Source organism: Acidobacteriota bacterium (assembly GCA_028874215.1).
Lineage (GTDB): Bacteria > Acidobacteriota > UBA6911 > RPQK01 > JAJDTT01 > JAJDTT01.
In genome coordinates this window covers 1-115,343 of record JAPPLF010000028.1, presented here as the reverse complement: position 1 = coordinate 115,343, position 115,343 = coordinate 1, and the positions used below count along the sequence as shown (strand labels likewise).

Annotated in this window: 94 protein-coding genes, 1 tRNA gene and 1 riboswitch (1 of these 96 running past the window's edge); of the genes, 34 read left to right on the top strand and 61 right to left on the bottom strand. The window is 63.5% G+C overall.

Features of this window, described 5'->3' with window-relative positions; all coding sequences use genetic code 11:
* Positions 1-774, bottom strand: the 5' portion of a protein-coding gene (locus tag OXT71_05935) for an ATP-binding cassette domain-containing protein (protein MDE2925922.1). It extends 222 nt beyond the left edge of the window; the window shows 774 of its 996 coding nt (coding positions 1-774); its start codon is at positions 772-774; its stop codon lies off the left edge, out of view.
* Positions 775-854: 80 nt separating this feature from the next.
* Positions 855-2,105, bottom strand: a complete 1,251-nt coding sequence (ispG, locus tag OXT71_05930) for a flavodoxin-dependent (E)-4-hydroxy-3-methylbut-2-enyl-diphosphate synthase (protein MDE2925921.1) — start codon at positions 2,103-2,105, stop codon at positions 855-857.
* 225 nt (positions 2,106-2,330) lie between these two features.
* Here ispG and OXT71_05925 point away from each other — a divergent pair, with 225 nt between their 5' ends.
* Both OXT71_05925 and OXT71_05920 read left to right on the top strand, forming a co-directional pair.
* Positions 2,331-3,677 (top strand): hypothetical protein, encoded by a 1,347-nt coding sequence (locus tag OXT71_05925; GenBank protein ID MDE2925920.1) that lies wholly within the window; start codon positions 2,331-2,333, stop codon positions 3,675-3,677.
* Positions 3,658-4,974 carry an NAD(P)-binding domain-containing protein gene (locus OXT71_05920; protein ID MDE2925919.1) on the top strand — a complete coding sequence of 439 codons (1,317 nt, stop codon included), beginning with the start codon at positions 3,658-3,660 and terminating at the stop codon, positions 4,972-4,974. The genes OXT71_05925 and OXT71_05920 overlap by 20 nt, the downstream gene beginning before the upstream one ends.
* Before the next feature lie 85 nt (positions 4,975-5,059).
* Here OXT71_05920 and OXT71_05915 read toward each other — a convergent pair whose 3' ends face one another.
* The 8 genes from OXT71_05915 to OXT71_05880 all read right to left on the bottom strand — a co-directional run bounded on the left by OXT71_05915 (position 5,060) and on the right by OXT71_05880 (position 11,145).
* A complete protein-coding gene (locus OXT71_05915; GenBank protein ID MDE2925918.1) occupies positions 5,060-5,620 on the bottom strand; it encodes a CoA pyrophosphatase in 561 nt (186 codons plus the stop codon).
* Between the two features lie 27 nt (positions 5,621-5,647).
* Entirely contained in the window at positions 5,648-6,088 is a 441-nt protein-coding gene (locus OXT71_05910; protein MDE2925917.1) for a CBS domain-containing protein, read from the bottom strand.
* 256 nt (positions 6,089-6,344) lie between these two features.
* Positions 6,345-6,433 (bottom strand) — tRNA-Leu (locus OXT71_05905).
* Between the two features lie 6 nt (positions 6,434-6,439).
* Positions 6,440-6,790, bottom strand: a complete 351-nt coding sequence (gene secG / locus OXT71_05900) for a preprotein translocase subunit SecG (protein MDE2925916.1) — start codon at positions 6,788-6,790, stop codon at positions 6,440-6,442.
* A 118-nt stretch (positions 6,791-6,908) separates the two neighbouring features.
* Positions 6,909-7,637: a triose-phosphate isomerase gene (gene tpiA / locus OXT71_05895; GenBank protein ID MDE2925915.1), complete on the bottom strand. Its 729-nt coding sequence runs from the start codon at positions 7,635-7,637 to the stop codon at positions 6,909-6,911.
* Between the two features lie 77 nt (positions 7,638-7,714).
* Positions 7,715-8,908: a phosphoglycerate kinase gene (locus OXT71_05890; protein MDE2925914.1), complete on the bottom strand. Its 1,194-nt coding sequence runs from the start codon at positions 8,906-8,908 to the stop codon at positions 7,715-7,717.
* A gap of 188 nt (positions 8,909-9,096) precedes the next feature.
* On the bottom strand, positions 9,097-10,095 hold the full coding sequence (gene gap, locus OXT71_05885) for a type I glyceraldehyde-3-phosphate dehydrogenase (GenBank protein ID MDE2925913.1): 999 nt from the start codon (positions 10,093-10,095) through the stop codon (positions 9,097-9,099).
* An 87-nt stretch (positions 10,096-10,182) separates the two neighbouring features.
* Positions 10,183-11,145 carry a lysophospholipid acyltransferase family protein gene (locus OXT71_05880; GenBank protein ID MDE2925912.1) on the bottom strand — a complete coding sequence of 321 codons (963 nt, stop codon included), beginning with the start codon at positions 11,143-11,145 and terminating at the stop codon, positions 10,183-10,185.
* Between the two features lie 205 nt (positions 11,146-11,350).
* Here OXT71_05880 and OXT71_05875 point away from each other — a divergent pair, with 205 nt between their 5' ends.
* Positions 11,351-15,667: a DEAD/DEAH box helicase gene (locus tag OXT71_05875; GenBank protein ID MDE2925911.1), complete on the top strand. Its 4,317-nt coding sequence runs from the start codon at positions 11,351-11,353 to the stop codon at positions 15,665-15,667.
* Here OXT71_05875 and OXT71_05870 read toward each other — a convergent pair.
* Positions 15,636-16,697, bottom strand: coding sequence for a mannose-1-phosphate guanylyltransferase (locus OXT71_05870; GenBank protein ID MDE2925910.1), 1,062 nt, complete (start codon positions 16,695-16,697; stop codon positions 15,636-15,638). The genes OXT71_05875 and OXT71_05870 overlap by 32 nt on opposite strands.
* Before the next feature lie 152 nt (positions 16,698-16,849).
* On the opposite strand from OXT71_05870, the gene OXT71_05865 reads away from it, so the two are divergent.
* On the top strand, positions 16,850-18,079 hold the full coding sequence (locus OXT71_05865) for an FAD-binding oxidoreductase (GenBank protein MDE2925909.1): 1,230 nt from the start codon (positions 16,850-16,852) through the stop codon (positions 18,077-18,079).
* A gap of 12 nt (positions 18,080-18,091) precedes the next feature.
* Here OXT71_05865 and OXT71_05860 read toward each other — a convergent pair whose 3' ends face one another.
* The 6 genes from OXT71_05860 to OXT71_05835 all read right to left on the bottom strand — a co-directional run bounded on the left by OXT71_05860 (position 18,092) and on the right by OXT71_05835 (position 25,917).
* Positions 18,092-19,348, bottom strand: coding sequence for a heterodisulfide reductase-related iron-sulfur binding cluster (locus tag OXT71_05860; protein MDE2925908.1), 1,257 nt, complete (start codon positions 19,346-19,348; stop codon positions 18,092-18,094).
* Entirely contained in the window at positions 19,333-19,896 is a 564-nt protein-coding gene (locus OXT71_05855; GenBank protein ID MDE2925907.1) for a TIGR00730 family Rossman fold protein, read from the bottom strand. Before OXT71_05855 ends, OXT71_05860 begins: the two co-directional genes overlap by 16 nt.
* Positions 19,893-21,068, bottom strand: a complete 1,176-nt coding sequence (gene hemW / locus OXT71_05850; GenBank protein ID MDE2925906.1) for a radical SAM family heme chaperone HemW — start codon at positions 21,066-21,068, stop codon at positions 19,893-19,895. The genes OXT71_05855 and hemW overlap by 4 nt, the downstream gene beginning before the upstream one ends.
* Positions 21,069-22,871 (bottom strand): translation elongation factor 4, encoded by a 1,803-nt coding sequence (gene lepA / locus OXT71_05845; GenBank protein ID MDE2925905.1) that lies wholly within the window; start codon positions 22,869-22,871, stop codon positions 21,069-21,071.
* Positions 22,872-23,140: 269 nt separating this feature from the next.
* Entirely contained in the window at positions 23,141-23,902 is a 762-nt protein-coding gene (locus tag OXT71_05840; protein ID MDE2925904.1) for an SDR family NAD(P)-dependent oxidoreductase, read from the bottom strand.
* 119 nt (positions 23,903-24,021) lie between these two features.
* A complete protein-coding gene (locus OXT71_05835; GenBank protein MDE2925903.1) occupies positions 24,022-25,917 on the bottom strand; it encodes an ankyrin repeat domain-containing protein in 1,896 nt (631 codons plus the stop codon).
* 262 nt (positions 25,918-26,179) lie between these two features.
* On the opposite strand from OXT71_05835, the gene OXT71_05830 reads away from it, so the two are divergent.
* The 4 genes from OXT71_05830 to OXT71_05815 all read left to right on the top strand — a co-directional run bounded on the left by OXT71_05830 (position 26,180) and on the right by OXT71_05815 (position 34,425).
* On the top strand, positions 26,180-28,849 hold the full coding sequence (locus OXT71_05830) for a PD-(D/E)XK nuclease family protein (protein ID MDE2925902.1): 2,670 nt from the start codon (positions 26,180-26,182) through the stop codon (positions 28,847-28,849).
* 51 nt (positions 28,850-28,900) lie between these two features.
* Entirely contained in the window at positions 28,901-32,374 is a 3,474-nt protein-coding gene (locus OXT71_05825; GenBank protein ID MDE2925901.1) for a UvrD-helicase domain-containing protein, read from the top strand.
* Between the two features lie 47 nt (positions 32,375-32,421).
* A complete protein-coding gene (locus OXT71_05820; GenBank protein ID MDE2925900.1) occupies positions 32,422-33,297 on the top strand; it encodes a DMT family transporter in 876 nt (291 codons plus the stop codon).
* A 66-nt stretch (positions 33,298-33,363) separates the two neighbouring features.
* Positions 33,364-34,425 (top strand): tartrate dehydrogenase, encoded by a 1,062-nt coding sequence (locus tag OXT71_05815; protein MDE2925899.1) that lies wholly within the window; start codon positions 33,364-33,366, stop codon positions 34,423-34,425.
* Position 34,426: 1 nt separating this feature from the next.
* On the opposite strand, the gene OXT71_05810 is transcribed toward OXT71_05815, so the two are convergent.
* The 5 genes from OXT71_05810 to OXT71_05790 form a co-directional block, all read right to left on the bottom strand.
* Positions 34,427-35,599 carry an aminotransferase class V-fold PLP-dependent enzyme gene (locus OXT71_05810; protein ID MDE2925898.1) on the bottom strand — a complete coding sequence of 391 codons (1,173 nt, stop codon included), beginning with the start codon at positions 35,597-35,599 and terminating at the stop codon, positions 34,427-34,429.
* Positions 35,596-36,741 (bottom strand): family 10 glycosylhydrolase, encoded by a 1,146-nt coding sequence (locus OXT71_05805; protein ID MDE2925897.1) that lies wholly within the window; start codon positions 36,739-36,741, stop codon positions 35,596-35,598. Before OXT71_05805 ends, OXT71_05810 begins: the two co-directional genes overlap by 4 nt.
* Before the next feature lie 220 nt (positions 36,742-36,961).
* On the bottom strand, positions 36,962-40,159 hold the full coding sequence (locus tag OXT71_05800) for an efflux RND transporter permease subunit (GenBank protein ID MDE2925896.1): 3,198 nt from the start codon (positions 40,157-40,159) through the stop codon (positions 36,962-36,964).
* Entirely contained in the window at positions 40,149-43,550 is a 3,402-nt protein-coding gene (locus OXT71_05795) for an efflux RND transporter permease subunit (GenBank protein MDE2925895.1), read from the bottom strand. Before OXT71_05795 ends, OXT71_05800 begins: the two co-directional genes overlap by 11 nt.
* Positions 43,551-43,560: 10 nt before the next feature.
* The gene (locus OXT71_05790; GenBank protein MDE2925894.1) at positions 43,561-44,775 is read right to left on the bottom strand and encodes an efflux RND transporter periplasmic adaptor subunit; all 1,215 of its coding nucleotides are present in this window, start codon (positions 44,773-44,775) and stop codon (positions 43,561-43,563) included.
* 149 nt (positions 44,776-44,924) lie between these two features.
* Here OXT71_05790 and OXT71_05785 point away from each other — a divergent pair, with 149 nt between their 5' ends.
* From OXT71_05785 to OXT71_05765, 5 genes are all read left to right on the top strand, one after another.
* A complete protein-coding gene (locus tag OXT71_05785; GenBank protein ID MDE2925893.1) occupies positions 44,925-46,565 on the top strand; it encodes a CehA/McbA family metallohydrolase in 1,641 nt (546 codons plus the stop codon).
* Positions 46,566-46,686: 121 nt separating this feature from the next.
* Entirely contained in the window at positions 46,687-47,436 is a 750-nt protein-coding gene (locus OXT71_05780; protein MDE2925892.1) for a TSUP family transporter, read from the top strand.
* Positions 47,437-47,485: 49 nt separating this feature from the next.
* The gene (locus OXT71_05775; GenBank protein ID MDE2925891.1) at positions 47,486-48,976 is read left to right on the top strand and encodes a M81 family metallopeptidase; all 1,491 of its coding nucleotides are present in this window, start codon (positions 47,486-47,488) and stop codon (positions 48,974-48,976) included.
* A 156-nt stretch (positions 48,977-49,132) separates the two neighbouring features.
* Positions 49,133-50,062, top strand: a complete 930-nt coding sequence (locus OXT71_05770; GenBank protein ID MDE2925890.1) for a dihydrodipicolinate synthase family protein — start codon at positions 49,133-49,135, stop codon at positions 50,060-50,062.
* Positions 50,063-50,102: 40 nt separating this feature from the next.
* A complete protein-coding gene (locus tag OXT71_05765; GenBank protein MDE2925889.1) occupies positions 50,103-50,999 on the top strand; it encodes a dihydrodipicolinate synthase family protein in 897 nt (298 codons plus the stop codon).
* Positions 51,000-51,047: 48 nt separating this feature from the next.
* Here OXT71_05765 and OXT71_05760 read toward each other — a convergent pair whose 3' ends face one another.
* The 3 genes from OXT71_05760 to OXT71_05750 all read right to left on the bottom strand — a co-directional run bounded on the left by OXT71_05760 (position 51,048) and on the right by OXT71_05750 (position 52,971).
* Entirely contained in the window at positions 51,048-51,809 is a 762-nt protein-coding gene (locus OXT71_05760; GenBank protein ID MDE2925888.1) for an aldolase/citrate lyase family protein, read from the bottom strand.
* 1 nt (position 51,810) lies between these two features.
* Positions 51,811-52,146 carry a cupin domain-containing protein gene (locus OXT71_05755; GenBank protein MDE2925887.1) on the bottom strand — a complete coding sequence of 112 codons (336 nt, stop codon included), beginning with the start codon at positions 52,144-52,146 and terminating at the stop codon, positions 51,811-51,813.
* 93 nt (positions 52,147-52,239) lie between these two features.
* Complete coding sequence (locus tag OXT71_05750) at positions 52,240-52,971, bottom strand: SDR family NAD(P)-dependent oxidoreductase (protein ID MDE2925886.1); 732 nt, start codon at positions 52,969-52,971, stop codon at positions 52,240-52,242.
* A 120-nt stretch (positions 52,972-53,091) separates the two neighbouring features.
* On the opposite strand from OXT71_05750, the gene OXT71_05745 reads away from it, so the two are divergent.
* Positions 53,092-54,642 carry a CehA/McbA family metallohydrolase gene (locus OXT71_05745; GenBank protein ID MDE2925885.1) on the top strand — a complete coding sequence of 517 codons (1,551 nt, stop codon included), beginning with the start codon at positions 53,092-53,094 and terminating at the stop codon, positions 54,640-54,642.
* A gap of 69 nt (positions 54,643-54,711) precedes the next feature.
* On the opposite strand, the gene OXT71_05740 is transcribed toward OXT71_05745, so the two are convergent.
* A complete protein-coding gene (locus OXT71_05740; GenBank protein MDE2925884.1) occupies positions 54,712-56,154 on the bottom strand; it encodes a tetratricopeptide repeat protein in 1,443 nt (480 codons plus the stop codon).
* A 279-nt stretch (positions 56,155-56,433) separates the two neighbouring features.
* A riboswitch (TPP riboswitch) is annotated at positions 56,434-56,539 on the top strand.
* Positions 56,540-56,591: 52 nt separating this feature from the next.
* Between OXT71_05740 and thiC the strand changes: the two genes are divergently transcribed.
* On the top strand, positions 56,592-58,475 hold the full coding sequence (gene thiC, locus OXT71_05735) for a phosphomethylpyrimidine synthase ThiC (GenBank protein ID MDE2925883.1): 1,884 nt from the start codon (positions 56,592-56,594) through the stop codon (positions 58,473-58,475).
* Positions 58,476-58,563: 88 nt separating this feature from the next.
* A complete protein-coding gene (locus OXT71_05730; GenBank protein MDE2925882.1) occupies positions 58,564-60,213 on the top strand; it encodes a M28 family peptidase in 1,650 nt (549 codons plus the stop codon).
* A 47-nt stretch (positions 60,214-60,260) separates the two neighbouring features.
* On the opposite strand, the gene tpx is transcribed toward OXT71_05730, so the two are convergent.
* Positions 60,261-60,776 carry a thiol peroxidase gene (gene tpx / locus OXT71_05725; protein ID MDE2925881.1) on the bottom strand — a complete coding sequence of 172 codons (516 nt, stop codon included), beginning with the start codon at positions 60,774-60,776 and terminating at the stop codon, positions 60,261-60,263.
* A 344-nt stretch (positions 60,777-61,120) separates the two neighbouring features.
* On the opposite strand from tpx, the gene OXT71_05720 reads away from it, so the two are divergent.
* Positions 61,121-61,459, top strand: a complete 339-nt coding sequence (locus tag OXT71_05720) for a hypothetical protein (protein ID MDE2925880.1) — start codon at positions 61,121-61,123, stop codon at positions 61,457-61,459.
* Positions 61,460-61,572: 113 nt separating this feature from the next.
* Positions 61,573-62,478 carry an ATP-binding cassette domain-containing protein gene (locus OXT71_05715; GenBank protein ID MDE2925879.1) on the top strand — a complete coding sequence of 302 codons (906 nt, stop codon included), beginning with the start codon at positions 61,573-61,575 and terminating at the stop codon, positions 62,476-62,478.
* Position 62,479: 1 nt separating this feature from the next.
* Here the strand turns inward: OXT71_05715 and hisF are convergent, their stop codons facing one another.
* From hisF to OXT71_05670, 9 genes are all read right to left on the bottom strand, one after another.
* Positions 62,480-63,256, bottom strand: a complete 777-nt coding sequence (hisF, locus tag OXT71_05710; GenBank protein ID MDE2925878.1) for an imidazole glycerol phosphate synthase subunit HisF — start codon at positions 63,254-63,256, stop codon at positions 62,480-62,482.
* Positions 63,246-63,965 carry a 1-(5-phosphoribosyl)-5-[(5-phosphoribosylamino)methylideneamino]imidazole-4-carboxamide isomerase gene (hisA, locus tag OXT71_05705; protein MDE2925877.1) on the bottom strand — a complete coding sequence of 240 codons (720 nt, stop codon included), beginning with the start codon at positions 63,963-63,965 and terminating at the stop codon, positions 63,246-63,248. Before hisA ends, hisF begins: the two co-directional genes overlap by 11 nt.
* Positions 63,956-64,579, bottom strand: coding sequence for an imidazole glycerol phosphate synthase subunit HisH (hisH, locus tag OXT71_05700; GenBank protein MDE2925876.1), 624 nt, complete (start codon positions 64,577-64,579; stop codon positions 63,956-63,958). The genes hisA and hisH overlap by 10 nt, the downstream gene beginning before the upstream one ends.
* Entirely contained in the window at positions 64,576-65,169 is a 594-nt protein-coding gene (gene hisB, locus OXT71_05695) for an imidazoleglycerol-phosphate dehydratase HisB (GenBank protein MDE2925875.1), read from the bottom strand. Before hisB ends, hisH begins: the two co-directional genes overlap by 4 nt.
* Positions 65,170-65,210: 41 nt before the next feature.
* Positions 65,211-66,254, bottom strand: a complete 1,044-nt coding sequence (gene hisC / locus OXT71_05690) for a histidinol-phosphate transaminase (GenBank protein MDE2925874.1) — start codon at positions 66,252-66,254, stop codon at positions 65,211-65,213.
* A 1-nt stretch (position 66,255) separates the two neighbouring features.
* Positions 66,256-67,569 carry a histidinol dehydrogenase gene (hisD, locus tag OXT71_05685; protein ID MDE2925873.1) on the bottom strand — a complete coding sequence of 438 codons (1,314 nt, stop codon included), beginning with the start codon at positions 67,567-67,569 and terminating at the stop codon, positions 66,256-66,258.
* Between the two features lie 138 nt (positions 67,570-67,707).
* On the bottom strand, positions 67,708-68,061 hold the full coding sequence (locus OXT71_05680) for a YerC/YecD family TrpR-related protein (protein MDE2925872.1): 354 nt from the start codon (positions 68,059-68,061) through the stop codon (positions 67,708-67,710).
* A gap of 295 nt (positions 68,062-68,356) precedes the next feature.
* Complete coding sequence (locus OXT71_05675) at positions 68,357-69,409, bottom strand: 2-oxoacid:ferredoxin oxidoreductase subunit beta (protein MDE2925871.1); 1,053 nt, start codon at positions 69,407-69,409, stop codon at positions 68,357-68,359.
* Between the two features lie 9 nt (positions 69,410-69,418).
* Positions 69,419-71,260, bottom strand: coding sequence for a 2-oxoacid:acceptor oxidoreductase subunit alpha (locus OXT71_05670; GenBank protein ID MDE2925870.1), 1,842 nt, complete (start codon positions 71,258-71,260; stop codon positions 69,419-69,421).
* Positions 71,261-71,381: 121 nt separating this feature from the next.
* On the opposite strand from OXT71_05670, the gene OXT71_05665 reads away from it, so the two are divergent.
* Positions 71,382-72,128, top strand: a complete 747-nt coding sequence (locus tag OXT71_05665; protein MDE2925869.1) for an RNA methyltransferase — start codon at positions 71,382-71,384, stop codon at positions 72,126-72,128.
* Here the strand turns inward: OXT71_05665 and OXT71_05660 are convergent.
* The 4 genes from OXT71_05660 to lepB form a co-directional block, all read right to left on the bottom strand.
* Positions 72,043-73,404 carry a radical SAM protein gene (locus tag OXT71_05660; GenBank protein MDE2925868.1) on the bottom strand — a complete coding sequence of 454 codons (1,362 nt, stop codon included), beginning with the start codon at positions 73,402-73,404 and terminating at the stop codon, positions 72,043-72,045. The two genes, OXT71_05665 and OXT71_05660, sit on opposite strands and share 86 nt — an antisense overlap.
* A gap of 117 nt (positions 73,405-73,521) precedes the next feature.
* Positions 73,522-76,779 (bottom strand): carbamoyl-phosphate synthase large subunit, encoded by a 3,258-nt coding sequence (gene carB / locus OXT71_05655; GenBank protein ID MDE2925867.1) that lies wholly within the window; start codon positions 76,777-76,779, stop codon positions 73,522-73,524.
* A gap of 33 nt (positions 76,780-76,812) precedes the next feature.
* Complete coding sequence (gene carA, locus OXT71_05650) at positions 76,813-77,901, bottom strand: glutamine-hydrolyzing carbamoyl-phosphate synthase small subunit (GenBank protein ID MDE2925866.1); 1,089 nt, start codon at positions 77,899-77,901, stop codon at positions 76,813-76,815.
* A gap of 54 nt (positions 77,902-77,955) precedes the next feature.
* Positions 77,956-78,552 (bottom strand): signal peptidase I, encoded by a 597-nt coding sequence (gene lepB, locus OXT71_05645; protein ID MDE2925865.1) that lies wholly within the window; start codon positions 78,550-78,552, stop codon positions 77,956-77,958.
* A 209-nt stretch (positions 78,553-78,761) separates the two neighbouring features.
* Here lepB and OXT71_05640 point away from each other — a divergent pair, with 209 nt between their 5' ends.
* On the top strand, positions 78,762-79,307 hold the full coding sequence (locus OXT71_05640) for an arginine decarboxylase, pyruvoyl-dependent (GenBank protein MDE2925864.1): 546 nt from the start codon (positions 78,762-78,764) through the stop codon (positions 79,305-79,307).
* A 67-nt stretch (positions 79,308-79,374) separates the two neighbouring features.
* On the opposite strand, the gene frr is transcribed toward OXT71_05640, so the two are convergent.
* The 6 genes from frr to rplM form a co-directional block, all read right to left on the bottom strand.
* On the bottom strand, positions 79,375-79,944 hold the full coding sequence (gene frr, locus OXT71_05635; GenBank protein ID MDE2925863.1) for a ribosome recycling factor: 570 nt from the start codon (positions 79,942-79,944) through the stop codon (positions 79,375-79,377).
* A 52-nt stretch (positions 79,945-79,996) separates the two neighbouring features.
* Complete coding sequence (gene pyrH / locus OXT71_05630) at positions 79,997-80,713, bottom strand: UMP kinase (protein MDE2925862.1); 717 nt, start codon at positions 80,711-80,713, stop codon at positions 79,997-79,999.
* A gap of 83 nt (positions 80,714-80,796) precedes the next feature.
* On the bottom strand, positions 80,797-81,396 hold the full coding sequence (tsf, locus tag OXT71_05625) for a translation elongation factor Ts (protein MDE2925861.1): 600 nt from the start codon (positions 81,394-81,396) through the stop codon (positions 80,797-80,799).
* A gap of 61 nt (positions 81,397-81,457) precedes the next feature.
* Positions 81,458-82,369, bottom strand: coding sequence for a 30S ribosomal protein S2 (gene rpsB, locus OXT71_05620; GenBank protein ID MDE2925860.1), 912 nt, complete (start codon positions 82,367-82,369; stop codon positions 81,458-81,460).
* Between the two features lie 14 nt (positions 82,370-82,383).
* Positions 82,384-82,776 carry a 30S ribosomal protein S9 gene (rpsI, locus tag OXT71_05615; GenBank protein MDE2925859.1) on the bottom strand — a complete coding sequence of 131 codons (393 nt, stop codon included), beginning with the start codon at positions 82,774-82,776 and terminating at the stop codon, positions 82,384-82,386.
* Between the two features lie 30 nt (positions 82,777-82,806).
* Entirely contained in the window at positions 82,807-83,247 is a 441-nt protein-coding gene (gene rplM, locus OXT71_05610) for a 50S ribosomal protein L13 (protein ID MDE2925858.1), read from the bottom strand.
* 130 nt (positions 83,248-83,377) lie between these two features.
* Between rplM and OXT71_05605 the strand changes: the two genes are divergently transcribed.
* The 10 genes from OXT71_05605 to OXT71_05560 all read left to right on the top strand — a co-directional run bounded on the left by OXT71_05605 (position 83,378) and on the right by OXT71_05560 (position 91,792).
* Positions 83,378-83,896 carry a PilN domain-containing protein gene (locus OXT71_05605; GenBank protein ID MDE2925857.1) on the top strand — a complete coding sequence of 173 codons (519 nt, stop codon included), beginning with the start codon at positions 83,378-83,380 and terminating at the stop codon, positions 83,894-83,896.
* A gap of 15 nt (positions 83,897-83,911) precedes the next feature.
* Positions 83,912-84,511 (top strand): type 4a pilus biogenesis protein PilO, encoded by a 600-nt coding sequence (gene pilO / locus OXT71_05600; protein MDE2925856.1) that lies wholly within the window; start codon positions 83,912-83,914, stop codon positions 84,509-84,511.
* A complete protein-coding gene (locus tag OXT71_05595; GenBank protein ID MDE2925855.1) occupies positions 84,508-84,900 on the top strand; it encodes a hypothetical protein in 393 nt (130 codons plus the stop codon). Before pilO ends, OXT71_05595 begins: the two co-directional genes overlap by 4 nt.
* 8 nt (positions 84,901-84,908) lie before the next feature.
* Positions 84,909-86,174: a hypothetical protein gene (locus OXT71_05590; GenBank protein ID MDE2925854.1), complete on the top strand. Its 1,266-nt coding sequence runs from the start codon at positions 84,909-84,911 to the stop codon at positions 86,172-86,174.
* 16 nt (positions 86,175-86,190) lie between these two features.
* Positions 86,191-87,261, top strand: coding sequence for an aminopeptidase P family protein (locus OXT71_05585; protein MDE2925853.1), 1,071 nt, complete (start codon positions 86,191-86,193; stop codon positions 87,259-87,261).
* A 158-nt stretch (positions 87,262-87,419) separates the two neighbouring features.
* Entirely contained in the window at positions 87,420-87,857 is a 438-nt protein-coding gene (gene accB, locus OXT71_05580; GenBank protein MDE2925852.1) for an acetyl-CoA carboxylase biotin carboxyl carrier protein, read from the top strand.
* A 1-nt stretch (position 87,858) separates the two neighbouring features.
* Positions 87,859-89,205 (top strand): acetyl-CoA carboxylase biotin carboxylase subunit, encoded by a 1,347-nt coding sequence (accC, locus tag OXT71_05575; GenBank protein ID MDE2925851.1) that lies wholly within the window; start codon positions 87,859-87,861, stop codon positions 89,203-89,205.
* On the top strand, positions 89,202-90,548 hold the full coding sequence (locus tag OXT71_05570) for a sodium-dependent transporter (GenBank protein MDE2925850.1): 1,347 nt from the start codon (positions 89,202-89,204) through the stop codon (positions 90,546-90,548). The genes accC and OXT71_05570 overlap by 4 nt, the downstream gene beginning before the upstream one ends.
* Before the next feature lie 6 nt (positions 90,549-90,554).
* On the top strand, positions 90,555-91,199 hold the full coding sequence (thiE, locus tag OXT71_05565) for a thiamine phosphate synthase (GenBank protein MDE2925849.1): 645 nt from the start codon (positions 90,555-90,557) through the stop codon (positions 91,197-91,199).
* A complete protein-coding gene (locus tag OXT71_05560; protein ID MDE2925848.1) occupies positions 91,196-91,792 on the top strand; it encodes a hypothetical protein in 597 nt (198 codons plus the stop codon). Before thiE ends, OXT71_05560 begins: the two co-directional genes overlap by 4 nt.
* 16 nt (positions 91,793-91,808) lie before the next feature.
* Here OXT71_05560 and ribD read toward each other — a convergent pair whose 3' ends face one another.
* From ribD to OXT71_05495, 13 genes are all read right to left on the bottom strand, one after another.
* A complete protein-coding gene (gene ribD / locus OXT71_05555) occupies positions 91,809-92,897 on the bottom strand; it encodes a bifunctional diaminohydroxyphosphoribosylaminopyrimidine deaminase/5-amino-6-(5-phosphoribosylamino)uracil reductase RibD (GenBank protein MDE2925847.1) in 1,089 nt (362 codons plus the stop codon).
* A 146-nt stretch (positions 92,898-93,043) separates the two neighbouring features.
* The gene (locus OXT71_05550) at positions 93,044-94,321 is read right to left on the bottom strand and encodes a hemolysin family protein (GenBank protein ID MDE2925846.1); all 1,278 of its coding nucleotides are present in this window, start codon (positions 94,319-94,321) and stop codon (positions 93,044-93,046) included.
* Entirely contained in the window at positions 94,318-94,731 is a 414-nt protein-coding gene (ybeY, locus tag OXT71_05545; protein ID MDE2925845.1) for an rRNA maturation RNase YbeY, read from the bottom strand. The genes OXT71_05550 and ybeY overlap by 4 nt, the downstream gene beginning before the upstream one ends.
* Positions 94,694-97,063, bottom strand: a complete 2,370-nt coding sequence (locus OXT71_05540; protein ID MDE2925844.1) for an HDIG domain-containing protein — start codon at positions 97,061-97,063, stop codon at positions 94,694-94,696. Before OXT71_05540 ends, ybeY begins: the two co-directional genes overlap by 38 nt.
* 75 nt (positions 97,064-97,138) lie before the next feature.
* Complete coding sequence (fabF, locus tag OXT71_05535; protein MDE2925843.1) at positions 97,139-98,380, bottom strand: beta-ketoacyl-ACP synthase II; 1,242 nt, start codon at positions 98,378-98,380, stop codon at positions 97,139-97,141.
* A gap of 49 nt (positions 98,381-98,429) precedes the next feature.
* Positions 98,430-98,666 carry an acyl carrier protein gene (gene acpP / locus OXT71_05530; protein ID MDE2925842.1) on the bottom strand — a complete coding sequence of 79 codons (237 nt, stop codon included), beginning with the start codon at positions 98,664-98,666 and terminating at the stop codon, positions 98,430-98,432.
* Between the two features lie 137 nt (positions 98,667-98,803).
* Positions 98,804-99,547, bottom strand: a complete 744-nt coding sequence (gene fabG, locus OXT71_05525; protein MDE2925841.1) for a 3-oxoacyl-[acyl-carrier-protein] reductase — start codon at positions 99,545-99,547, stop codon at positions 98,804-98,806.
* Positions 99,540-100,454 (bottom strand): ACP S-malonyltransferase, encoded by a 915-nt coding sequence (gene fabD, locus OXT71_05520; GenBank protein ID MDE2925840.1) that lies wholly within the window; start codon positions 100,452-100,454, stop codon positions 99,540-99,542. The genes fabG and fabD overlap by 8 nt, the downstream gene beginning before the upstream one ends.
* 47 nt (positions 100,455-100,501) lie before the next feature.
* Positions 100,502-100,687 (bottom strand): 50S ribosomal protein L32, encoded by a 186-nt coding sequence (gene rpmF, locus OXT71_05515; protein ID MDE2925839.1) that lies wholly within the window; start codon positions 100,685-100,687, stop codon positions 100,502-100,504.
* Between the two features lie 69 nt (positions 100,688-100,756).
* On the bottom strand, positions 100,757-101,293 hold the full coding sequence (locus tag OXT71_05510) for a DUF177 domain-containing protein (protein ID MDE2925838.1): 537 nt from the start codon (positions 101,291-101,293) through the stop codon (positions 100,757-100,759).
* Positions 101,294-101,420: 127 nt separating this feature from the next.
* On the bottom strand, positions 101,421-102,554 hold the full coding sequence (locus OXT71_05505; GenBank protein MDE2925837.1) for a deoxyguanosinetriphosphate triphosphohydrolase: 1,134 nt from the start codon (positions 102,552-102,554) through the stop codon (positions 101,421-101,423).
* A 228-nt stretch (positions 102,555-102,782) separates the two neighbouring features.
* A complete protein-coding gene (locus OXT71_05500) occupies positions 102,783-104,018 on the bottom strand; it encodes a dihydrolipoamide acetyltransferase family protein (GenBank protein ID MDE2925836.1) in 1,236 nt (411 codons plus the stop codon).
* A 58-nt stretch (positions 104,019-104,076) separates the two neighbouring features.
* The gene (locus OXT71_05495; GenBank protein ID MDE2925835.1) at positions 104,077-106,053 is read right to left on the bottom strand and encodes a dehydrogenase E1 component subunit alpha/beta; all 1,977 of its coding nucleotides are present in this window, start codon (positions 106,051-106,053) and stop codon (positions 104,077-104,079) included.
* 324 nt (positions 106,054-106,377) lie between these two features.
* Between OXT71_05495 and OXT71_05490 the strand changes: the two genes are divergently transcribed.
* The 3 genes from OXT71_05490 (at position 106,378) to OXT71_05480 (ending at position 111,524) form a co-directional block, all read left to right on the top strand.
* The gene (locus tag OXT71_05490; GenBank protein ID MDE2925834.1) at positions 106,378-108,471 is read left to right on the top strand and encodes a hydantoinase/oxoprolinase family protein; all 2,094 of its coding nucleotides are present in this window, start codon (positions 106,378-106,380) and stop codon (positions 108,469-108,471) included.
* Entirely contained in the window at positions 108,464-110,209 is a 1,746-nt protein-coding gene (locus OXT71_05485; GenBank protein ID MDE2925833.1) for a hydantoinase B/oxoprolinase family protein, read from the top strand. The genes OXT71_05490 and OXT71_05485 overlap by 8 nt, the downstream gene beginning before the upstream one ends.
* 169 nt (positions 110,210-110,378) lie before the next feature.
* Positions 110,379-111,524 carry a mandelate racemase/muconate lactonizing enzyme family protein gene (locus OXT71_05480; protein ID MDE2925832.1) on the top strand — a complete coding sequence of 382 codons (1,146 nt, stop codon included), beginning with the start codon at positions 110,379-110,381 and terminating at the stop codon, positions 111,522-111,524.
* A gap of 440 nt (positions 111,525-111,964) precedes the next feature.
* Here the strand turns inward: OXT71_05480 and OXT71_05475 are convergent, their stop codons facing one another.
* On the bottom strand, positions 111,965-112,870 hold the full coding sequence (locus OXT71_05475; protein MDE2925831.1) for a hypothetical protein: 906 nt from the start codon (positions 112,868-112,870) through the stop codon (positions 111,965-111,967).
* An 892-nt stretch (positions 112,871-113,762) separates the two neighbouring features.
* Between OXT71_05475 and OXT71_05470 the strand changes: the two genes are divergently transcribed.
* Entirely contained in the window at positions 113,763-114,500 is a 738-nt protein-coding gene (locus OXT71_05470; protein ID MDE2925830.1) for a hypothetical protein, read from the top strand.
* 120 nt (positions 114,501-114,620) lie between these two features.
* Here the strand turns inward: OXT71_05470 and OXT71_05465 are convergent, their stop codons facing one another.
* A complete protein-coding gene (locus OXT71_05465) occupies positions 114,621-115,169 on the bottom strand; it encodes a hypothetical protein (protein MDE2925829.1) in 549 nt (182 codons plus the stop codon).
* Positions 115,170-115,343 lie beyond the last annotated feature (174 nt).

The window sequence follows — 115,343 nt, the reverse complement described above, 5'->3', positions numbered from 1 at the left end:
CTGCGGTTCTTCGACCGCCACTCGCCGCACGTGGGGGAGGGCGTTCAGCAATTCCTCAACGCGGCCGGTGTCGCCGCCCACCGTCAGGTCGATCTGTTCCCCGCCCTGCACCTGGCTGGTCAGGTTCTGGGGAGAATCGACGGCCACGATGCGTCCGCGGCTGATGATGATGACCCGGTCGCAGGTCATGCTCACTTCGGGCAGGATGTGAGTGGAGAGGATGATGGTGTGCTCACCCCGGAGACTGCCGATGAGCTCCCGGAATTCGATGATCTGCCTGGGGTCCAGACCGATGGTCGGTTCGTCCAGAATCAGGACGTCCGGGTCGTGGATCAGGGCCTGGGCCAATCCGACCCGTTGCCGGAAACCCTTGGACAGGTGCTTGATCAAGCGTTCGCCCTGACCCGACAGTCCGCACCGGTCCTTGACGATCTCCATTCGGTCGCGCGTTTCCGAACTGGTCACTCCCTTGATGGTGGCCACGAATCGAAGGTAGCTGTCCACCGTCATTTCGGTGTACAGGGGTGGGCTCTCGGGCAGGTATCCCACACGGCTCTTGGCCTCCAACGGATGCTCGAAGACGTCGTACCCGGCCACCACGGCCCGTCCCTGCGTGGCGGGGAAGAAGCCGGCCAGGATCCTCATGGTGGTGGTCTTTCCGGCTCCGTTGGGGCCCAGAAACCCGAGGATCTCTCCCTGGTGAACCTGGAAGCTCACGTCTTCGATGGCCGCCAGCAGCCCGTATCGTTTGGTCAGATGTTCCACCTCGATCATCTGCGTCCAATCTCCTGGAAAATCTCTCTGGAAATGAAGAATATTCAGGAACCGCCGGTGGCGGCTCCCGGCTCGAGACGCTAGGTCGGACCCAGCCCGGCGCTCCTCGACACTTCTCGAGACTCGCCGTACCGGTCCGTCACATAATCTTCCAATATCCGAATGAACCGGTCGGAGATCCCATCTCCCCGCAGGGTCGTGAATTGCCGTCCGTCCACGTAGACGGGCGCCTTCGGCTCTTCGCCGCTCCCCGGAAGGGAAATGCCGATGTCCGCATGCTTGGACTCCCCGGGGCCGTTGACGATGCAACCCATGACCGCCACCTTGAGTTCCTCGACGCCCGGATAGAGTTTCTTCCAGTCCACCATCCTAAGACGAAGGTGCCGTTCGATTTGTTCCGCCAATTCCTGGAAGAAGCTGCTGGTCGTTCGCCCGCAACCGGGACAGGCGCTGACCTGGGGGCTGAAGCTGCGGAGGTTGAGGGATTGGAGAATCTGTTGGGCCACACGAACCTCTTCGGCTCTGCTGGCTCCGGGCAATGGGGTCAGACTCACCCGGATGGTCTCCCCGATTCCATCGTGCAACAGGACACCCAGAGCTGCCGAACTGGCCACGATCCCGCGACTTCCCATGCCCGCTTCAGTCAGCCCCAGATGCAGAGGATAGTCACCGGAGCGTCCCAGGACCCGGTAGATCCGAATCAGCTCGGGTGCCGAGGACACCTTGGCGCTCAGAATGATGCGGTTTTTGGGAAGGCCGTACTCCCGGGCCAGTTCCGCGGACTCAAGGGCACTGGCCACGATGGCCTCCTCGAGCACCTCGCCGGCGCCCCTGGGCGCGGCCCGGGCCGCGTTGACCTCCATCAGCCGCGACAGCAGGTCCTGGTCCAACGAGCCCCAGTTGACTCCGATGCGAACCGGCTTGTCATATTCCAGCGCCAACTGAATCAGCCGCCGGAAGTTCTGGTCGCGATAGCGGCCCTTTCCCACGTTGCCGGGATTGATCCGGAACTTGCTCAGGGAACGGGCGCAGTCGGGATGGCGGCTGAGAAGCAGGTGGCCGTTGTAGTGGAAGTCTCCCACGATGGGCGCATCGTTCCCCTCTCCTCTCAACCGGCGTACGATTTCGCCGACGGACCGGGCTGCTGCGTTGCTGTTGACCGTGATCCGGACAATCTCGGATCCGGCGCCGGCCAGTTCCCGGATTTGACGGACCGTGGCCCCCACGTCGGCGGTATCCGTATTGGTCATGGACTGGACCACGATGGGCGCATCGCCGCCGACGGCGACGTCCCCCACCATGACCTGAACCGTCTTTCTGACCCCGGACATGGGCGAAATTCTACCTTACGGTCCACTTTCGCAACAACCCGGAAGGCCCTCGGAAGCACCCGGCCGACGCCCTCCGGAGAGCCGGACAAGTTGTGATGGACGGTCCGATTTCGTATCATGAAACTGCCCGTTTCGAGGCGCGGATCCGGGCTTTGGTGCGGCCATGAAGGTGCCGGGAGCGAGTTTCCGACTCGTCCATTTTTCCCTCGAAGGAGTGATTCGACGATGACCGATATCATGGAACGCCTCCTGGAAGCGTCGAGCCCGAAGGAGTTTTCGGGCTGCATGAAGGAGGCTCAGACCCATTACCCGGCTCCCGCCGATTTCGTGGAAGCGGTGGCGGGCTACCTTCCCACCCGCTTGTATGAGAGCTACTACGGCGATTCGGTTCCCCGCGGCTTCTTCGGAATCATGGCGGCCACCGAGGCCCAGACCGTTCTGCCCGAGGAAACCGGGTGGCGCCCCTATGTTCAGCAGACCTGGAGCGCCGCGAGGGAGCGGAAGCGGACTCCATGGAACCTGGACAAGATCAGCGCCCAAAACCAGGAGAGCCTGCAAAAGCGCTGGCACCACTTCACCCAAGCCGCCGAGTCGGCCGACGTGCCCGCTTCGCTGGCATGGGCCAAGGGATTTCTGGCCAACCCCTCGGACCGGGACTATTTCCGGACCCAGGGACTGTCCTACGCCCTGGCCGATACGGCTCATGGAGGGTTCAAATTTCTCTACCTGCACCAGGCCTGGAAGCTGGCTCAATCGCTCCGGTGGAAGAACCTGGAAGCAATCCTCTTCCCTGCCCTTCATTTCCTGGTGGCCGGACCCCGTGAGAAACAGCTTTCGGCCCAGGTCCGGGAGTACTGGCAGGCCAATCCCCTGACTGCGGCCCTGAAGAACAACGGGACCGTTTCCGAGGAACTTCGCTCCCGTTTCGAACAGAGCTGCCTCTTCGGAGAATCGACCGGCGAGGCGCTCGACGCCGTGGCGCTTCTGAGTCGATCCGGCGCAGGTGTGGATGTCATCCGGGACCTGCTGCTGATGACCGCGGCTCAGGCCGTGGCCAACTCGCGGACCGGTCATTGGCCGGATCCGGCCCGCGCCTTGAACTTCGTATACCTGTTGCGAGACTGGTCCAATCTGGTGGAGCCCCACCGCCGGACCTTTGCCTTGTTGTTGGGAGCCGCCCTGATCCACCAGGCGTCGGCGAAGAGTTCCGAGGGCGGACAGAATCGCGATCTGGACCAGCTTCCCGGTCATCTCCTTCCCGAAGACGCTACCCAGGTCCTGCGCAGCGTGGTCAGCCATTCGGACCCGTACGCGTCCGCCACGGCGGCCCAGGTCATTCTGGACCGGAATTCCGGGAACGGCGCCGGCCTGGCGGCGACTCTGATGGACTTGGCGGTCAAGAACGACGGGCACGTCTGCGGCGGAGATGACATCCTTCTGGTCAAGGCGGCTTCAGATTGCTACCAGGCCTCTTCGGCGACGGACAAAAGCCGGTATCTGGTCGCCACGGCTTTCTTTTTGGGGCGGATTCCCAAGAGCTACGAGCTTTTCGGTGCCTACGGCTTCAAATAGACCCGCAGAGAACAGAGTTGAGGAGAGACGGTCGCCCACGACCAGCGATCTCGCCATCATCGGCGCCGGTCCCATCGGCTTGGAGGCGGCGAGCCGGGCAGTCCTGGCCGGTCTGAACGTCGTCGTCTTCGAGAAAGGGCAGGTGGGGCACCACCTCTCCCAATGGGGTCACGTCCGGCTGTTCAGTCCCTTCCGGATGAACCACTCGGATTGGGGCCTGGAGTTGATCAAGGCCGCCTTTCCGAAGCGTCCCCTGCCTCATCCCGACAGCTACCCGACCGGCTCGGAAATGGTCGAGACCTACCTCAAGCCGTTGTCCCGGATTCCTCAACTCTCGGGCCGCGTCCTGGAGGGGATCGTGGTCCGGTCGGTGGGCCGGCAGGGGCTGGGCAAGCACGACCTCCTGGGCAAGCCGGAGCGTTCGCATCACCCCTTCAGATTGCTGGTTGAACAAGCAGGACAGAGCTGGATCCACAGGTCCCGGTCCGTCGTCGACGCCTCCGGCGTCTATTCCCGTCCCCAATTCATGGGCAACGGCAACATCGCCGCACCCGGCGAGTCCGAGGCGCAACAGGCTGCACCCGAACATTTTCACCGGCACCTGGTGGACTTGAATGGAAACCGGCGTTCCATGTTCGCCGGGCGGCGGGTGCTTCTGGTGGGAGGCGGTTATTCGGCGGCGACGACCTTGGAAGCCCTCCGCGAGCTGACCGAGACGGCGCCCCGCACCCGCGTTTACTGGGTCAACTGCTCGGTCGACACCGTTCCTTACGAGCGTTACCCGGACGATCCCTTTCCCTACCGGGACCGGATCGCCGCCCTGGCCAATTCTCTGGCCCGACGCCCGCCCTCCTGGTTGTCGTACCTGGGAGGCTCCATGGTGGACGAGATCCTGTCCTGGTCCCCGCAGGGTCCCTTCCGGGTCGTGGTTGATGCAACTCGGAACGGAGGCCGCAGACGGCGGGAGATCGAGGTGGACGAGATCATCGCACACGTGGGATTCGAGCCGGACAACTCCATCTACCGGCAACTTCAAGTCCACGAGTGCTACGCCACCTCGGGGCCCATAAAACTTGCGGCCAGCCTCCTGGGAGGATCCGGCGATTGCGGCGATCAGGCCTCCCCCGATCTCGACCTCCTGAAGAATCCGGAGCCCGACTTCTTCATCGTGGGCAACAAGAGCTACGGGACGAATTCCACGTTTCTGATCCGGCAAGGCGTGGTTCAGGTGAGGTTGATCATCGACCACTTGGCGAACCGGCTCAAAGCCCGGCATCGCCCGGCGCCGGTTGCCTGACCGGTGCGCGTCTGGAATCGACCTTGGATTCCTGCGGCACCGTCCGCCTGGGAGACCGTCACGAGGGACACCACCAGGGTCGCTCCTACCAGTCTCCCATCGCATCCAGAAAATCCTTGATCATGCGGGCCGTCAGGCCCCAGACGGAATCGCCCTGGTAATCGTAGAAGTAGACGGGAAACGGACGGCCGCCGCGATGCCGCGTCTCCACCAAGGGACGGGTGTCGCGGAAAAATGCGTAGGGCACCTGAAGGACCCGATCCACTTCCGAGGGACTCGGAGTCAGGGAGAGCCCCGGTTTCAGATAGCCCACGTAACAGGCGACATGGATGTCGGTCACGGCGTGATAGTCGTGAAACCGGCCGAGGAGCTCCACGTACTCCGGCTCGATCCCCACCTCCTCGCCGGTCTCCCTCAGAGCCGTCTGCCAGAGGGAGCGATCACCGCACTCCTCCACACCTCCCGGAAAACAGATCTGCCCCTTGTGGGTCGCGACTTCCTGGGTCCGCTTGGTCAGAAGGAAACAGGGTTCGCCCCCGCGATCCAGAAGACCCATGAGGACGGCTGCCTGAGCTTTGGAGGCGACTGGATTCCGGTGCGGCGGAATCCGCAACAAACGCTGCCGGATCCGCTCCTTCCACGCCACTTCCAAGGGAACGACTCCTGGTCCGGGTCAATCGGCGGGCCCGCCGGAGATGTATTGCTCCAACTGCCTGATGGTGAACTCCTGCTCGGAGATGATGGACTTGACGACGTCGCCGATGGAGATCATCCCCACCAGTTCTCCCCCCTCCATCACCGGAAGATGCCGGATCCGCTTTTGGGTCATGAGCCCCATGCAATCCTCCATGCCCTGCTCGGGCCGGACATAGACCACCTTTCGGCTCATGATTTCCCGGACCCGCGTACTGTGGGAGGCCTTTCCCTTGAGGATCACCTTCCTGGCGTAGTCCCGCTCCGAGAAAATACCCACGAGACGCCCCGACTCCAGCACCAGAAGCGCTCCGATGTTCTTTTCGGCCATGAGCTTGAGAGCCTCCAGAACAGACGTGCCGGGGCTCACGGACCAGACGTCGTATCCCTTGGAGTGGAGCAATTGGCGGACCGTCTTCATGGTGCGGCGTCTTCCCGTGGTTCCACCGATCCCGACCCGGTCAACGATGCCGGACCCGGATTCAAGGGGCGAAGTACTGGTTGTCCCGTTCCCAGTCGAAATACCCGCCCAGCGCCGGGACAGGTGGCAAGAACCCAACCCGGCTACGAGAGAGTCGCCGGCAGGAGTCCAGGAGTCTGCGCTCTCGCAGGAGACTAGCTCCTGCCGCGCAGGCGTCCAGGGTCGGGGCTTTCCTTGAGAACGCTTTCAAGTAGCATGGTGCCGGAGGCGGGATTCGAACCCGCACACTCGTTTCGAGCGCCACCCCCTCAAGATGGTGTGTCTGCCAAGTTCCACCACTCCGGCACGAATCTATTGCTGGCCCTCCGGCGCGGCCTCGGCCGGTGGGGTTTCCGAAGGCGTTTGCGACTCGGGAACCGCGGATTCCGGAGTTGCTCCCGTTACGGGCACGTCCTCCATCACCGTTGACTCGGTCCCCTGGGTGAAGAGAATCGCCAATCCCAAAGAGGTCACCATGAAGATCACGGCACACAAAGTGGTCCCCTTGGTGAGAAGCGTCGCCGCCGACCGGGCGCCGAACGCCGTCTGGCTGGTGGTCCCGCCGAAGGCGGACGCCAAGTCTCCCGCCTTTCCCGACTGCAGGAGAACGACGAGAATCAAAACGATGCAGGCAAGCAGGTGAAGTATCGTCAAGAGGGTCATTTTGATCTATCGATGCCTCCACAGGCCGCCTCCGACGCCAAGCCGGGCGGCCAATTCCAAAATCCGCGAACTCCGGTCTTTTTCGGTCTCCGAAAAACGGGCCGTGGGCCCATTATACTCATTTGAACTCGACAATCCGTAAGAAAGACCCGGCGTCGAGACTGGCGCCGCCGACCAGAGCCCCGTCGATGTTCTCCCGGCTCATCAGCTCTCCTGCGTTGGCCGGTTTGACGCTTCCGCCGTAGAGGATCCTGGCCGCGGCCGCCATGTCCGCCGAACAGCGCCGGGCCAGCCATTCCCGGATCATGCCATGCACCTGGTCGGCGATGTCCGGAGTCGCCGTCATGCCGGTGCCGATGGCCCAGACCGGCTCGTAGGCCACCACCAAGCCGCCCAGACGCGAGGCCTCCACCCCGGCCAGCGCTCCCGAAAGCTGCGCCTGGATCACTTCTTCCGCCCGGCCGGACTCCCGTTGGGACAGAGACTCGCCGACACACAGAATCGGGATCAGAGGCGTGGAGAGAACGGCCCTGAGCTTGCGGGAGACGGTCTCCTCCGTTTCGGAGAAATACTGGCGCCTTTCCGAGTGTCCCAGCAGGACATACCTGCAACCGCAATCCAGGAGCATCCCGGCCGAAATCTCGCCGGTAAAGGCGCCTTCGTCCTCCCAATGGAGGTTCTGTCCCCCCACTTGGATTCCGGACCCGGAGAGGGCCTCATGGACGGCCGCCAACGCGGTGAAGGCCGGGCACACCAACACTTCGCGAGACTGCAGCGCAGGACCGCCGTCCAGGAGGGCCTTCAGCCGCGCGGCCGTCTCCCTGGCTTCGGAGACGGTTTTGAACATCTTCCAGTTTGCCGCAATGATGGGTTTTCTCTGATGACTCACCTTGATCCCTCCACTGAATGCAGGTTCCCAGGGGTTCAACCGCTGCCCGACAGGACCGCAACCCCAGGTAGGGTCTTTCCGGCCAGGTAGTCCAGGGACGCTCCCCCGCCGGTGGACACGTGATCGATGGCATCCCGGACTCCGGCCCGGACGACGGCGGCCGCCGAGTCGCCGCCGCCGACGACGGAAAAGGCCCGGGAAGCCCCCACCGACCGGGCCACCCCCAGCGTGCCGGCGGCGAACTCCTCCACTTCGAATACACCGAGCGGCCCGTTCCAGATGACGGTTTCCGCCTTTTCGATCTCCTGGTGGAAACGCCGCCGGGTTCCGGGTCCGATATCCAACCCCATCTTGTCAGGCGGGAGAGAGTCCACCGGGACCGTCCAGGTCTCCTCTCCAGCAGCGCACTTCCGGGCGACCACGACATCCTCGGGAAGCACCAGGCGAGTCCCGGACTTCTTGGCTTCCCGGAGCGCCTTCCGGGCCGTCTCCAGACAGGATTCCTCCACCAGCGACCGTCCCACGTCGACTCCGAGAGCCTTCAGGAAGGTAAAGGCCATGCCTCCTCCCATCAGGATCGTATCCGCCAAGGACAGGAAGTTTTCGATCACGCCGATCTTGCCCGACACCTTGGCGCCGCCCAGTATGGCCACCACCGGAGGGCGGGGGTCCGAGAGGACCCGGTCCAGGTGACGGAGCTCCTTTTCCATCAGGAGGCCAGCGGCTCCGCGTCCCAGGAAGGTGGGGACGCCCACGGTCGAGGCATGGGATCGATGTGCGGTCCCGAACGCGTCGTTGACGTACTCCTCCGCGGGAGCCGCCAGCCGGGCCGCGAAATCAGCGTCGTTCTCCACCTCCGCGGAATGGAATCTCAGGTTTTCCAGCAGCAGGATTTCCCCCGGTCCGAGGGAATTCACGGCCCGCCGGACCGGCGGGCCCAGGCAGTCCCCGACGAATCGAACCGGACTTCCCAACAGCGACGAGAGACTGCCGGAGACCGGTTCCAGAGACAGGGACGGGTCGCGCTTGCCCCCGGGCCGGCCCAGGTGGGACGCCAACACCACTCTCGCGCCCTTTTCGACGGCGACCCTGATGCTGGGAATCGAGGCCCGGACACGGGTGTCGTCGACGACCCGTCCTGCCTGGATCGGAACGTTGTAGTCGACTCGGAGGAAGAGCGTTCTTTCCGACAGTTCCAGATCTCGAATGGATTGCTTGCGTGGGTACACTTGAACTCACCTTGTGGGAGATTCCGGACCGAAGACGGGAAACGGCCGGTGGCATCATGTCCAACTGGCGCTTCTCCGGTCCCGCCACGGTGGATCGTTATTCTGGAGTTCGGCGGCTAGAAAGCCGCCGCTCCCGGCGGTAAGAAAACCGCCGCTCCCTGCGACTGGAAAGTCGCCGCTCCTCTCCGCTAGTTGCCGCCCACCAACTCGGTCAACTCCAGGACCCGGTTGGAGTAACCCCACTCGTTGTCGTACCAGGCCAGAACCTTGACCATGTTGTTGGAGAGCGTCTTGGTGAAGGGGCCGTCCACGACAGCCGAGGCGGGATTCCGGTTGAAGTCGGTGGAGACCAGCTCTTCTTCCGTGTACTCCAGGATCCCGTTCAGTTCTCCCTCGGCCGCGCTGCGGAGGGCGTCCTTCACCTCTTCCGCATCCACGTCGGTCTCCAGGGTTGCCGTGAGATCCACCAACGAGACGGTGTGTGTCGGAACCCGGATGGAGATGCCGTCCAGACGACCCTGCAACTCAGGCAACACCAAGGTCACCGCGCGCGCCGCACCGGTGGTGGTGGGAATCATGGACACGGCCGCGGCGCGGGCGCGCCTCAGATCGGAATGGGGCAGGTCCAGGATCTGCTGATCGTTGGTATAGCTGTGAATAGTCGTCATCAATCCCTTGGCCAGGCCGAACCGACGGTGGAGAACTTTGGCCACGGGAGCCAGGCAATTGGTGGTGCAACTGGCATTGGAGATGATGGAGTGATTTTCCGGGTCGTAGTCCTCCTCGTTGACCCCGAGACAGACGGTGACGTCGGGACCCTTGGCGGGCGCGCTGATGATCACCTTTCCCACCGAGCCGCCCAGATGCTTCGCGGCCAGCTCCCTCTTGGTGAAGAAACCGGTGGATTCGATGACCAGCTCGACTCCCTCATCGCTCCAAGGAATCCGGCCCGGGTCGCGCTGGGAGAAAATCCGGATGGGCCGGCCGCCCACGACCATGTTGTCTCCCTCCACTTCCACGCCTTGCTGCAAGCGGCCGTAAACCGAGTCGTAGCGCAACAGGTGCGCCAGCGTCCGCGGACTGGTGATGTCATTGATGGCCACGACCTCCACCGGCGTCTCCCGGTCCAGGGCCGCCCGAAACACGTTCCTGCCAATTCGTCCGAAACCGTTGATTCCAACTCTCAATTCCGTCTCCTCCTGCTTGATCCTCGCTCTTCGAAAAACGGCGGCCAGTATATCAGTCCCCACGGCGGACCGGCCGGCTGGTTCTACTTACGGGCTCGTTCCCCCGGACCCATCTCCGGCGGCGGATTCCGTGTAGGGATCCGAGCCGCCGTTTCGAGTGTGGAAACGGCGGTGCCCCCAGAGCCAGCAGTGGGGAAACTCGCGAACCATATCTTCGATGTACCGGTTGAACCGGGCGGTGTTGGTCCGGGCGTCTTCCGCGTCATTCCCGGTCCTGACCAATTCCACGCGCCGGTAGAAGCGGATCCGGTAGCGGCCCCGCCGCCGGCCCGGATAGATGAATCCGGGAACCACGGGATGGGAGGTCCTCAGGGCCAGCGCCGCCACTCCGGCATGAGTGCTGGCCAAACGTCCGAACAGAGGAACGAACACTCCGTCCTTCCGCTGAGTGTTCTGATCGATAAGCAGCCCCACGTCGTTTCCCCGGGAAAGCCCTCGAAAGATCCTTCTCATGGAATGCCGTTTGGGCAGGACCCGGTTGCCGGGCCAACTCCGGATCCGGGTGATCCACGCCTCCAGATAGGGATTGTCGAGAGGGCGCACGACAAAACTCAAGGGATGCCCGGCAAGTGCGTGGGCCGCCGGGAGCAGTTCCCAGCAGCTCACGTGGGCGGTCAGGAAAATCACCGATCCGGTCCGGCTCTTGGCCTCCAGGTAGTTTTCCAATCCCCGCCCCGGCTCGTAGTTCACCCGGCTGCGGACCTCTGAAGCCCTCTGCCGATTCAGACGGCTCACTTCGACGGCGTGGTGACCTTGCTGGCGGTAACTTTCCCGCAGCACATTTCGGCGCCAGCCCTCGTCGCTGTCCGGAAACGCGATCCCCAGGTTGATCATGCCGATGCGCCGGTGCCTGGCGTCGGCCAGATAGACCAGTTCGGCGATGCCCCGGCAGAGAGAGTAGGCGAGGATCCGGGGCATTATCCCCACCAGCTCCACGAAACCGCGAACCATGAGATAGACCGGGAGATCGAACCAGCGACGTAGCTTCATGGAAACGGACCCACGGAAAAAGGAGCATCGTCCATCCCGACCCGGATTCCGCCGCGGCCGCGATCAGACTTCGACGCCCCCGAATCAGGCCAAATTCAAGACTTCCACACCGCCTGTCCGGCTTCAAGTCGAGGCGCGCATGGCGACTTTCAGCCCTGATCCCTAGAATTGGTTGAAGAAGGCACCGACAGCCAGGGAACAATACATGGTCCAGTTTCAACCGGTGGTTCAGGAGTGGTTCCGGGACCGTTTCGGAGAACCGACCGAGCCTCAGCGTCTCGGGTGGCCAGCCATTCAGACGGGCGGGAATGTCCTGATCGCGGCCCCGACCGGCTCCGGGAAGACACTGGCCGCCTTTCTTTGCGCCATCGACCGGTTGATCGGGCAGAGTTCCCGCGGGGAGCTGTCCCAGAGCACCCAGATCGTTTACGTCTCGCCTTTGAAGGCCCTGGCCAACGACATCCGAATGAACCTGCTGGAGCCCCTGGAGCAGATTCAGCAATTGGGCGATTCCCGGGGCATGCGGCTCTCCCCCATACAAGCGCGGGTCCGGACGGGAGACACCCTGGCCCGGGAACGCGCCCGAATGACGCGCACCCCTCCGCACATCCTGGTCACGACTCCCGAGTCCCTCTTCATCCTGCTCACCTCCCGCGGAGGACGGGAGATGCTGAAGGAGACCCGGACCGTGATCGTGGACGAGATTCACGCCCTGGCCCGGGACAAGAGGGGCTCCCACCTGAGTCTCACCCTGGAGCGGCTGGAGGACCTCACCGGATCCGCGATTCAGAGAATCGGGCTCTCGGCGACCCAGAAACCGATCCGGGAAATCGCCGGGTTTCTCACCGGACCCGATCGCCGGGCCCGCATCATCGACGTGGGTCACCGCCGGAAGATGGATCTGGCCATCGAGGTCCCCGGCGCCGAGCGGGGAGCGGTCATCTCCCACGAGACCTGGGACGACATCTACAACCGCATCACCGAGCTCATCGAGGAGCATCGCGCCACGCTGGTCTTCGTCAACACCCGGCGGCTGGCCGAACGCCTGGCTCATCAACTGGCCCAGCGGCTCGGCGAATCGGCCGTTCAGGCCCACCACGGGAGCCTCTCCCGCGAGATCCGGCTGGACGTGGAGTCGCGGTTGAAACAGGGCGAACTCAAGGGAGTGGTGGCCACCGCCTCTTTGGAGTTGGGAATCGACGTGGGCTGGGTGGACCTGGTCTGCCAGATCGGCTCGACGCGAAATATCGCCCTCCTGCTCCAGAGGGTGGGCCGATCGGGACACTGGAAGGGCGCCATTCCCAAGGGTCGAATCTTCCCCACAACTCGGGACGAGCTGTTGGAGAGCGCCGCCCTGGTCCGGTCCATCCACGACGGGACCTTGGACCGCATCATCATTCCCCGCTGCCCGCTGGACGTCCTGGCGCAGCAGATGGTGGCCGCCGCGGCTTCCCGGGAATGGGGTGACGAGGAAATGTTCTCCACCTATCGCCGGGCCGCCTCCTACCGGGACTTGAGCCGGCGGGACTTCGACCGGATTCTGGCCATGCTCTCCGAAGGCATCTCCACCCGCCGCAGCCGCCGGGGAGCCTACCTCCACTGGGACCGGATCCGGGGAAGGATCCGGCCGCGAAGAGGCGCCGGCCTCGTGGCCATGACCTCCGGGGGAGCCATTCCCGACAGGGCCGACTTCCTGGTCAAGGAAGAGCCCGAAGACACGGTCGTGGGGACCCTGGACGAAGACTTCGCCGTCGAGAGCAGCCGGGGCGACATCTTCCTCCTGGGCAGCACCTCGTGGAGGATCCAGCGAGTGGAATCGGGCACCGTGCGGGTCCAAAATGCCCAAGGAGCCCCGCCCACCGTCCCCTTCTGGCGGGGAGAGGCGCCCGGCCGGACCTGGGAGCTATCCGAGTCCCTCTCCCGCCTCCGGGAGGAGATCGTCCAATCCAGCGATGTCGAGGCCGAAGTGTGGCTCCGGAAGGACTGCGGCCTCGACCGGTTCGGAGCCGTCCAGGCGATCCAATACGTCCGGGCCGGCGCCGCGGCCCTGACGATGCCGCCGACCCTCGAACAGGTGGTGGCGGAGAGGTTCTTCGACGAATCGGGGGGGATGCAACTGGTGGTGCACGCCCCCTTCGGCACCCGTCTCAACCGGGCCTGGGGATTGGCATTGCGCAAGCGTTTCTGCCGGTCCTTCAACTTCGAGCTTCAGGCGGCCGCCACCGACAACGGCATCCTCATCTCGCTGAGCGATCAGCACAGCTTCCCGTTGGAGACCATCTTCTCCTTCCTGTCCGCGGCATCCGTGAGGGAGATCCTGATTCAGGCCCTGCTGGACACGCCTCTGTTCGGGACCCGGTGGCGCTGGAACGCCTGCCGCGCCCTGGCGGTTCCCCGCTTCGCCGGGGGCCGCAAGGTCCCACCGCCGCTGCAGCGCATGCGATCCGACGACCTGCTGGCATCCGTGTTTCCCGAACAGGCCGCCTGCCAGGAGAATATCCAGGGCGACATCGCCGTTCCCGATCATCCGCTGGTCCAGGAGACCCTTCACGACTGCCTCACCGAGGCCACGGATATCGAGGGCCTGGAAGAGGTCCTGGCGGGAATCGAGCGTGGAAATATTCTTACGACGGCCGTGGATACGAGGGAACCGTCTCCCTTCAGCCACGAGATCCTCAATGCCAACCCCTATGCCTTCCTGGACGACGCGCCCCTGGAGGAACGCCGGGCCCGCGCCGTCCGGACCCGGCGCAAGATCCTGCCCGAGGAGGCCCGGGACCTTTGCGATCTGGACCCCGACGCCATTCGGGAGGTCTGCACCCAGGCCTGGCCGACGATTCGCGACGCCGATGAGCTTCACGACGCCTTTCTGACCCTGGGCCTGATGGCGGAATCGGAAGTCGCGCCCCATGCAGACCTGTTGCAGCAACTCCTGGGAGAGAACCGGGTGCGCCGGGTTCGACTGCCGGCGACATCCGAAGACGCCGGATCTGACCGGGCGGCCGGCTACTTTGCGTCGGCCGAGCGGACGAGGCTGATCCGGCTGGCTTATCCGGGAGCGCTTATCGAGCCGGCGGGCCCGACCGATGCGGCCGAACCGGTCTGGGAGCGCGACCGGGACCTGGATCACCAGGAGGCCTTGACCGAACTGGTCCGCAGCCGGCTCGACGCCTCCGGCCCCCTGACCTGCGGTGAACTCTGCGCACGCCTCCGGATCCCGGAAGCCGGAGCGACGGCGGCTCTCCACGCCTTGGAGTCGGAAGGCCATACCCTCAGAGGACGTTTTCGGCCCGGCGCCGAGGAGACCGAGTGGTGCGAGAGGGGACTCCTGGCCCGCATCCACCGCATGACCCTGGGCCGGCTGCGCCGGCGGATCGCGCCGGTCTCCGCCGCCCAATTCATGCGCTTCCTCTTCCGCTGGCAACACCTCTCCCCCGCCAGCCGGCTGCACGGCGAGGTGGGCCTGTCCCTGATTCTGGAGCAGCTCCAAGGGTACGAGGCGCCGGCGGCATCCTGGGAAATGCACCTGTTCAAGGTCCGCCTTCACGACTACGAGCCTTCGCTCCTGGACCGGGCCTGCCTCTCCGGCCTCTTCACCTGGGGACGGCTCAGCAACGGGTTCTCCCGGGCGGCGCCGGATCGAACCGGCGCCCGGATGAAACCGAGCCGGTTGACGCCCATCTCCTTTTTCCGCCGGGAGGAGATGGACCACTACCTCTCCCTCCGATCCCAAGGCAACGGCGCCGACACTTCGTCCCTCTCTCATCCGGCAAGGGAGATTCTGGCCGACCTGGAGCGTTGGGGAGCGTCGTTCCTGGAAGACCTGGTGCGCGGCACCGGCCGGCTCCCGGTGGAGGTGGAAGAGGGCCTCTGGGAACTGGTGCGCTGCGGACTGGTCACGGCGGACGGGTTCGACAACCTGAGGGCCATCATCGATCCAGCGCGGAGGCGGGGTCCTCACCGCCCCTCCCGGATCCGAAAGCGCAAAGCCAGGGTGAAGCCGGCTGCGGGCCGCTGGACCCTTCTGAGGCGCCGCCGCGACCGGGAAATCGAATCCGCCGGCTCGACCCCGAACCTGGAGCCTGTGGCCCGTCAACTGCTCAAACGCTGGGGCATCGTCTTTCGCGATCTCCTGGCGCGGGAACCGTGCGCTCCTTCCTGGAGAGACCTGCTTCAGGTGTACCGCCGCCTGGAGGCCAGAGGAGAGATTCGCGGAGGACGGTTCATAGCCGGGTTTTACGGCGACCAGTTCTCGCTGCCGGAAGCCCTGGAAGCGCTCCGGGCCTGCCGGCGCCTGGACCCGGACGGCGAAGTGATCCGCGTGGCCACGGCGGACCCCTTGAACCTAGCGGGAATCATCCTTCCCGGAAACCGCGTTCGGCCCACTCCCGGCGGCTTCCTCTTTTATCGCGACGGGCTCCCGGTGGGGGATCGGGAGAATCCGCCGCCGGGATTGCCGCCCGGGACCGCTCCCCGCTTCGGCCGAAAGCCTACCTTTGCAGGTTCGCCACCACCGACTTGATCTCTTCCAGCCGATTCCTGGGGACGATCAGGGTCCGATCCCCGGCCCGGACCGCCACCAGCCCCTCGACACCCACCACGACCACCGTCTCCGACGGGTCGTCGCAATAGATCAAATTGTTTCGGGCGCCCAGGGTTCGGACCCGGCCCCGGCAGGCGTTTCCGTCCGGGTCCTCATCCAGGAAGGGCAGCAGGGCCAGCCAACCTCCCAGATCGGTCCAGGAGAAGGACGAGGCCACGCACCGCACGTCCCGGGCCTTTTCCATCACCGCGAAGTCGATGGAGATCGATTCCAGGGGATCGAGGCCGGCTACGAGTGCCCGGGGCCAGGATTCGGTCCCGAAGCTCTCTACGGCGGCGGTGAGGCGCCGGACGTGACGCGGCAGGTTCGTTTCCAACTCCCGGAGGATGGCCTGAGCGGACCAGACGAACATCCCGGAATTCCAGAAGTAGTTCCCCGAGGACACGTACTTCCGCGCCACCTCCAGATTCGGCTTTTCCCGGAAGCTGGCGACTCGGAAATGCCGGACGCCGGGGTCAAGGTCGAGCCGTTCGCCCGTTTCCAGGTAGCCGTAGGCAGTGGCCGGGGAAGTGGGACGGATCCCGAAGGTGTACAGCGCCCCGCTGGAGGCCGCGCCCCGGGCAGCCGAGACCAGGCTCTTGCGGAATTCGTCCACCGGCTCGATCAGGTGGTCGGCGGTCACCGTGGCGATGACGCAGTCTCCGAATCTCTTTCGCGCCAGGGTGGCCGCCAGGCAGACGGCGGCGGCGGTGTCCCGGCGCAGCGGCTCTCCCACCACGTTGTGAGCCGGGACCTGGGGAAGCTGCTCCCGAACCAGGGGAACGAATGCCTGGTTGGTGAGGACCAAAATGCGTTCCCGGTCGATGAGCCCGTCCAACCGGAGAAAACTCTTCTGGAGCAGGCTCTCCTCGTCGACCAGGCGGAGAAACTGCTTGGGCCGCTCGGCGGTGCTGAGAGGCCAGAAACGGGTACCGGCGCCTCCGGCCATGATGACTCCCACCAGGTCCATCCTTCTCCTCCGTTCTACGCGGCGGCGGAAACCAGGAAATTCTCGCCACCGCAGTTTGCGAGCCTCTGTCGCCGGGACAAGACGGAAAGTGTAGTAGAGTTCGGGGCGATTATGAATAGCACGAAAGGCCCCGGAACGGAGCGGGAACCGGCATGATATCTCCGTCTCAGGCCTGCCGTTGGCTGAATCTGGAGGGAGGCGTCCCGCCGGTCCACGAACCCCCTGACCCGGAGTCGTGCCGGGACTGGATCCGGGAGCGGGATCGAGCGGGAGATGCGGTCCTCATCCTGGGAGGCGGCGGCCAGTGGTTCCTGGGAAACGACCCGGAGCGGGCGACCCACATCCTTTCCGTCCGCCGGTGGGACCGGATTCTGGACCACAGTCCCGGCGACCTGACGGTCACGGTGGAGGCGGGCTGTCCTTTGAAACGGCTTCAGGAAACATTGTCCGAGGCCGCACAGTTCCTGCCCTTCCGTCCCCCCAACTACCTGCACGCCACCGTCGGCGGCGCCGTGGCCACAGCCCTGGCCGGGCGTTACGGCCCGGCCTTGGGCGGGATGCGGGAGTTCCTCATCGGCATCGAGATCCTGCACGCCGACGGCCGGCTCAGCCACGCCGGCGGGCGCGTGGTCAAGAACGTGGCCGGGTATGACCTGTGCAAGCTCTACGCCGGATCCATGGGGACCCTGGGAATCATCACTCACGCCACGTTCAAGGTGCGTCCCCTCCCCCCCGCATCCCGGACCGGGATATTGGAATTCGACCGTCTGAGCGAGCTGCTGGAGACGGCCCTTTCCTTGCGCAACGAGGTCGCGCCGGCGGCGCTGGAGTTGTTCCGTTCCGGCGCGGGATTCCGGCAGCCGGGGGCTTCATCGGAACGCTATGGTCTGGCCGTCGAGCTTCGAGATCCGGAGGGTCCGATCCAGTGGAAGAGCCGTGTGCTCGGGGAACGATGTCCCGGAATTCGATTCCTGGACGGGGCCGAGGCGGACTCTTTCTGGATGGTCCGGGACCGGGAGTTGTGTCTGGCCCTGGAGCCGGACAACGGGAGGGTCGTGGTCCGAATCAGCGCTCCCGCCGGGTTGCTGGAAAAGGTCCACCGGTGGCTGGATCAGGCACTGCCCGGTCATGGGCTCTCGGGACATGCGGCCGGCAGCACGCTCCTGGTTCTGGCGAACGGAATCGATTTTCTTCGGGACCTCCGGTCCCGTTGGAAGGGCCAGCCCGTCTACACCACCCTTTTCAAGGCGGACGCGCCCTTGAAGCGGAGCCTGGACGTCTGGGGACCCACGACCCAGCCCCTGCCGCTGATGAAGCGGATCAAGGATCGGTTCGACCCCGGGCGGACACTGAATCCGGGTCGTTTCTGGGGCCGGATCTAGCCCGACAACGGATTACGAGGGCACTGTCCGGACGGACTCGTAGAGCAATTCCACGGGGTGCTGGACCGGGATCGAGGCTCCCGAATTCTCCAGGCCGAACCGGATCTGCATGAGGCACCCCGGATTGGCCGTGGTCACCCGCTGGGGATCGACGCTCAGGATCTCGTCGAGCTTCCGATCCAGCAACTGGCCGGCGATCTCCGGCTGCAGCAGGTTGTAGATTCCGGCGCTTCCGCAGCAGCGTTCGCCGTTGGGAACCTCCAGGAGGGTCAATTCGGGGATCTGCGACATGAGGGCGCGGGGCTGGGAATAAATCCCCTGTCCGTGCAGCAGATGACAAGGATCGTCATAGGCGACCCTCAGCGGAAGCGGACCCAGTTCCCAGCCCGGATTCAGCTCCACCAGGAACTCGCAGACGTCCTTGACCTTGTGCGAGAACCGGGCCATCTCGCCGGTGCTCTCCGGAAGATGGGACCACTCCTTCATGGCGGCGCCGCAGCCGGCCGAGTTGACCACGACGGCGTCCAGATCGCACCAGGGGAAGGCCTGGAGGTTGATTCGGGCCTGCCGCACGGCCCCCTCCTGGTCCCCGGCGTGGGAGTGAAGCGCGCCGCAGCAGCGTTGACCGGGTGGGACCACGACCTCGCATCCGGCTCTCCGAAGCAGTTGAATGCTGGCCTGGTGGACCTGGGGAAAGAGGATGGGCATGACGCACCCGGACAGGAATCCGACGCGAGCCCGTCTCGGCCCCTTCGCCGGATAAAACGCTTCCAGGCGGTCCGGCGGCGGGACCGTGGGCAGCTTATTCTCCATCTCCACCAGCTTGGGAGCGGCGCGGGAGAGGATGCGGCTGGACCGTACCCAGCGTTGGAGTGTCGCCTGGTGCAGCCGCGCCAGCCGGCCGCCGAGACGCAGCAGTCCGGGAGAAGGCAGGACCCGGCGAAAGGCGAAACGCTGGATCCACGATGGGGGACGGTCCTCATAGATCTTTCCCCGGGTCTGATTCAGCATCAGCTCGTAGCGGACGCCCGAGGGACAGGCGGTTTCACAGGCCCGGCATCCCAGACAGCGGTCCAGGTGCGTCATGACCGTGTCGTCCAACGGCAGGCGTCCCTCCCGGACCAGGTCCATCAGGTAGATGCGCCCGCGCGGCGAGTCGTTCTCGTCACCCAGGACCTGGTAGGTCGGGCATTGGGGAAGGCAGAAACCGCAGTGGACGCAATCCAGGTTGACCTCGAATGGGTCCTTGACGGTCACTTTGCCCGGCATGTCTCTCCTCGCGCCGATTCCAGCTCCGAGAGCAGCTCGTCCACGCCGGCTCCGACCCGGCAGAGGGATCGGTACCTGGGCCGGACGAAACCCTCCTGGACGGCCCGGTCGAACATCCCCACCAGGGGGTCGAAATATCCACCGGCATTGAGCAGGCCCACCGGCTTGCGGTGAATTCCGAGCTGAGCCCAGGTGATCATCTCCAGTAGTTCCTCGAAGGTTCCGTATCCTCCCGGAAGGGCAACGAAGGCGTCGGACAACTCCGCCATCAACGCCTTCCGTTCGTGCATGGTGCCGACGACGTGCATGCGGGTCAGTCCCTGATGAGCCACCTCCCGGGTTGCCATGGAACGTGGAATCACGCCGATGGCCTGTCCTCCCGCCTCCAGGATCGAATCGGCGACCACGCCCATCAGCCCGGTCGCTCCACCGCCGTAGACCAGGTCGTACCCCCTGCCGGCCAGGCGGCGTCCCAACCGTCCGGCGACCTCGACATAGAGGGGACGGATTCCCGTCTTGGAGCCGCAGAAGACACAGACCCGGCTCACTCGGCCGCCCTCCCGTCCGGCACGGCCAGAAACTCGGAGGCGATGGCGCCGGAAAGAAGCAGACCCCGGCGGGTCAGACTTACCCGGTCGTCCCGCCGGGAGACAAGCCCGTTTTCGGAAAGGAATCTCAACGGTTCCCGGTAGAGCCGCCCCACGTCACGGCCGTAGCGCCGGGTCAGTTCCGAAAGAGAGACGCCGTTTGGCCGCTCCAGGCCCACGAGCATGTCCTCACCCAGAGCGCGAAGGCCGGAAAGATGTTCCTCGGAGGCCCGGGGCACGGCCCCTGCCCGGACTCCCCGGATATAGGACTCCAGGCGGGAGGTATTGGTCCAGCGGGTCCCCTGGATGAAAGAGGAAGCACACGCACCCAGACCCAGATAGGCCATGCCGTTCCAGTAGATTTCCCCCTGCCTCCATTCCCGGCCGGCCCGGGCGAATCCGGAGAGGTGGTAGTGGCCGTGTCCCGCCTCCGCGATCCGATCCAGCGCGGATTCATACATGCGCGCGACCGTCTCCTCATCCGGCTCCGGGAGCCGGTCGTCATCTATGGATCGGGCCGGCCCGGTGTCCCCCGCGGCGACGAGATTGTAGAGGGACAAGTGCTCGGGCTCCATGGCCAGGGCCTGTTCCAGATCCCCCATCCATTCTCCGAGGGTCTGGCCCGGCAGGCCGTAGAGGAGATCCAGATTGAGGTTGTCGAATCCGGCGGTCCGGGCCCACTTACAGCACGACCGGATGTCCCGGGCTTTGTGGCGGTACCCCAACAGGAGGAGATGGCGGTCCCGGAACGATTGAGCGCCCAGGCTCAGGCGATTGATGCCCAGCCGCCGCAGCGTCCTCAGGCGGTCCAACGTGAGAGTGTCGGGGGTGCATTCCAGACTCCACTCGGCGTCGCCGGCCACCCGGAAAGCTCCCCGCACCGCATCGACGAGAGAGGCAACGTCCACGGGGGCGAGTTCCGAAGAGATTCCTCCCCCGAATGAAACGGCCGGAACCGGATATCCAGCCCAAGGGCTCGTCCGGATCTCTTCCCTGAGAGCCTCCAGGTAGCGGCGTCGCGTCGCCTCCGGTTGGGGTCCCGAGTTGAAGTCGCAGTACGGACACTCGCGCCGGCAAAAAGGGATGTGAAGATAGATTCCCAACCCATTCGCCGGATCTCCTCGTCGCAACATTTATTCGTTTCCCACCCGCAGCACGCTGAGAAACGCTTCCTGGGGAATATCGACCCGGCCGATGGACTTCATTCTCCGTTTGCCACTCTTCTGGATCTCCAGCAATTTCCGCTTCCGGGTCACGTCCCCTCCGTAGCACTTGGCCAGGACGTTCTTCCGCAAGGCGCGAACGCTCTCGGCGGCAATGATCCGGGACCCCAGCGCCGCCTGGATCCGGATCTCGAAGAGTTGTTGGGGAAGCACGTCCTTGAGCCGCCCGACCAACGCCTTCCCGCGCGTGTAGGCCCTTTTCCGATGAGTGATGAAGCTCAGGGCGTCGACCCCCTGCCCATTGATCCGGATGTCCAGTTTGGACAAGTCCCCGACTCGATATCCCATGGGCTCGTAGTCGAACGAGGCATAGCCCCGGGTCCGGCTCTTCAGGGTGTCGAAGAAGTCCATGAGAATTTCGGCCAACGGAAGCTCAAAGGTGAGCACCACACGCGTCGGACCGCTGGAGTCCAGGTTCCGGAAAACGCCACGCCGGTCTTTGCACAGGTCCATGCAGACGCTCATGTACTTGTTGGGCGTGATAACGGTGGCCAGAACGTAGGGCTCCTCCACCACGTCGATCTCCCCCAGGGAGGGCCAGCGGGTCGGATTGTCGATCTCCAGGACCGAGCCGTCTTTGCAGGTCATTCGGTAGACCACCGACGGGCAGGTGGCCACCAGCTCCAGGTTGAACTCCCGCTCCAGCCGCTCCTGGATGATCTCGCTGTGGAGCAGGCCCAGGAACCCGCAGCGGAAACCGAAGCCCAGCGCCGCCGAGCTCTCGGGCTCGAAGGAGAGCGACGCGTCGTTGAGCTGAAGCCGGTTCAGGGACTCCCGAAGATCCGAGTATCGATCGCTGTTGACCGGGTAGAGGCCGCAAAAAACCATGGGGCGGCTCCGGCGGTAACCGGGCAGGGGCACGGACGCCGGGTTTGGAGCCTCGGTAATGGTCTCTCCCACCCGGCAGTCCCCGATGGCCTTGATGCCTGCGTGTACGTATCCGACCTGGCCGGCCTGGAGGATTCCGGTTTCTTTCCGTTCCGGAGCGAAGACGCCGACTCCCGCCACCTCCGCTTCCCGGCCCGAAGCCATCATGCGAATCCGCATTCCCCGCTTCAGCACGCCGTTGACGACCCGAACATAGGCGATGATTCCCAGATAGGTGTCGAAGTGACTGTCGAAGATGAGCGCCTGCAGGGGCGCCTCCGGGTCTCCCGGAGGCGGCGGAATATTTTGGACCACGCCCTCCAGGACATCGTCGATGCCCCGCCCTTCCTTGGCGCTGGCCAACACGCACTCCGAGATGTCGACGGCCAGCGTTTCGTCAATCTCCTCCATGACCCGGTCCGGGTCCGCCGCCGGGAGATCGATCTTGTTGATGACCGGCAGGATCGCCAAGTCGTGATTCATGGCCAGGCTCACGTTGGCCAGAGTCTGCGCCTCGACCCCCTGAGCGGCGTCCACCACCAGGATGGCACCCTCGCAGGCCGCCAGACTGCGCGACACCTCGTACGAGAAGTCCACGTGACCGGGAGTGTCGATGAGGTTCAACTCGTAATCGAGGCCGTCCGCGGCCTGGTAGTTCAACCGTACGGCGGCCATCTTGATGGTGATTCCCCGCTCCCGTTCCAGCTCCATCTGATCCAGTACCTGTTCCCTCATCTGCCGGGCGTCCACGGTGTCGGTCATCTCCAGCAGCCGGTCGGCCAGAGTCGACTTCCCGTGGTCGATGTGGGCGATGATGCAGAAGTTTCGGATTCGGGACTGGTCCATGGGATTGCTCTTCGTACGTCTCCGGGAGCGGACCGGGCCGCTCGCCGTCACGGGTCGCTATTGTAACAGCCCCCGACCTACGCCCTGCCCAGGCCGATGGCCAGCCGCATCAAACCATGACCAGGTCGGGAAATCTCCTGACAGACAGAGGAGAAAAGGATAGCTCCCCCACGGGAGCGGTTTCCTAACCGCCGATTCTCGAGCTGCCGGGAAACACTAGCAGAAGCGGGCGATTAGGAAATCGCCTCCCTTCCTCATTCCTCGGTTCCTCAGAAGGTCTTGCAGAGCACTCCGCCGTCGACGACCAGGACCGCTCCGGTGATGTAGCTTCCCGCCTCGCTGGCCAGCAGCAGCGCCGGTCCCACCAGCTCCTCAGGCTCGGCCCACCGGCCGAGCGCAGTGCGGTCGGAAAAGACCTGTTTCTCCGCGGGACTGAGCAGGCCACCCGGCATTTCGGTGAGAAAGGGGCCCGGCGCCAGGCAGTTGACGGTCACGTTGTACTCCCCCAGGTCCTGGGCACTGGCGCGGCAAAGCCCCAGCAGGGCGGCCTTCGTGGCCGAATAGGAGTTGCGTTTCTCTTTGGAGCCCAAACCCATGATGGAGGAGATGTGGATGATCCGGCCCCATCGCCGGGTCTTCATCTGGGGGGCCAGCGCCCGGGTGAGCGCCATGCAGGAGGTGAGATTCAACTCCACGGTGCGATCCCAGATCTCGTCGCTGATCTCGTCGATGGATTCGGGCGTATTGCAGCCCGCATTGTTGATCAGGATGTCCACCTTTCCCATGACCTCCAGTGAAGTCTCCGCCAGCGAGCGAACCTGTTCCCGGGAGGTCATGTCGGCCACGTGATAGTGAATGGTCGCATCCGGAACCCCGGCGGCCGTATTCCGCAGACCTTCTTCACCGCGGCTGCTGATCATCACCTCGGCCCCGGCCCGCGCCAACCCGTGGGCCATGGCTCTACCCAACCCCTGGCTGCCGCCGGTGATCAACGCGGTCCTGCCGCTCAGATCGAAGATGGTTCCCTTCATGTGTTCGCTCCCTTCAGTTGCAGCACCGAACCCGCGCGCCGGTGGTACCAGAGTGTACGGGGAAAGTCAAAGCACCCGTCAGAGTGATGCCAAGACCACAAGTACGCGAAATTTCCGATTCATTCTTCCGGTTCGGCGGGTACAGGGGCGGTTTCTTCGGCGCTTGGAGGGTACATGAGCACAGCCGCGACGGATTCGTTGAATTTCTTCGCCAGGGCCAACGGAGTCATTCCTGCTTCGCCCTTGGCGTTGAGCGTGGCTCCGGACAGCAACAACACTTCCGTGACTTCCGGATTCGAGTTGTTCCTGGCCGCATAGTGCAGTGGTGTATTCCCCTTGCGGCTCTTGGCATCGGGGTCCGCCCCGGCCGACAACAAGCTTTTCGCCACTTCCGCGTTGGAATTGTTCCACGCCGCATAGTGAAGTGGTGTATCGCCTCTTCGATTCCTGACGTTCGGGCCGGCGTCGGCCGCCAGCAACGCTTCCAGGACTTCCGGATTCGGATTCTGTGCCGCCGCGTAATGCAAAGGGGTATTGCCGTCCCGGTTCCTGACCCCGGTAACGGCCCCACCCTCAAGCAATGCATTCAATACCTCCGGGTTCGGGTTGTTCCCGGCCGCGCGGTGAAGCGACGTCTCGGAGTTCCAGTTCTGGTTGTTGGGATCCGCGCCGTTTGCGATCAACGCTTTCGCGACACCCGGGTTCTCATTCATTTCCGCCGCGTAGTCCAGCAGGCCGTTTCCGCGCCGGTCTCTGAGATTGGAATTGATGCCCAACGCCAGGAACACCTTGATCACTTCGGGATTCCGGCTGAACATGGCCGCGCTGAGAATCGGCGTATAGCCCGACCCGTTTCTCGCACCGACCTTCGCGCCGGCCTGGATCAGAACCTTGACCACCTCCGGATTGCCGTTGTCTGCCGCCGCATGGTGCAACGGAGTGTCACCGGCATGGTTCGTGGCATTGATCTTGGCGCCGCGCGCCAGCAACAGGCCCACGATCAAGGGATCCCGATTGTAGCGGGCTGCGTAGTGCAGCGGAGTATCGGACACGTCGTCCCGCTTTTTGGCGTCAGCTCCGGCCGACAACAACGTCTGCACCATCTCGCGGCTTCCGTTGTCGCCGATGGCCCAGTGCAGCGGCGTGGTCCCATAGTCGTCCTTGGGGTCGAGCTTGACTCGGGACTTCAGCAACACTTTGAGCACCGGCAACTTGTCCGGGTGGCTGACGGCCAGGTGCAGGGGGGTCACCCCCTCGTCGTCCTTGGCGTTTCGATTGGCTTTGGCGGCAACCAGGGCGCGTGCCACCTCGGGGTTCTCGTTGCTCCCGACCGCCAGGTGCAAGGGGGTCGCGCCGTCCTCGTCCTTGGCGTTGCGATTGGCTCCGGCTCCGATCAACGCCTGGATCACCTGGGGATTGGGATTGTTCCAGGCCGCGTTGTGAAGCGGCGTATAGCCATTTCGGTCCTTCGTGTTGACCTTGGCGCCGCCGGCGATGATGGCTCGGACCACGCCGGCGTTCCGGTTGCTCCAGGCGGCATGGTGCAACGGGGTCTCGCCACTCCCATCCTGGACCCTTGGATCGGCCCCCGCTGCCACCAGAACTCGGATCAGGCCGGGGTCGCTCCCCGTTTTGGCCTCGATCCACAGACGCTTGGCCGCCACCCTCGTCAGGAGCGCCAACGCCTGCTTACGGGATCGGCCGCCGACTCCCGTGGCCAGGTAGCGCTGCAGGGCCTCCATGGCCTCGCCGGCCGCACCGCAGAGGTTCAGAATACGCCCATACTTGAGATAGAACTGAGGAGGCAACCGGGCGCCCTGTTGCCGGTGCAGGGCCAGCGCCTCGCTCATGGATTTCCGGGCGGCTTGAGCCTGCCCTTGGCCGAGTTGTTCGTCCGCCTCGGCGAGGAACCGGTCGGCCAGGACCTGGGGCGAGTCCTGCGCGAACGAGACTCCGGCGAACGCCGGCATCAATGTGGACGCCAGCAACAACAGCGTACGGAATTCCCGCTTCATGCTTCCGGTTTGAGTTCAGTCCCGGACATCGTCTCGGGCCGGCCTTGGGACACGCGTCCCGCCGACAACCATTTGACGGCGATTCTAGCAGTCCCGTTCAAGAATCAGGAAAGAGTACTGAGACGAGAGTAGTTTACGCGTCGCGGGACTTGGATTCACGTAGAATCGGACCACGGGTTGTCGGCCCGTTTCACGCTTCTTGCGGGAAAGGCAGACGGAAACGTTGGACCGGGAATCGAAAAACACATTCCGCAAGACGCGGGTGATTCACAGTCGTTACGGATGGCGAAGCCATCGGACCGAGGCTGCTCTGGCGGGCGAACAGGGTCTGGGCCTCCTGACCATGGAGCAGCTTGCCGCCCGTTTGGCCGGGGGCTTCCTTCGGCCCATCGATCCGGATGCTCTCAAGGCCGCGGTCGCTGAATCCGTCTCCGAACCGCTGGGTGAGCTGGACAGCATCAAGACTCTGCCTGGTTTTCAACGTGCCGCCGCGGCGAGTCTGTCCAAGGCCTGGCGCGCAGGTCTGAAACTGGACGAGGAAGCTGCGGCAGCGACCAGCGAAACGGCCGGAACCCGCCTCGACTCGCTGGCTCGACTCGAGCGCGAAGTGCTCTCCAGGCTGCCCGCCAATCAACTCCGGCCCCGTGACCTGGCGGCCGCCGCGGCGCGGCGCGCCGTTCATGCGCGTTCAATTTTCGGACGAATCGAGATTCACGGCCGCACGGAGATGTCTCCGGTGTGGCGCCGTCTTCTGTCGCTCATGGGCCGGGAAACCGATGTGGTCTGGGTTGCGGAAGCGAGAGAGACCCCGGATTGGCTCCACGACTCGGGGATCGAAGTCGAGACTGCTCCGCAGGCGAGCCCCACGGTCCGGGCTCTCTCCTGTGCCAGCCCACGCCACGAGGTGCTGGAAACTCTGCGCTGGGCCCGGAAACACCTTGCCCGGGGCGTGTTGCCCCAGCAGATCGCCATCATCGCGACTTCGCCGGAGAACTGGGACGACCATCTGCTGGCACTGGGGGAAGCATGCAATCTGCCCCTCCACTTCATTCACGGCCGCACCGTGCTTTCGACGGCCGAAGGGCAGCTTGCCGCAGCCCTCGCGGAGATCCTGCTGCGCGGATTCTCACGCGCCCGGGTCGTCCGTCTGGCAGCGCTCCTCCGGACTCAAAACCAACGATTCAATACCCTGCCCGGTAATTGGTGGCAGGCCTTGCCCGACGGAGCCCCATTGCTGGACGCTGCACGCTGGCGCCGGGCGATCGCCCATATGGGCGGCCCCGACTCTCCCGCCGGCGACTGCCGGCCGCTACTGGAGGAGATCATTGGAACCCTGGCCCGGGGCCGGAAGGAAGCGGAGGCCATCGGCGAACGGCTGCTGGCCGGGAGAGCGCTCCGGATCTGGCGCAAGGCGTTGCTGGAAGGACCGGCCGCAGCACTCGACATCACCCTGACCGGACTGCGCGTCGACGACGGACTCGAGCCGGGCGCCTCCATGATCTGGGGGCCGGCATCCGCCATCGCCGCGGCTCCTCGGCCTTTCTGCCGGCTCCTGGGCCTGACCTCCCGTTCCTGGCCGCGCCGCGCGAGCGAAGATTCTCTCCTGCCGAATCACGTCATCCCGGCGGATCGTCTCGATCCCCTGCCCGTTCACGAAGCGGACCGGCGCGATTTCGAGACCATCTGGAGAACGGCGGGGGCTGAAGTCGTCTGTTCCCGGGCCCGGCGCGACAGCGAAGGGCGGCTCAACGGCATTTCTCCACTCTACCCTCATCATCTCGGCGAAACCCATCTGGCCCAGAGCCGGGAGCCGGAGCATGCCGCCAGCGCCAGCGACCGCTTGATGGCCCGGCCCGCCGAATTCCGCCGTCTCCCGAACGCGATTTCGGCGCGCGAGACTTGGCGCGATTGGCATCGACACCGATTGACCGCTCACGACGGGCTGGTCAGGAGCGGTCATCCCCTGCTGGTTCGCGCCCTCGACCGATGCCAATCCGCCAGTTCTCTGGTCAAGCTGCTGCGAGATCCCCTGGGATACCTCTGGACCTACGGATTCGGATGGAGGGCTCCCGAAGAAACGGACGAGCCGCTGACTCTCGATGCGCTGGCCTTCGGCAGCCTGCTGCACGACATTCTGCAGGAAACGGTCGCTCTCCTGGAGGAGGCTCGGGCCGGCGGTTTCGCCGCCGCTTCCGCTGAAAAAATTGAACAGGTCGCTGAACGGGCGGCAGATCACGTGAGGGCCCGGTGGGACGACTCGCGGCCGGTGCCGCCCCCCGTCGTGTGGGTCCGCAAGTGCAAGGAGGCGGAAGCGATGGCCCGGGACGCGTTGACGGTGGACGAAGAGCCTTTGCCCGGGCAGCGGAGCTGGGTCGAGGTCCCGTTCGGCGGTGGCCCCCGATTGGAGGACCTCGACGAAGAGGTCCGCTCCCGCATGCCGTGGGATCCCGGTTCCGACGTGCAAATCCCTCGCACGAAAATCCGCATCAGCGGATTCATCGACCGCCTCGATCTTACCGGGGATCGAAACCGGGCCCGGGTCACCGACTACAAGTCGGGAAAGCCGAGCCGCCGGCCGCCCCAGATCAGGGGTGGCTCGGAGCTTCAGCGGTGCCTCTACGCGTTTGCGGTCGGGAGGCTGATCTCCCCCACGCCCCAAGTGGACACGCGCCTCCTCTATCCGAGAGCCGGTGGATCCCTTTGTCCCCTGGATGACCCCGGCGAGACTCTGGAAAGACTGGCGGACTACCTGGTAGCGGCGTCGGTATCGTTCGCCCAGGGGAACGCGGTTCCCGGTCCGGACGCAAGAGAGACGTGGTACGGCTTGGCCTTTGCACTGCCGGGCGGCTCCAGGGAAAGCTATCTGGAGGTCAAGCGACCAATGGCCGACCGGGCTCTCGCCGGCATCGCCCCCCTTTGGGAGGAGCCATGACCGGTTGCACGTCTCCAACAGGTGTCAAGTGGAACACCCCCGGATTTCGACATGACAGTTGACGGATCCGTCACTCCCCTTCCCGATTCGACGGCCCGCATTACGGCCCTGACTGACCATGAGCGCACGCTTCTGGTGGAGGCCGGCGCCGGCAGCGGCAAAACTGCGCTCATGGCCGGACGGGTGGCATTGCTCATCGGAGCGGGGGCTGATCCCAAGGACATCGTCGCCATCACCTTCACGGAGGCGGCTGCGGCCGAACTGTTGGAGCGGATCGAGACCCTGGTGCGGGATCTCTTGTCCGGCGCAGTTCCCATCGAGTTGGCCGCAGCATTGCCATCCGGCCTGACCGAGGCTCAGAGGGACCATCTGAGCCGGGGAAGCGAGACGCTGGACGAAATCACCTGCACCACCATCCACGGCTTCTGCCAACAACTGATCCGGCCCTATTCGGTGGAGACCGGCCTGGACCCGGGCGCCGCCGTCATCGATCCGGCGGCGGCGGAACTCGCCTACCAGGACCTGTTGGACGCCTGGCTCTCGGCTCGGTTGGGAAGGGACCGGGGCGCCGATGGCCTGGGGCGCATTCCTCCCATCGGGGACGCTGGCGGGGAAGGGGATTTCCTGGCCGCCCTGGTGCTGGCGGCGCCCGACGAAACGCTGAGGCTCGTCAGGCGGACGGCCCGGTTCCTGAAGGAACACCGCACCGCGGAAGCCGCCCCGGCCGAGGTCGATTCGACGGTCTTTGAACGGCTCGTGGAATCCACCGGCGAGCTTGCCGCCTGGTACCGAAACTGCGGCGTAGAGGAGCCGGACACCGGGGAAATGATCCAGGATCTCCTGCGGGTCGCCGATCTCGTGGACGAGGCGGGCAGGCAGCGCCTGACCGGCCGACCCCTGGCGGCGCTTCTGGGTCATCAGCCCCCCTCCGCCTGCAAGCGGGGGACAGGAGAGTTCAAGCAGTGGCGCCGCAAGACCAAATGGAGGAACGCGGCTGCGGCCATCGGCGGAAGCGTCGCGTTGGGGGAGCAACTCAGTGCGGCCGGGCAAACTTACTACGACACTTGCTCCATGGCCTATGCGATGTTTCGGACTCAGCTCGACGCCCTGGCGTCGGCGCTTTTCGTGGCGGAGTTCGACCGCTTCCGCGAGCTCTACGGGGACTACAAGCGAAACGCCGCTCTTCTTGATTTCGACGACCTCCTGTACCAGGCGCGGGATCTCCTGAAAAACAACGAATCCGTGCGGAAGGCGCTGGCGCGCCGCTATCCCCGCATCCTGGTGGACGAGTTTCAGGATACCGATCCCCTGCAGTCCGAGATCATCTGGAGGCTCGCCGGCGAGGGAGACCCCGCTTCGCCCTGGCACGACCGGGGCATTCGTCCGGGCGCGCTGTTTGTCGTGGCAGATCCGAAACAGGCCATTTACCGGTTCCGTGGCGCGGACGTCAACACCTACTTGCTGGCAAAAAAGGCTCTTGAGCAACACGACCCGTCCGCCATCCTGGACATCACCGCCAATTTCCGCACCCGGAGGCCGATCCTGGAATACGTCAATCGGCATTTCGAGCGGCTCCTGGACAAGTCCCGGGGCCAGCCTGGATTCACACTTCTCAAGGCGATACGTCCAGGCGATGGCAGACCCTGCGTCGCCGCCTTCGACATCGAGCTGGATGCGTCGGACAGAAACGCCCGGGGGAAACCGAGCGTCCATCGTGTCCGCCGGAAAGAGGCCCAAGCCGTGGCTGCCGTCGTCGCAGACCTCATCGGAGCCTATCCGGTTGGCGGCAAGCAGGGGGAATCGCACAGGCCGGCGAGGGCCGGAGACATCGCTCTCCTCGCCCCCACCGGCACCAGTCTCTGGATCTATGAGCAGGCCTTCGAGGATCTGGAGCTTCCCATCGCCACTCAGGCCGGAAAGGGCTTCTATCGCCGGCAGGAGGTCCAGGACCTCATCGCCATCGCGCGAGTCATCGCCGATGCACGTGACACGCTGGCGCTGGGGGCTCTGATTCGAGGCCCCCTGGTGGGGCTCACCGAAGAAGAGATCGCCGACGAGATCGAGGCGCTCCATGTCCGATCCGAACGCGGCGACTCCGGCCACGGTCCCGAGACGAAGGGCGCCGTGCGCCTCTCTCTCTGGACCGACCTGGACTCCATCGGCAACCCCGTGCTCCGGAGGACCCTGGAGGTGTTGCAGAACCTGGCGCGAAAGGCCCGGCGGCTGACCCCGTACCATCTCCTGGTGGAAGCGGTCGAAGAGCTGCACGTGAATTCCATTCTTAAGGCGCGCCATCCGCGGGGAGCCGAGCGGGCACTTGCCAACGTGGAGCTGGTCCTGGAAATGGCGCGAGCCTACGCGGGGCGCGGAATCGGCGACTTCGCCCGCGCCCTCTGGCAGCGCTGGAACGACCAGGACGCGCAAGCCGAGGGCCGTCCCGACGCCGCGGCCGACGCAGTGTCGATCATCACCATGCATTCGGCCAAGGGGCTCGAGTGGCCCATCGTGATTCCCATCAACTCGACGACCACACCGCGGCGGGTGACCGGATTCCTCTACGGGCGCCGGGACGACAGCATCCACATCAAGAGTCGCCTCTTTTCGAGCCCCGAATACTCGGAAGTCCGCTCGGACGAAGAACTCGAGCTGAACGCGGAACGGGTCCGTCTCTGGTACGTGGCGCTGACCCGCGCCCGGGACCTGCTGCTGCTCCCCAGGCAGAACGCAAGGATTCCCAACGATTGGCTCAGCCTGATCGACATCGATCTCGATTCCCTTCCTTCGATTTCAGCCGGCGGAGGGTTCCGAGGAGCGCCGGGACCTGGAGCCGGCTCCAGTCCCAATGCTCAGGATCTTGCCACCTGGAAACGGGAGGCTGCCGAGATCCATGCGAACCGGCGGCAAATATCATGGGATCGACCGTCTCGTCACGAGGCGCCCGTGGAACCGGAGGAAGAAGAGGAAGCCGTATCTGCCGGTATTGAGGCGACATTGAAAGCTGTTCCAGGCGTGGCCCAAGAGACGCCGGTCCAAGGAGGATGGACCCGCGGACTGATCCTGCACAAACTGATGGAGGAACTCCTGACCGGAGAAATCCATTCGGATGAGGCCGCCGTGCGGGCGCGAGCCGCCGACCTGATTGGTCAATTGGGCCTTGACGACGAAGAAGATGCGGCGGCGGGGCCGTCCAGTGCCGAGATGGCGGCCACAGTGATGCGGACCCTGCGACTTCCCCAAGTCGCTGCCCTCCGGCCGCGGCTGGTTCCCGAGTTTCCGGTCTACGCCAGCGCCGTCGAGGGTTCGGCGGTATCTCTCACGGCCGGCATTGCCGACGCCGTCGCCATTGACGGGAAGGGGCGCATCGACGTGGTGGTGGACTGGAAGAGCGACGTGAAACCTGCCGTGAAACAGGTCGCCATGTATCACCGGCAGATTCGCGACTACCTCCGATCGACCGAAGCCCGGACCGGCCTGATCGTCTTCATGAGTTCCGGCCGCGTCGACAGAATTGCACGGGGCGGCTGACAGGCCGCCGGTAGCATCCTTTCCGGCATCCTGGGACAATCCGGGCCATGCCCGGCCGAGCGTGGCTCTACGCCCTGTCCGCCGTATTTCTCTGGTCCACCGTCGCCTCCGTCTTCAAGCTGACCCTGAGGCACGTGGACGTCATCCATCTGCTCCTGATCTCCTCCTGGACGGCCTTTCTGGCCCTGTTTCTGGTGCTGGCGGCCCAGGGAAAGGCCTCCCTCCTGCGTCGGCTCACCGGCCGCGAACTCCTCCGTTCCGCCGGCCTCGGCGCCCTGAATCCGTACCTCTACTACCTGGTTCTGTTCAAGGCCTACTCGTTGATCCCGGCCCAGGAAGCCCTGGCCCTGAACTACACCTGGCCTGTCGTCCTGGTTCTCCTCTCGGTGCCTCTGTTGGGGCAGAGGATCGGCGCAAGAAGCGTGGGCGCCATCCTGGTCAGCTTCGTCGGCGTGATTCTGATCGCCACGCGGGGGAACCTGGGAGCCTTGAGCGTCTCACACCCACTGGGCTCCTCTCTGGCGCTGGGCTCCTCACTGGTCTGGGCCCTGTTCTGGATCCTCAATCTGCGAGACCGGCGCGACCCGGTTTTGAAGCTGTTTTTGAGTTTCGGGTTCGGCTCCCTTTTCATCCTGGCCACCGTCCTGCTGGCTGAGGGGATCCGGTTTCCCAATTGGCCGGGATTATTGGGCGGTATCTATTCCGGTCTCTTCGAAATGGGACTGACCTTTCTGCTCTGGCTGAAGGCGCTGGGACTGGCCAGCACCACCGCGCGGGTCAGCAACCTGGTCTTCCTTTCCCCGTTCCTCTCCCTGGTTTTCATACGGGTGCTGATCGGCGAACCGATCCTCGCCTCCACCCTGGCCGGCCTGGTCCTCATCATCTGCGGGATCCTTCTCCAGCAGCGCCTGGGGCGTTCGTGAAACGTCCGTGGCGACTTTCTCCCCCGACTGCTAACCTGACCCCGCTCGGCATCGACGGAGAACACCATGCAAAGTTATCGGATTACCACCTACCCCGGAGATGGAATCGGCCAGGAGGTCACGGCTGAGACGCTCCGTGTATTGGAAGCGGTGCAGGACGTTGACGGCGGCTTCCGTTTGGAGGTGACCCGGGTCCCCTGGGGCTCGGACTACTACCACCGGCACGGCACGGTGGTGCCGGACGACTACCTGGAACGGTTGGCCCCCAGCGACGCCATCTTCCTGGGAGCCATCGGAGACCCGGCCCGGATTCCCGACCACGTCACCCTGGCTCCGCTGATCCGCATCCGCCAGCGCTTCGACCAGTACGCCTGCGTGAGGCCCGCCCGGCTCTTTCCGGGGGTTCGGACGCCACTCGCCGGGAAGGGGCCTCAGGACATCGACCTGGTGGTGATTCGGGAGAACTCCGAGGGTGAGTACGTCGACAACGGAGGCCGTTTCCGCGTGGGCACCCCCGATGAGTTCGCGGTCCAGACCGCCCTGCACACGCGCAAGGGGATCGAGCGGATTCTCCGCTTCGGGTTTCGGATGGCCGGCACCCGGCGGAGCCACCTGACCATGATCACCAAGTCCAACGCCCAGCGCTACGGCTTCGTGCTCTGGGACGAGGTCCTGGAACAACTCAAGTCCGAGTATCCGGACATCGAAGTGGCCAAATACCACATCGACGCAGCGGTCATGAATATGGTGCGGTGGCCCGAGCGGTTCGACGTGGTGGTGGCCTCCAACCTGTTCGGCGACATCCTGACCGATCTATCCGGGATCCTGGCGGGTGGACTGGGTCAGGCGCCCTCCTCCAACATCAACCCCGAGCGGCGATTCCCCTCCATGTTCGAACCGGTCCACGGCTCCGCGCCCGACATTACCGGCCAAGGCATCGCCAACCCCACGGCGGCTATCCTGAGCGGAGCCAACATGCTCCGCTGGCTGGGGGAGGAACGGGCCGCCGTTGCCGTTGAACAGGCCGTGGAAGTGACATTTGCCCAAGGCCACGGCACCCCCGATCTGGGCGGCGGCCATACGACCCGGTCGTTTACCGACCGAATTCTGGAGAATCTTCGAGTCTGACTCAGCCGATCAACGTTGCGAGAGCATCCACGAGACGAAGGATCTCTTCCCGAGTGTTGAAAGCGGCAACGGAAACTCGCAGCGCCGGCCTCTCCGGCTGAAACTTGACGACGATCCTCCGCTCCAGCAGATCTTCGACGAGTCTCCGTAAACCCGTTTCCCTCAGCTCTCCGTACTCCAAGGCGACGAGACCAGAGGCGCGACCCGGCTTTGTAGGAGTGAGGATCCGGACTCCAGGGCGATTCTCCAACTCCCCGAAAAGAAGTTGGACCAATTCTTGGACGTACCGCTCGATCCGGGCGGGGCCCAACGCCTCCATGATTTCCAGCGCCCGGCCCAAGCCGATCCGGAGGGCGTAGTTGTGGGTCCCCAGTTCGGAACGCAAGGCGGCCGTGACCGGCGGCCGGGGGTCTCCCGGCTTCAACCAGGTGCTGGCATCCGGGATGTAATCGGGGCGAAAATCCGCGAGCCGGTCCGGCGACACCCAGAGAAACCCGACACCCAAGGGACCCAGCAGCCATTTGTGACCTGAGGCGATGTAGTAGTCGCAGCCCAGGGCCGGAATCTCCACTGGGAACTGCCCCACAGCCTGGGCGCCGTCCAGCATCAGCCGAACTCCCCGTGTACGGGCAAGACCCGCTGCTTCCCGGGCGGGCAGCTTTCGGCCATCAAGTGTGGAAATCTGGCTGAGACAGACCATCCGCGCCCGGCCCGACAGGGCCGCCTCCAGGCTGCTGAGGAGTGCGTCGTCTCCTGCTTCCGCCGGGAAGGTCCTGACCACCACTCCACGGTGCCGCTCCAGCGCACGGCAGGCGTCCTGCGTGCTGACGTGCTCGGCCGAGGAAACGAGGATTTCGTCCCCGGCCTGCCAATCCACGCTCCGCAAAACCCGTTGCATGGCCTGGCTGGTGTTGGAGGTCCAGGCCAGATGCTCCGGCCGGACGCCCAGAAAGTCAGCCAGTTGTCGCCGGACCCGCTGCTCCTGATCCAGCAGAATTCCAGTCACCTCCGGTGAGGCCGACCCGTGACGGCTCTGGAAGGCCATCGTCTCGGCGACCACCTTGAGCACCGAATCCGGAGTCGGCCCGTAGGAACCGGTCTGAAAGTAGGCCAGCCGCCGAGTCAGGGGCAGATCTTCACGGAGTTGCCGGAAGCTCATGGGAGCTGGGGTCACGCCGTTTCGCTCCTGCGGTTCCCCTTGCCAGGCAGACTGCGAACCGCATCCCACAGATTCAGGCGCTCGATGGTGTCGGCCCGGTAGACGCCCACCTCGTCGGCCCCGGCGGCCAAGGCGGCATCGGCGCCTTGGCGGAGCAGATCCGGTGTCACCAGCTTGGGCGGGCCCCAACAGACCAGTTGGGCCACCAGGGGGACCCGGCCGGCCACGGTCCGGGCAGCCACGTGCGTGTCCTCGAAGATGTGAGCCAGATTTCCGGTGAGGTGCCGGATGTGGATCTCGTCCACCAGACCTTCCTCGACCCACGCCGGCCAGTCCTGAAGGCGCTTCCAGGCCGTCTCCGGATTGGAGGCCACGGCGACTGTCAGGCACACTTTCCGGTCCAGGCTCTCCAACTGCCGCCTCAGCTCCCGGACGAAGCGCGTGACGTACCCGGCCCGGAACAGGGCCCAGTCCCGATCCTGATTGGACAGGATCAAGGGATCCCGGCCCGACTCGCGGCGATAGTCCTCGACGATGGCCGTCTCGTAGCCGTAGACCATCACCCCATGCTCGTCCACCTGTCCCGGGACCGATTCGATCTGGAATTCCAGTTGGACGCCGTCCACGTCGTAGTCCCGGGCCATTTCCAGAAACGGCTGCTGCTCGTGGAGGCGGGCCTCGCGCGTCCCGTAGCTGAGGACCACCGATCCTGATACGTCGAAGCAGGTCATTCCGTCCCGGCGCCGCATCCAGAGCTCGGGATGGTCGTTGGCGAACCGGGTCAGGCGCCATTCGGGCAACCGGGTGCCGCTCTGGTAGTCGATGCCGGTCATTCCCGTGTACCCGACGGCGTTGTACGGATGGACCTCGATGCCTCTTTGATGGGCCTCCTCCACCAGGAACGAGAGAGGGTCCCAGCCATGAACGGAATAAAATCCCGGCACCACGGCCAGGATGTCTGCCGGATCGTGTCCGCCGCGGCCGTGGTCGAAACGGAGGCACATCTCCCGGCCCGGCGTATAGCCGGGAATGAAACGATTCACTCCGGCCTCGGCGCACTGATCCAGAAAGTCGCAGACCTTCTCCCGGTTTCCCTCGGTGGGAAACACGCCGTTGTATCCTCCGATGCCTCCCCAGACGGTGAGCCGTCTCGACATGGGCGCTCCTCCTGATCACTCCGCATACGGACGCCGTATTCCTCGGCCGCAAGCAACGACTCGCATGAGGCGGGCCATGATGACACCGGGCGGCAACCTCCGCCAGAGGGGGCAAGCAACGGAACGTCTCGCAGGCGTCTACAGGATGTCCGAAATCCGAAACTTGACCGCCGCCGCGTAGGGTCCACCGAACTGGTCCGGTGGATTCACGACGGGACCATTAACCTGGCGCATCCTGGCCAACAGGATCCAGGGACGCGGACGGGTCGCTGGCTTGCCAGCTTCGCTTCAGCCACATGGTCAAGTCGTCGAAGAGGGTGTAGTAGGTGGGCAGCACCAGCAGGGTCAGCACCGTGGAGGCGATGAGTCCGCCCATGACGGTGCGGGCCATGGGAAAGTAACGCAGGTCGAAAAAGCTGCTGTAGCTGTAGGCCAGCGGAATCAGGCCCACGACCGTGGTGGTCGCCGTCATCACGATGGGCCGGAAGCGATCGCGGCAACCTTGCAGAATCGCGCGGCGGCGGTCGATCCCGCGGCGCCGAAGGGTGTTGATGCGGTCGATGAGGACGATGCCGTTGTTCACCACGATTCCGATGAGCACCAGGAGGCCGATCTTGGCCATTATGTTGAAGGGCGTGCCGGTGATGAGCAGAAAGCCGGCGATTCCCACCACCGAAAAGGGCAGCGACAGCATGATGGCCAACGGATGGGTCAGGGATTCGAATAGCGAGGCCATGACGAAATAGACCATGAAGAGCGCCAGCAGGATGTTGAAGATCCACTCCTGATCCGATTGCTGGTTCCGCCGGGTCCAGAAGCCCAGCGACCACCCGTAGCCCTCCGGATAGTCCAACCCGTCCATGACCTCCGTCATCTGCCGGATGCCCTCGTCCTTCTTGTCTCCGGAATAGGTGGCGAAGAAGTTGGCATAGGTCTGCCGGTCCTCCCGCTGGACCTGAGCCGCAACCTTCTCGATCCGAAGCTCGGCGACCTGAGACAGGAGGATCTCCTCGCCGTCGTCTCCGTATCCCACCACGGCCGAGCGCAGGTCTTCCAGCCCGCTCCGGTCCTCCGGCCGGAGCCGGACGATGACGTCCACCTCCCCTTCCGACGTGCGGAAGCCCCGAACCTGCCGGCCTCGCATCAGAATCCCCAGGATCTGGGAGACGGATTGAGTGGAAACGCCGTAGCGGCGGGCCAGGTCCCGGCGCAGGCGGACCTGAACCTCCTCGCGAGTGCTGTCCCGGGGCGAGGACACCTGGGAAAAGTCCGGATTTTCCCGCAGGCGGGTCCGGGCCTCGCGCAGCAGTCTCTCCAGGACTCGAGGATCATCGCCGTAGAGGCTCACGTTGATCCCTTCCCGGTTCTGCCTTCCGCTCTGGCCGGACAACTCGATCCGGCAACCCGGGATCACCGGGAGACCGTCCGAGATCTCCAGGCGGATCTCCTCCATCTCTTCCAGGCTGACCTCGTCATCGTGAAGATATATTTCGGTCGAGGCATTGTTGTTGGAGAAGGAGCTGAAGACCTGGTCGATCTTGAAGGCTTCCTTGTTCTCCGCCAGGAAGGATTCCACCGGATCGACGTAGTCCCTTTCGATCTTGGCGTAGTGATAGTTCTCGGTGAATTCGTAGCTGATCCGGAGGCTGCCCGGCTCCTGGGCGTCCGGAGCGTTGTCGGGGACCACGTTCAGTAGCAGCCAGGTCGAACCGGCGACCGCCAGTGGAACCATCAGGAAACCCACCAGGAAGCGATGCCTCAGGGGCCAGGCCACCAGTTTCAGGTAGTAATCCATGATCCGCCGGCGGCCCGGCTTCCGTCCGTGCCCGGCAGGAGGGACGTCACCGCGACCTCCGGCGGAGATCGCTTCGGCGCCGGCGGCACGAGCCACGTCCAACTTCAGAAAGCGTCCCATGGCCAAGGGGATCAGGGTCAACGAGAGGAACAGGGAACAGAGGAGCGCGAAGATGATGGCCAGTCCGCAGTGGCGAAGCCAGAAACTGAGAAAGCTCTGGGCGCCGAAGACCAGGGGGACGAAAATGATGATGGAGGTGAGGGTGGCCGCGATCACCGCCATCTGCACCTCCCGGGTGCCCTGTTTGACCGCCTGCAGGCGGTCTGCCCCTTGCTCCAGATTCCGGTAGATCGATTCCAACACGACGATGGCGTTGTCCACCAACATTCCCGTCGCCAGCATCAACCCCATCATGGAGAGGACGTTCAGGCTCAGGCCGCCGAAGTAGAGGAACCCGAGGCTTCCGACCAGAGAGAGGGGGATGGCCAGGGCAACCACAAGGGCCGCGCTCCACTTGCGAAGGAAGAGGACCAGGACCCCCAGAGCCAGGAGCGCGCCAACGGTGCCGGCGGTGAGGAGTCCCTTCAGGGCCTTGACGATCTCCGCGCCGGCGTTGCGGATGACGTCCAGTTGGATTCCCTCGAGCGCGGGGTCCGACCGGATCGTTTCCAGTTCCGCCTCAACGCCCCGCACCGTCGTCACGGTGTTGGCTTCGGCCGCCTTGCGGACCCAGAGACCCACCGCGTACTCGCCGTTGAGGTGCTGGCTGGCATGGGCCGCGGGACTCTCGTAAACCACGTTGGCGACGTTTTCCAGCAGCAGACCCCGCTCGTTCACGGGAAAACGCTTGAAGTCTTCCATGGATCGGAACATGCCCCGGGTCATGGCGCCGTAGCGGACTCCGCCGTCCGTGAACCGGCCCAGGGAACGGTCCAGGTTGATGTCGGAAAGGCTCCGGAAAAGCCGGCCCGCATCCACCCGGTACCTTCGGAGCTCATCGAGACTCAGATACACGGCGATCTCGGGCCTCTGGGTTCCGAAGAGTTCGACCTCGGCCACTCCCGGGACCCGCTCGATCCGCCTCTTGATCTTCAGGTCCAGGAACTCGTAGGCGGTCTGCAAGTTCCTCTCGGACGCGACCCGCAATCCCAGGATTGGCGCATCGTCGGTACTGAAGTTCACCACGTCGATCCGCTCAACGTCTTCCGGCAGTTCAGTGCGGACCCGCTCGACCCTCTCCCTCACTTCCCCGCGCAGCCGCTGGACATCCATCTCAAAATCGAAAAAGGTCTGCACCCCGGACCTGCCGCTGCTGGAGAAAGACTGCATCCACTGGATTCCGGGGACCGTGCTCACGGCCTCTTCCACCGGTTTGGTGATGGTCTGCAGAACATGGGCCGGAGTGGCGTTGGGATAGGGAACCTGCACCATCACGAAGGGCAGGTCCAGGTCGGGAAACAGCACCAGGGGGATCTTGAACAGGGAGACCACGCCGACCAGGAGCAGCAGGGAGAAGACGGCGCAGATGGTCACCGGATAGCGGACGGAGAAGCCGGCCAGCGCCGAGGACCTGGGGCTTCCGGTGGGAGTCGATGAGGAATTCGGTTGCCGCTTACCCCGCATGGCTTGAAGTCTCCGCTCTACGGTCCAGTCCCTCGTAGAGCACCGGCACCAGGATCAACGTCAGGAGCGTGGCGAAAAGCAATCCGCCCATCACAGTAATGGCCATGGGGGTTCGCACCTCCGAGCCCTCGCCCCATCCCAGGGCCATGGGAAGCAGTCCCAGGACCGTGGTCAAGGTGGTCATGAGGATGGGCCGCAATCGCACCTGCCCCGCCTCGATCAGCGCCTCGCGCCGGCTCAATCCCCGGTGGCGGAGCTGATTGGTGTAGTCGATCAGGACGATTCCGTTGTTGACCACGATCCCGACCAGGATGATCACGCCCAGCAGAACCATGACACTGACGGTGGAGCCGGTCACGAATAGCGCGGCCACCACCCCCACCAGGGCCACCGGAACCGTGAACAGGATGACGAAAGGGTGGACCAGGGACTCGAATTGCGATGCCATCACCAGATAGACCAGGAGCACGGCCAGAGCCAGGGCGAAGAGCAGGCTGCTCCGGGAACGGTCGTACTCACGGTGTTGCCCGCCCAGCGCCACCACTGAGTCGGGCGGCAATTCCCGGGACATCCCGGAGAGCTGAGCCTCGATCTTTTGGGAGACGGTGCCCAGATCCGCTCCCGCCAGGTTGGCCGACACCACGGCCGCGCGCTGGGAACCGACACGGCGGATCTCGCCGGGTCCCCGCGAGAGCTGAACCCGGGCCACGGACCCCAACCGGATCGGCACCTGGGAATCTTCTTCCCCGGCCTCGGAACCCATCTCCGTCCGGCCCGGATTCGATCCGGACGCCGCGCCGCCTTCACCGGAGCGCTCGCCGAACGCACGGGAACGGGCGCCATCCTGGGCGCCACTCCGGTTTCCATCGGCGCCGGTGCGTTCCTGCCGGGTATTGATGACAAGGTCGCGAATATCCTGAATGGCGTCCCGGTCCGATTCGGCCGCCTGGACCAGAATATCGAGCTGCCGCTCCTGGTCCCGGTAGCGGGAGGCGACGTCGCCGCGGATCTTGCTCCTCACGATCTCGGCCGCCTGACCCTCGTCCAGACCCAGGCGAGCCAATTGCTCCCGCCGAAAACTGATCTGGACCTCCGGATTCCCCAATCGGGTCGAACTCTGAACATCGGCGACGCCGTCGATCCCGGAAAGCCGATCCATCACCTTCTCGGCGACGCTCCGCTGCGCCGCCAGGTCGTAGCTGTAGATCTCCACCTCCACCGGCTCTCTGAAGCTGAACAGGGTGGGACGGCCAAACAGGTGGGTGAGTCCCGGATATTGTCCCAGCAGGCTTCTGGTCCGGCCGATCACCCTCTCCTCGCCCGCTTTGTCGCGGCCGTCCTTCATGGAGACGTGAATCCAGCCCCGGTGCTCTTCGAGCGGACCCGTGGCGAACTGGTCATCGGCCCCTCCTCCCACGCTGGAGGAGACGGTGGCCACGCCGTCCAGATCCAACACCCGGCTCTCGACTTCCCGGATGATCCGATCGGTCTCTTCCAGGGGTTTCCCTTGGGGAAGCTGGATCTCGAAGGAGAACTTTCCCTGAACCAGGGACGGAATCAACTCGGCTCCGAGGAACTGGGCCAGTCCGGCGCTGCCGGCCACCAGGCCCAAGGTGAGAGTCAATACGCTCCCCTTGTGGTCGAGAGCCCAGGCCAGGAGGCGGGGATAGATTCTCCGCAGAGACTCGAAGCCGGAATCGACCCGTCCCAGCAACGGGTTCAAGAGTCTCAACAGGCCTCTTCCCAGAGTCCTGAGCAGTCGCCGCAGGTCGCCGACGACGACGAGAACCAGATCCACGGTGAGGAACTTCAAGACCCGCGCCCCCCCGCGTCCCGCGGCTCGCACCAGGCGCGACAGCCGGCCATCCTCTCCGCCTGCGGCGGGGGCCTGCCCGTTTCCGGACTGGCGGACCGGCTCCACCGAAATCCTTCGCCGGGACAGGACCATGGGAATGACGGTGAGGGCGACGGCCAGGGAGGCGAGCAGGGCGTAGGTGATGGTCAGGGCCTGATCCTTGAAGAGCTGGCCGGCGATTCCCTCCACGAAGATCATGGGGAGAAAGACGGCCACCGTGGTCAGCGTCGACGCCGCCACCGCCTTCCCCACCTCACGGGTGCCCTGGTAGACGGCCTCCGCCAGATCCGCATTCCGCCGGCGATGGCGGTGGATCGATTCCAACACCACGATGGAGTTGTCCACCAGCATCCCGACGCCCAGAGCCACGCCGCCCAGCGACATGATGTTCAAGGTCACGCCGGTCTGGTGCATCAGGGTGAACGTGGCCATGACGGAAATCGGGATGGAGAGTCCGATGGTGGCGGTGCTGCGAAGGTCCCGGAGGAAGACGAACAGGACGAACGTGGCCAGCAAACCTCCCAGGAGGGCCGCGGCGGCGACGTTCCGAATCGCCAGATTGATGAACTGCGCCTGGTCGTAGACGATCTCGTGGGTCAGCTCGCCGGGATAGGTCTTCTGCTCCTTGAGCTGCTCCAGACGTTCTCTCACCGCTTCGGAAACCGCCACCGCGTTGGCGTCGCCTTCCTTGTAGACCCGCAGTTCCACACTCTCCCGGCCGTTGAAGCGGGAGATGACGTCCCGCTCCTTGGTCCCCCGCCAGACTCTGGCCACGTCTCCCAGAACCACCCGGCGTCCGTCCAGATCCCGAATGATGAGATTCCGAATCTCCTCCACCGATTGGAATTCGTTGAGCACCCGGACCAGGTAGTTGGCGTCCAGGTCATACAGGCTCCCGCTGGCCTGATTGAGGTTCGCCTCGCGAATCACGCTGCTGACCTCGCTGACCGGAATGTTCAGCTCCGCCAGCCGTTTCTCCTCGATCTCGATCCGGATCTGCTCCTCCCGGCCGCCCGCCACTTTGACCGCCGCCACGCCCGAGGTCGATTCCAGCCCCTGCTTCACTTTGCGTTCGGCCAGGTCCCGGATGCGGCTGAGGGGGGCATCTCCATACAGATGAAGCCTCATGACCGGGTCATAGGCGGGATCGAAGCGCAGAATCACCGGTTTCTCCGCTTCGATGGGGAGGTTGGCCAGATCCAGCTTCTCCCTCACGTCCATGACCGCCAGGTCCATGTCCGTGTCCCACCCGAACTCCAGGATGACTTCCGACTGGCCCGGGCGGGATATCGAGCTGATGCGGGAGAGGCCGGGAACCACCCCGACGTTCTCCTCCACGGGACGGGTCACCAGCGCCTCGACCTCTTCCGGAGCCGCGTCTTCGAATTCCGTCTGTATCGTCAGGGAGGGATAGGAGATGTCGGGCAGGAGATCCAGCGAGAGCCGGTCCACCGAAACCGCCCCGAAGAGGCAGACCGCCACCACGAACATGGAGACGGTGACCGGGCGGCGGATCGCGGTCCTGACGGTTCTCATGGGCTGGCGGTCACGGGCTCGGGCCGGTTACCCGGACCTTGGCGCCCTCGTTCAACTGACCGTGGCCGGCGACCACGAGGGAGTCGCCGGGGACGACGCCCTCCAGGACCTCGACGGCCTGGTCCCGCTGATAGCCCAATCGGACCGGACGGCGGTGGGCGAGACCATCCCGGACCAGGAAGACGAAGCTCTGGCCGTCCTGCTCCCGGAGCGCCCTCCTGGGGATGATGGTGGCGTTCTCGCGAGTGTCGGTGCGGATGTCGACCCGGACGAAGGCTCCCGGCCTGAAGAGGGCATTGGTCGAAACCAGCTCCACGGTGACCTTGACGGTTCCGGTGGACTCGTCCACCACGGGACTGATTCGGATCACCCGTCCCTCGATGGACTCCGCCCCGCCGGCGTCGAAACCGATGGAGGCCACCTGTCCGGGACGGACCAGGCGGACGTCGCGCTCGGCGACGTGCACGTCCGCGTAGAGCGGAGAAAACGCGCCCAGACGGAAGAGCGAATCCGCTCCCCGGATCGTTTGGCCCAGTTCAACGGTCCGCTGGGTGATGCGGCCGGAGAAGGGGGCGCGAATCTCGCTGCGGGAGATCTCCAGCTTGACCTGCTCGATTTCGGCTTCCAGCTCGCTGACCCGGTGGGTGAACTCCCGGACTTCGGAAGCGGCGGCGCGCTCGTCGTGCTCCAATTCGGCGATCTGGTAGCGAAGCGTGGCCACCTCCTCTTCGCTGACCAGGTCATCGGCAAAGGCCCGCTCCTTCCGGTCCAATTCCAAGGCGGTGTTCTTGATCTGAACCTGGGCCTTCTGTCCCCGGATCCGGGCCTTTTCCAACTGGATTCGGGTCTGGGCCAGCTTCTCCTCGGTGAGCCGGAGGCGGATCACCAGCTCCCGGTCGTCCAGGACGCACAGGAGCTGTCCCTCTTGGACATAATCTCCCTCTTCGGCCAGGACGCTGCGCACGGTGCCTTCCGCCTGGGCCATGAGCTCCACTTCCCGCAGGGCCCTCAGGTTGGACGTCGAGGTCAGGTACGAGGAGATGGCGCCTTGACCGACCTGGTCCAGCTCGACCGGGATCGCTCCGTCCTCCGGTTTCTCTTCCTGGGAGGCGTCCGCGGACGGATCTTCGGAGTCTGTGTCCAGGTAGGGAGATCCAAAGTGCCAGGCGGCGGCCAGAATCGCCACGACGATCAGGAAACCGTAAACCTTCAGTCGGATCTTCATTGCGGACCACTGGAGGAGCCACCCGGAACTGATGAATTCCAAACCGGGGCGGCACCTCGGCGTTCAACATACTATACGACAGGCTGGGCCTGTTCGTTCCGTCGGTAGATGGTACGATCGCGCCCAAGTCCCCCGATGAGGAGGCCTCCATGATGGTTCCGTTTCCCCGACCCGCGCTGGCGATGAGCGTCCTTTTGCCGGCAATCCTGCTGCAGTTGACTCCGGCCCGGGCGCACGAGATCACCCGCGCCGCCTTTCTCAAGCGGCACAACGTCGCCGCGCTGGCCCGTCCGGTGGGATTCGGGGCCTTGTCCGGTCACGAAGTCTGCCGCTTGAAGGTAGCCCTGACGGAGGAAGGAACCGGGGCCGGGCTCGCCGGGTTGATCCGGGTCACTCCCGAAGGCAGCGAGGAGGCGCTGGAGCTGCCGGGGCTCTTTCACCGGTCCCGGGGCTGGCACACGCTGCCTCCGTCCGCCGAGCTCGCGGTTCCCCGGACCCGTCTCCGGATCGAGGCGCTGCACGGACTGGAGACGGAGAAGACGACAACGACCCTGGACCTTTCGGGAAGAGACCGGGCGGAGATCCGGTTGCCCCTGCGCCGCATCTATGACCCGCGGGCCAGAGGGCTGAAGTCCGGGAATACCCATCTCCACCTCGCGAGAATCACCTTCCGGGACGCCGAGCGCTACTTGCGGGAGGTGCCCCTGGGGGACGGACTGGACCTCCTGTTCGTCTCCTACCTGCGGAGAATGCCGGACGAGGCCCGCTATACGACCAACGGGTTCACCCGGGCGGACCTCGACAGGCTCTCGGGTGGCGGAATCGACTTCGGATGGGGCCAGGAGCACCGCCACAACTTCGGCTCGGGGGAGCAGGGCTACGGTCACGTGATGCTCCTGAACCTGCTCAAGCTGATCCGGCCGGTGAGCATCGGCCCCGGCATCATGGGCGCGGGCAACGACGGACGCCCCCTGCAGACGGGGATTCGGGAGGCCCGGACGGACGGCGGCACCGTCATCTGGTGTCACAACGCCTTCGGTCACGAGGACCTTCCCAACTGGATGGCGGGCTTGGTGGACGCCCAGAACATCTTCGACGGGGGCTCCAGGGGGCACTACTCCGAGACCTTCTACCGCTACCTGAACCTGGGCTTGAAGGTACCCTTCTCGACCGGAACAGACTGGTTCATCTACGACTTCGCCCGAGTCTACGTCCCGCTGGAGGGACCGGTCACGGAGCGGGAATGGCTGGAGGTCCTCTCCCAGGGGCGCTCCTACATCACCAACGGTCCGTTTCTGGAGTTGGAAGCCGCGGGACGGCAGCCCGGCGGCACGGTTTCCGTTTCCGAAAACGAGACGGTGCGGGTCCGGGGCCGGGGTGTGGGCCGCATGGACTTCAAGGCCCTGGAACTGATCGTCAACGGGCGTGTCGTCCATTCCGTTTCGAGCCGTCCGTCGGAAGGTCATTTCGTGGCCGACATGGACTTCCCTCTCCAGGTTTCCGATCCGGGATGGGTGGCTCTGCGCATTCCTCCGAACCTGCCCGAGAACGAGCTGGCCCGGTCCCTGTTCGCCCACACCAGCCCCATCTATCTCCAATTGGACGGCCGGTCCATCTTCCGGCCCGAGGTTGCCCGGGAGGTGTTGGCGGAGATGGAGGAGAGTGTGGCGAAGATTCATTCGCTGGGGTTATTCTCCAGTTCCCGGGACCGGGAATCGGTGCTTCGCGTCTACCGGGAGGGGATCCGGATCCTGAGCCGGCGGCTGGCGGATCGGAAGGGCGATTTCTAATCGCCCCCTCGGCGTATTCGCGCGCGCTTCGTTCGCTTACGCTCACTCTGGAGGACGGCGGTTAGAAACCGCCGCTCCGCTCCATTTGAGATTTGGGATTTTCCCCCTATGATGGTGCGTCGTGACTGATCCGTGGCTGTATCCCTTGCTGGTCCTGGCCGGTATCGTTGCCGGCGCCTTGAACGTCATCGCCGGGGGTGGCTCCTTCCTGACGCTGCCCATTCTGATCTTCATGGGGCTTCCGGCCAGCGTCGCCAACGGCACCAACCGGGTGGGCATCTTCTTCCAGAACGTGGGCGCCGTCTGGGGATTCCACCGCAATCGGCTGATGGACTGGAAGTCCATCCTCTGGGCGGCTCTTCCGGCCAGCCTGGGAGCCGTTGCGGGCACCGTCCTCGCCCTCTCCATCGGCGACGCCGCCTTTCGGAAGGTGCTGGCCTTCCTGATGATCGCCGTGACCCTGTGGACGCTCTGGGACCCCCTGGGGAAAAAGGGCGAAGAGAGCCGCGGGAGGGGCGTTCGCCTGCCGGCTCTGGCGTTCGGTTTCTTCCTGACCGGCGTTTACGGAGGTTTCGTCCAGGCCGGAGTCGGGTTCCTGGTATTGGCCGCGACGACCATGGCCGGGCTGGACCTGGTCCGGGGGAACGCCGTCAAGGTGTTGAGCATCCTGGCTTTCACCGTCGTCTCCCTCGCCATTTTCGTCTCTCAGGGCAAGGTCTTGTGGCTTCCCGGGCTGGTTCTGGCCGTGGGGACGTTCGTGGGAGGGCAACTGGGAGTCCGGTTCACCGTGCTGAAGGGCCACGCCTGGGTCAAACGCGTGGTGACGGCGACGATCGTCGTCTTCGCAGTCAAGCTGTGGGTGACCGGTTGACCGGTATTCGATCCACCCGAATCCCAACCCATTTGACGGAGGTCTGCTCTTGAAGAGAGTTGGAATCGCTTCTCTGATGCACGAGTCCAACACCTTCTACCCAATCCCCACCACCCGGGAGATGTTCGGGGACACCTGCCTGGTGTCGGACCGGGAGGTCATCTCCCACTGGGGCGAGGCGCATCACGAGATTGGAGGCATGCTGGAGGTGCTTCCGGCTCAGGGTCTGGAGACGGTCCCCCTTCTCACCGGCACGGCCATGCCCTCGGGGCCGGTTGAGGAGGAAGCCTATGAGGAGATCCTGGCGGAGATCCTGGACCGGATCTCGGGCGAGTCCCTGGACGGACTGCTGCTGGCCCTGCACGGGGCCATGGTGGCCGAGCACGTCCGGGACGCCGACGGGCGGACCGCCGCCAGTATCCGGCAACTGGTGGGCCCCGATCTGCCCATCGTCATGACGCTGGACCTCCATGCCAACGTCTCTCCGCTCATGATCGAGAGCGTCACCGCCACCACCATCTATCGGACCTACCCGCATCTGGATCAGAGGGAACGGGGCCGGGAGGCCACCCGCATCCTGGCGGAGACGCTGGAGGGCAGGATCCAACCCGTCCAGGCCCTGGTCAAACCTCCCCTCTGCATCAGCATCCTGGCTCAAGGGTCCCGCTACGAGCCCGTAGCGGATCTTTACCGGCGAATGGAGGAATTGATCGGGCAGGAGGGGATCGTCAGCGCCAGCATCGCTCCCGGATTCGCCTACGCCGACGTGGAGGAAATGGGGCCGGCCTTTCTGGTGGTAACCGACGGCGATCGGTCGCTGGCCCGCAACGAGGCGTTGGCCCTGGCGCGCCGGGCCTGGAACCGTCGGGACGAGCTGACCCTGCTGGGGACTCCCATCAAGCAGGCCGTTGCAGAAGCGATGGCCGCCGAAGCAGGCCCCGTCACGCTACTGGACGTGGGCGACAACGTGGGCGGCGGCAGCCCGGCCGACGGCACCCTGATCCTGGAGGAAGTGATTCGGACCGGGTCCGGGCCCGCACTGGTGGTGCTGTTCGACCCGGCTGCCGTCCAGGCCTGCGTGGCCTCCGGTGTAGGAACGGAAGTGTCGCTCGTGGTGGGCGGGAAGAGCGACGACCTGCACGGCCCGCCCGTCCCCATCCGGGGCCGGGTCCGTTGCCTGCACGACGGCGCCTTCGTGGAGGAAGAGCCCCGCCACGGCGGCGCCCGTTACAACAATCAGGGGCTCACCGCGCTGGTGGAGACCGGGGAAGGTCACGCCATCGTTCTGAATTCGCTCAGAATGGCGCCCATGAGCCTGGAGCAGGTCTTGAGCCTGGGCATCAAGCCGAATTCCTACCGGATCCTGGTGGCCAAGGGGGCCATCGCTCCCGTGGCGGCCTACGAGCCGGTTTCCAGCCGGATCGTCTACGTGGACACGCCCGGGATCACCTCCGCCAACCCGGCTCACTTCGAATACCGCTACCGTCCCCGCCCCCTCTACCCGTTCGAGCCGGAGACGGTCTGGGACGCTTCCCAGTGATCTCCGCGCCGGCTTGCCGACCAGCGACCGATAGTCGTAGTAGACTGCCCCGGTGGAAAACGTATGGGAGCGGCGTTTTCAACCGCCGAATTCTCGTAGTCCAAGGAGGAATGGGCGATTGGTAGTCGTCCCTCCTTTTTTCTTAGGAGAACAGGAATGCTGACAAGAGAGAACATGGACGGTCTTTACATTCTCGTGGTCACTCCCTTCGACGACAGGTTTCATCTCGATACGGAAGGATATCGGTACAACATCCGGAAGCTGGTCCGCATGGGAGTGGACGGCATCATCACCACCGGGACCAACGGCGAGTTCTTCGTGGTCAACGACGAGGAACTGCGCACCATCAGCCGGATCACGGTGGAGGAATGCCAGGGAAGCGGGACCAGGGTCGTCGTGGGAGCCAGCGCCGTCAATACCGAGGAATCGATCCGGCGCTCCCGCATCGCCATGGAGGAAGGGGCGGAAGGGGTCATGAACGTCGTCCCCTTCTACCAGACCCTGACCAAGGCCGAAGCCTACCAGTACTTCCGGGATCTTGCCGAAGCCTGCCCCGGCCTGGGAATCATCATCTACAACAACCCCGGCACCACGAAGCTGCTGCTCAACGACTCGGACTTCGTGGAGCTGCAGAAGATTCCCACCGTGGCCGGCGTGAAGATGATCGGCGCCGACATGAGCCTCTATTTCAACAGCCTGAGGCGTACCGAGATCCCCCACTTCCCTCTGGAGCAGCTCTGGAGCGTGAGCCACGTGGTGGGGGGCAACGGAGTCATGGCCAGTTTCATCTACGCCTTCCCCGCCTTCATGCAGAGGTGGTGGAAGGCGATCCGCGGCGGGGACGTGGCCCAGGCCCTGGCTTACCAGCACCAGTGCAACGAGATCTTGCAGGAAGCCATCATTCCCCTGGCGGGCGAGGGCTACAACGACACTTCTCTCACCAAGGCCACGGTGAACGCCGCCGGCTACTTCAAGGCGGGGCCGCCCCGTCCACCGTCGGAAGCGGCGCCGCCCGCAAGGATCGAACGGCTTCGCGAGACGCTGGAGAAAAAGTTCTCGCACTTTCTGGAGGACGAGATCCGCTGATTGCGGCCGAGTTGCTCCCGCCAACGGAATCGAGGAGACCATGAATCAGCTTCGAGGCACGCTCAAAGGGGTGGTGACCGCGCTGGGGACACCGCTGGACCGGAACGAGGACCTTCACGAGAAGGGCATGAGGAAGCAGATCCGGATGCAGGTGGCCGCCGGCGTGGACGGCCTCCTGGTGCTGGGGTCCATGGGCTGCATGCAGATGCTCAAGGACGAGGTCTTTACGGAAGCCGTGGAGGTGGCCATCGACGAGGCGAGGGGCGCCGTGCCCGTCATCGTGGGCTGCGGCGACACCAGCACGGAGCGGACTCTGGCGCGAATCCGGCTTGCCGAGAACTATCCCCTGGCCGGGGTGGCCCTGATTCCCCCCTTCATCTTCCGCTTCAGTCAGGCCGAGCTCCACGAATACTTCACCGGCGTGGCTTCCCGGACCAGCCTCCCGGTCTATCCCTACGACAATCCGGGGCTGACGGGCCATTCGCTGGAAGCTGAACTGGTCCGGGAGTTGGCCAGGCATCCCAACATCGTGGGGTTGAAGGCGTCCGGCGACTTCCTCACCTTCCGCCGTTCCGCGGAGCATTTCCGGGGATCGGAGTTCGCGGTCCTCTCGGGACACACCACTTTCTTCGACCTGGCTCTAAAACTGGGCGCTGTTGGAATCATCGAAGGGCTCTTCGCACTGGCGCCCGAGTATGGTGTCGAGATCTACCGAACCTTTCGGGAGGGAAATCCGGAAGGGTCCGCCGCGGCCCAGAGGAAGCTCCTGCGTTTGAGGGAGGTCGTGGCGTACGACTCGGTGTTCGCCGGCTTCACCTCCGCCATGAACCTGAGGGGAGTCCCCGGGAACTTCACTCCCCTTCCCTTCGCTCAGCCGACAAAGCGGGGCCGCGAGCAGGTGGAGAAGGTGTTGCGGGACCTCGACCTTCTCAACTAGGGGCAGTTGGCGGGCGGCGCCTGATTGCGGCCCACAGCGGGCGGAAGTTTACCCTCGTACGGCCGAGAGGAAGGCCGAGGCCTGGGCCCGCACCATGCCGGTGGCCTCCCCAAACGACAGGAAGTGAAATCCCCGGTCGATCCAGAAACGGCCCTGCTCCAGCGTCCCCACCACCATGCCGCAAGGCTTCCCTGCGGCGCGCGCTCCCTCCAAAACACTGAGAATGGCGTCGACCACCACGGGATGGTCCCACTCCCCACAATGTCCCAGGTTGAGGGAGAGATCATAGGGACCCAGCATCACGGCATCGATCCAGTCGCGGTCGGCCAGTCCGGGCAGGGCCTCGATTCCCCGGGGAGTCTCCACCTGGAAACAGACGAAGAAGTCATCCTCCACCTCCTGCCAGCCTTTCAGGTCCAGGCTGCGGGTGCGCATCACCGATGGCCCTCCCGGTCCGCGGCGTCCCCGGGGCGGGACGAAGATGGCGCTCTTGACCGTCTCGAGCTGCTCCTCCCTCTCGGTCCAGGGAATCATGAATCCGGACGGACCCATGTCCGCGTAGCGGCGCAGCAGGTGATAGACGCTGTCCTCGGGACGCAGGATGAGGGGCAGATCCAACAGGCGGGCGGTGCGGCACAGCTCTTCGGCCTTGGCCAGATCGGCGGCGCCATGCTCCATGTCCAGGAACACGAAGTCCATCCCCACCTGCTTGTAGATCTCCAGGTATCCGGCCCAGAAGTCGAAGGTCATGAGGGTCCCCACCACCAACTCGCCCCGGGCCAGCTTCTGCTTCAGGGAAGCATTGACCATGTCAGGAGTCCTTGTACTCGTCCCGCACCGGATAGAAGACCTCCACGACCTCCGAATCCGCCTGGACCTGGCAGCCGTGAAACTTGTAGGGATCGAAGACGTAGGAATCGCCCCCTTCGGCCAGGAAGGTATCCGACTCCTCCTTGCCCACGAACTTGAGAGATCCGCTGACCACGTATCCCACTTGGCTGGCCCGGTGATTGTGCAGGGGAATGGTGGCCCCTTTGGACATGGAAAAGTGGCAGAGCATGACTTCCTCGTTGAAGGCGAGCGTCTTGCGCAGAATGCCCGGAATGCTGTCGTTTCCCTGAACTCCACCGACCGAATGCTTCTTCATGGATCCTCCCCTTTGCTGTCTTTACGAGTGGTTCATCTGACGTCCGCCCCGGTGCGGGTCCAGTCTACACCGCCGAGCAGGCGGAAAGAGTCGTCAAGCATAGCCCTGAATCATGGGTGTGATAACGATTTCAGGAACGCAGGCTCGCGGCGGAAGCCCGGCCACCAGCAGGGCGCAAGCCGCCACGTCCTCGGAGCGAAGGATCCGCTCCCGGCGCTCGCGGGGAACCGGCTCCGGTCGGACGTCCAGGATGGGCGTATCCACCTCGCCGGGAAAGATCACGGTGGAGCGGATCCCGTGGACCCCTTCTTCCAGGTTGGTGGAGTGGGTCAGTCCCACCATCCCGTGCTTGGAGGCCACGTAGGCCACTCCCGCCACTTTGGCGGCCCGCTTCCCGGCAATGGAGGAGACATTGATGATGACGCCCCCTCCCAGCTCCTGCATACCCGGCAGGACGGCGCGGATGCAATTGAAGGCGCCGGTCAGGTTGACTGCCACGACCAGGTCCCAATCCGAAGGATCGATCCGAGCCAGACTTCTCACGACGGTGTTGATCCCGGCATTGTTCACCAGCAGGTTCACGGGCCCCAATCGGTCCCGGATCCGTGCGAAAACGCCGTCGACCTGATCTCGTGACGAGACGTCGCAGGCACAGGTCAGGACCCGGTCTCCCGGCAACCGGACGGCCACCTCCCGTAGTTTCTCCTCCCGCCGCCCGAGCAGAGCCACCGCGGCGCCCTCCCGGGCGAATGTCTCGGCCACGGCCCGGCCGATGCCTGTACCCGCCCCGGTCACCACCGCCACCTGATTCTCCAGAATACTCATCGGATTTCGTCTCCCTCAGTTGGCCCCAAGACCATCCCGACTTGGCGAAAACACACTTTTCTCATGGTCTCTTCTTGCAGTCCCGCCGTCCGGCCCCTAATCTCTTGGTGGAGGATAACCTTGAAAAAGCTCTCAACCAAGTTCTTGTTTCGAGTCTCTTTCCTGCTGGCGGGCGCGGCCTGCTGGTTCTTCCTGCAGGATCCGGGCGCGACCTTCTCCTCACACGACCAGGGACCCGACCCGGACGAGCGCTTCGTCCTGGAGACGGGTCAGCCGGTGGGTGAACTCTCGTTCGAGGTTCTGGAGGACCTGACCGGCGTCCACCTCCCATCAAGGCTCTACTTCGCCCATACCGACGGGCGGCCGGAAACTCCCGTGGTGGGACGCTTCGAGAACTACCTGGTGACGGCCTCCGGCCGGGAGCTGAAGACCATACCGGTGGGCCGGTACGACGTCTACGTGAGCCGCGGCATCGAATACACCCTGGACCACCAGGAGGTGGAGATCCTGGAAGGGAAACGGACCCATTTCACCTCCACCCTCTCCCGGGCCATCGACACCAGCGGTTTCATCTCGTCGGATTTCCACCTGCACCTCCAGTTCGCCATGCGGGACGGCGCCATCGTCTCGGCGGCGGCCGGACTGGACCTGCTCACCGCTACCGATCACAACATCCTCAAGGATTATTCTCCCTACATCGAGGAGTTGAACCTGGGCCGGTTCATGTCCTCGGTGGTGGGGTCGGAGATAGACACGGCGTTCGGTCACTTCAACAGCTTTCCCATGTCGCTGAACCGGTGGCAGGAACGATCGTATCGCTACTCCATTCATACTCCGGGAGAATTCCTCCGGCTGATGCGGCAGAACCCGGGCGACGAGATCGTGCAGATCAATCATCCCCGGTACGGCACGACCAAGGGAGGCTACTTCAACACGCGGCTCAACCGGGACACCGGAGAGATCGAGTATCCCTTCTTCGAGACCAGCTTCAATCAGGTCGAGGTCTACAACGCACTCACCGTATTGGAGGACCGGGAGAATCCTCGATTCGGCCGCAACCACAGGCTGGACCAGAATCTGAAGGACTGGTACAGCCTGCTCAACCGGGGGATCGCCATCACCGGCGTGGGCAACACCGACGCCCACCGCTATCCCAGCGAGTTGCCCGGATATCCGCGCAACTACGTCCTCTCGGACACGGACAAACCCTGGGAGATCGATCCCTACGAGGTGGTCGATGCGTTGAAGCGGGGCGCGTCATCCGCTTCGCTGGGCCCCTTCATCCGCTTCACCGTCGACGACGGCGTCCAGATGGGCTCCACACACACCGCCCGGGACGGCTCGGTGATGGTGCACGTCAATGTCCAGAGGGCCCCCTGGATTCCGCTGGACCGGGTGGAGATCGTGGCCAACGGCAAGGTGCTCAAGACACTCTCGACCGAGGAGGCGCCGGAGGGCACGCGGCACCATTGGGACATCGAGGTCAAAGCCGATCAAGACACCTGGCTACTGGTGCTGGCCACCTCCGACCGCCCCTGGGAGAAGCCGTTCTCCCATTTCAGCTCGTTCGCCTTCACCAATCCTATCTGGGTGGATTTCGACGGGAACGGATATTTCGATCCTCCCAATCCAGGATATCCGGCCAACGAAGCGGCCGAGCCAGCCGAGTAGGGGAATCAGGCGGGACCTGACGGAGATTTCAGTGGGTTTGACCCGGATTGGTGCGGGGCGGTCTAGCCCCTATTCAGGTTCCGCGGTTTCGATGCGCTGGGACAGGCCGGCGGCGACCTTCTGCGCTTCCGACACCTGATCGTCGGACATCTTGGGACTGAGCCAGTTCTTGGTCCGGATTGCATTCTCGTTGCCATTCTCCGAGGCCAGGATAATCCAGGCATAGGCCTGAACCTCGTCCTTCGGCACCCCCCAACCGTTGGCGTACATGACTCCCAGGTTGTTTTGGGCCCGGGCCTCGCCCTGCCGTGCGGCTTTCCGGTACCAGGTCACGGCTTCGCGATCGTCCTCCGGAACTCCCCAGCCATTGGCGTATCTGAAGCCCAGGTTGTATTGAGCGCCGGCGTCTCCCCGCTCGGCGGCCCGCCGAAACCACTTGAGGGCCTCACCGGCGTCCGCCTGCACGCCGCGGCCTTCCGAGTACATGTCGCCCAGACTGAATTGAGCGCCGGCTTCGCCCTGCTCGGCGGCCTTCCGGTACCAATTCGCGGCTTCGCCCACATCTTTGGGCACTCCCCGGCCCGAGGCGTACATGTCGCCTAGGTTGAATTGGCCGCCGGCGTCTCCCTGATCGGCGGCCATCTGATACCACTTCACGGCTTCCTGGTCGTCCTTCGAGACGCCGCGGCCGCTGGCGTACATGACGCCGAGGTTGTTCTGGGCGCGGGCCTGGCCTTTCTCGGCGGAACTCCGATACCACTTGACCGCCTCCGCAACATCCTCCGGCACGCCGCGGCCTTCCGAGTACATGTCGCCCAGGAACAGTTGCGCGCGGGCGTGGCCCTGCTCGGCGGCCATCTGGTACCACTTCGCCGCCTCGGCGGCGTCCTCCGGCACGTCCCAACCGTTGGCGTACCGGAACCCAAGGTTGTATTGGGCCCGGGCGTCTCCCTGCTCCGCCGCCTTCAGATACCACTTCACCGCCTCGCCCGGGTCCTTCGCCACGCCCCGGCCGATGAGGTACATGACGCCCAGGTTGTATTGCGCGCGGCCATGGCCCTGCTCGGCAGCTTTCAGGTACCACTTCGCCGCCTCGGCGGCATCCTTCAACACACCCCGGCCGTTGGCATACCTGACTCCCATGTTGTACTGAGCGCGGGCGTCTCCCTGCTCCGCCGCCTTCAGGTACCACTTTGCGGCCTCGGCGGCATCCCTCGGCACGCCCCGGCCCGTGACGTACATGACGCCCAGGTTGTATTGAGCCAGAGCGTCTCCTTGTTCGGCCGCTCTTCGATACCAATTCGCGGCCTCCTCAGGGTCCCTCGGCACGCCCCGGCCCGTGGCGTATCTGAAGCCCAGGTTGAACTGAGCGCCGACGTCTCCCTCTTCGGCGGCCTTGCGCAACTCTTCCAGGTCCTGGGCGCCGACGGTTCCGAGTTGAAATGCGGTCAGAATGGCGAGGGTGACGAGCCAGAGTGCATTTTGGCGCGGGCGAGTGCTACGCTGCGTCATCGTCGGCTTCAAATATAATACCGAAATCCAGCCCCATTGTCCGGGACCCTCCAGGCCCTGGTCACAAAAATCATATACATGGAGTGAAACGGTCACAAAAGAGCGGAGACGACGAAACGAATACGAACGAGACGTGTCTCCATGTCCGTCCAGCGGACGTCATCGTCTTGCAGAGGACTGATAAATCGGAGGTTATGCGGTTAGCGCCCGCGGCGGTCTCTTGAAAGCGCACCGGCCCTCCGATAACATGACCGGTCGAGTCCCGGCTTGCGGGCCCGAAACCAACTTTGGGGGAGCTGAAGCCCGGCTGAGAGGATGGAAGTGATCCATCGACCCCATGAACCTGTTCGGATAATGCCGGCGTAGGGAATGTCTTTCCTCACAACCCATTCTCCCCGCGACCTTCCCGCCGGCGGCGTTGGAACGAGGATTCTTTCATGAGCAAGAGAAGATCCAAGAACGGCAACGGATCAGTCAATCTTCCCAATCCCATTCGGCCGTTCCCGGCTTCCCGAAAGGTCTACGTGCAAGGGAGCCGGAGCGACCTGAGAGTGCCCATGCGGGAGATTCAACTGAAGGGAGGCCAGAGCAACGGTCACGCCGCGTCCGGGGCCTCCCGATTCACCGTCTACGACACCTCGGGACCCTACACCGATCTGAACGCCACCCCTCAGATCAGCCACGGCCTTTTCCCCATCCGTCTTCCCTGGATTCGGGAACGGCAGGACACGGTGGAGCTTCCTCGGCCCAGCTCCGGATACGTCCGGGAGCGCGCCGCAGATCCCCGGCTGAAAGAGGTCTCGTTCCCCCCGCGCAGGAACCCGTTGCGGGCCCGACCGGGCGGCAACGTAACGCAGATGCATTACGCCCGCAAAGGGATCGTGACGCCTGAGATGGAGTTCATCGCCATCCGGGAAAACGCACGCCGATCCCAGTTCGGATCCCAACCGGTGGACGACCGCCTTCGTTCCCAACATCCGGGGAATTCGTTCGGCAGCTCGATCCCCCACGACATCACGCCCGAATTCGTGCGGGACGAAGTGGCCCGGGGGCGGGCCATCATTCCGTCCAACATCAACCACCCGGAGTTGGAGCCCATGATCATCGGGCGCAACTTCCTGGTGAAGATCAACGCCAACATCGGCAATTCGGCGGTAGGTTCGTCGGTCCAGGAAGAAGTCGAGAAGATGGTCTGGGCCACCCACTGGGGATCCGACACGGTAATGGACCTTTCCACCGGAGCCAACATCCACGAGACTCGGGAGTGGATCATCCGAAACTCTCCGGTTCCCATCGGCACCGTGCCCATTTACCAGGCCTTGGAGAAGGTGGGCGGGCGGCCCGAGGAACTGACTTGGGAACTGTTTCGCGACACTCTGGTGGAGCAGGCCGAACAGGGGGTCGACTACTTTACGATCCACGCCGGAGTGCTGTTGCGCTACGTGCCGCTGACGGCGAACCGGATGACCGGGATCGTCTCCCGCGGAGGCTCCATATTGGCCAAGTGGTGCCTGACGCATCATGCCGAGAACTTCCTCTACACCCACTTCGAAGACATCTGCCAGATCATGAAGGCGTACGACGTCTGCTTCAGCCTGGGCGACGGGCTGCGGCCCGGCTCCATCGCCGACGCCAACGACGAGGCCCAGTTCGCCGAACTCAGGACCCTGGGAGAGCTGACCCGGATCGCCTGGGAGAACGACGTGCAGGTCATGATCGAAGGACCCGGACACGTCCCCATGCACCTGATCCGGATCAACATGGAGAAGGAACTGGAGGAGTGCAGCGAGGCGCCCTTCTATACTCTGGGTCCCCTGACCACCGACATCGCCCCTGGATACGACCATCTGACCTCGGCCATCGGCGCCGCCATGATCGGCTGGTACGGTTGCGCCATGCTCTGCTACGTCACCCCCAAGGAGCATCTGGGACTGCCTGACAGGAACGACGTGAAGGAGGGAGTGCTGGCGTACAAGATCGCGGCTCACGCCGCCGATCTGGCCAAGGGGCATCCCGGGGCCCAGGCCCGTGACAACGTCCTGTCCCGGGCCCGCTTCGAGTTTCACTGGGAAGACCAGTTCAACCTTTCTCTCGATCCCGAACGAGCCCGGGAATACCACGACGAGACCCTTCCGGCGCAGGGGGCCAAGGTCGCCCACTTCTGTTCCATGTGCGGACCTCGATTCTGCTCCATGCAGATCACCCAGGAACTTCGCGAATATGCACGGGAACGGGGTCTGGACCATCAGGCCGCGCTGGAGGCGGGACTCCAGGACAAGTCTCAACAGTTCCGGGAGGCTTCGGAAGGGGTCTACCCTTGACCGCCGCGCACCGGGAACGAGTGGTCATCCGAGGGCATCGGGTTTGCCGCTTGCGCCTGGGCGGCTCCCTCTCCAGGCTGGTTCGAACGTGACCCGATTCCGGGCGTCGAATCTGGTGCTTCTGGCAACCGGCTCCCTCCTGGCCATTTCCTTTTGTATCGCCGGCCTCACCGACGATCTCGGCGAGGGGGGCGTTTCCAGCATCAGCGAATCCGACCTGAGGTCGACGGTCGCGTTTCTGGCCTCGGAGGAACTCCAGGGGCGCCGCCCCGGATCTCCGTTCGGCCGGGTCGCGTCGCGGTACCTCGCCCACCGGTTCCAACTGTTGGGTCTGGAACCGGCCGGTGACGGGGATTCCTACTTCCAGCACTTCAGGCTGGTGCGGATGGAGCTGGGCGAGCGCAACTCCCTGGAGATCCGGCTACCGGACGGCGCTTCCCCAAGGAAGCCCGAGCTGTTCTCAGAATTCTGCCCGGACCCCCTGTCGGCCCGGGGCCCGTCCCGCGGCCCGGTGGTCTTCGCCGGCTACGGCATCGTGGCACCCGAGTTGGGATATGACGACTACGACGGTCTCGACGTCAGGGACAGGGTCGTCATGGTGGTGCGTCACGAGCCCGGCGAGAAGGATCCGGAGAGTCCCTTCCAGGGAGTCGTCGCCACCGAGCACAGCTTGACGCGCGAAAAAATCCTCAGGGCTCAGGAACGGGGGGCTGCCGGCGTTCTCCTGGCGCCGCACGCGCTCCATCACACCCAACGGAGAGGGCTCAAGCGATTGGCCCGGTACTTCTGGCCCGAGCAGGGTCTCACCCGCCGGCATTCCCTGGAGATCTGGTCTGACGCCGTCACCATCCCGGTGCATTACGTCTCCGCCGAGTTGGCGGATTCCATGTTGGAAACGCAGGGAACGACTCTGAAGGAAATCCAGCAGAAGATCGATCGGGACTATCGGCCTCAGAGCCTGGTTTTGGAGGGCGTGGAAGCGCGCCTGGAATCGGAAACGGCGCCCCATACGACGGAGGTTCGCAACGTCCTGGCCACTCTCCCGGGAGTCGATCCCCGGCTCAACCAGGAGGTGGTGGTGGTGGGAGCCCATTTTGACCATCTCGGCGCCGACCAAGGAGAGGTCTACTACGGCGCCGACGACAATGCCAGCGGCACGGCGGGTCTTCTGGAAATTGCGGAAGCCTTCGCCCGGAACACGCAGGGGCCCCGGCGCTCCGTCCTCTTCGCCGGTTGGGACGCCGAAGAATCAGGCTTGCTGGGCTCCTACTACTATGTGGCGCGGCCCACCTATCCCCTGGAACGGACCGTCGCCAAGTTCCAAATGGACATGATCGGCCGCGACCAGGAGGTCCCCGACTCCCAGGACCGCCGATTTCAGGGCCTGGAGCAGCAGAGTGCGAAACAGAACCGGAACTCGGTGAACGTCCTGGGCTACAGCCGAAGCAGCGATCTGCGGGACCGGGTCCGGGAAGCCAACCGCCGGGTCGGGTTGGAGCTGCGTTTCCGCTACGACGATCACGCCATGAGCCTGATTCGGCGCAGCGATCACTGGCCCTTCCTGGCCCACGGGGTTCCGGCGGCCTTGTTCCACACCGGACTCCATCCGGACTACCACCGGACTTCGGACACGGTCGACAAACTCAATTTCGCCAAGATGGAAAAGGTGACGCGACTCGTGTATCTCACGGCCAGGAGGACGGCCGACGCAGTCTCGAAACCCCGGCTAAACCCGTAGCGGGCACCGCGGCAGCGGTCCGGAAACCTAGTCGCAATTCTACGCGCCTAACCGGCGCCGGCGATGGCGTCCAGAGCAGCGTCGTAGTCCGGCTGCTCGGTCACCTCACCGACATATTCGACGTGCCGGATCACCCCTTCGGCATCGACCACGAACAGGGCGCGGCTGGCCAAGCGCAACTCCTTGATCAAGGTCCCGTAGTTCTGCGTGAACGACGCCTCTCGGTGATCGGAAAGCATGGAGAGGTTCTTGACGCCGGCGGCGGAACACCAGCGGCTCTGGGCAAAGGGAAGATCCATGCTGATGGTGTAGATCTTCACGCCCGGCAGTTTCGCTGCTTCCTCGTTGAAGCGCCTGGTCTGCGTGTCGCAGACGGGCGTATCCAGCGAGGGGACCACGCTGAACACGCGCACGGAATTCCCGGTGTCGGAAAGTGTGACCGGGGTCAGGTCGGTAGAGAGGGCCTGGAAATCGGGAGCTGGGCTTCCCGCTTCGAGTTCAGGTCCCACCAGGGTGAAGGGATTGCCTTTGAGCGTCACTGCATTGGATCTTTCAACCGTCATATTCGCCTCCTTGGTGGAGGGGGCATTCTAACACGCCGGTGAAGAAGTGGGAGCAAGGAAGAAAGCCGGCCGGAGAAAAGCCCTTTACGTCCCCCCGCTTTCATTCCATCCATGGCTCCCCGTCCGGCCCGTCACCCCCGATCGGTAGAATCGCAGGCGCTGGTCGCGGGACCCGAATCAAGGTCCCGCTGTCTTAACGGATTGAGGGGGAGCCACCGGGCCCCATTGCCCCGGTCCGACCCGAGTATTTGAAATAACGAAACTTTTTTACTCAAAATTGCATCAAATAAGATATTAGAAGCGGTTTCGCCCACGGGCGGCTTGGATAGAAAGTGGCGTTAGCAATGAAGACTTCGGTAATCGAAAGCGAGGGTTTGTACCCCAAGACCAGAAAGCCGGATGCCTCCCTCAGGAATCTCGCTCTGGGAATTCTGCTGCAGGCATTCCGAGATATCGTAGCTCCCAAGAAGTCTGCCAGCAAAGAATGGAAACTCTGGCGCCAGGATGCCCTGGATTGGTTCTCGTCCGAAGAGAAAGATCCGGGAAGCTTCTTGTGGGTCTGCGACGTCCTGGCCTTGAGCCCCAAGGAACTGCGGGAGTGGCTGGACCTGTACAACAGTTGCGACCAGGATCAGCAGCGGGAAATGGCGCGAAAGCTGACCCGCTTTCAGATCCGCCATTAGTTTCCGCCGAGCACCGAATCGGAGCATGCCGGGAGCATGTGACCGGGAAGCAGCACCGTCCGCGCCTGTGCGGACGCCGTTGAATACGGTGACCATTTTGGCCTGGGGCTGATATGTTCAACAGCCCCCTTCTTGTTCTTGTCTGCAGCCTTCTGGCGCTGGCTCTCGCTTTGCTGATCCTGGCGATCAGAAGGCGCCGGTGGGCACGGACCGTTTCCGCTGGCGTCGCCTCGAGTCCTTCCGAGCCGGCGCCGCAGGAGTCCTCCCTCCCCCTCATCGAGTTGAACGACGTCTACAAATCCTTTGGCTCACAGAAAGTCCTGAACCGGGTGAGCTTGAAGATCCAACGCGCCGAAACCCTGGGGATCCTGGGGATGAGCGGGGGCGGCAAGAGCGTCATGCTCCAGCTCATCGTCGGGTTGCTCTGGCCGGACCAGGGCGAAATTCGTTTCAAGGGCCGGAGTCTGGAAGAGATGAGTGAAAGTGACCTGCTGGACGTTCGCAGACGGGTCTCCTACGTCTTCCAAAGCGGCGCCGTCTTCGATTTTCTCAGCGTGGGCGAGAACATCGCCTTTCCCTTGCGGGAACGGGGCATGGCGGACGAGGAGCAGATCGACCGGCGTGTCGAAGAGTTGTTGGACGCCGTGGAGCTGGAAGGGATGGGAGACCAGGAGTACGACGAGTTGAGCTTGGGCTCCAAGAAGCAGGTGGCGATCGCTCGCGCCATCGCCACCAATCCTGAGGCGATCCTTTACGACGAGCCCACCACGGGGGTGGACCCCATGATCGGCAAGACGCTGTCCCGCCTGATCCGCAAGCTGAACCTCCAGAACAACCTCACCTCGGTGGTGGTCACCCACGACCTGCAGTGTCTGGCCACCGTGTCCGACCGGATCATTCTGCTCAAGGACGGCCGTATCCATTTCGAAGGAGACCTGGAGGCGCTTTACTCCTCATCCGACCCCTTCGTGCAGGCGTTCATCACGGGCCGGCATCCGGACGGGATGATTGAGAACTGAGTCACTTGGCGGCGACCCGGGGAACCGGACGAACCGGGATTCCGCGTTCCGCCAGGAACTCCTTCACGGCGGCGATGGAGTACTGGTCGTAATGGAAGATGCTGGCCGCGAGGATGGCGTCGGCCCGTCCGATCCGGACCCCGTCCAAGAGATGTTGCGGAGAACCGGCTCCGCCCGAGGCGATGACCGGAATCCGGACCAGTGAATCGACCTTCTGCAACAACTCCAGGTCGTATCCGGACTGGGTCCCGTCACGATCCATGGAGGTGAGGAGAATCTCGCCGGCCCCCAGCTCGGCGCCTCGCCGGATCCATTCCAAACCGTCCCAATCGGTCTCGTAGCGTCCGCCCCCGATGTAGACCTTCCACGACTTTCCGTGCCGTTTCACGTCCACCGCCAGCACGATGCATTGGGCGCCGAAGGCCCGGGAGGATTCCCGGATCAGTTCCGGCCGCTTGACCGCCGCGCTGTTCATGGACACCTTGTCGGCCCCCGCCCGAAGCAGTTCCCGGATTCGCGCCAGCGAGGTGATCCCTCCTCCGACGGTAAAGGGTATGAAGATGGAGTCGGCGACTCTTCGGACCCAGTGCAGGGTCGTCTTCCGCTCCTCGACGGTTGCGGTGATGTCCAGGAACACCAACTCGTCCGCTCCCTCCCGGTAATACCGCCGGCCCAGCTCCACCGGGTCCCCGGCATCCCTCAGGTCCACGAAATGGATGCCTTTGACCACGCGCCCGCCAGCGACGTCGAGGCACGGAATGATGCGCTTAGCCAACACGAGCCATCTCCTCCAATGAGATCTTCCCCTCGTAGAACGCCCGGCCGATAATGGCTCCCCCCACACCCATTCCGTCGAGCCTGGAAAGGTGCCCGGGTGTCGTGACGCCGCCGGCCGCCACCAGCAACACGTGAGCAGGCAACAATCCCAAGATTGTCCGGCAGGCTGCGTACCCGGGGCGTTTGAGCATTCCGTCCTGTTCCACGTCGGTGCAGATGATCTGCTCGATGCCCCAGTCCAGAATTCTCCGGAGCACGGCCTCCAACGCCAGGCTGCTCTCCCGCTCCCAACCCTGCGCCTGGAGGCGGCCGCGGCGCAGGTCGACACTCACGATGAAGGGAGAGGGTCCCCATTTGGAGATCCATCCCTCCACCCTTTCCGGGGTCTCCAGGACCGACGTGCCGAGGATCAGATGGCCGGCGCCCCAGTCCAGGAGCTGGGAGACATCCGCTTCCTCACGAATGCCGCCGCCGATCTGGACGGTGGCCCGCACTCGGGAGAGAATCCTGCGGATCGAATTCCGGTTGCGGCCTTCCCCAAAGCGGGCGCCTTCCAGGTCCACCACGTGAATTCGCGTCAGACCCGCCTCCTGGAACTCCAGGGCCTGGTCCACCGGGTCCCCCGAGTAGACCTTCTGGCGATGGAATTCGCCTCGAACCAGGCGCACGCATTTTCCATCCACCAGATCGATGGCCGGGATTACGAGCATGGCTCACCCACCGCGACAAAGTTCTTGAGCACCCGGAGCCCCGGCTCGCCTGACCGCTCCGGATGAAACTGGACGCCCCAGAAATTCTTCCGGGAAACCATGGAGGCGAAGGAACCGGAATAGTCGGTGACCGCCACCGTCTCGGCCGAACCGGAAGGAGCGTAGTAGCTGTGCACGAAATAGAAGTAGGAATCGTCAGGAATGCCGTCGAGCAACCTGCCTGCACCCGCCTCGGCCGGCGAAGAACCGCTGCGCCGGATCTGGTTCCATCCGATATGAGGCACCTTGACCCTGGAATCGTCGAAGCTCCGCACGCGGCCGCCCATGACCCCCAGACAGGGGGTGTCCTCCTCGTCGGAGACGTCGAACAGGATCTGCAGACCCAGGCAGATCCCCAGGAACGGAACCCGGAGCCGTTGAATGACCGGGACCAGTCCCTGCTCCCGCAAGGAATCCATGGCGGCCCGGGCCGAGCCCACTCCGGGAAGGATCACCTTGGAAGCCCTTGCGACCCGCTCGGGATTCCCGGAAAAGACGAAGTCCACACCCAGATAGGCCAAGGCGTTGCCCACGTTGTAGAGATTTCCAGCCTCGTAATCCACGACGACGATCATAGACTCCCCTTGGTGGAGGGGATCTTCCCTCCGGCGTCGGGATCGAGACTCACGGCAGTGCGCAGAGCCCGGCCGAATCCTTTGAACATGGCCTCGATCCGATGGTGTTCGTTCTCTCCCGGATTGAGGAACTGGATGTGGAGGTTGGCGCCCGCCTCGACGGCGAGTGACCGGAAGAAATGCGGCGCCATTTCGGTGGCCAGGTCTCCCACTTTCTCTCTCGCGGGGCGGTAGTCGGTATGGAAAGCGAAGCGGCCTCCCAGATCCAGGGCCACCGCCACCAGGACCTCGTCCATGGGCAGCAATGTCCACCCGTAGCGGCGGATTCCCCGCTTCTCTCCCAAGGCCTGTTTCAACGCCTGACCCAGGACGATCCCCACGTCCTCGATCAGGTGATGGCCGTCGACCTGCAGGTCTCCGTCGCCCCGGACCCGGAGATCCATGGAAGAGTGCAAGGCCAACAGCTCCAGCATGTGACTCAGGAAGCCGGCCTCCAACCGGGCCGAGAAGCGGCCCTGGCCGTCCAGATTCAGCTCGATCCGAACCTGGGTTTCTCTGGTTTTTCGATCGACCAATGCTGTTCTCTTCACCGTTTTTTCTCCGCTGTTGATCCCTGAGGACGACTGGAGACTCAGGGCAGAATTCGACGCAACTCCCTCAGAAACAGGTCGTTTTCCTCCCGAGTGCCGACGCTCACCCGGATGCATTCGGACAACCCGGGCAGATCGCTGCGGTCCCGGACCACGATACCCGCCTCCCGGAGCTTCCTGCAGATGGAGCCGGCTCCAGGGCAGTCGAACAGGAGAAAATTGCTTTGAGACGGAAAGATCCGCCCCAGGCCCGGAATCGCGGCCAGCTCTCGAGCCAACCGCTCCCGCTCCCGGCGGATCCCCCGCCAGGTGTCCCTGTGCCGCTCCCAACCATCCAGGGCTTCCAACCCCTTTTGCATCACCAGCGAGCTGAGATTGTAGGGCGCCTTGACCTTGAGGAAAAAAGAGGTCACCAGGGGGCTCGCCACCGCGTATCCCAGCCTCAGGGCCGCCCTGCCGAACGCCTTCGACAGCGTCCTCATCACCACCAGATTCGGATAGACCTCCACCTGTTCGACCAGAGACGGAGTCTCGGAGAACTCCACGTAGGCCTCGTCCAGCACGACGATCCCCTTCCATTCCCGGCACAGCTTCAGAATCTGCCCGGTTCCCAGAAGATCGCCGGTCGGATTGTTGGGGGAACAGAGAAACGCCACCTTCACCGAAGCCGGCACCTCCTTCAGGAAGGCGTCGGCATCGAGACGTTGGGCCCGGTCCAGGCGCGACTCGACGAGAGAGACTCCGAAGGTCTGCGCCATGACCCGGTACATCCCGTAGGTGGGCTCGACGACGGCAACCTGGTCCTCACCGGGCTGGCAGAAGATCTTGAAGATCCAGTCCAACACCTCGTCCGATCCGCAACCGGCCACCACCTGCTCGGGACGGGCGCCGGTGTAGGCCGCCAGCGCTTCCCTCAGTCGGGTCTGGTTGGGATCCGGATAGCGGTTCAGTTGGATCCCCCGCCAGTCCACTGGGAAAGGACTCTCGTTGGCGTCCAGCAGAACACCCTCCTGCACTTCGTCGCGGGCCGACCGGTAGGCCTTGAGTTCCAGGATGTTCCGTCTCACCAGTTCGCGTACCTGCATCTCAGTCTCCCGCCGGAATCCGCCCGGCTTCCCCGCTTCCGATCCGCACCTCGACCGCCCGCCGATGTCCCTCCAACTGTTCCAGCTCGGCCATCACCTCCAAGGTGGGGGCCAGCGAGCGGAGCCCTTGCCGGCTCAATTCCTGGAATGTGATCTGCTTGACGAAACTGTCCAGGGAGACTCCCGAAAAACTCCGGGCCAGACCCGAGGTGGGCAGCGTGTGGTTGGTCCCCGAGGCGTAGTCCCCCGCCACCTCGGGAGACCAGGGACCCAGGAAGACCGATCCGGCGGCTTGAACCCGTGCAACCCATCGTTTCGGCTCGCGCACCTGAAGGATCAGGTGCTCCGGCGCATACCGATTGGCGAACTCCAAGGCCTCCTCCAGCGACGAGGTCCGCACTGCGAAACTCGATCCCAGAGCCGCCGCTGCCATATCCCGCCGTGGGAGGTCCCCGAGGCGGAGGTCCAATTCCCGTTTGACTCGATCGATGACCTCAAGCGAAGGTGAGACCAGAATGGCCAGGCTGTCGGCTCCGTGCTCGGCCTGGGAGATGAGGTCCGCGGCCACGAAGCCGGGTCGAGCCGTATCGTCCGCCACCACCAGGACCTCGCTGGGACCAGCCACCATGTCGATGGCGACTCCCCGCTGTTGGGCCAACAGCTTGGCCGTTTGAACGACGGGACTGCCGGGTCCCAGGATCTTGTCCACCCGGGGCACCGAAGAGGTGCCGAAACAGAGGGCCGCGATGGCCTGGGCGCCGCCAATCCGGAACACCTCGCGGACCCCGGCAATGGACGCGGCCGCCAGAACCTCGGGAGTCACCGAGCCGTCGCCGCGCGGGGGCGTGCAGAGGACCACTCGCGGACAACCGGCCAACATTGCGGGGACTCCAAGCATCAGAACGGTGGAAGGGAGGACGGCCGTTCCACCCGGCACATAGAGGCCGACTCTTTCGATGGGCCGCTGTTCCCGCCAGCAGGTGATTCCCGGCTCCACCTCCAGGATGCCTTCCCTCAGACCCTGGGCGGCGTGAAACGCCCGTATGTTGGACGCCGCCCGTTGCAGGGCCTCCAGCCGGACGGGCGACACCTGTCCCAGGGCCGATTCGAACTCCGTCCTCGCGACCCGGGGCTCCCGGATCTCCGCCCTGTCGAATCGGAGGGTGTACTCCCGGACGGCATCGTCACCCTTCTCTTCGACAGCCGAGAAAATCCGGCTGCAGACCTTGAGAAGGTCCGGGTCTCCTACGGGGTTGCGGCGGCAAAGATTCGAGATCTGTCTGCCGGACAACCGCGAATAGTCGTAAACGTTCATCTCAACGCACCTGCGCTCTGCCGTCGTTTCCGCTCCCCTCCAAGAGAAAGGAGGGGCGATTTCCAATCGCCCAGTCTTCGTCGCCAAGTTTGTCACATTGGAGTTCGGCGATCGGAAACCGCCGCTCCTTTGCTTCTTCTATCGGGCGTCCGGCGGACCGGGCCGGTGGGGAATCTCCTTGGACCCCGCTTGCGGCGGTTCGATTCCACCCAATCGCCGGATCATCAACCGGTAGCCGCCTTCGCCGTATCGAAGCCAATGGGCGATCCGGGTGATGGTCGCCGTGCTGACTCCCGTGAGCCGATGGATCTCCCGGTAGGGGATCTCCCGCGCCACCAACCGGGCGACCTGCCAACGTTCGGCCATGGCCGTGAGTTCCCCCATGGTACAGAGATCTCGAAAGAAGAGGGCGTACTCCTCTCTGCCCTTGAGACGGGACATGGCGTCGAAGAGCTCCCAGAGAGCCTCGTTCTCCTCCAATATGGTTTCCATGTGATAACATGTTAACACAAAATAACACGGAAGACCAGCGGGGCGTGCAAGTCGCCTCATGACCGGACACTGGCCGTCCCGAACCGGCGCGCCATTGCCCCTCTTGCGTAGACCAAAGGGTTTTCCACAGCTTTTCCACAGAGATCGGATTTGGGTTGTGGAACATCGACCGGACCTTGCCCGACTCTTGGCATTGACCGGGGGAACCCGCCGGACCTGTGACCAGGGCTGAGCCGACAGTGGGGGGTGCTCGAAAGTCAGGGACCGGATAGCGGCCGGACCGCCGGAGGGCGAACTACATCAGGTCCTGCATGACCTGTTGCAGGACCTCCGGACCCGGCTTGACCTTTTCGTGGGGCAGCGACACCAGAGGTTCGTCACACAGGTTCAGCGTGTCCAGGAACGACTTGGCCACCGGATTGACGTAGATGAGACCGGTCAACAGTTCCGAGTCAGCGGCGGAACTGTGGAGCAGGCGCACGGCCTCCCGGCGATTCATGGGATCGTAGTCCATGTCCAACTTGCGCAGCCGGATGACGGACCCGTCATGCATCTCCACATCCCTCGCTTCACCCTCCGGGTAATCCACCGCGGCGATGGGCTCGAAGCCGGGGATGAAATCGATCTGGTGCAGCAACTCCTCATGTTCCTTGGCCCAGGAGTAACTCTTGGTCGATCCGGGATGATTGTTGAAGGTCACACAGGGGCTGATCACGTCGAGCATGGCGGTTCCACTGTGGCTGAGCGCCCCCTTCAAGAGCGCCACCAGTTGCTTGGGGTCTCCGGCAAACGAACGAGCCACGTAGGAGCACCCCATCTCGATCGCCAGCGAACAGCAGTCCATGGCCGGCAATTCGTTGACCACACCGGTCTTGAGCGTGGAGCCGTCGTCGGCGGTCGCCGAGAACTGCCCCTTGGTGAGGCCGTAGACGCCATTGTTCTCAATGACGTAGATCATTGGCACGTTGCGGCGCAGCAGATGGCAGAACTGGCCCAGACCGATGGAGGCCGTGTCCCCGTCTCCGCTCACCCCGATGCAGACGAGACCACGATTCGCCAACATGGTTCCCGTGGCGACTGAAGGCATGCGTCCGTGGACGCTGTTGAAGCCATGCGACGCGTTCATGAAATACGCCGGCGTCTTGCTGGAGCAGCCGATGCCGCTCATCTTGGCCACGGAGTACGGGTTGACGCCGATCTCGTAGAAGGCCCGGATAATCTGGTTGGTGATGGCGTCGTGGCCACACCCCGAGCACAGCGTCGACGGGTGACCCCGGTAGGCGGAGCGGGACAACCCGATACGGTTGGTTTTCTTTGGCTTCCTTGGCGCCCTTGTACGTAATGCCATGGTGTAATTTCAGGATGGACGCTCTGCAGCGATCACCTGTTCGGTGACGAAACGGGCATCCAGCGGAAGTCCGGTGTAGTGACAGATTTTGCGAATCTTGGTGCCCGCCTCTCCCAACTCCAGTTGGATCAGATCGGCCATCTGGCCGTCCCGATTCTGCTCGACGACGTATACCCTCCGGCAAACGGCGACGAAGTCCTTCAACGCGGAACTCAACGGCAGGGCTCTAAGCCGGAGGTAATTGATCTCGATCCCAAACTCCTCAAGAAGCTGGTCCCGGCACTCCCCCATGGCCGAGTCCGACGACCCGTAGGCGATGATGCCGATCACCGCCTCTTCTCGCAAGTCGACCACGGGCTGCGGCACCAGCTCCCTCGCCGTATCGTACTTTCGCTTCAGACGGTCCATGAGCTGGACGTAGTCCTCGGGCCGCTCACTGTAGCCGGCACTGTCGTTGTGGCCGCTCCCGCGGGTGAAATAGGAGGCCAGGGGATGTTCCGTGCCCGGAAGCGTGCGATAGGGGATTCCGTCCCCGTCCAAGTCGCGGTAACGGGCAAACTCCCCGGCGCGCTCCAAGTCGGCCGCCGTCAGGACCTTCCCCCTGTCCGGTGGCTCGGTGGGATATTCGAAGGGATCGCACATCCAGTTGTTCATGCCCAGATCCAGATCCGAGCCGACGAAGACCGGCTGCTGCAGCCGCTCCGCCAGGTCGAAAGCCTGCCGGGCCATCTCGAAACACTCCTCCATGTCCCCGGGCAGCAGGACAGGATGAGCCGTGTCCCCGTGCGAGAGGCTGTGCAACGCCAGGATGTCGCCCTGGGCGGTGCGTGTCGGCAGGCCCGTGCTGGGACCGACCCGCTGAACGTCGAAAATAACGCACGGGATCTCGGCAAAATAGGCCAGTCCCGTAAATTCGCTCATCAACGAGATGCCCGGACCCGAGGTCGAAGTCATGGATCTGGCGCCCGACCATCCGGCCCCGATGGCCATACCGAGGGCCGCCAACTCATCCTCGGCCTGGACGACTGCAAAGGTGGCTTTTCCCGTCTCGGGGTCGGTTCGATACTGCTGCAGGTAATTGGTGAGAGCTTCTCCCAGACTGCTGGCCGGGGTGATGGGATACCAGGTCACCACGGTGACTCCACCGAACATGGCGCCGAGGGCGCAGGCGGAATTTCCGTCGATGATGATCTTGCCCCGGGTCTTGTCCATCCTTTCCAGCCGGTACGGATCGCGCTTGGGAAGATGATCCCTCACATACTGAGCCCCCATGTGGGCAATCCGGATGTTCAGGTCGATGGCTTTCTGCTTCTTCTTGAACCACTTGGCGATCGCCACCTCCACCTGTTCCATCTCGATGCCCAGCAACTCGGCCACGGAACCCACGTAGGCCATGTTGGCCACCAACTTGCGCAGTCTGGGAATCCGAACCACTTCCGCCGCCAACTTGCTGAACGGAACGGGATAATAGATCAAGTCATCCCGGATCCCGGAGAGCTTGAGACGCTCTTCGTAGAGCACGACCCGGCCCGGGTCCAGCGTTTCCACGTCCTCACGGGCCGTCTGCACGTTCATCGCAATCAGGATGTCCACTTCCCGCTTGCAGCCGACGTAGCCTCGTTTGGATGCGCGAATGGTGAACCACGTGGGCAGTCCCGCGATATTGGAGGGGAATAGGTTCTTGCCGCTGGTGGGGATGCCCATCTGGAAGATGGACCGCATCAGCACGTTGTTGGAGCTCTGGCTTCCGGAACCGTTCACCGTGGCGACCTGAATACTGAGGTCGTTCACCACGCTGGTCTGGACGCCTTCCTGCTGGGGAACGAAGGTTTGGGTCTGTGCGATGGCCAAATTGATCTCCACCGAAACCGGGGGCAGCCTCTACCCCGCAAACGCCCGATCATTTTAGCAAACTACCAGGACAAAGCACTCGGAATACGCATTCTTCTTTGTTGTAGACTTTCGGGCCAGGATGCCCAGGGACCATCTCCACTTCATTCTGGTCCGAACCCGGTTCGCCTCCAATCTGGGCGCGGCCGCCCGCATCCTGAAGAACATGGGATTCAGCCGCCTGGTCCTGATCCGGCCCCGTTGCGAGGTCGGGGCCGAGGCCCGCATGATGGCCATGAAGGGAGCCGATCTGGTGGACCACGCCGTCTACTATCCCTCCCTCCGCGAGGCGAAGCGGGAGATTCGGATTATGGCAGGGACCACGGCGAGATCGCCGAAGACAGGAACCCGCCGCGTCGGCAGCCGCACGCTGGCCGGCGAACTGGCCCCCCGATACGGGTCCGCACCGCTGGGCATCGTTTTCGGACCCGAAGACAACGGCCTGTCGAGGGACGAGCTCCGGCTCTGTGAATGGCTGGTGGAAATCCCCACGTCCGGGGACTATCCGGTCCTGAATCTGGCTCAGGCAGTGGGCCTCGTGGCCTACGACCTCCACATGGCGGGTCTTGAGCCGGATGATTCTCCGTTTCTGAACCTCGCAGACCCGGCGGAATTCCGGTCGTTGATCGCTCGCCTGGAGATCGTCCTCAGATCGGCCGGCCTCCCCCCGCACCTGTCCCGGCAGCGGATCCTGGCCCGCTTGAACAGAATCCTGGGACGCGCGCAGTTGGAAAAGGAGGACGTCAAGCTGCTGAGGAGTTTGCTGACCCTGGTTTCCCGTTCCCGTCGGGGGAATCGCCGGGCCGGACCGCAGGCGCTTCACGAATGACGTCCATGAAGGAAGAGACGGAAAAAACGGCATTGCCGATGCCCGGTTTGCCGTAACCCGGCGGGACCGGGAGCCGGTAACGTTCATGGGTGTCCCGCCAGACCCTCAACAGCCCCAGGTGATACTCGAGAGGGGCTCCTCCGGGATTGGACTTCCCCAGAACGCTCAGCGGTTCCGGACACCAAGTGGTAAAACGGGGCGCCACGCCTCGGCTCATGAAGAAATCGAGACCCTCGCCGGTGGAGGCCAGCGCCTCCTCGACGCTGGTGAATCCGGCGGGCTGAGCCATCTCGATTCCGGCGACGAAATTGGGGATGACGTGGGACGGGCCGAACACCTCGGCCGCATCCAGGATCCGCCGAATCCACTCGTCCCGTCCGATGTATTGGGCCTTGCCCGGACAGATGATCTCGAAGAGCCTGGCGTCCCACACCTCGTAGTTGGGATGGTAGATCCGGACGCCGGCATCCTTGAAGCGCCGGACCGACTCCCGGGACAGCGCCTGGACCACCACCTTGCCCAGCCAGCGGCCCGGAAACCGCTCTTCGATGGCTTCCGGGTAGCGGACGTAAAAGTCGATCTCCTCCTGGCCATCCAACTTTGAGGTGATGCTGCCCCCGGTCACCGTGTAGGCCTTGCTGATCGAATCGGTGTCCTGAATGATCTCGAGCGCCTCCAGAATCTCCTCAATCGTCTTCACGCCGGTATAGGAACGGCCCGACCTTCGCTGCTGCCGATAGTTCTCGTTGATGTCGCAGAACTGGCACTCCACCTTGCGTCCGAAGTACTGGCAGATCCGGAAGACGGTGAGATAGAGGAGATACCCCCATTCGATGCTCGGCGCGATGTCGGTTATGGGCTTGCCGCTGGCAAGTGTGGACTTGTAATACTCGGGAACCGCCGGAAACTCCACGCCGCAGATCTCCACTCCATCCAGGATCAGGATCAGCCTCCCGTCCTCTGAGCAGTCGATGCGGTAGGGGGACCCCGGATTCAGCCGGACCGAAACGATGGTTCGCCGGAAATTCCCCGCCCCGCCGGTCAGGCAGATCTCTTCGGGCGCATGCAGGTTCTCCTGCTGCTCCATCGCGGTGATGGGCACGAGATCGAAGGAGAAGATGAAATAGGCCTTGGGTTTGTACCCGGACGCGATGGCCAGGGCATCCTTGGAAAAAGCGATCCCCGTTCGCAGGAGGTCCTCTTTGATGACGACTTCGCGCGGCAGGTCCCGATATTTCGCGGCCAGCGATTCGACCAGATCCAGGCGTGGGCTCACAAAGCGTTAATGTAACAAAAAAGGGAGGAGAACGGCGTCGGGGCGCCCCTGCCGGCCCCTCTATCCGGTTTTATCTCCTTGACTCTTCACCCCATGCCCTCCCCGACCCCGGGACTGTCAGCGCTGGAACAGGGATTCCGCCGGATTGTTGCGGAGTTCATGGTACTCCTGAAGGCTCTTGATCCGGATCTCTTCCCGCTGCAGTGCCCGGATGGCGCTGACGGCCGCGGCCGCGGCAGAGAGCGTGGTGATGCAGGGGGTGCCGTACTGGATGCATGCCCGCCGAATGGCCTTTTCGTCGAAGAAGGACTCCCGGCCCAAGGGGGTGTTCACCACCAGGTGGATCTTCTTGCTCTTGATCAGATCCACCACGTTGGGCCGCCCCTCGTTCACCTTGTAGACCGTCTCCACTTCCATTCCCGACAGCGCCAGGACCTTGGCAGTGCCGCTGGTGGCCACCACCTGGAAACCCAGGCGCTGAAAATCCTGGGCGATGGTGATGACGTAGCGCTTGTCCCGCTCGTTGACGCTCAGGAAGACGACTCCGGACTTTGGCAGGTGGTTGCCGGCGCTGGTCTGAGCCTTGGCGTAAGCGTATCCGAAGGACTCGTCTCCCCCCATGACCTCCCCCGTCGACCGCATTTCCGGTCCCAGGATCGTGTCGACGCCGGGAAACTTGGCAAAGGGAAAAACCGGGGTCTTCACGAAGCAACTGGTGACGTCCAGATCCCGAGTCAGCCCCAGCTCGGAGAGCTTTCTTCCGATCATGAGCCTGGCGCCCACCTTGGCCAGCGGGATTCCGGTGGCCTTGCTCACGAAGGGGATGGTGCGGCTGGCCCGCGGGTTCACCTCCAGGACGTAGACGCGCTCCTCCACCACCGCGAACTGAATATTCATGAGGCCCACGACCTGGAGCGCTTCCCCCAGGCGCCGCGTGTAGTCCCGCATGGTCTCCAGGTGCTCTTCCTCGATGATGATGGGCGGCAGGACCGACGTGCTGTCCCCCGAGTGGATGCCCGCCTCCTCGATGTGCTCCATGATCCCGGCGATGATCACGTTCTCGCCGTCGGCCAGGGCGTCCACGTCATATTCCCGGGCATCTTCCAGGAACTTGTCGATCAGGATGGGGCGTTGGGGCGAGACGTCCACGGCTGAGCTGACGTACCCGTCCAGAGAGGCCTCGTCATAGACGATGGCCATGGCTCGCCCGCCCAGCACGTAGGAGGGTCGAACCAGGAGCGGGTAACCGATACGGCGGCCGATCTTGCGCGCCTGCTCGATGGACAGGGCGGTGCCGTTCTCGGGCCGGTTGATGCTCAGTTCCCGAAGGAGCCGCTCGAAACGCTCCCGATCCTCGGCCAGGTCGATGGACTGGGGAGAGGTTCCGACGATGGGAACCCCGGCCTCGAAAAGGGGCAGCGCCAATTTCAGAGGGGTCTGACCGCCCAACTGAACCACGACGCCGTCCGGTTGTTCCCGCTGCACCACCGCCATCACGTCCTCGAAGGTCAAGGGCTCGAAGTAGAGGCGGTCCGAGGTGTCGTAGTCGGTGGAAACCGTCTCCGGGTTGCAGTTGACCATGATGGTCTCGTACCCCTCCTCCTTGAGAGCGAAGGAGGCGTGGCAGCAGCAGTAGTCGAACTCGATCCCCTGACCGATCCGGTTGGGTCCACTCCCCAGGATCACGATCTTCTTGCCGTCGCCCGGGTCCGCTTCATCCTCGAACTCGTAACTGGAATACATGTAAGGCGTGTAGGACTCAAACTCGGCCGCACAGGTGTCGACGCGCTTGAAGACAGGACCGATTCCGTGGTCTCTCCTGAATTTCCAGACGTCTCGTTCGGTAACGGCGCGACTCCCGGATTCCCGGTTGCGGCTCAGGATCTGAGAAAGCCAAAGGTCGGAGAAGCCGTTTTTCTTGGCGCGAGCCAGCCTGGCCGGACCGAGGGTCTCCGGACGGTTCCCCTCGAGTTCCTTGATCTGGTTCAGCAGCCGCTCGATCTGCTGCAGAAACCAGTGATCGATGCCGGTGAGCTCGAAGATCCGGTCCCGGGTGTATCCATGCTCGAAGGCCAGGAAAACGTGAGCGAGACGGCTCGGATTGGGACGAACCAAGTGCTCGTTGATGCGCGTGGGACAGGTCTGCTCGGCAAACAGCGTCTTGTCCGTCTCCAGGGACCGGACTCCTTTGAGAAGGGCTTCGCGGAAGGTCCTGCCGATGGCCATCACTTCCCCGACCGACTTCATCTGCGTCCCCAGCAACGGTTCGGATTGGGGAAACTTCTCGAAATTCCAGCGCGGAATCTTCACGACCACGTAGTCCAAGGTGGGCTCGAAGGAGGCGGGCGTCTTGAGGGTGATGTCGTTGGGAATCTCATCCAGCGTGTAACCCACCGCCAGCTTCGCAGCGACCTTGGCAATGGGAAAGCCGGTGGCCTTGGAAGCCAGCGCCGAACTCCGGCTCACCCGGGGATTCATCTCGATGACCACCATTCGCCCGTCGTCCGGATTGACGGCGAACTGGATGTTCGAGCCGCCCGTGTCCACTCCGATCTTGCGGATGATTTGGATGGCCGCATCCCGCATCGTCTGGTATTCCCGGTCGGTGAGGGTCTGTGCGGGAGCCACGGTGATGGAATCCCCGGTGTGGACACCCATGGGATCGAAATTCTCGATGGAGCAGATGATGACCACGTTGTCGTTCAGGTCGCGCATCACCTCCAGCTCGAATTCCTTCCATCCCAGAACCGATTCTTCGACCAGGATCTCGCCGATGGGCGAAAGCTGGATTCCCCGGTCCGAGATCTCCTGAAATTCCTCGGTGTTGAAGGCGATGCCGCCGCCGGTGCCTCCCAACGTAAAGGAGGGACGGATCACGGCGGGAAGCCCCACCTTTTCCAGAATCTCCTGGCTCTCCTTCAAACTGGTGGCAAAACCGGAACTGGGGACCTGGAGCCCGATTTCCTCCATGGCCGCGCGGAAAAGGCGCCGGTCCTCCGCCATCTGAATCGCATCCAGATTGGCGCCGATCATGTCGACGCCCATCTCCCGGAGCAGGCCGCTCTCGCTGAGTTGAACCGAGACATTGAGGCCGGTCTGCCCGCCCACGGTGGGCAATATGGCATCGGGGCGTTCCCGCCTGATGATTTCGCCGACGTATTCCGGCGTCAGCGGCTCCACGTAGGTCCGGACCGCGACTTCCGGGTCGGTCATGATGGTGGCGGGGTTGGAGTTGACCAGGATGACCTGGAACCCGTCCTGCATCAGGGCCTTGCAGGCCTGGGTCCCGGAATAATCGAACTCGCAGGCCTGGCCGATGACAATGGGGCCCGAGCCGATGATCAGGATCTTCTCAATGTCGTCTCGCCTGGGCATGCCTGCTGTGCTCGAGGGCTTGGTTCGCGGAACTCAACCTGGCCGATGGGCTCGCATCAGGTCGAGGAAATCGTCGAACAGGTACATGGAATCATGGGGGCCCGGAGAAGCCTCGGGATGATACTGCACGGAAAAAGCCGGCAGCGACCGGTGCCGCATGCCTTCCAGAGTCCGGTCGTTGAGGTTGACATGGGTCAACTCGACGATGTCTTCGTCCAAGGAATCGGGGTCCACGGCGAATCCGTGATTCTGGGACGTGATCTCGATCTTTCGAGTCACCAAGTTTTGGACCGGCTGATTGCCGCCTCGATGCCCGAACTTCAACTTGAAGGTCCGGCCTCCGAGGGCCAATCCCAAAAGCTGATGACCCAGGCAGATTCCGAAGACGGGTCTGCGTCCCAGCAGTTTCTTGACGTTGGCGACAATGTAGTCGAGGGGTTCCGGGTCACCGGGACCATTCGACAGGAAGACCCCGTCCGGGTCCATGGCCAGAACATCCTCGGCAGGCGTGGTTGCCGGGACCACGGTGACGTTGCACCCACGGGACGCGAGGCATCGAAGGATATTGTGTTTGATCCCGAAATCGTAGGCCACCACTCGGAATTTGGACTCCTCCACCGGCCAGGAATAGGACTCGGTGGTGGTGACGAACTTCACGCAATCCAGTCCGGCCATCGTCGGATGGGCCAGGACTTTCCTCCGTATGGAATCGACCGACGACGTGGAGATTCCGCCCCGCATGGCCCCCTTCTCCCGGATGCGGCGAACCAGGGCGCGGGTGTCGATCTCGGAGATGCCGCTGATTCCATGCTGCTTCAGATAGGCGTCCAGCGTTCGCTCCCCACGCCAGTTGCTGAAGATGGGACTGCATTCACGGAGGACGAAGCCTTCCACCTGGGGCTTGGAGGACTCGCCATCTTCAGAGTTCGTACCGTAGTTTCCGATTTGGGGCTGGGTCATCACCACGATCTGACCGGCATAGGAGGGGTCGGTCAGAATTTCCTGGTATCCCGTCATGGAGGTGTTGAAGACCACCTCGCCCAATGTTTCCGTGTCTGCGCCGAAGGCGACGCCTTCGTACACGGTCCCATCTTCCAGATATAGAATCGCCCGTTTGTCCACGTCTCTTGGATCCTCGAATCAGGGAGGTCTGGTCGTGCCGGGCCCGTCTCCCGGCTATTCGATCATGCCCGCCTTGGAGACGGGCCAGTATCGGAACACGGCCTTCCCGAAAATATTCCGGCGCGGCACGCATCCCCAGTTTCGACTGTCGTTGCTGGAATTTCTCCGATCTCCCAGTACAAAGAACTGGTCCTCAGGAACCTTGGCCGTGTGATAGTCGTGGTCCAGGTACTCAGGCCGCAAATAAGGTTCCTCCAAGCGCCGGCCGTCGACGAATACGACACCTCCTTTGATCTCCACGGTTTCACCGGGAATCCCAATGACCCGTTTGATGAAAGACTTGGCCGGGTTCCTAGGGTACCAGAAGACCACGATATCGCCGCGTTCGATGTTCGAGAAACGATAGGAAAGCTTGCTGACAAAAATTCGTTCCTGATCAGCCAGGCGGGGGGCCATGCTGGTCCCCTCCACCTTGACCGGCTGGACCACGAATACGACGATGAGGACGGCGGCGACTGCGGCGACGAGGATGTCTCGAGCCCAACCGCGCAACTCGTTGAAAACGCCGGCCAGAGATCCCTGATTCTCGCTGTCCCGGGCCTCTGTCCGTTCCTGTCGGACCGCGGTTTCCGGCGGTTGCTCTTCCGGCATCTCCTCCTGGACCGCTCCCTCCAACGAGGCTCATTGATACCATAGTCCGGAAAGCGAACTCAACCGGGCCAGCGAGCCCCACGCCCGTAGTTTCCTTGGTGGTCGAGGCATGATAAACCGCGTCTAGCACTTCGTTGACAACCCCCGGAATCCGCCGAGGACCCCGCCGGGTACCGGCGGGTTGCGGACCGGAAACAGGAGTACGCCGCATGCTGGTGCCCGGCCGACTGTTCCTGACGCGTGGTTCCGGACGCCACCGCGAAAAACTGATCAGCTGGGAATTGGCGCTCCATGACGCCGGGATCTCCTCCTTCAACCTGGTTCGCGTCTCCAGCATCTTTCCTCCCCGATGCAGGCTGGTCAGCAGCCAGGAAGGACTGAAAGCGTTGGTTCCCGGTCAAGTGGTGTTCGCCGTGCTCAGCAAGAATACGACTTCGGAGCCCGGCCGAATGATTGCCGCGTCCATCGGTTTGGCCGCGCCCCGGGATTCGGACCGGCATGGCTACCTGAGCGAGCACCACAGCTTCGGAGAAACCGCGGCGACAGCGGGAAACCACGCCGAAAACGTGGCCGTTCAGATGCTGTCCGCGAGCCTGGGCCTGCCCTCGGGCGAGGATGACGCCGACAATGGCAGGACGCGGCGCCGGGAACGATGCGGCGAGTTCGCCGAAACCACCAGTATCGCCCAGTGCGCCACCGGTGACCGGGGCGGTCTGTGGACGACCGTCGTCGCGGCCGCAGTCCTGCTGCCGTGATCCGCTGGGGAAGAGGGTCGCGACGTGGCAACCGAATCAGCCACGCCGGAAGGGATGGGCGCTCGGCTCAGACCTCCAGGACCTCACTCTCTTTCAGCCGGCCCAGATCATCCGCCTGGGCGATGAAGTCGTCGGTGATCTTCTGGACCTTATCGTACCCGCGGTGCTCGTCATCCTCGGAGATGGCCTTGCTCCTGGAAAGTTTCTTCAACCGGTCGTTGGAGCTGCGCCGGATGTTTCTGACCGCGGTCCGGTGCTGTTCGGTCACCTTGCGGACATGCCTGGCCAACTGCTTGCGCCGCTCCTCGGTCAGCGGAGGGATGGGCACCCGGATGAGCCGTCCGTCGTTGGAAGGATTAAGGCCCAGATTGGAGGCCAGAATCGCCCGGGTGATGTTCTCGATCTGGGTCGGGTCCCAGGGCTGGATGGTCACCATGGTCGCTTCCGCCACGTGCAGGGTGGCGAGCTGGCTGATGGGCGTCAACGTCCCGTAGTAATCCACCCTGATGGGATCGAACAGATGGAGGGAGGCGCGTCCCGTGCGGACCGTCGCCAACTCCCGGCTCAGATCCTCCACGGACTTTCGCATCCGGGTCCGGGTTTCAGTCAACACCTGCTCGACGGAGTTTCCGTTCATGCTGTCCCCCCCTTGAGCCGCTCGGCGTCCCGGGCCAACCGGGAACGGCGTTTCAGTGGCTGATGACGGAACCAACCTTCTTGCCCAGGACCGCGTTCGTGATGTTCCCCTTCTGCCGGAGACTGAACACAACGATGGGCAGATCGTGATCCATGCACAACGATATGGCCGTTGCGTCCATCACCTTGAGACCTTTTTCCAGAACCTGAAGATAGGTCAGCCGGTCGTAGCGTTTGGCATCCGCATTGACTTGGGGATCCGAATCGTAAACGCCGTCGACTTTGGTCCCCTTCAAGATCGCGTCGGCCCGGATTTCCATCGCTCGCAGGGCCGCCGCCGTGTCGGTGGAGAAATAGGGACTGCCGGTGCCGGCCGCGAAGATGACGACCCGTTTCTTCTCCAGGTGCCGGATAGCTCGCCGCCGAATGAAGGGCTCCGCCAGTTCCGAGACATGGATGGCACTCAGGACCCGGGTGTCGACGTCGTTTTTCTCGAGGGCGTTCTGCAAAGCCAGAGAGTTGATGATGGTGGCCAGCATGCCCATGTAGTCGCCCGTGGCCCGGTCGAACCCGGCCTCACTGACATTCACACCGCGAATGATGTTGCCGCCGCCGACTACGACGGCAGTCTCCACACCCAGTTCGTGAACTTCTTTAACCTGGAGGGCGACACCCTCCATCATGGCGGGATCGACGCCGAAGTGGCCCTCGCCCATGAGCATCTCGCCGCTGAGCTTGACGAGAAGCCGCCGGTAGGCGGGTCGTTCCAGCTTGACCGGGTCTCCCAACGGCGCCTGGCTCTCCTGGGGCAAAACCGCCTCCTGTGAATGCGAGGAACTCCCCGGCGTCGGTGCTAGAGTTCTTCTCCCACCTTGAACCGGCAAAAGCGACGGGCCGTGATGTTTTCCTTCAAAGTGGCGATCTTGGACTTGATGAACTGCTCGACGGTGATCGAAGGGTCCTTGACGAAGGGCTGCTCGTAAAGGCACACGGCGGAGTAGTACTTTTCCAAGCGGCCCTCGACGATTCTCTCGACGATAAATTCAGGTTTGCCCGTTGCCAGCGCCTGGTTTCGGTAGATCTCCTTCTCCCGATCGACCTCCTCGGAACCCACCTCTTCCCGCCGCACGTAAAGGGGGTTGGAAGCAGCCACCTGCATGGCCAGGTCCCGGACGAGTTCCTGGAATTCATCGGTGCGTGCCACGAAATCGGTCTCACAATTCACTTCCAGGAGAACACCCAGCTTGCCGCCGGCATGGATGTACTGACCCACCGTCCCCTCGCTGGTGGCGCGGCCAGACCTCTTGGCGGCTGCGGCCAGGCCCCGTTCGCGAAGGATGACCACGCCTCGATCCAAGTCTCCATCGGCCTCGACCAGCGCCCTCTTGCACTCCATCATTCCGGCGCCGGTCCGGTCCCGGAGCGCCTTGACCTGTGCTGCGGTTACACTCATTTTCGATCGACCTTCCCGCTGAAACGCTTGGTGCGCCGCTTCCTGTCGGACGCCCTGGTTGTTATTCGGAGGTGGGGGCAGTCGCGGCCGGCACCGCGGGCGCGGGAGTGGCCGCCACGGCGGCATCGGGCGGTGTCGAGGTCTGCTGCGCCGCCTGCTCCTGCGCGGCCTTCTCCTGGAGCACCTTTTCTCGCAGAGCCCTCTCGCGAGCCGCCTTTTCCCGGGCCGCTTTCTCGCGGGCCGCCTTTTCCCGGGCCGCTTTTTCCCGGGCCTCTGCCAGACGAGCTTCCCGGATCGCCTTTCCGGCCAGGATCGCATCCGCGATGGTGGAAGTGAACAGCCTCACCGATCGCAATGCGTCGTCGTTTCCCGGAATCACGAAGTCGACATCGTCAGGATCGCTGTTGGTGTCCACCACGGCGATCACCGGAATGCCCAGCTTGGCGGCTTCCTTGACGGCGATGACCTCCCGGTTCGTGTCCACCACGAAGAGGATGTCGGGGAGCCGCTCCATGTCCCTGATGCCGCGCAGATTCTTGTCCAGCTTTTTGCGTTCCCGCTCCAGCCGCGCCACTTCCTTCTTGGAGAGCTTGTCGTAGAAGCCGTTGACCCGTTTTTCTTCCAGATCCTTGTATCGCTTGATGCTGTTCCGGACGGTCGCAAAATTGGTCAGGAGACCACCGAGCCAACGGTTGTTGACATAGTGGGCCTCGCATCTCTCGGCTTCCCGTTCAATGGTGTCCTGGGCCTGTCTCTTGGTGCCGACGAACAGCACGGAACTCCCCCGGATGCTCCGCTCGACGAGAAAATCGATGGCCCGTTTGAAATACCGGAGCGTGGTACGGAGATCGACGATGTGGATGCCGTTTCGCTGGCCGAAAATGAACGGCTTCATCTTCGGATTCCAGCGCCTTGTCTGATGCCCGAAATGGACACCGGCGTCCAGCAGTTGCTTGATGGGAATGGAACTCACCGATTCCTCCCTGGCTACCTCTTGGAAAATTGGAACCGCTTACGCGCCCCGGGTTGCCCGTATTTCTTCCGTTCCTTGACCCGCTGATCGCGCCTGAGAAGCCCGGCCTTCTTCAGCGTAGCGCGGAGATCGGGATCGAACTGGAGCAGGGCACGGGCTATTCCCAGCCGGACGGCGCCGGCCTGTCCGGAATATCCCCCGCCCTTGACGTTGATGTACACGTCGAACTTGTCGTTGTTCTCCGTCTGCGCCAGAGGTTGCAGAACGACAACCTGTTGCGTCCGGTTGCGGAAGTACTCCTGGAAATCGACGTGGTTGACGACGATCTGCCCTTCCCCGGGCATCAGGAACACTCGTGCAGTGGCGGACTTCCTCTTGCCCGTTCCGTAGTATTGAACCTCGTTCAAGGAAGATCTCCTGTGGTCGGCGGGGACGAACTAAAGGGCCAGCGGCTCCGGCTTCTGAGCTTGATGCGGATGGTCGGCGCCAGCATAGATCTTGAGTTTCCGGATCATCCTCTTGCCCAACTTGTTCTTCGGCAGCATACCTCGAACCGCCAGGCGTACGAGACGATCCGGATACCGGCGCAGCAGATTCTCGGCCGTTATCTCCTTAAGCCCCCCCGGGTAACGGCTGTGGGAATAGTAGACCTTCTGGGACCACTTCTTCCCGGTCAGGCGCACTTTGTCGGCGTTGACGACGATCACGAATGCGCCGGTATCGAGAAAATCGGTGTAGTTCGGCCGGTCCTTACCCATGAGAAGGGTAGCCAGACGAGTCGCCAAGCGTCCCAGAACCTGATCGCTGGCGTCCACGACGAACCACTTCCTGTCGATTTCGTCGAAACCAGGAAGAAACGTCTTATTCGAATTCTTCATCTCGCTACACTACGCCCCACGAGTCCAAGAGTCTGGAAATCTACCGAACGGACCCGTTCCTTGTCAAGGCAGCGCCCTGTCGAACTTTGGGTTCGCGTTCCAGGCAGTTGGGACGTTCAGGACATTGAAGATGAACGGAACCCACAAACGATCGGCGATTCTGGCGGCGCCGGGACGCGAACTGCTGATCCTGGCGGCCGCATGCTGCATCCTCGTGGGAACCGCCGTCTGGCACCAGTCGCTGGACTCCCGGACAGACGCGGGCGAAACCCGGCTGGCGGCGATCGGCGACGGTCGAGGGAGACTGGAAGCAGTTCTGAAGAGGGTCCGGCGCTGGGAAGAAGCGGTCGAAGACCTGATCCGGTGCCGCGACCGCATCCGGGAACTCAAGATCCGCCAGGCATCCCCTCTTTCGCTGTGGAACCGGCTCATGGACCGGTTCCCGTCCGGGGAGGAACTATCCCTGCACCGTCTGGATTGGGAGGACGGAACACTGACTCTCGAGGGAACCGCCGCGACCCCCTCCGCCGCCGGGACTCTGCTGGACCGTCTGGATCCGGACGCCGGATTTTCCAAAGTGGAACTGCGATCCATGGAACAAACAGGGAACACCGTCCAATTCGCCGTCACTGCCCGAACCGGGCACTGACCGGGATACGCGAGTATGGAGAGGCTTCGTCGAAAGGTCCGCCAAAAACCTGCCCTTTCCCTGTCCGTCATGGGACTTCTCCTGGCGGGTTCCATCTATGCTTCGACGATCCGTCCGCTCCAATTCCGCCTCGAGGGGCTGGAGCAGGAATTTCTGCGGGCACGGACCCATCAAAATCAGACCGACTCGGCCCTGGATCGCCTCACGAGGCTCAAGGAAGAATTCGGCGAGCACCGCACGCTCCTCCAGGACGAGGGAGGACCGGTCGAGGGGGAGACTTCCGGTTCCGAGGCCATCAGTCAAATCGTACGGCTGGCTCTCCAACGTGGTCTGCGTCCCACACGAGTCTCTCCCTCGACCCCGGTCGTGGAGGAATTCCTGACCCATTGGCCATTGGACCTGGTCGTGGCGGGAGGATTTCACGGTCTGGGCCGATTCTTTCAGGATCTCGCGGAACTGGATGAGATCGTCAACGTCCGAAGACTGTCCATCAGCCGCCGGGACCCTTCCCTTCCGGCGATGACTCTGGACGCTTCCATCTCCCTGACCTTCTTCCGGATCAACCTGCAGGACTTCGACCCGGACCAAGAGCCGGAGCAGGAGGAGGCGCCATGATCCTGGTCCCGCTCCTCCAGTTCGGCGTGATCCTCAGCCTGGCGGTTGTCAGCCCAAAAGGTCCGGCCGTCTACTCGCCACAAGGAAAGCCGGACCCGTTCGAGCCTCGAAACCAGGAGCATCGCCACACGATGGAGACTCCATTGACGGCACCCTTGCGGCAACTCGCGATTTCCGAATTGGTGATTGTAGGGACAGCCGTGGGGAAACTCGGCGTTTTCGTCCTGGTCCAAGGAGCCGACCGCTTGACCCACCTGGCTCCCATGAAAGCCCGATTCGCCGACGGATACTTGGTGGAGGTCTCGGGAGACTGGGTGATTTTCCGGGTCGATGGGAGCGGCACGGGCCGGTCCTGGGTCACGAAGCGAATTCGTTCCGCCGGAGGGTAGCCGAGACCATGCCGATCAGTCCGCGACTCCGGTGCAGATGGGTTCTCATCTTCTGGGTCCTGGCCGCCTCCTCAACGAGAGGTTCAGGACCCGAAGTCCCAGAGGTTCCCGATCCGTTGCGTCAGCCGGTTTCCATGAGCCTGGTCGACGCCTCCCTGGTGGATTTCTTTCGCACCGTCGCGGAGTTGAGCGACCTCAACATGGTGATCGATTCCGACGTGTCGGGAAACGTGACACTGCGCGTGGAGCGGCTGGCCCTGGACCGGATCGTGGAGATGGTCCTCAAGAGCCATTCCCTGACCCGGACGGTACAGGACGACCTGATCCGCATTTCCCGTCAAGAGACTCTCCGGGCGGAGAAGGAGCGGGAACGGAAGATGCTGGAACTGGAACATGAGAGCCAGGAGCCGGCGACCGTGGCCCGGTCCCTGAACTACGCCTCCGCCGAGGAGGCGGCCAAGAGCCTGAAGAACCAACTGGGTCAGAAGGGCCGGTTGGATGTGGACACCCGGACCAATACCGTGTTGATGACCGACATCCCCCCTCGAGTCGCGGAGATGAATCGACTCCTCGACCGCCTGGACGTTGCCGAGCGTCAAGTCGAGATCGAGGCCAGAATCATCGAGGCCACCACCACCTTCGCCCGGAACCTGGGCCTCCAGCTCGACCTGCTGGCGGGGGGGAGCGGCCGGGGCGCCTCGGGCTCCATCCGCATGAGCACCCCGGTGGGGCCGGCATCGGGTTCTCCCGGCGTGGCGGCCGTGCCGGTGCTGGACACCGTGCGCCTGGATGCTCTTCTCACGGCCGCCGAATCAGACGGAGAAGTTCGCATCCTTTCCAAGCCCCGGGTCACCGCCCTGAACAACGTAGAGGCCATCATCACCCAGGGAGCCCGGATTCCGATTCCAGTCGAGCACGACTTCACGACCACGGTCCGCTTCGAGACTGCCGCCCTGCGACTTCTGGTGACGCCGCAGATCACGCGCGAGAAGACGGTCCTGTTGAAAATCAAGGTGGAAAACAACGTCCCCGATTTCAGCCGGACCGTTCAAGGCATCCCCACCATCCTCACCAGCGAATCCCAGACCGTAGTTCTGATCCCCCATGAAGGTACGGCCGTAATCGGGGGGATCCTCCTGGACATCGACCGTACGCTGGAGCAGAGGGTCCCCGGTCTGAGCCGCATCCCGGTCCTGGGCAGGCTCTTTCGGAGGAACTCCCAAAGCCGGGAAACCCGGGAAATTATTTTCTTCATCACGCCCCGGATCAGGTAGATGGTAGAGTCCGGGGATGCACGACTTTCGGGGCCGCTATGGCCGCTTTCTGACCGCGATCGAGGGCCGCGGCCTGGACGGATTTCTGGTCCAGCACAGGCCCAATCTCGCCTACCTCTTCAACTTCACCGGCTCGGCGGGACTGGCATGCTGCCTGGGCCACGAAACCATACTCCTGGTGGACTCCCGGTATCATGAACAGGCTCGGGCCACGGCCGCGAACTGCACCCCCCGGCTGATTCGGGGTTCGTTCGAACAGGCCCTGGAAGAGCTGTTGAACGACCATTTTCCCGGCGGGAGCACTCGGCAACGACTCGGGTTGGAGGCCACTCACGCCAGTTGCGACCTCTGGCTGCGGATCCAGACCTGGTCGGCAGCCGTCGAGTGGGCACCGGAACACGACCTGATCGAGACCCTGCGCACCATCAAGGAACCCAGCGAAATCGAGGCGTTGGTCCATGCCTTCGAGCTGGCGCAGGGGGCCTACGCCCGCTTTCTCGACCGAATCTCCCCCGGGCTGGCCGAGGTCAGGATGGCGGGCATCCTGGAAATGGAGATGCGCGAGGCCGGAGGCGAGGGCACCGCTTTCCCCACGATCGTGGCCAGCGGGCCTCGATCGTCCCTGCCCCACGGCGTGGCCGGCGGCCGAATCTGGGGAGAGGAGGAACTCCTCCTGATCGACTTCGGGATCCGCTCGGGAGGGTATCTGAGCGATCTCACCCGCATCCACCTTCCTCGCGGAGTCGGCAAGCCGGAGATCTTCGACATTGTCTCGGAAGCGCAGCGCGCGGCGCTGGACTCCATCCGTCCCGGCGTCCGGTCCAGCGACGTGGATCGGGCGGCTCGACGCGTCATCGAAGAAGCCGGCCATGGGAACCACTTCCAACACGGCACGGGACACGGACTGGGCCTGGAAGTCCACGAACTGCCCCGAATCTCACCGATCCGGCCCCAAACCCTCGAGCCCGGCATGGTCTTCACCGTGGAACCGGGGATCTATCTTCCCGGACGTCTGGGCGTCCGGATCGAGGACGTGGTTGCCGTGACCGAAACCGGGTACCGGCTGTTGTCCGACCCGGACCGCTGAAAGAGTGAGGAAGGGGAAATTTCCCATCCGGCAGAGGAGCGGCCCCGACTGGCGCGCACAGTGGGTCGCCAGGCGCATTGGGCCGTTCCGACTTGTTCCCGCGGGGCCGTGGAGACTAAACTTACACGGCGCGGGGAGAAGCCGGCGCAGGAAAAAGGATGAATACCAGGGAGATCCGATCTTTACTGAAGCTCATCGACGAGTTCGATGTGGCGGAGTTCGAGTTGGAACGGGAAGGAGTCCGGCTCCGGATTCTTCGCGGCGGTGCCGACTCGCCGCCTGAACCCGCGGCTCCCACCGTTCAGGAGGCCCCTCCCGTCGAAACTGCTCCCGCCGAGCCCGTGTCCGCCCCGGAAAACCTTCACGTCTTCACCGCACCCATGGTGGGGACCTACTACTCTTCACCCAAGCCTGACGCAGACTCCTTCGTCCAAGTCGGAGCCACCATCCGCGAAGGGGACACTCTCTGCATCATCGAGGCCATGAAGATCTTCAATCAGATCGAGAGCGACGTGGATGGCCAGATCGTTCGCATCCTGGTTGAGAACGGCCAGCCCGTCGAATACGGTGAGCCACTGTTCGAAGTCCGCACCTAGCATGTTCAGAAAAATCCTCATCGCCAACCGGGGTGAGATCGCGCTCCGTGTCGTCGCCGCCTGCAAGGAATTGGGCATTCGCACGGTCGCAGTCTACTCGGAAGCGGATCGGGACCTGCTCCATGTCCGCTTCTCCGACGAGGCCGTCTGCATCGGCCCGCCCCGAAGCTACGACAGCTATCTGAACATCCCCAGCATCATCAGCGCGGCCGAAATCACCAACGTCGACGCCATCCATCCAGGTTACGGCTATCTGGCCGAGAGTTCCCACTTCGCGGAGGTCTGCGACAACTGCGGCATTCGGTTCATCGGCCCCTCGGCGTCTGCCATCAGCCTCATGGGAGACAAGTCCCGGGCACGGGAGACGATTCAGGACCTGGGAATTCCCACCATTCCCGGCACCGGAGTCATTGACCGGAAAACCCCGGATCCTACCGCATTGGCGCGGCAGGTCGGCTTTCCCCTCATCATCAAGGCGGCAGCCGGAGGCGGCGGGAAAGGGATGCGTATCATTCGCCGGGAACAGGAATTCCTGGATTCCCTGTCACTGGTCCAGTCCGAGGCGGAAAGCGCATTCGGCAACTCCCAGGTCTATCTGGAGCGGTATCTCGAGAACCCGCGCCATATCGAGTTCCAGGTCCTGGCCGACGAGCAAGGAAACATCGTCCACCTGGGGGAGCGTGACTGTTCCATCCAGCGGCGGCACCAGAAACTGGTGGAGGAGTCTCCCAGCCCGTTTCTCAGCCCCGGCAGGCGAATGGAGCTGGGAAGCCAGGTGGTGCAGGCCCTGAAGCAGATCGGCTATCAGAACGCCGGGACGGTGGAGTTTCTGTTCGACCAGGAGGGCAACCATTACTTCATCGAGATGAACACCAGGATCCAGGTCGAGCATCCGGTGACGGAGATGATTACGGGAATCGACATCGTGAAACAGCAGATCCTGATCGCCGCGGGCTTTCCTCTGGACTTTTCCCAGGAGGACGTGGCCTTCCGGGGAAGCAGCATCGAATGCCGGCTCAACGCCGAATCGTCCGAGACCTTCACTCCGTCGCCAGGCCGAATCCATGCCTACCATGCTCCGGGAGGGCCCGGTATCCGGGTCGATTCCGCAGCCTATACGGATTGCGTCATTTCACCTCACTACGATTCCCTCATCGCCAAACTCATCGCCCACGGCAACGACCGGGAAGAGGCCATCTCCCGGCTGAACCGGGCCTTGGACACCTTCATCGTGGAGGGGATCGAGACCACCCTGCCCTTCCACCGAAGGGTGATCCGCCACCCCGACTTCCTGAAGGGAAACTATGGGACCTCGTTCCTGGAGGAGTTCTCGGGAGGCGCGGCATGAGCGAACCCGCCGGGGCCAATCAAAGAGGCTACTGGGGCTCCGGGCTCGGTTTCGTCCTGGCTGTGGTCGGTTCAGCCATCGGGCTCGGCAATATCTGGCGGTTCCCCACCGAGGCGGGACAGAGCGGAGGGGGCGCCTTCGTTCTGGTCTACGTGATCGCTACTTTTATGATCGGGGTCCCGGTCATGCTGGCCGAGTTGGCCGTGGGCCGAAGAACCCAGCGAAATCCGGTCGGAGCCTACCGGAGCCTGGCTCCCGGAAGCGGCTGGGGACTGGCCGGAGGGTTCGCCGTCTTCACCGGCTTGATCATCCTGAGCTACTACAGCGTGGTCGCCGGCTGGACACTCAAATACACTTGGATCGCATTCAGCGGCTCCCTGCACGGCGCCACTCCGGAGGCCATCAGCGCGACTTTCAAGAATTTCATCCAGGATCCGGTACCGGTGCTCGGCTGCCACCTTCTCTTCATGCTCATCACCGTCCGGATTGTCATGGGGGGCATACGGCATGGGATCGAACGAGCCGCCAAGATCCTCATGCCCGTGCTGTTCGTGCTTCTGATTCTCCTGGTGGTCCGTTCATTGACACTCCCGGGAGCCGCCGAAGGCCTCCGCTTCTACCTCATGCCCGACTTCGGAATGCTGGATGTCAAGGTGATCCTGAAAGCCGTGAGTCATGCCTTCTTCTCGCTGAGCCTGGGAATGGGCGCCATCATCACTTTTGGAAGCTACCTGTCGCCCAAGCAGAATTTGGTGTCCAGCGCCGTATGGGTGAGCTGCGCCGACTTCCTGATCGCATTCCTGGCCGGCCTGGCCATATTCCCGGCGATCTTTTCGGTTCCGGGCCTGGAACCCGACGCCGGGCCGGGGCTGATCTTCGTGGTTCTTCCCAACATCTTCAATGCCATCCCCCTGGGACACCTCTTCGGAGCGGCTTTTTTCATCCTGCTGGCCATAGCCGCGCTGACTTCCGCCATCTCCATGTTGGAGGTGGTCGTCTCCTTCACCATCGACGAGTTGGGATGGGACCGCCGCCGATCGGCCATCGGAGTCGGCAGCGTGATCTTCCTCCTGGGAATCCCCAGTGCGTTGGGCAACGGAGCCGTTCCGCTGTTTTCCGGAACCCTCGATTTCGTGAACGAATATTTTGGCGGGATGGGATTGGTCTTGGGTGCTCTGCTGGTGAGCCTCTTCGTGGGCTGGAAGTGGGGTATCGGCAACGCCGTCGCGGAGTTGGAGCGGGGCCGCGGCACTTTCCGCTTGGGAAAGGCCTGGGGATTCCTGATCCGGTTCGTCTGCCCGCTGGCCATCCTCACGATCCTCTTTCAGCTCCTCAGGGGATAAGGCTCCATGCCCAAGTCCCTGCCCGGTCCCCTCTATCCCATCACTCACTGCCCCAACCCGCAGGGCTGGGATCACGTGGCCTTCTCCGACTGCCTGATCCGTTGCGGGATCCGGTTTTTCCAGGTCCGGGACAAGACGCTACCGGACGGCCATCTCTACCGGCAGCTCCTGAAGATCCGTTTACTGTGCCGGGAGGCGGGAGCCTGTTTCGTGGTCAATGACCGGGTGGACATGGCTCTGGCGGTCGAGGCCGATGGCGTCCATCTGGGCCAGGACGACCTTCCGGCGGCGGCCGCCCGGCGACTCCTGGGAGACGGAGCGGTCATCGGACTTTCCACCCACAATTGGGACCAGTTCAGAAGGGGACTGGAGGAGCCGGTAGACTACCTCGCGTTGGGCCCCGTTTTCCCCACCCAGACTAAGGAGGATGCGGCTCCTGTCCTGGGCCTGGATCTGCTCCAAAGGGCCTCCCGCAGCACCGATCTTCCCTTGGTCGCCATTGGCGGAATCTCGGTGGAGAAGGCCCCCGGCGCGTGGCAGTCCGGGGCCCGTTCGGTGGCGGTGATCTCCGACGTCGCCGGTGCCGAGAGTCCGGAGCGCCGGATTCGAGCCTACCTGGAACGGTCGCGGGTACGGGTCGGGGCGACATGAATCTCCTGCTGTTCGAGTCTCGGCGAGGCCATGCACTGCCCGTGCTGGAACCCCTTCCGAAGGAGGCCTATCGCCAGCGGCGGAAGGAGACGACGCGGTGGTCTCGGCTGCAGGGCCGGGTCCGTTCCACGTATCGCCGATTGGAAGAGCGTTTCGATTACGACGAGAGGCTCTGCTCGGCGCTTCACCACGTTCCCGAACTGACGGTGCGCCACTCCAGCCGCCTGGGTGGAGAGGCCGCGCGAAACCTGCTGCATCGCTTTTTCAAGCGGCAGCGCCTGAAGCATTCCGCGTGGCTCAAGGTGGATCTGGTCCTCGCCGCACTGGGCAGCGTCCTCACTCCCATTCCGGGACCCAACGTCTTTTTCTTCTATCCGGCCATCCGGGCATTCGGCCACTACACGGCGCTCCGGGGAGTGCGGGATCCAGCCAGGCTGGATCGGTCGTCGTTTGTGGCCGAGCCCCTGATCGACCAGGTTCAGGCGAACATGGATCGAATCGAAGACATCCGTCCGTTACTGGTCCAACTGGAGCGGCGGTACAACCTGACAGAATTGGAACGGCGCCTTTTTTCCGGGGGGACCCGGCGCTGACTTCCGGCAGCGAGGCTCAGGTTGGGGCCAAATATCCGTCCAACAGGAAATCCCGGCCCAGTCTCCTGACCTTGAGACTCGAAACGGCGAGGGCATCGGCGAGGCGGTTGACCTGGAGCTCTCCCACCCCCGGTATGCCTGAGCTGCCGAGAATCTTGGGACCGTAGTAGAAGTGGACCCGCTGGATGACGCCCGCCTGCAGGGACGATCCGGCGACTCGGCCGCCCCCCTCCACGATGAGACTGGTTATGGAATCCCCGCCCAGAGACTCCAGCACCGCCGGCCAGGAAAGGAACGGTCCTTCTTGCGGGACTCGCACCAGGCGGGCTTTGCCCGCGAGGGGACTGCCGGGCGGACACGGACTACTGTGAAAGATCCATACGGGATCGCCTGACAGGAAGAGCCTGGACTTCACCGGCGTCCGCAACTGGGAGTCCAGAACGATCTTCCGGATCCGCTTCCTCGACCTCCACCGCACATCCAGCGACGGATCGTCCGTCAGGACCGTCTCTATTCCCACCAGAATGGCGTCGTAGAGAAAACGGCGACGGTGCACGTGCCGCCTCGCCTTCTCGCCCGTGATCCACTTGGAATCGCCTCCCGGCGCGGCGATCCTGCCATCCAGGGTGAGCGCCAGCTTGAGCAGGCAGAAAGGTTTCCGGTGCCGGACGAAGAAAAAGAAGACTTCGTTGAGCCGGCGAGCCTCCTCCCCGCACAACCCTTCGTGGATTCGAATCCCGCGGGAACGAAGGTATTGCATCCCCTTGCCCGCGACTTGGGGCGAAGGGTCCGTCACGGCCACGAAGACCTCCCGGATCCCGGCTTCGGCGACTCTCTGCATGCAGGGAGGGGTCCGGCCCCAATGCGCACAGGGCTCCAAGGTGACGTACAGGGTGGCTCCCCGGGCGCGGCTTCCGGCCCGGTCCAGAGCGACCACCTCGGCGTGATGCAGTTTCCGATAGAGATGATAGCCCTCGCCCACTACATGTCCGTCCCGCACGACCACGGCTCCCACCATGGGGTTGGGGCTGACCCGGCCGGCACCTCGCCGGGCAAGTTGGAGTGCGCGGCGCATGAAACGGACGTCCGAGTCGGAGGCAGGCATGGGATGTTGTCACCGGTCCTTCATCGTTCGCGCCGGCCTGTGGCCTGCACGGAATGCGCGCCCGGAATCCTTACCGGGTCACCGAGTGTATGACGAATCGGGTCTGATCCGCAGGCACTGCCGCGTCGGAAATCGGACGGTCCAGGTCACGCCCCGGACTGGGCAGGAGTCTCCGCCAGCGCCAGGCGGATCCGAAGGGTGTTGATCCTTCTCTGATCGGCGGCGAGAACCTCGACTCGGATGCCGTTGATATCGGTCGTCTCGCCCGGATGCGGAACCCGGCCCATCTGGGAGACGACGACGCCGGAAACCGTCGTAAAGTGGGTGACCCCCAAGCTCAGACCCAGAGCCTTCTCCAGGTTCTCGATTTCGGCCGCGCCCCGGACGATATAGCTTCCGTCCCCCTCGGCAATCAGGTCCACCAACTGCATCTCGTCCTCATCTCGAATCTCGCCCACGATCTCCTCGATCAGATCCTCGATGCTGACCAGTCCACTGACCGCTCCATGCTCGTTGATGACGATGGCAATGTGCTCGGCGCTCCTTTGCATCTCTCGAAAGAGGTCCGCCACCTTCTTGGTCTCAGGAACGAACAATGGCGGCGTCATCAGCCGCGTCACCGGTGCGTCACCACTCTCCGCGGTGAGATAGGAAAGCAGGTTCCGCACATAGACGATGCCCACGATTTCATCCAGGTCCCTTCGATAGACCGGTATTCGGGAATGCTTCCGGGAGACGATGAGATCCCGCATCTCGGAGATGGTGGTGGTCTGAGGAGTCGCCACGACCTGGGTCCGGGGGGTCATGATCTCCTTGACACGCGTGTTCCCGAACTCCAGCGCCGAAAGGATCAGATCACCCTCCCGGCCCTCGATGATCCCCTCCTCCTCCCCGACGTCCACATAGGCTTCAAACTCGCCTTCCGTCGATTCTTCCTCCTGGCCTCCCGTTTCGTCACCGTTGGCGGACACTCGGTCGAAGGGCTTGAGCAAGGACGCCATGGGACGACTGATCCAGGCCATGAAGGGGTAACACCGTGACAGCACCGGCACCAGGCGCAGAAGGGCCTGTTCCGGATACCGGGTCGCCATGATGGGAAGCACCAGCAACACCAACACAAAGGTCGACAGAATCGCCAGCAACGCCCACCAGGCGCCCTGAATCGGCCGGAGCTCAAGGAAGAACCCGGTCGCGAAAACGACCAGCGCAATCTGAATGCAAAGGAGCACGAGGCGAACCGGAAGCAGGAAGCGGCTCCGGTCCGAGGTGATGGTCTCCACAAGACCCGGCGCCTGAGACGCCCCCCGCATCGAGAGTATCCTGAGAGTGAGGCGGGAGATTCGAATGACGGCAGTCTCAACCACCGAGAGAAAGAGGAGAATCAGAAGAGAGAGCGCCAACAACAGGGCGACCGCCCAACTCAAAGAAGTTGATACTCCCTTCTCAACTGCACTTCCATTGATTCCATTTCACCTGAGTCGACCTCATGGTCATGCCCCATGAGATGGAGAAGACCATGGAGAGCCAACACTTTCAGTTCCGTCTGCAGAAGCCCTCGGCGCTGCCGGTCGGCGGTTTCCACCGAAATCAGGATATCACCCAGGTAGGACTCCTCGCCCATGGGGAATGCGAGAACGTCAGTCGGTTCAGGCACCCCCCGGAAGCGACGGTTGTAGAGCCGGATTCCGCGGTCGCTGACGAGGACGGTGGAGAACTCCCCCGTGATCCCCAGCCTGTGAGCCAGACGGCCCAAGAACTCCTCGAGACGCCGTGTCTCGACCAGGATCTTTTTCTGCCTATTGAATACGTGGATGCGGGAGTTGCTCTTCCTCAATTCGCTTGTTGAACTCGAATCCGGGGTACTCCACCCGATGGTGATACATTCCCCTGAGGACCCGTTCGAAGGCGTTGCCGATCCGGCCCAGCTCCTTGATGGTGACGTCGCACTCGTCGAACTGTCCGTCCTCGACGGTGGCCTGGGTCAAACGTTGGATCATGCTCCGGATCTGTCCCGGTCCCGGATCTTCCAGGGTGCGCGACGCCGCCTCCACCTGGTCGGCCAGCATGAGGATCGCCGCCTCTCGACTCTGCGGTTTGGGGCCGGGATAGCGGAACTCACTCTCGCTGACCTCCATGCCCTTTGGCCGGGCGGCCTCCTTGGCCTTCTCGTAGAAATACTTCATCACCCGCGTCCCATGGTGCTGCGGGATGAGGTCACGGACCTTGGGAATCAGCTTGATCTCGTCGGCGATGGCGAGTCCGTCCTTCACGTGACTGCCCAGGATGAGGCTGGACATGTTCGGAGTCAGGTTGTCGTGCTTGTTGCCGGTGTAGATCTGGTTCTCGACGTAGTATTCGGGCGCCTTGAGCTTGCCGATGTCGTGGTAGTAGGCCCCCACACGAACCAGGAGATTGTTGGCTCCGATGGCTTCCGCCCCGGCTTCGGCCAGGGTGCCGACGGTGATGCTGTGGTGATAGGTCCCCGGGGCTTCCAGGGCCAGTCGCCGCAGGACGGGATTGTTCAGGTTCGAGAGCTCGAGCAGGCGGACGTCAGTGGTGATCCGAAAAAGAGACTCCAGTATGGGGAGCAGCAGCGAGGCCAGCATGGCGGCAATGACTCCACTCACGAGTCCACTGGCCGAACGCAGGAGAAAGAGCAGCCAATCAAACCCCACGTCCATGTAAATCAACTGATAACCCAAGGCGACCGCCACGTTGACCAAGCCGATGATCAAACCGGCACGGGTGACGGCCGATCGCTCGCGATACTGGTCCAGTGCGTGGACGGCAGCCAGAGAGCCGGCCAGCGTGTAGACGATCATGAGACCTTCGCCCGTCATGAGTCCCATGAAGACCGCAAAGGTCAGAGCGAAGAATACGGTCAGCGGGACGTTTGTCAGCAGGACGGCAATGATGGCGCCGGTCGCCACGGGTACCACAAGATAGAAATCCACGGGGTCCTGGAATCTCTCGAACCCGATGCCCTCCACGACGAAGTCTGCGAATACCACGAAGACCTTGCAGACCACCAGCGTGGAGAGCAGCACCAGCGGCAACAGGACGTGATATCTGGAAGTCTCCGTCTTGGCCTCCTTAACCGTGACGGCGTAGTGGCCCAGAGCGAACAGGAAGAACCCGGCCATGATCAGGACTCCGAAGAACTTGCCCGCGACCCGGCTCGGCTGCTCCATGCTCTTGAGGCCACTGAGCAACAGAATCTCCCGAGCCCCGATTTCGTCGCCGCTCCGGACGAGGGTCCGGCCCTTGCGGACCTGGACAAGAACCTGATCCACTTCCTCGGACGCCAGATCCTCCAAGTCCCGGGTGGCTCTCTCGTTGAAGCTGACGTTGGGAACCACCCAGGTATCCAGAAAGCTGATGACCCGCTTCTTCGCCACCCGGCCCACCGCCGTGAGTTCGTATTCGTTCTGCCGCAGGATGTCCCGAGCCTGGCCCAGATCCCGGATCGCGATCCAATCGTCCAAGGGTTCCTGACGGCCGGTAATGGCATTCTGGAGAATGATTCCCCGATCGCGGTAGTTGAGCAGAATCTGGCGGTTGAGAATGACGCCGGGAGATTTCATCGATTCCCGGAGTACGGCCAGCATCTGATCCTCCAGTTCGGTGGAGAAACTCTGTGCGAGGCAGATCTCCAGCACCTTCCCCTGGGCAAACCGGGGGAGGCCGCGGCTCAACTCGGACAGCAACTCGGCTTTCACCCGCGTGGGGAAAGACTGCCCATTCCCCAGTTGGTACCGCGTCCGGACTGCCGAAATGATTCGCCGGGCGTCCGCAAAGGCGCTCTTCAGCTCCGATTCCAACCGATGGTTGACGGACAGATCCAGATCGAAGACACCGGGCACACCCTCCATGATCTCCCGCTTCATCTCATCGGTCGCTTCCAGGTCCACGACCTGGAAGTCGCGGGGCGCTTCGATGGTCCGGTCCGCAATGTCGCCCTGGTTGTAGTCGGGAATGGATTGAAACTGGTAACCGGCCAGGACACCCGCGACAACCACGGAGAGAATCAGACCGGCCACGACCTGCCGCACCGTCAGTTGCCCCAAGGGGCCATTGCGCCAATGCTTGAGACCGAGAAACCGCCTTGCCAGCAGACTTCTCCGGCTGGATCCGGTGACCGTCTTCGTCTTTTTTCTATGTTCCATGGGAGAGTCCCGGAACTGTCGCAGTTCCGCACCCCGGCCATTTCATCCGCCGATACCCCTGAAAAGCAGGCCTATTCAAGGCTCGTGCCGCTTGAACAGCAGGCAGGCATTGGTTCCCCCGAAGCCGAAAGAATTGGACATAGCATACCGAATATCCGCCTTCCGTGCCTGGTGGGGAACATAATCCAGGTCGCAGTCCGGGTCGGGAGTTTCCAGGTTGATGGTAGGAGGAATGACCTGGTCCTTCAGGGTCTGCACCGCAACGCCCCCTTCCAATCCGCCGGCCGCTCCCAGCAGATGGCCGGTCATGGATTTGGTGGCGCTGACAGCCAGCTTGCGGGCATGATCCCCAAAGACCGTCTTGATCGCCAGAGTCTCGATCCGATCGTTTGGAGGGGTACTGGTTCCGTGGGCATTGATGTAGTCCACCTCTTCCGGAGAAACCTGGGCATCTTCCAAGGTCTTCCTCATGGCCCGGACAGCACCCGCGCCATCTTCCGGAGGAGACGTGATGTGGTGAGCGTCGCCGCTCATGCCGTAACCCACGACTTCAGCCAGGATTTCAGCTCCCCGCTTGCGGGCCTGTTCCAATTCCTCCAGAACCAGGATTCCCGCCCCCTCGCCCATGACGAATCCATCCCGGTTCCGGTCAAAGGGGCGGCTGGCCTTCTCCGGAGCGTCATTTCGCTTCGAAAGGGCTCTCATGGCGGAGAAGCCTCCCATGCCCATGGGGGTGATGGCGGCTTCTGTGCCTCCGGCAATCATGGCGTCGGTTTCACCGCGCTGGATCATGCGGAAGGAGTCCCCCAGCGCGTGGGAACCGGCTGAACAGGCGGTGCAAGTGGCGGAATTGGGTCCCATGGCGCCGATCCGGATGGACACTTGACCCGCCGCCAGATTCACGATGGTCGAGGGAATGAAGAAGGGGGAAATCCGCCGCGGCCCCCGGGCCAGAAAATTGTTGTGCTCGCGTTCGATGATGCCGAATCCGCCGATGCCCGATCCGATGTAGACGCCGACTCGCTCGCCGTTTTCGGGCGTGATCCGGAGTCCCGAAACATCCACGGCATAGTCACTGGCCGAAATGGCGTATTGAATGAAGAGGTCCATCTTCCGGACCTCCTTGCGGCTCAGGTAAAGGAGGGGATCGAAACCCTTGACTTCAGCGGCAATCTTGGTGGGAAATTTGGAAGTGTCGAATCGGGTGACGTATCCGACACCACTCCTGCCGTGTAGCAGCGCCTCCCAGGTTTCGCGCGTGTCCAAACCGACGGGCGAAACCATGCCCACGCCCGTTACCGCGACCCTTCTCTTCAAGATGCCGTCGCTCCCGAAGTCCCCGGTGGGGCTTCGCGTTAAATTGGAATCACTTCTGCTGAGCGTCGATATAGTCTATGGCGTCACGGACGGTGCGGATCTTTTCCGCGTCTTCATCGGGTATTTCCAGCTCGAAGTCCTCTTCGAACTTCATGACCAACTCCACCGTGTCCAGCGAGTCGGCGCCCAGATCCTCAATGAAGCGGGCGTCGGCGCTCACGTCCGAATCGTTGACTCCAAGCTGGTCCACAATGATCGCTTTCACTTGCTCCTCGACCGATGACATGGCTCCTCCAATCGTGTTTCCGATAATGATCGATACCGCGTTATCCTCGACCGATGACCTGGTTCCTCCACCAAGTTTTTAATGGGGACCGGTGGCACCGGGCCCGCGCCGTATGAGGCTCGCGAACGCGGAGTGAACTACATATACATGCCGCCGTTTACGTTTAGCACATGCCCCGTTACATATCCAGCGTCCCTTGAAGCCAGAAACTGCACTCCGTAAGCCACTTCCCCGACGGTTCCGGGCCGCCGCAGGGGGATGGTGGCTTCCAGTCCGGAACGGGCTCGGGAAGGAAGGCTGCGAGTCATATCGGTGTCGATGAATCCCGGGGAAACGGCATTCACAGTGATGTTTCGCGCGGCAACCTCCCTGGCCAACGCCTTGGTGAAACCGATGATTCCCGCTTTGCTGGAGACGTAGTTGATCTGACCCGGGTTTCCGGTCTGTCCCACCACGGAGGTCAGGTTTACGATTCTGCCGTAACGCTGCCTGATCATGCTCCGGACGACCGCCCGGGTGACCCGAAAGACGCCGTCCAGGTTGGTGTTGAGAACCTGGCGCCAATCCTCCTCCGTCATTCGGAGCAACAGTTTGTCCCGGACGATTGCGGCGTTGTTCACCAGAATATCGATCCTTCCGAACTCGTCCAGCACCTGCTTCACCCCCTCCTGAACGGAGGGAGGCGACGAGATATCCATGGCGACCCCCAGCGTGGGCTGGCCCGACTCCCCAACAGTGGCCGCCACACTCTCGATTTCCGCCTGCGTCCGGGAAACGAGGGCGACGCTTGCCCCGTGGTTCGAGAGGGCCTCCGCGACGCGGCGGCCGATGCCACGCGAGGCTCCTGTCACCAGTGCGACCTGCCCGGAAAAATCAAACATAGGCCTCCACCTCGGCACGGTTCCCGATCCACATCGCCTCGGCGTCGGGCACGATCTGCCGTATCAGACGGCTCAGCACCCGGCCCGGCCCGACCTCGACGAACGTCCGGGCGCCCATTTCCCAGAGCGCCTCCACCGAGCGGCGCCATTGGACGGGGGCGGTCACCTGGCGAATCAGGCCGTCCCGCGCCTCGGCGCCAGCAGTAACGGCCCGTCCATCAACGTTATTGATCAGAGGACAGGCCAGGTCTGCAAACCGGGTCTCCTCGAGTATCGGCTTCAGGCGTTGCCGGGCCGGCTCCATCAGAGCACAATGAAACGGAGCGCTCACCGGCAACCGCAGCGCCCGCCGGGCGCCCCGCGACCGCGCCAGCCGGCAGGCACGATCCACGGCGGCGCGGTGCCCCGCAATGACGACCTGCTGAGGAGAGTTGAGGTTCGCGGCAGAGACCACCTGACCCTGCGCGGCTTCGCGGCAGACTTCCTCCAGGGGGCCGGCGTCCAGCCCCAGAATCGCAGCCATGCTTCCCTTTCCCACCGGGACCGCCTCCTGCATGAACCGGCCGCGCCGGCGCACCAGGCGAACGGCATCGGTGAACTCCAAGGCCCCGGCCGCAACCAGCGCGGAATACTCTCCCAAACTGTGACCCGCGACAAAATCGGGCCGGCGTCCCCGCTCGCCCAACGCCCTCAGGAGAGCAACCGACGTGCTCAGAATCGCTGGCTGGGTATTGGCGGTCAGCGCCAGATCCTGGCGGCTGCCCCGGTGGCAGATTTCGCTGAGGCCGAATCCCAACGCGGCGTCGGCCTGAGCGAAGACCTCCCGGGCCGCCGGATAGGCCTCAGCCACGTCCCGGCCCATTCCGGGGGCCTGGGACCCCTGACCCGGAAACACGAAAGCGATCATGAAACCTCAAGACGGGAAGCAGGACGGCAACGCGGCGCCACGGCCGGCTACGCCTCCCCCGCCTTGATGACCTGCCGCCCCTTGTAATATCCGCACTCGGGACAGACGCGATGGGGAAGCACGGTGCTGCCGCATTGGTGGCTGCAGGTGGCCAGACTCGGGGCCGTCAGGAAATCGTGAGATCTCCTTCGTCCCCTGCGGGCCCTGGAATGTCGTCTCTTGGGATTGGCCACAATCTTGTCCTCTGGCGGGCCCGGGCGCTCCACCCGCGCTTCACGCGGCGGAGGTCCCGTTCCGGCCTTTCACTGTTTGCGGTTCATCTTGAGCTTGAGATCGGCCAGCATGGCCAGCCGGGGATCCAGGGGACGCCCGGAACAGGAACAGGCCCCTTCGTTCAGATCCTGCCCGCACTGGTCGCACAGGCCCTCGCAGCTCTCCTTGCATACGGGCTTCATGGGGAGCTCCAGGACGATCTGCTCGCCCACCGATGCGCCCACGTCCAATTGCTCGTTCCGGTAGAACCCCACCGTCAGATCTCCAAACTCGAGCTCGATTTCCTCCCCTTCCCGGCTGACCTCCGGGTCCGGGTGGTACTCCAGGTCGAACTCCTTGTTCAGGGACCAGTCGACGGGCTTGAGGCAGCGGCTGCAGGAGACCTGCAGATCGGCCTTCACGGCGCCCGCGACCCGAACGGCGTCGCCGGCGACCGCCAGGCTGACCTGGGCCCGGGCCGGGCGGTTCATATTGCAGACCGACGGACCCAAAGCCAAGTCCCGGTTGGTGATCGCCAAGTCCAGCGACCGGGGCTCTCCTGTCTTTTTCAGCCGCCCGATGTCCACCACCATTTCCTGTCCCCAAAACGAAGATTGGAATGAAGTTTGGGAATCTACTCCAAAAACCGCCTTCTTGTCAAGGGGAGCCGATCCCGAAGAAAAGGCTCAACCCTTTTCTTTTCAATATGTTCCGCTATCCCGCATGACTGGAGATCCGGCCCCGGATCTTGCGGGCGAAGGAATCCGTCATGCCCGCGATGTAGTCGCAGACGACTCGCTGAACTCCGCGCTCCCCGATCCGGTCGAAATGGGGCGGAGGCAGTTTTGCCGGATCTTCCTCATAGTAACGGAAGAGATCGGCGATCAGCGCCTTGGCGCGCCGCCGGGGACGCTCCAAGTCGGGATGGTGATAAAGATTGTCGCGCAGAAAGCCCTTGAGCTGCCGGCTGAGACCGCCGATTTCCGGGCCGAACCGGACCACCCGGCTCGGAAATCTCCGGACGGCTTCCACCGAATCGAGCGCCTCCGCGCGGATCCGGTCACGAGTGGCTCGAACCAGATCCGTCACCAGCACGTCGATGAGCCGGCGAATGGCCTCGCTGACCAGAATTCCCTCGGAAGATCCGGGGAAATTCCCCTCGATCCGAAGGTACAGGCGCCGAAAGAGAGCCGATCCCTCCATCATCTGGTCGAGAGTGATCAGCCCGGACCCGTAGCCGTCGTCCAGGTCCGCCGTGTTGTAGGCCACCTCGTCGGCCAGATCGATCAATTGGGCCTCCAGGGGCGGGCGCTCCCCCTTTCGATAACCATCGATGTCCACGTAGGGTTGGTCGCCGGGAGCGTAGTCGCGGCTGTGCTTCACGATCCCCTCGCGAACCTCGAACGTCAGGTTCAAACCCGGGAATCGAGCGTAGCGCTCTTCGAAATCTTCGATGATCCGCAAGGCATGGAGGTTATGCTCGAACCCCGAACCGTGCGACCTCATGATACGGTCCAGAACCTCCTCTCCGGCGTGGCTGAACGGGGGGTGGCCGATGTCGTGACTCAGCGCCAGGACCTCGCATAGATCATTGTTCAGACGGAGTGCCGAGGCGATGGTGCGCGCGATCTGGCTGACCTCGAGGGTATGGGTCAGCCGGTTCCGGAAGTGATCCGAATAGTTGGGATTGAAGACCTGGGTCTTCTTCTCCAGCCGGCGAAACGCCTTGGCGTGAACGATGCGGTCCCGGTCCCGCTGGAACGGGTTGCGATAGGGGTGCTCCGGCTCGGGGTAGCGCCGCCCCTCGCTGTCTTCGACTCTCATGGCGAAAGGCGCCAGGGAAGACATGCCGGGGATTATAGTCCTTGGGCGCAGGAGCGAGGAGTGTGGAATGAGAACTTTCGGGGGATGGAGCCCCACCTTGGGCGGGACGCAGACCATCTACCACGACGACCGATACCCGTCTCATGTGATCCTGCCGGTCATTCCCGAATGATTCGAATCGGGATTGAAGCCAGTCTCGATTCGATGGGTTGACCCGCTCCGGAAGGGAGTGGCCGTTTCCCGCGACCGGCGCTACAGGCGAGTCAGGCTTTTTCGCAAACTGTCCAGGAATTGGGCGGCCTCGGCGCCGTCGACAACCCGATGATCCGCCGCCAGCGTGAGGGACATCTCGGACCGGATGCCGATCACACCCTGGTTCACGAAGGGGCGTTCACGAATCTCGCCGACGGCCAGCAACGCACTCTGGGGCGGATTGATCAGGCCGTTGAACTCACGGATCCCGTACATGCCGAGGTTGCTCAGAGTGAAGGTCCCTCCGGCGAACTCTTCGGGACGGGTTCTTCCCTTTCGGGCACGATCGACCAGACCGCTCAGTTGTTCGTCGATCTCATCGATGGTCTGGGAGGCGCAATCACGAAGGACGGGAACCAGCAGGCCTCGATCAGTGGCCACGGCGACATTGATATTCACCTGGCGGTGGATCTCGATGTGATCCCCCTTCCAGGAGGCATTGAAACGGCGATTGCGCTCCAGCGATTCCGCCAACGCCTTCACCAGGAATGCGGTAATCGAGACGCGCCGGCCCGCCTGCCGCCGTTCTCGTTGCGCTTTCAACAGGACACCGGCGTCGACGTCCACCGTCAGATGGAACTGGGGGATTGTGGCGCTCTCAATCATTCGCTGAGCCACCACACGCCTGATCTGCGAGAGTTCCTCTCGTTCCGCCGCGCCAGGAGGGGCGACTTCCAGTCGCCCGGTCATTTCTTGGACCACTTGCCCCCGGGAGGTCGGTGACTGAAGGTCGACCCTCCGGCCACCAATCTGTCGCTCCACATCGGCCCGGACGATCCGGCCTCTGGGCCCGGTTCCGCGGATTCCGGCCAGATCGATGCCATGCTTCCGGGCCAGGCGCCGGGCTGCGGGCGCCGCGCGCACGTTGGGTTCGGCCGAGAGCCCGGACGGGCGGGACCGGCCCCGTGGCACAGTGGGAGCCTCCGGAGCACCTACCGCGGCGAATCCCGCTTTCGCCGGTTCGGCGGGAGTCGGACGCGAGATCAGTGTTTCGCCGGCGGCAGTCTCGTCCTCGATGACGGCCAGGAGTTGTGCGACGGACACATGACCTTCCAAGACACGAATTTCCCGCAGGATCCCGGTGGCCGGAGCCTCCAGCTCCACCGCCGCCTTTTCGGTCTCGACCAGGACGAGGGATTCGCCCGCTTGAACGGCGTCCCCGGTCTGCTTCAGCCACCGAATCACGGTGCCGCCAGCATCGGAGATTCCGTATGCGGGCATTCTGAGATCGGTCATGGCCGACAACCCGAGCCGAGCGGCATTCCTGACTTCAAACCGATTGCACCATGGCGACTCAAAGGTCCAGCTGTTCCCGGACCGTGTCCTTCAGCAATTCGGCATTGGGAATCAACTCTTTTTCCAAAGCAGGAGAAAACGGAATGGGCGTATGTTGCATTCCCAACGCGACGACGGGAGCGTCCAGCCAGTCGAATGCCGCTTCGCCGATTTGGCCGGCCAGGCAGGCCGCAAAGGAGCCCTGGCGCGGAGCCTCGTTCAAAACCACCGCCGCGCGCGTCTTTCTGACCGAAGAGACGATGGTTTCCAGATCGAGGGGCACGATGGTCCGGGGATCGATCACCTCCAGTTCGACGTTCTCCAGCCGGGACATATCGTCGGCTGCCTTGAGAGCCTCCTGGACCATGGCTCCGGTGGCCACCACGGTGACATCCTTTCCGGGCCGGCGGACGACCGCTTCCCCGAAAGGAATCGCATAGTCGATCCCGGGGACCGGACCCTTGGCCTGATAGAGAAGCTTATGCTCCAGGAACAGGACCGGGTTGTCGTCCCGGATCGCGGTCTTCATCAGACCCTTGGCATCGTAGGGTGTGGCCGGCATGACCAACTTCAAACCAGGCACGTGGTAGAGCCAGGCCTCCAGGCTCTGGGAATGGGTCGCGCTGCCGCTGCCGCCGGCGCCCGTCGCCGTCCGAATCACCACCGGCACCTTGACCTGGCCGCCGGTCATGTAGTGGAGTTTGGCCCCAAGATTCACGATCTGGTCCATGGCCAGGGTCGTGAAGTCCACGTACATCAGTTCCACCACGACCCGATAGCCCCGCACGGCCGCTCCGATCCCCACTCCGGTGAAGGAATTCTCCGAGATCGGCGTATCCCGGACGCGGTCTTTGAACTCACGGGCCAGTCCGCGCGTGACTCCGAACAAGCCTCCCAGGATTTCGACGTCCTCTCCGATGACGATCAGGCCATCGTCACGCTCCATCTCCTCCCGAAGCGCCTCGTTGAGAGCCTCGGTACAGGTGATGTCGCGGCCGCCTGCCGGTGGCTCCGGCTGGGGTGGAGCGTATGCCGGCGCGTAGACATCCGTGGCGGCTTCGGACGGATCCGGCCAATCCGAATCCAATGAAAAGCGAAGGGCGTCCGCCACACGAACACGCACACGATCACGAACGGCCAAATCCTCTTCCTCCGTCAGGACTTGCGCCTGATCACGACGGAGAAGGGTGATGGGATCTCGATCCTTCCATTCCTTGACCTCATCCGCCGGCGCCGGATGCAGGGCAGGCGGAAAGACGGTGGCGTGCGGCTCATAGCGGAAGGTATTGCAGACGATCAGGGACGGGCCCTTGCCGTCCCGGGCCTCCCCCACCGCCCTCTTGGCCGCCTCATGGACGGCAGCGAAATCGTTACCGTCGACACTGCACCCGGGAATCCCATAGGAAACGGCCCGGACGGCCAGGTCCCTGACGGAAGTGACGTTCGACGACTTCACCGTCATGGCATAACCGTTGTTCTCGCAGACGAAGACGACGGGGAGCTTCCAGGCCGCGGCGAGATTGAGTCCCTCGTGAAAAGTCCCCTGGTTGGCGGCTCCGTCGCCGAAAAAGCAGACGGTGACACGGGTGTCACGTCCCACTTGGCTGGCCAGGCCGCTTCCCACTGCGAGCGGAATTCCGCCACCTACGACACTGACCGCCCCCAGCATCCCGATCTGGAGATCGATGACGTGCATCTCGCCGCCCTTGCCCTTGCAATACCCGGTGGCTTTGCCGGCAAATTCGGCCATTGAGCGGCGCAGGTCCGCCCCTTTGGCGATGAGGTGGCCATGGCCCCGGTGAGTGCTGGTGATGAAATCGTCCGGCTCCAGGGCTTGGCAGACTCCGACCGCGACCGCCTCCTGTCCCTGGCAGGTGTGGGCATGGCGAGGGAAATTGCCGCCCCGAAACTGGCGAGTCACCTCCTCCTCGAACGCCCGAATGACCAACATGTCTTCGTAGGCCTTCAGGACCAGTGATCGGTCCATCTCTTCCATGTCAGGTCAGCTTCCAGTGATCGGTCTGTTGTAGCGTCGAACCAGTACCCTTTCGGGACTGGACACGGTCCCTGCTGCCCTGAGAAAAAGGATAGCCCAAATGCCTCGAACCGACTACGCGTTGTCCGGCCCCGCATGAAGCCCTGGAGCCGACCTTTCCCAGCACCCAAGCAGGGGAAGATGGAGCGTTGGACTCTTGAACCAGTAAACAGTGCAAGTTAGGCTACTTTCCCACGGAGAAGACACTTCGGAGGTGACCAGTTCCCGCACGTCCAACTCCGGAGGAGTACGCGAAAAACCGGCACGTCACCTGATGATTGAGATGTGAGCCAGCAACAAGAACAGATCCGGATTGGCGCCGATGTCGGCGGAACCTTCACGGACGTGATCCTCCTGGACGCCGAAGGCAGAATCTGGAGTCACAAGGTACCGTCGACCCCTCCCGATTTCGAGCAGGCGGTCCTGCTCGCCAGCGAGAGTCTCTTGCGCCAGAGCCAGACCGGCGGTCCGGCGGTGAGGCAGGTCGCCCACGGGACCACCGTGGCCACCAACGCCGTCCTGGAACATCGGGGCGCCAAGACGGCCCTGATCACCACCAAAGGCTTCCGGGACGTCCTCGAGTTGCGCCGCATCCGGGCTCCCCAGATCTACGACGTGTTCTTCGACAAACCGGAGATCCTGGTCGAACGCTATCTGAGGTTCGAAATCGACGAACGGATCGCGGCTGACGGCACCGTCCTGACGCCGCTGGACGAATCCGATCTGTGGCGCATCAAGGAGCGGTTGGAGGCCGAGGCGGTGGAGTCCATCGCCGTCTGTTTCCTGCATTCCTACGCCTTTCCGCAGCATGAGGTTGCCGTGGGCCGGTTCCTGCGCCGGCACTTTCCCGACACGCCCGTGTCCCTTTCCCACGAAGTCCTGCCGGAGCGCAAGGAGTACGAACGGACGGCAACCACAGTGGTCAACGCTTACGTGCGGCCCATCATGCACGTCTACCTGAATGCCCTGCGCCACGGACTCAACGATCTGGAGATCGAAGCGCCGCTGCACATCATGCAGTCGGCGGGTGGATTGACGCCGGACGACAACGCGGCGCGGCGGCCCGTCTTCGTGCTGGAATCGGGTCCGGCGGCCGGAGTCCTGGCCGCGGGTTTCACCGCCCGCCGTCTCGGGATCGGCAACGTCATCACCCTGGACATGGGGGGAACCACGGCCAAGGCCTCCATGATCGAAGGCGGGAAGATCGACTACAGTCCGGAATACGAGGTCGGCTCCTCATTGTCGGTCGTCAGCCGGCTGGTGGGGGGCGGGGGAGAATTGATTCGGGCGCCCAGCATCGACATTGCCGAGGTGGGAGCCGGCGGCGGAAGCATTGCCTACCTGGACCGGGCCGGAGGCCTTCGGGTCGGTCCGCGCAGCGCCGGCGCCGTGCCCGGCCCCGTCTGCTACCAGCGGGGTGGCCAGGCGCCCACCCTGACGGACGCCAACGTAGTCCTGGGCTACATCCGGCCCGGCGACCTGGCGGACGGCCAGGTCAGCATCGACCGCGAATCCGCCGAGAGAGCGATCACGGACATGATCGCAACACCCTTGGACCTGGATCTCATCCAGGCGGCGGAAGGCATCCACCGCATCGGAAATGCCCGCACCATGCGGGCATTGCGGGCTGTCTCCACCGAACGAGGCCGCGACCCGAGAAGTTTCGTGTTGATGGCGTTCGGGGGGTCGGGACCGATCCATGCTGCGGGGTTGGCGCGTGAACTGGGCATCAGCCGGGTGATCGTTCCTGCGCTGCCGGGCCTTTTCAGCGCCTTGGGGCTCCTCTTCTCCGGAATCGAGCACCACGACGTTCGGAGTTGTCTGCTTTCGGGTCCGGATTTGACGGCGGCGGCGCTGCGCAACGTGCGAGACGAGATGCGCCGGAACATGCTGGCGCAGTTCAAGGCCGAGGGCTTCCCCGCCGAACAGGTCCGGCTGTCGGCTGCCTGCGACGTGCGCTTCAAGGGACAGACCTCCGAGATCCGCTTGGAGGTCACCGCGGACCGGATCGGAGACCAGACCGTCCAGGATCTGTGCAGCGATTTCGTGGCGGAGCACGAGAAACTCTACGGACATCGTTCCGACCCCGACAACCCCATCGAGGTGGTGGCCGTCCGCTTGATCGGCCGGGCCGGGGAACCGCGCCAGGAGGGGGCCTTGAAGCCCGCCGAGTACCTGGGCACCCGGGCGCCCAGCCGCAGGGCCTGTTTTTCCGGAAACGTCATGGACACGCCCGTTGTGGGCCGAAGCGACCTGAAAGACCCCCGGAATGGTCCCCTGTTGATCGACGAATACGATTCCACCATCGTCGTGCCGCCCGACGCGCGGGCCTCGCTGGACCCGCAGGGAAATCTGAACCTGGAGTTCGCCGATGGCTGAAATCGATCCCATCACTCGTGAGATCATCCAGAACGCCCTCTCGTCGGCCGCCGACGAGATGTCTCTGGCGCTCTATCGCACGGCATACTCCACCATCGTCCGGGACTGTCTCGACTATTCCACCTCGCTGTGCAACGCCCAGGGCGAGATGATCGCGCAAGGCGTCACGATTCCCCTCCATCTGGGATCGGTTCCTCACGCCATGGAGACGCTGTTGGAAAAGTACGGTGACGACATGGAGCCGGAGGACGTTTTCATCATGAACGATCCTTTCGGCGGCGGAATGCACATCCCCGACATCTATGTCGTCAAACCGGTATTCATCGAGGGCCACTTGGTCTCCTTCGCCGTCAGCACGGCCCACCACCTGGATCTGGGCGGACGCCTGCCCGGAAGCTCGGCTTGTGACAACACGGAGATTTTTCAGGAGGGATTCCGCATCCCGTGGCTCAAGCTCTTCCACCGGGGGGAACCGGATGTGTCGATCTTCGAGTTGATGCGAACCAACGTCCGGGTTCCCGAACAGACCATCGGCGATCTCCGGGCGCAGGTCGCCGCCTGCAATATCGGCGCCCGCGCGGTGCAGGCCCTCGTGGAGCGGCACGGCCCTCAGACCTTTGCCGACTGTGCCGACGATCTCATCGCATACACCGAGCGTCTCATGCGGGCCGAGATCGCCACTTGGCCCGACGGCAGCAACACCTTTACCGACTACATGGACAGCGACGGGGTCGACGGGCCGAGGGTGCGCATACAGGTGAAGATCACTGTCGAAGGCGATTCCCTGACCGCCGACTTCACCGGCACCGATCCGCAGGTCCGGGGTGCGCTCAACAGCACGCTCTCCTTCACCGAAGGCGCCGTCGCCGTCTGTGTCCGGTGCGCCATGCGGGAGGAGGTGCCCAATACCGCCGGCATGTTCAGACCCCTGAGCATCATCACCGAGCCCGGCACCGTGGTCGACGTCGTGATGCCCGGGGCCTCCTCCATGCGCGGGGTGACCGGGTTTCGCATGGTCGATACCATCTTCGGCGCGCTGGCCGGCCTGCTGCCCGATCGGATCCTGGCGGCCGGCGAAGGGGGCAACACCTTGGTGGTGATCGGAGGTTTGCGAAAGGACCGCTCGCCCTATGTCTACTACGAACTGATGACCGGGACCTGGGGCGGCCGCCCCGACCGGGACGGCAACGACGGCCTTTGCAATCCCATCAACGTCGCCAGCAACATCCCCGTGGAGCATGCCGAAACCGAGTACCCGCTCCGGATCCGGCGTTACGGGCTGGTGGGAGACTCGGGAGGCGCCGGAAAGTACCGGGGCGGCCTGGCCGTCGAACGGGAATGGGAGTTGCTGGAGGGCGAAACTCACCTGGCCATCCGTTCCGATCGGCGCGACCACCTTCCCTATGGACTCTACTCGGGGAAACCTGGAACCGGTTCTCTTACCATCTTGACCCGGGATGGGGACCAGGAAGTGCTTCCCGTCATGATCTCCAGCACGCTGAAGGAAGGGGACGTCCTCTACCATCGGCAACCCGGGGGCGGCGGCTGGGGCGAACCTCTCGATCGGCCTGCCGAAACCGTTCAGCGGGACGTCAGGAACGAGAAAGTGTCGGTGCAGGCGGCTCGAGATGAATACGGCGTGGTGATCGGCGACCATCTGGCCGTGGACCGTGAGGCCACGGAATCCCGGCGTCAGCAGCTCCGCCATGAGCCGGTAGCTGCGGGCCACGAAGTGTGACGTGGCAAGTCACGGTTTCTGAGTAAAGCTTGGCTGGCGTGACCTTCTTGTTACCCGGTCATCGTTGCCGAATTGCTCATCCGGAGTTCGGCGGCAAGAAAGCCGCCGCTCCCATTCAGCGTCTGCTGGTAGACGCATCCTGGCGGGCAGTCCAGGGGTTGTGATCTCAATGAAGATTCGAGACATCCGTCTCCTCCCGCTCCGCGGTGAAACCCCCGATGGAGGGTGGGACGAAAAGTTCTCCGACCTCGAAAACAACCTTCACACTCTGGTCGAGGTCATCACCGATGAAGGGGTCACCGGACTGGGCAGCGTCTTCACCTCGGAACGGCTGATCCGGGGCGCCATCGACGTGATGCGGCCCTTCCTCATCGGCGCTTCCGCCCTGGACCCGGCGGTGACGACCGAGACCTGCCACCAGCAGACCTTCTGGCAGGGCCGCGGCGGGGCAGTCACCCATGCCATTTCAGGTATCGACATCGCTCTCTGGGACATTCTCGGGAAGGTCACCGGCCAACCCGTCAGCCGGCTGCTGGGAGGCCGCTACCGGGAAAAGATCAAACCGTACGGGTCCCTGCTGATGGATGAACCCGAAATCCTTCGAGCTTCGCTGGAAGACGGGCTCAACCGGGGATTCCGCGCCTTCAAGATCGGTTGGGGCCCGTTCGGCCGCCGCGACCGGAAGACCGACGAGGCCATCGTCAAGGCCGCGCGCGAAACGGTGGGGGCTGAGGTCGAATTGATGGTGGACGCCGGAGGTTCGGATGCCTTCTGGCCCCACGGCTACAAGTGGGGGCTGCAGACCTCGCGGATGCTCTCCGACTACGAAATCGCCTGGTTCGAGGAACCGTTGCGTCCGGATGATCTCGACGGATACGTAAAACTGACCGAAAATGCGCCGCTGCCCATTTCCGGCTGCGAGGTCTTCACCCGGCGGCAGTCATTCATCGAGTGGATCGAACGGCGAGCTGTGGACTACATCCAGCCCGACGTCACCAAAGTCGGAGGGATCAGCGAGGAATTCCGGATCGCCCAATACGCGGACGACCACTCGATCCGTTTCGTCCCTCACGGCTGGAATACGGCCGTCGGGCTGGCCGCCGACCTGCAACTCGTCGCGGCGGTCCCGTGTGCAAGCTGGGTCGAATACATCACGCCGGCACCCTACATTGAAGACCTGTTGGCGGTTCCGATTCGTCCCGACGAAGACGGGATGATTCCGATCCCGGACGGCCCCGGACTCGGCCTGGAGTGGAATCCGGACGGCATCGCCCGGTTCACCGGGGGACTGCAGTTGACGCCTTCTTCAATTTGAAGCTGCTTCGACCAATCCGTGCGAAAGTCTTCATCGACGTCCCGCATGGAGAGAGTGTAGTTCCAGAAGCGGACGAATACCCGAACGCGGTGGCGTCTTCCAAATGTGGAGTCATCACCGAGCATTTCACATTGTAAAAGGACACAGGGACGCACAAGGCGTCCCTGGGGTAACAAGAACCGGACCCCGTATCTCCCTGTCTGGGCGGTAGCCCGGTGGGTCGTATTGGACACATGGTATAAAACCTGAGTGTCCGTTCCGGCAACCCGCCGGATCGGATGGCCATGCCGTATGTTTCATCCTGACGCTTACCGATAGGCGCGGGCGACCACACAAAGGGTCACCCTGGGAGGGCTTCTCCTCCCGCTTGACGAAGGGTGGGGAATTCTCTCCCAAACGGGGGCAAGACTGTCCCCTCCCATTGAGCGGTTTCCCAGGAGCTAGTAGAGAGAGGCGATGCCGCTGTCGAGGTGGTGGAGAGTCCGGACTTCTTCGTCGCCGAGGGCTCTGTCAAACACCGCCAGCTCGTCGAACAGGCCGACGTAGTTGATTCCCAGCCGGATCGTGCTGGCGGAAAGATCCCAGGTGAACGGTTCGCGAATCCCTTCGGTGGCGCCCTGGTTTTCACCATCGAGATAGAGCCGTGCCGTGCCGCCGGCAGGGCTGTTCAGGCCGGTCCAGGTGATCATGATGTGGGTCCAACTGCCGCGTTTGAATGGAGGCCGCTTGACCGACACCAGGCGCCCCATGAAATCGGGGTTGTCATTGGGGGAGATATTCTGGGGATTCCATACCTCGAGATCGCCGAAGACCCCGAGCCTGAATTCGCGCGGCGGGTCCTTGCTGAAGTCCACCCAGATTGAGGCGTCGTTGTAGGCGGTGTCCGTCACCTGGATGGGGTCGCAATAGCCGGACTCCAGATCTTCATCCGGATCCAGATTGAGCCAGAAGGAGATGGTGCCGGCCCAGTCTTCGGTCGAGTAATCCAGGTTCTTCTCCGTCCTGTAGAACAGGGCGCGTTTGTAGCTCCGGCTGAATCTGAGCGCGCTTCCGATGTGGCCCGCGTTGGCCTCGATGGTGACTTCGGGGGCGTCGATGCCCGGCGACGCTTGATCGAGCTGGTCGTACTTGGGCGCGGTGTAGATCTGCGAATCGCCTCGGGCGAAATCGGCGGTCGGCCCCTGGTCAAAGGAGGCATGAAAGCTGAGGGCCGCACTCAGACCGTCCGTTGGCGGCGACGGCTCTTTCGGCACCTCGGCCGGGTCCGAAACGGAACAGCCTGCGATCCCCATCACGAGCAGGAGGCCGGAAAGATACCCTCTGAGACAGGTGAGTCGATACAACATGATTCTTTCTCCTCCAAGAAACAATCTGTCCGGTGGAGCGACTTCTCTTCGTCCCTTCATCCGTCCTGAGTCGGCGATTGGAAATCCGTTACTCTGTCCAGATGAGATACGGGATTGGCACTTTCTTTTCAACTGGTGATCCCGATTTTCCTCTCAATTTGTTCCGGCTGATGCGGTGCCGGGCGTGACGAAGTAGTAGACTGCATTTACCCGATCGGTCCTGGTGATGCCGAGACTCTCACCGTCCTCCGGTCACGGATCACCCTGCCGTTGAACGCCCTCGCGACCCCGGATGCGGTTCCGTTGGAAAGGATGGCGGCGATCGGGATTAACCGCGTCGGTTTTGGACCGTTTATCTTCGGGTCGTGGCTCCGAAAGTTCGCAGAGACAGCCGAAGCGTTGTCACAGTCCGTCGGCTACGAGTGATTCGGCCGAGAGCTGATGACGGGTTCCGAAGCCTCGTTGTACCTAACGTCCGAGACCGAGCAAGATCTCTGCTCGGGGATTCGTTGTAGCTGATTTTCGGATCTCGCCGCCGTGCAGATTTTACGCCTCCGGCCCCATAGACGGCTTCTGCCACGTTGGCGGCTGGGCCGGCCACGCCGGGTTGGTCCGGATTGCGCCCGATTCGGCTCCCGGGGCGATTTCGGTCGAATCCGGAAAAAAAGACGCCCTCAGACGGACTGGAGGACTGGACTGAAAGGCCGGCAAGCAGCGAAAGGAGCGGCGCGTTGGCGTTGCCGGGTGCAGGTTGGATTCACCTCTGTGCCGTGGTAGCGTCCGCGCCATGTGCTGTCATTCCACGAACGTTCGGATTCTGGGCGCGTCAGCGCGCCAACAGCGCGTCCCCGGCGGACGTTTTCGGATTGCGGTTTGCGCGATGGTGGCCGGGATGTGGCTGTTCATTGGCGCCGCGGAAGCGGGCGACCTTTACCTTCGCGGCGGTATCGGATTCGAACGGCCCGGCGACATGGCGTTCACCGACACCGACTGTGCCAGCACCGCCCCGGCGGCGCTCTACGGCTGCGGAACCGGCGGAGACGGCGCGCCCTACCGCTCGCACGGGGATTTTGGGACTCTGCCGGCCGTCGAACTCGGACTCGGCTACGCGACTGGGAATGCCATGCGCTTCGAGGTGCTGGTGGAATACCGGCCGCGTTTCACCTTCGAGGGACGCGCCAACTTCCTCGCCCCCGAGCGCCGCCAATCAGTCTCGGCGGAATTGTCGTCGGTGTCCGGGATGCTGGCCGGCTACCTTGACCTGGCCGTGCTTGGTGTTCCCAAGCTGGGGCCAGTTGCGCCATTCATCGGGTCCGGTGTCGGTGTCGTTCGTGCCCGGATCGGAGAGACCACCATGGCGTTCCCGGCGACCACGACGACGGTCCCGGGCGGAAGCCGGGTGGATTTGGCTTGGATGGCGACGGCCGGTGTCGCAGTTCCGCTGAACGAGCGGCTGAGCCTGGATCTGGCCTGGCGCTATGCCGACCTCGGCGAGGTCCGCACGGAGCGGGGCGACGGCCGGGTCGTGTGGCGCGACGGGAGCCGCGAGCCGATGCCGCTCGATCTCGCGCCGACCCAAGCGCGGCTCAGAGGTCACGGTCTGCGGCTTTCTCTGCGGTATTCACTCTGAGCACCGGCCGCCGGCCCGCCGGGGCGAACTCTGCGCCATAGACGGCTTGGTCCCCTCGTGTCCACCTGGCAAGAAACCACCGTTCCGATCGTAGTAGACCGGCAGGCCCGCCGTCCTCCCTCAAGGCAGCCCGTTGCCGATCTCCGTGATCACAGTGTCGGCGTACCGGGTTCCCGGGTATACTTCCAAGAGCGTCAACCTGAGCAGGTACCTGTATTCCGTGAGTTCCTGCTCAATGGGCACTGCCTCCCCCGCCTCCACCCTCTCCTGGTAGAACATCCTTTCGTCACCGTCCATCAGCAACCACTCCATGGGATACTCCAGATAGTGTTCGAGCTGAAACTCAGGAACTGGAAGCGCTTGGTAGCCGTTGAAGTCGCGTAGCTCGACCTCATGCCCGGCGACCACTACAGGCTCCACGTATTTGGAAGTGCTGCAGCCGGTCGCGTCATGCGGGTCCGGCTCCGCCGCGCGCAAGCGGAGCACGGTCACCCGTACCCTCTTGGGTCTCCCGTTCGCGGCGAAGAGTTCGGGGGACTTGCCGTAGCCAGACCAGATCCGGACCGGCTTAGTCAGATCGAGGAGCGACGGGACGACCACGTCGACCCCAATGCCGTCGCCTTCGTCGCCTTCCACCCAGCCCGTTAGCTGATCCCCGTCAACAAGCATCGAAGGCGCGTAGGAACAAGAATTCCCCGCACCCAAAAAGCTGTTAGAGAAGTCCGAGCGCCAGTCCATATTGGGCTCGCGCGGACAGAGGCCGCAGTCGTCCAAGATGAACGCGGAATACGCTAAGGAAGGTCTGATTAAGTCGAGTCAGCGTTCTGCACGATAATTCTTCCA

Excerpts from the sequence above, each read along its gene's own strand:
- OXT71_05880 (MDE2925912.1), bottom strand. The coding sequence starts at position 11,145 with ATGAAGCTACGTCGCTGGTTCGATCTCCCGGTCTATCTCATGGTTCGC.
- lepA (MDE2925905.1), bottom strand. The coding sequence starts at position 22,871 with ATGGACCAGTCCCGAATCCGAAACTTCTGCATCATCGCCCACATCGAC.
- OXT71_05470 (MDE2925830.1), top strand. The coding sequence starts at position 113,763 with ATGTGGCTGTTCATTGGCGCCGCGGAAGCGGGCGACCTTTACCTTCGC.
- OXT71_05805 (MDE2925897.1), bottom strand. The coding sequence starts at position 36,741 with ATGTCGAGACGGCTCACCGTCTGGGGAGGCATCGGAGGATACAACGGC.
- OXT71_05605 (MDE2925857.1), top strand. The coding sequence starts at position 83,378 with ATGAACGGAACCCACAAACGATCGGCGATTCTGGCGGCGCCGGGACGC.
- OXT71_05665 (MDE2925869.1), top strand. The coding sequence starts at position 71,382 with ATGCCCAGGGACCATCTCCACTTCATTCTGGTCCGAACCCGGTTCGCC.
- OXT71_05910 (MDE2925917.1), bottom strand. The coding sequence starts at position 6,088 with ATGAAGACGGTCCGCCAATTGCTCCACTCCAAGGGATACGACGTCTGG.
- frr (MDE2925863.1), bottom strand. The coding sequence starts at position 79,944 with ATGAACGGAAACTCCGTCGAGCAGGTGTTGACTGAAACCCGGACCCGG.
- OXT71_05750 (MDE2925886.1), bottom strand. The coding sequence starts at position 52,971 with ATGAGTATTCTGGAGAATCAGGTGGCGGTGGTGACCGGGGCGGGTACA.
- tpiA (MDE2925915.1), bottom strand. The coding sequence starts at position 7,637 with ATGTTCAAAACCGTCTCCGAAGCCAGGGAGACGGCCGCGCGGCTGAAG.
- OXT71_05675 (MDE2925871.1), bottom strand. The coding sequence starts at position 69,409 with ATGGCATTACGTACAAGGGCGCCAAGGAAGCCAAAGAAAACCAACCGT.
- OXT71_05740 (MDE2925884.1), bottom strand. The coding sequence starts at position 56,154 with ATGACGCAGCGTAGCACTCGCCCGCGCCAAAATGCACTCTGGCTCGTC.
- OXT71_05760 (MDE2925888.1), bottom strand. The coding sequence starts at position 51,809 with ATGGTCAATGCTTCCCTGAAGCAGAAGCTGGCCCGGGGCGAGTTGGTG.
- OXT71_05860 (MDE2925908.1), bottom strand. The coding sequence starts at position 19,348 with ATGCCGGGCAAAGTGACCGTCAAGGACCCATTCGAGGTCAACCTGGAT.
- fabG (MDE2925841.1), bottom strand. The coding sequence starts at position 99,547 with ATGTTTGATTTTTCCGGGCAGGTCGCACTGGTGACAGGAGCCTCGCGT.
- OXT71_05485 (MDE2925833.1), top strand. The coding sequence starts at position 108,464 with ATGGCTGAAATCGATCCCATCACTCGTGAGATCATCCAGAACGCCCTC.
- OXT71_05590 (MDE2925854.1), top strand. The coding sequence starts at position 84,909 with ATGCCGATCAGTCCGCGACTCCGGTGCAGATGGGTTCTCATCTTCTGG.
- secG (MDE2925916.1), bottom strand. The coding sequence starts at position 6,790 with ATGACCCTCTTGACGATACTTCACCTGCTTGCCTGCATCGTTTTGATT.
- OXT71_05720 (MDE2925880.1), top strand. The coding sequence starts at position 61,121 with ATGAAGACTTCGGTAATCGAAAGCGAGGGTTTGTACCCCAAGACCAGA.
- OXT71_05790 (MDE2925894.1), bottom strand. The coding sequence starts at position 44,775 with ATGAAGATCCGACTGAAGGTTTACGGTTTCCTGATCGTCGTGGCGATT.
- tpx (MDE2925881.1), bottom strand. The coding sequence starts at position 60,776 with ATGACGGTTGAAAGATCCAATGCAGTGACGCTCAAAGGCAATCCCTTC.
- OXT71_05820 (MDE2925900.1), top strand. The coding sequence starts at position 32,422 with ATGCCCGGCCGAGCGTGGCTCTACGCCCTGTCCGCCGTATTTCTCTGG.
- ispG (MDE2925921.1), bottom strand. The coding sequence starts at position 2,105 with ATGTCCGGGGTCAGAAAGACGGTTCAGGTCATGGTGGGGGACGTCGCC.
- OXT71_05755 (MDE2925887.1), bottom strand. The coding sequence starts at position 52,146 with ATGAAGAAGCATTCGGTCGGTGGAGTTCAGGGAAACGACAGCATTCCG.
- OXT71_05465 (MDE2925829.1), bottom strand. The coding sequence starts at position 115,169 with ATGCTTGTTGACGGGGATCAGCTAACGGGCTGGGTGGAAGGCGACGAA.
- fabD (MDE2925840.1), bottom strand. The coding sequence starts at position 100,454 with ATGATCGCTTTCGTGTTTCCGGGTCAGGGGTCCCAGGCCCCCGGAATG.
- carB (MDE2925867.1), bottom strand. The coding sequence starts at position 76,779 with ATGCCCAGGCGAGACGACATTGAGAAGATCCTGATCATCGGCTCGGGC.
- OXT71_05835 (MDE2925903.1), bottom strand. The coding sequence starts at position 25,917 with ATGAAGCGGGAATTCCGTACGCTGTTGTTGCTGGCGTCCACATTGATG.
- OXT71_05475 (MDE2925831.1), bottom strand. The coding sequence starts at position 112,870 with ATGTTGTATCGACTCACCTGTCTCAGAGGGTATCTTTCCGGCCTCCTG.
- OXT71_05815 (MDE2925899.1), top strand. The coding sequence starts at position 33,364 with ATGCAAAGTTATCGGATTACCACCTACCCCGGAGATGGAATCGGCCAG.
- hisA (MDE2925877.1), bottom strand. The coding sequence starts at position 63,965 with ATGCTCGTAATCCCGGCCATCGATCTGGTGGATGGAAAATGCGTGCGC.
- OXT71_05505 (MDE2925837.1), bottom strand. The coding sequence starts at position 102,554 with ATGTCTTCCCTGGCGCCTTTCGCCATGAGAGTCGAAGACAGCGAGGGG.
- OXT71_05840 (MDE2925904.1), bottom strand. The coding sequence starts at position 23,902 with ATGAAGGGAACCATCTTCGATCTGAGCGGCAGGACCGCGTTGATCACC.
- OXT71_05570 (MDE2925850.1), top strand. The coding sequence starts at position 89,202 with ATGAGCGAACCCGCCGGGGCCAATCAAAGAGGCTACTGGGGCTCCGGG.
- OXT71_05540 (MDE2925844.1), bottom strand. The coding sequence starts at position 97,063 with ATGGAACATAGAAAAAAGACGAAGACGGTCACCGGATCCAGCCGGAGA.
- OXT71_05680 (MDE2925872.1), bottom strand. The coding sequence starts at position 68,061 with ATGGAAACCATATTGGAGGAGAACGAGGCTCTCTGGGAGCTCTTCGAC.
- hisC (MDE2925874.1), bottom strand. The coding sequence starts at position 66,254 with ATGCAGGTACGCGAACTGGTGAGACGGAACATCCTGGAACTCAAGGCC.
- OXT71_05480 (MDE2925832.1), top strand. The coding sequence starts at position 110,379 with ATGAAGATTCGAGACATCCGTCTCCTCCCGCTCCGCGGTGAAACCCCC.
- OXT71_05875 (MDE2925911.1), top strand. The coding sequence starts at position 11,351 with ATGGTCCAGTTTCAACCGGTGGTTCAGGAGTGGTTCCGGGACCGTTTC.
- OXT71_05870 (MDE2925910.1), bottom strand. The coding sequence starts at position 16,697 with ATGGACCTGGTGGGAGTCATCATGGCCGGAGGCGCCGGTACCCGTTTC.
- OXT71_05795 (MDE2925895.1), bottom strand. The coding sequence starts at position 43,550 with ATGAGAACCGTCAGGACCGCGATCCGCCGCCCGGTCACCGTCTCCATG.
- acpP (MDE2925842.1), bottom strand. The coding sequence starts at position 98,666 with ATGTCATCGGTCGAGGAGCAAGTGAAAGCGATCATTGTGGACCAGCTT.
- hisD (MDE2925873.1), bottom strand. The coding sequence starts at position 67,569 with ATGAACGTTTACGACTATTCGCGGTTGTCCGGCAGACAGATCTCGAAT.
- OXT71_05640 (MDE2925864.1), top strand. The coding sequence starts at position 78,762 with ATGCTGGTGCCCGGCCGACTGTTCCTGACGCGTGGTTCCGGACGCCAC.
- hemW (MDE2925906.1), bottom strand. The coding sequence starts at position 21,068 with ATGTTGCGACGAGGAGATCCGGCGAATGGGTTGGGAATCTATCTTCAC.
- OXT71_05800 (MDE2925896.1), bottom strand. The coding sequence starts at position 40,159 with ATGCGGGGTAAGCGGCAACCGAATTCCTCATCGACTCCCACCGGAAGC.
- OXT71_05765 (MDE2925889.1), top strand. The coding sequence starts at position 50,103 with ATGAATCAGCTTCGAGGCACGCTCAAAGGGGTGGTGACCGCGCTGGGG.
- OXT71_05560 (MDE2925848.1), top strand. The coding sequence starts at position 91,196 with ATGAATCTCCTGCTGTTCGAGTCTCGGCGAGGCCATGCACTGCCCGTG.
- OXT71_05770 (MDE2925890.1), top strand. The coding sequence starts at position 49,133 with ATGCTGACAAGAGAGAACATGGACGGTCTTTACATTCTCGTGGTCACT.
- hisH (MDE2925876.1), bottom strand. The coding sequence starts at position 64,579 with ATGATCGTCGTCGTGGATTACGAGGCTGGAAATCTCTACAACGTGGGC.
- OXT71_05825 (MDE2925901.1), top strand. The coding sequence starts at position 28,901 with ATGACAGTTGACGGATCCGTCACTCCCCTTCCCGATTCGACGGCCCGC.
- rplM (MDE2925858.1), bottom strand. The coding sequence starts at position 83,247 with ATGAAGAATTCGAATAAGACGTTTCTTCCTGGTTTCGACGAAATCGAC.
- pilO (MDE2925856.1), top strand. The coding sequence starts at position 83,912 with ATGGAGAGGCTTCGTCGAAAGGTCCGCCAAAAACCTGCCCTTTCCCTG.
- lepB (MDE2925865.1), bottom strand. The coding sequence starts at position 78,552 with ATGCCGGAAGAGCAACCGCCGGAAACCGCGGTCCGACAGGAACGGACA.
- OXT71_05595 (MDE2925855.1), top strand. The coding sequence starts at position 84,508 with ATGATCCTGGTCCCGCTCCTCCAGTTCGGCGTGATCCTCAGCCTGGCG.
- OXT71_05785 (MDE2925893.1), top strand. The coding sequence starts at position 44,925 with ATGATGGTTCCGTTTCCCCGACCCGCGCTGGCGATGAGCGTCCTTTTG.
- accB (MDE2925852.1), top strand. The coding sequence starts at position 87,420 with ATGAATACCAGGGAGATCCGATCTTTACTGAAGCTCATCGACGAGTTC.
- OXT71_05715 (MDE2925879.1), top strand. The coding sequence starts at position 61,573 with ATGTTCAACAGCCCCCTTCTTGTTCTTGTCTGCAGCCTTCTGGCGCTG.
- OXT71_05925 (MDE2925920.1), top strand. The coding sequence starts at position 2,331 with ATGACCGATATCATGGAACGCCTCCTGGAAGCGTCGAGCCCGAAGGAG.
- OXT71_05500 (MDE2925836.1), bottom strand. The coding sequence starts at position 104,018 with ATGACCGATCTCAGAATGCCCGCATACGGAATCTCCGATGCTGGCGGC.
- thiE (MDE2925849.1), top strand. The coding sequence starts at position 90,555 with ATGCCCAAGTCCCTGCCCGGTCCCCTCTATCCCATCACTCACTGCCCC.
- tsf (MDE2925861.1), bottom strand. The coding sequence starts at position 81,396 with ATGAGTGTAACCGCAGCACAGGTCAAGGCGCTCCGGGACCGGACCGGC.
- OXT71_05495 (MDE2925835.1), bottom strand. The coding sequence starts at position 106,053 with ATGGAAGAGATGGACCGATCACTGGTCCTGAAGGCCTACGAAGACATG.
- OXT71_05865 (MDE2925909.1), top strand. The coding sequence starts at position 16,850 with ATGATATCTCCGTCTCAGGCCTGCCGTTGGCTGAATCTGGAGGGAGGC.
- OXT71_05585 (MDE2925853.1), top strand. The coding sequence starts at position 86,191 with ATGCACGACTTTCGGGGCCGCTATGGCCGCTTTCTGACCGCGATCGAG.
- ribD (MDE2925847.1), bottom strand. The coding sequence starts at position 92,897 with ATGCCTGCCTCCGACTCGGACGTCCGTTTCATGCGCCGCGCACTCCAA.
- thiC (MDE2925883.1), top strand. The coding sequence starts at position 56,592 with ATGAGCAAGAGAAGATCCAAGAACGGCAACGGATCAGTCAATCTTCCC.
- accC (MDE2925851.1), top strand. The coding sequence starts at position 87,859 with ATGTTCAGAAAAATCCTCATCGCCAACCGGGGTGAGATCGCGCTCCGT.